Origin of the sequence: Marinobacter sp. BSs20148, from assembly GCF_000283275.1 — a bacterium.
Lineage (GTDB): Bacteria > Pseudomonadota > Gammaproteobacteria > Pseudomonadales > Oleiphilaceae > Marinobacter > Marinobacter psychrophilus.
Window position 1 is genome coordinate 1,319,655 of the sequence record NC_018268.1, and the last position, 115,343, is coordinate 1,434,997.

The 115,343-nt window shown below is 53.2% G+C and carries 102 protein-coding genes and 6 pseudogenes (2 of these 108 cut by a window edge); 74 read left to right on the forward strand and 34 right to left on the reverse strand.

Annotation, left to right across the window (positions count from 1 at the left end; all coding sequences use genetic code 11):
* Positions 1 to 965, reverse strand: the 5' portion of a protein-coding gene (locus MRBBS_RS05910) for a cytochrome-c peroxidase (protein WP_041635109.1). Its footprint begins 160 nt before the window's first position; only the first 965 of its 1,125 coding nucleotides appear in the window; its start codon is at positions 963 to 965; the stop codon falls past the left edge of the window.
* A gap of 345 nt (positions 966 to 1,310) precedes the next feature.
* Between MRBBS_RS05910 and MRBBS_RS05915 the strand changes: the two genes are divergently transcribed.
* From MRBBS_RS05915 to MRBBS_RS05945, 7 genes and pseudogenes are all read left to right on the forward strand, one after another.
* Entirely contained in the window at positions 1,311 to 3,704 is a 2,394-nt protein-coding gene (locus tag MRBBS_RS05915; protein WP_014870541.1) for a HEAT repeat domain-containing protein, read from the forward strand.
* Between the two features lie 72 nt (positions 3,705 to 3,776).
* Entirely contained in the window at positions 3,777 to 6,002 is a 2,226-nt protein-coding gene (locus MRBBS_RS05920; protein WP_014870542.1) for a two-component system sensor histidine kinase NtrB, read from the forward strand.
* A gap of 4 nt (positions 6,003 to 6,006) precedes the next feature.
* Positions 6,007 to 7,359: a sigma-54-dependent transcriptional regulator gene (locus tag MRBBS_RS05925; protein WP_014870543.1), complete on the forward strand. Its 1,353-nt coding sequence runs from the start codon at positions 6,007 to 6,009 to the stop codon at positions 7,357 to 7,359.
* A 204-nt stretch (positions 7,360 to 7,563) separates the two neighbouring features.
* Positions 7,564 to 8,436: pseudogene (locus tag MRBBS_RS05930) on the forward strand (XdhC family protein); the annotation flags it as partial.
* 64 nt (positions 8,437 to 8,500) lie between these two features.
* Positions 8,501 to 9,130: a nucleotidyltransferase family protein gene (locus MRBBS_RS05935; protein ID WP_144012689.1), complete on the forward strand. Its 630-nt coding sequence runs from the start codon at positions 8,501 to 8,503 to the stop codon at positions 9,128 to 9,130.
* Positions 9,131 to 9,394: 264 nt separating this feature from the next.
* Positions 9,395 to 9,715: a nucleotide pyrophosphohydrolase gene (locus MRBBS_RS05940; RefSeq protein WP_014870546.1), complete on the forward strand. Its 321-nt coding sequence runs from the start codon at positions 9,395 to 9,397 to the stop codon at positions 9,713 to 9,715.
* Positions 9,712 to 11,910 (forward strand): DNA/RNA helicase domain-containing protein, encoded by a 2,199-nt coding sequence (locus MRBBS_RS05945; protein WP_014870547.1) that lies wholly within the window; start codon positions 9,712 to 9,714, stop codon positions 11,908 to 11,910. Before MRBBS_RS05940 ends, MRBBS_RS05945 begins: the two co-directional genes overlap by 4 nt.
* 33 nt (positions 11,911 to 11,943) lie before the next feature.
* Here the strand turns inward: MRBBS_RS05945 and amt are convergent, their stop codons facing one another.
* Both amt and MRBBS_RS05955 read right to left on the reverse strand, forming a co-directional pair.
* Positions 11,944 to 15,345 carry an ammonium transporter gene (gene amt / locus MRBBS_RS05950; protein ID WP_014870548.1) on the reverse strand — a complete coding sequence of 1,134 codons (3,402 nt, stop codon included), beginning with the start codon at positions 15,343 to 15,345 and terminating at the stop codon, positions 11,944 to 11,946.
* A 293-nt stretch (positions 15,346 to 15,638) separates the two neighbouring features.
* Positions 15,639 to 16,214 (reverse strand): demethoxyubiquinone hydroxylase family protein, encoded by a 576-nt coding sequence (locus MRBBS_RS05955; RefSeq protein ID WP_014870549.1) that lies wholly within the window; start codon positions 16,212 to 16,214, stop codon positions 15,639 to 15,641.
* 372 nt (positions 16,215 to 16,586) lie between these two features.
* Between MRBBS_RS05955 and MRBBS_RS05960 the strand changes: the two are divergent.
* Positions 16,587 to 16,910, forward strand: a pseudogene (locus MRBBS_RS05960) (transposase); the annotation flags it as partial.
* Here the strand turns inward: MRBBS_RS05960 and MRBBS_RS18855 are convergent.
* Positions 16,863 to 17,760 (reverse strand): annotated as a pseudogene (locus MRBBS_RS18855) (IS30 family transposase). The pseudogenes MRBBS_RS05960 and MRBBS_RS18855 sit on opposite strands and share 48 nt — an antisense overlap.
* 274 nt (positions 17,761 to 18,034) lie before the next feature.
* On the opposite strand from MRBBS_RS18855, the pseudogene MRBBS_RS20400 reads away from it, so the two are divergent.
* Positions 18,035 to 18,181: pseudogene (locus MRBBS_RS20400) on the forward strand (IS3 family transposase); the annotation flags it as partial.
* 69 nt (positions 18,182 to 18,250) lie between these two features.
* Here MRBBS_RS20400 and MRBBS_RS05970 read toward each other — a convergent pair.
* Both MRBBS_RS05970 and MRBBS_RS05975 read right to left on the reverse strand, forming a co-directional pair.
* Positions 18,251 to 19,132: a TauD/TfdA dioxygenase family protein gene (locus MRBBS_RS05970; protein ID WP_014870553.1), complete on the reverse strand. Its 882-nt coding sequence runs from the start codon at positions 19,130 to 19,132 to the stop codon at positions 18,251 to 18,253.
* Between the two features lie 58 nt (positions 19,133 to 19,190).
* Positions 19,191 to 20,207: a Bug family tripartite tricarboxylate transporter substrate binding protein gene (locus MRBBS_RS05975; protein WP_041635111.1), complete on the reverse strand. Its 1,017-nt coding sequence runs from the start codon at positions 20,205 to 20,207 to the stop codon at positions 19,191 to 19,193.
* 430 nt (positions 20,208 to 20,637) lie between these two features.
* Here MRBBS_RS05975 and MRBBS_RS05980 point away from each other — a divergent pair, with 430 nt between their 5' ends.
* From MRBBS_RS05980 to pcaQ, 3 genes are all read left to right on the forward strand, one after another.
* Positions 20,638 to 21,276, forward strand: a complete 639-nt coding sequence (locus tag MRBBS_RS05980) for a cysteine hydrolase (protein WP_014870554.1) — start codon at positions 20,638 to 20,640, stop codon at positions 21,274 to 21,276.
* A gap of 16 nt (positions 21,277 to 21,292) precedes the next feature.
* Complete coding sequence (locus MRBBS_RS05985) at positions 21,293 to 22,501, forward strand: CynX/NimT family MFS transporter (RefSeq protein ID WP_041635112.1); 1,209 nt, start codon at positions 21,293 to 21,295, stop codon at positions 22,499 to 22,501.
* 86 nt (positions 22,502 to 22,587) lie between these two features.
* Positions 22,588 to 23,520, forward strand: coding sequence for a pca operon transcription factor PcaQ (pcaQ, locus tag MRBBS_RS05990; RefSeq protein WP_041635113.1), 933 nt, complete (start codon positions 22,588 to 22,590; stop codon positions 23,518 to 23,520).
* 24 nt (positions 23,521 to 23,544) lie between these two features.
* On the opposite strand, the gene MRBBS_RS05995 is transcribed toward pcaQ, so the two are convergent.
* A complete protein-coding gene (locus tag MRBBS_RS05995; RefSeq protein WP_014870558.1) occupies positions 23,545 to 24,495 on the reverse strand; it encodes an ABC transporter substrate-binding protein in 951 nt (316 codons plus the stop codon).
* Positions 24,496 to 24,668: 173 nt separating this feature from the next.
* The gene (locus tag MRBBS_RS06000) at positions 24,669 to 25,043 is read right to left on the reverse strand and encodes a hypothetical protein (RefSeq protein WP_227497584.1); all 375 of its coding nucleotides are present in this window, start codon (positions 25,041 to 25,043) and stop codon (positions 24,669 to 24,671) included.
* 83 nt (positions 25,044 to 25,126) lie between these two features.
* On the opposite strand from MRBBS_RS06000, the gene MRBBS_RS06005 reads away from it, so the two are divergent.
* The 21 genes from MRBBS_RS06005 (at position 25,127) to MRBBS_RS06105 (ending at position 47,767) form a co-directional block, all read left to right on the forward strand.
* On the forward strand, positions 25,127 to 26,236 hold the full coding sequence (locus MRBBS_RS06005) for a zinc-dependent alcohol dehydrogenase (protein ID WP_014870560.1): 1,110 nt from the start codon (positions 25,127 to 25,129) through the stop codon (positions 26,234 to 26,236).
* Positions 26,237 to 26,256: 20 nt separating this feature from the next.
* A complete protein-coding gene (locus tag MRBBS_RS06010) occupies positions 26,257 to 27,270 on the forward strand; it encodes a CobW family GTP-binding protein (protein WP_041635114.1) in 1,014 nt (337 codons plus the stop codon).
* Positions 27,271 to 27,330: 60 nt separating this feature from the next.
* A complete protein-coding gene (locus MRBBS_RS06015) occupies positions 27,331 to 28,017 on the forward strand; it encodes a 4-carboxy-4-hydroxy-2-oxoadipate aldolase/oxaloacetate decarboxylase (protein WP_014870562.1) in 687 nt (228 codons plus the stop codon).
* 36 nt (positions 28,018 to 28,053) lie between these two features.
* Entirely contained in the window at positions 28,054 to 29,076 is a 1,023-nt protein-coding gene (locus MRBBS_RS06020) for an amidohydrolase family protein (protein WP_014870563.1), read from the forward strand.
* A gap of 29 nt (positions 29,077 to 29,105) precedes the next feature.
* Positions 29,106 to 29,933 carry a 3-methyl-2-oxobutanoate hydroxymethyltransferase gene (locus MRBBS_RS06025; RefSeq protein ID WP_014870564.1) on the forward strand — a complete coding sequence of 276 codons (828 nt, stop codon included), beginning with the start codon at positions 29,106 to 29,108 and terminating at the stop codon, positions 29,931 to 29,933.
* Between the two features lie 9 nt (positions 29,934 to 29,942).
* Complete coding sequence (locus MRBBS_RS06030) at positions 29,943 to 30,797, forward strand: alpha/beta fold hydrolase (protein WP_014870565.1); 855 nt, start codon at positions 29,943 to 29,945, stop codon at positions 30,795 to 30,797.
* A gap of 491 nt (positions 30,798 to 31,288) precedes the next feature.
* A complete protein-coding gene (locus MRBBS_RS06035; protein ID WP_014870566.1) occupies positions 31,289 to 31,843 on the forward strand; it encodes a cupin domain-containing protein in 555 nt (184 codons plus the stop codon).
* A 38-nt stretch (positions 31,844 to 31,881) separates the two neighbouring features.
* A complete protein-coding gene (locus tag MRBBS_RS06040; RefSeq protein WP_014870567.1) occupies positions 31,882 to 32,472 on the forward strand; it encodes a cupin in 591 nt (196 codons plus the stop codon).
* Between the two features lie 266 nt (positions 32,473 to 32,738).
* Entirely contained in the window at positions 32,739 to 33,989 is a 1,251-nt protein-coding gene (locus MRBBS_RS06045) for a hypothetical protein (RefSeq protein WP_014870568.1), read from the forward strand.
* 191 nt (positions 33,990 to 34,180) lie between these two features.
* Positions 34,181 to 36,208, forward strand: a complete 2,028-nt coding sequence (locus MRBBS_RS06050) for a tripartite tricarboxylate transporter permease (RefSeq protein WP_041635115.1) — start codon at positions 34,181 to 34,183, stop codon at positions 36,206 to 36,208.
* A gap of 99 nt (positions 36,209 to 36,307) precedes the next feature.
* Complete coding sequence (locus MRBBS_RS06055; RefSeq protein WP_014870569.1) at positions 36,308 to 36,847, forward strand: cupin domain-containing protein; 540 nt, start codon at positions 36,308 to 36,310, stop codon at positions 36,845 to 36,847.
* A 25-nt stretch (positions 36,848 to 36,872) separates the two neighbouring features.
* Positions 36,873 to 37,469 (forward strand): cupin domain-containing protein, encoded by a 597-nt coding sequence (locus MRBBS_RS06060; RefSeq protein WP_014870570.1) that lies wholly within the window; start codon positions 36,873 to 36,875, stop codon positions 37,467 to 37,469.
* Positions 37,470 to 37,546: 77 nt separating this feature from the next.
* The gene (locus tag MRBBS_RS06065; RefSeq protein ID WP_041635116.1) at positions 37,547 to 38,536 is read left to right on the forward strand and encodes a Bug family tripartite tricarboxylate transporter substrate binding protein; all 990 of its coding nucleotides are present in this window, start codon (positions 37,547 to 37,549) and stop codon (positions 38,534 to 38,536) included.
* A gap of 147 nt (positions 38,537 to 38,683) precedes the next feature.
* The gene (locus MRBBS_RS06070; RefSeq protein WP_041635117.1) at positions 38,684 to 40,186 is read left to right on the forward strand and encodes a tripartite tricarboxylate transporter permease; all 1,503 of its coding nucleotides are present in this window, start codon (positions 38,684 to 38,686) and stop codon (positions 40,184 to 40,186) included.
* On the forward strand, positions 40,173 to 40,649 hold the full coding sequence (locus MRBBS_RS06075; RefSeq protein ID WP_041635118.1) for a tripartite tricarboxylate transporter TctB family protein: 477 nt from the start codon (positions 40,173 to 40,175) through the stop codon (positions 40,647 to 40,649). Before MRBBS_RS06070 ends, MRBBS_RS06075 begins: the two co-directional genes overlap by 14 nt.
* 65 nt (positions 40,650 to 40,714) lie before the next feature.
* A complete protein-coding gene (locus MRBBS_RS06080; RefSeq protein ID WP_014870572.1) occupies positions 40,715 to 42,487 on the forward strand; it encodes a thiamine pyrophosphate-binding protein in 1,773 nt (590 codons plus the stop codon).
* Positions 42,488 to 42,505: 18 nt separating this feature from the next.
* Complete coding sequence (locus MRBBS_RS06085; protein ID WP_014870573.1) at positions 42,506 to 43,999, forward strand: aldehyde dehydrogenase family protein; 1,494 nt, start codon at positions 42,506 to 42,508, stop codon at positions 43,997 to 43,999.
* Between the two features lie 89 nt (positions 44,000 to 44,088).
* The gene (locus MRBBS_RS06090) at positions 44,089 to 45,114 is read left to right on the forward strand and encodes an EamA family transporter (RefSeq protein ID WP_014870574.1); all 1,026 of its coding nucleotides are present in this window, start codon (positions 44,089 to 44,091) and stop codon (positions 45,112 to 45,114) included.
* Between the two features lie 48 nt (positions 45,115 to 45,162).
* Positions 45,163 to 46,083 (forward strand): DMT family transporter, encoded by a 921-nt coding sequence (locus MRBBS_RS06095; protein WP_014870575.1) that lies wholly within the window; start codon positions 45,163 to 45,165, stop codon positions 46,081 to 46,083.
* Between the two features lie 288 nt (positions 46,084 to 46,371).
* Positions 46,372 to 47,364, forward strand: coding sequence for a 4,5-dihydroxyphthalate decarboxylase (locus MRBBS_RS06100; RefSeq protein ID WP_041635119.1), 993 nt, complete (start codon positions 46,372 to 46,374; stop codon positions 47,362 to 47,364).
* Positions 47,365 to 47,410: 46 nt separating this feature from the next.
* Positions 47,411 to 47,767 (forward strand): RidA family protein, encoded by a 357-nt coding sequence (locus tag MRBBS_RS06105; protein WP_014870577.1) that lies wholly within the window; start codon positions 47,411 to 47,413, stop codon positions 47,765 to 47,767.
* A 122-nt stretch (positions 47,768 to 47,889) separates the two neighbouring features.
* Here the strand turns inward: MRBBS_RS06105 and MRBBS_RS06110 are convergent, their stop codons facing one another.
* Positions 47,890 to 49,515 (reverse strand): ethanolamine ammonia-lyase reactivating factor EutA, encoded by a 1,626-nt coding sequence (locus MRBBS_RS06110; protein ID WP_014870578.1) that lies wholly within the window; start codon positions 49,513 to 49,515, stop codon positions 47,890 to 47,892.
* A 358-nt stretch (positions 49,516 to 49,873) separates the two neighbouring features.
* Here MRBBS_RS06110 and MRBBS_RS06115 point away from each other — a divergent pair, with 358 nt between their 5' ends.
* The 13 genes from MRBBS_RS06115 to MRBBS_RS19915 all read left to right on the forward strand — a co-directional run bounded on the left by MRBBS_RS06115 (position 49,874) and on the right by MRBBS_RS19915 (position 64,299).
* Positions 49,874 to 50,989 (forward strand): cupin domain-containing protein, encoded by a 1,116-nt coding sequence (locus MRBBS_RS06115; RefSeq protein WP_014870579.1) that lies wholly within the window; start codon positions 49,874 to 49,876, stop codon positions 50,987 to 50,989.
* Positions 50,990 to 51,469: 480 nt separating this feature from the next.
* Positions 51,470 to 52,519 (forward strand): Bug family tripartite tricarboxylate transporter substrate binding protein, encoded by a 1,050-nt coding sequence (locus MRBBS_RS06120; RefSeq protein ID WP_041635120.1) that lies wholly within the window; start codon positions 51,470 to 51,472, stop codon positions 52,517 to 52,519.
* Positions 52,520 to 52,905: 386 nt separating this feature from the next.
* Positions 52,906 to 53,952 (forward strand): Bug family tripartite tricarboxylate transporter substrate binding protein, encoded by a 1,047-nt coding sequence (locus tag MRBBS_RS06125; RefSeq protein WP_041635121.1) that lies wholly within the window; start codon positions 52,906 to 52,908, stop codon positions 53,950 to 53,952.
* A gap of 13 nt (positions 53,953 to 53,965) precedes the next feature.
* A complete protein-coding gene (locus tag MRBBS_RS06130; protein WP_227497585.1) occupies positions 53,966 to 54,550 on the forward strand; it encodes a cupin domain-containing protein in 585 nt (194 codons plus the stop codon).
* 161 nt (positions 54,551 to 54,711) lie between these two features.
* Positions 54,712 to 56,223, forward strand: a complete 1,512-nt coding sequence (locus tag MRBBS_RS06135; RefSeq protein WP_050996595.1) for a tripartite tricarboxylate transporter permease — start codon at positions 54,712 to 54,714, stop codon at positions 56,221 to 56,223.
* Complete coding sequence (locus tag MRBBS_RS06140; RefSeq protein ID WP_014870581.1) at positions 56,220 to 56,732, forward strand: tripartite tricarboxylate transporter TctB family protein; 513 nt, start codon at positions 56,220 to 56,222, stop codon at positions 56,730 to 56,732. The genes MRBBS_RS06135 and MRBBS_RS06140 overlap by 4 nt, the downstream gene beginning before the upstream one ends.
* Before the next feature lie 128 nt (positions 56,733 to 56,860).
* On the forward strand, positions 56,861 to 57,901 hold the full coding sequence (locus tag MRBBS_RS06145) for a Bug family tripartite tricarboxylate transporter substrate binding protein (RefSeq protein ID WP_144012690.1): 1,041 nt from the start codon (positions 56,861 to 56,863) through the stop codon (positions 57,899 to 57,901).
* Positions 57,902 to 57,993: 92 nt separating this feature from the next.
* Entirely contained in the window at positions 57,994 to 59,211 is a 1,218-nt protein-coding gene (locus MRBBS_RS06150; RefSeq protein ID WP_014870583.1) for a cupin domain-containing protein, read from the forward strand.
* A gap of 65 nt (positions 59,212 to 59,276) precedes the next feature.
* Positions 59,277 to 60,335, forward strand: a complete 1,059-nt coding sequence (locus MRBBS_RS06155; RefSeq protein WP_041635122.1) for a TauD/TfdA family dioxygenase — start codon at positions 59,277 to 59,279, stop codon at positions 60,333 to 60,335.
* Between the two features lie 122 nt (positions 60,336 to 60,457).
* The gene (locus tag MRBBS_RS06160; RefSeq protein ID WP_041635123.1) at positions 60,458 to 61,489 is read left to right on the forward strand and encodes a Bug family tripartite tricarboxylate transporter substrate binding protein; all 1,032 of its coding nucleotides are present in this window, start codon (positions 60,458 to 60,460) and stop codon (positions 61,487 to 61,489) included.
* A gap of 119 nt (positions 61,490 to 61,608) precedes the next feature.
* Positions 61,609 to 62,148, forward strand: a complete 540-nt coding sequence (locus tag MRBBS_RS06165) for a cupin domain-containing protein (RefSeq protein ID WP_041635499.1) — start codon at positions 61,609 to 61,611, stop codon at positions 62,146 to 62,148.
* 86 nt (positions 62,149 to 62,234) lie between these two features.
* On the forward strand, positions 62,235 to 63,461 hold the full coding sequence (locus tag MRBBS_RS06170) for an alpha-hydroxy acid oxidase (protein ID WP_014870587.1): 1,227 nt from the start codon (positions 62,235 to 62,237) through the stop codon (positions 63,459 to 63,461).
* Between the two features lie 319 nt (positions 63,462 to 63,780).
* On the forward strand, positions 63,781 to 64,299 hold the full coding sequence (locus tag MRBBS_RS19915; protein ID WP_227497586.1) for a hypothetical protein: 519 nt from the start codon (positions 63,781 to 63,783) through the stop codon (positions 64,297 to 64,299).
* Positions 64,300 to 64,347: 48 nt separating this feature from the next.
* On the opposite strand, the gene MRBBS_RS06185 is transcribed toward MRBBS_RS19915, so the two are convergent.
* From MRBBS_RS06185 to MRBBS_RS06260, 16 genes are all read right to left on the reverse strand, one after another.
* On the reverse strand, positions 64,348 to 65,850 hold the full coding sequence (locus tag MRBBS_RS06185; RefSeq protein ID WP_014870590.1) for an ethanolamine ammonia-lyase reactivating factor EutA: 1,503 nt from the start codon (positions 65,848 to 65,850) through the stop codon (positions 64,348 to 64,350).
* Between the two features lie 23 nt (positions 65,851 to 65,873).
* Positions 65,874 to 67,004: a cupin domain-containing protein gene (locus tag MRBBS_RS06190; RefSeq protein ID WP_264641554.1), complete on the reverse strand. Its 1,131-nt coding sequence runs from the start codon at positions 67,002 to 67,004 to the stop codon at positions 65,874 to 65,876.
* 314 nt (positions 67,005 to 67,318) lie between these two features.
* A complete protein-coding gene (locus MRBBS_RS06195) occupies positions 67,319 to 67,573 on the reverse strand; it encodes a hypothetical protein (protein ID WP_041635126.1) in 255 nt (84 codons plus the stop codon).
* 252 nt (positions 67,574 to 67,825) lie between these two features.
* The gene (locus tag MRBBS_RS06200; RefSeq protein WP_014870593.1) at positions 67,826 to 69,100 is read right to left on the reverse strand and encodes an MFS transporter; all 1,275 of its coding nucleotides are present in this window, start codon (positions 69,098 to 69,100) and stop codon (positions 67,826 to 67,828) included.
* 43 nt (positions 69,101 to 69,143) lie between these two features.
* A complete protein-coding gene (locus tag MRBBS_RS06205) occupies positions 69,144 to 70,655 on the reverse strand; it encodes an ethanolamine ammonia-lyase reactivating factor EutA (protein WP_041635127.1) in 1,512 nt (503 codons plus the stop codon).
* A gap of 69 nt (positions 70,656 to 70,724) precedes the next feature.
* On the reverse strand, positions 70,725 to 72,107 hold the full coding sequence (locus tag MRBBS_RS06210) for a cupin domain-containing protein (protein WP_227497587.1): 1,383 nt from the start codon (positions 72,105 to 72,107) through the stop codon (positions 70,725 to 70,727).
* Between the two features lie 296 nt (positions 72,108 to 72,403).
* Positions 72,404 to 72,934 (reverse strand): chromate transporter, encoded by a 531-nt coding sequence (locus MRBBS_RS06215; RefSeq protein ID WP_014870596.1) that lies wholly within the window; start codon positions 72,932 to 72,934, stop codon positions 72,404 to 72,406.
* Positions 72,931 to 73,545 (reverse strand): chromate transporter, encoded by a 615-nt coding sequence (locus tag MRBBS_RS06220; protein ID WP_041635128.1) that lies wholly within the window; start codon positions 73,543 to 73,545, stop codon positions 72,931 to 72,933. The genes MRBBS_RS06215 and MRBBS_RS06220 overlap by 4 nt, the downstream gene beginning before the upstream one ends.
* On the reverse strand, positions 73,535 to 74,398 hold the full coding sequence (locus MRBBS_RS06225) for an energy-coupling factor ABC transporter ATP-binding protein (RefSeq protein ID WP_014870598.1): 864 nt from the start codon (positions 74,396 to 74,398) through the stop codon (positions 73,535 to 73,537). Before MRBBS_RS06225 ends, MRBBS_RS06220 begins: the two co-directional genes overlap by 11 nt.
* Positions 74,395 to 75,156, reverse strand: coding sequence for a cobalt ECF transporter T component CbiQ (gene cbiQ, locus MRBBS_RS06230; RefSeq protein ID WP_014870599.1), 762 nt, complete (start codon positions 75,154 to 75,156; stop codon positions 74,395 to 74,397). The genes MRBBS_RS06225 and cbiQ overlap by 4 nt, the downstream gene beginning before the upstream one ends.
* The gene (locus MRBBS_RS06235; protein WP_041635129.1) at positions 75,153 to 75,731 is read right to left on the reverse strand and encodes a hypothetical protein; all 579 of its coding nucleotides are present in this window, start codon (positions 75,729 to 75,731) and stop codon (positions 75,153 to 75,155) included. The genes cbiQ and MRBBS_RS06235 overlap by 4 nt, the downstream gene beginning before the upstream one ends.
* Positions 75,718 to 76,344 carry a cobalt transporter CbiM gene (gene cbiM / locus MRBBS_RS06240; protein WP_014870601.1) on the reverse strand — a complete coding sequence of 209 codons (627 nt, stop codon included), beginning with the start codon at positions 76,342 to 76,344 and terminating at the stop codon, positions 75,718 to 75,720. Before cbiM ends, MRBBS_RS06235 begins: the two co-directional genes overlap by 14 nt.
* A gap of 10 nt (positions 76,345 to 76,354) precedes the next feature.
* Positions 76,355 to 77,134, reverse strand: coding sequence for a DUF4198 domain-containing protein (locus MRBBS_RS06245; protein ID WP_041635130.1), 780 nt, complete (start codon positions 77,132 to 77,134; stop codon positions 76,355 to 76,357).
* Positions 77,135 to 77,305: 171 nt separating this feature from the next.
* Positions 77,306 to 78,319, reverse strand: coding sequence for a 2Fe-2S iron-sulfur cluster-binding protein (locus MRBBS_RS06250; protein WP_014870603.1), 1,014 nt, complete (start codon positions 78,317 to 78,319; stop codon positions 77,306 to 77,308).
* A gap of 38 nt (positions 78,320 to 78,357) precedes the next feature.
* Positions 78,358 to 79,206, reverse strand: a complete 849-nt coding sequence (locus tag MRBBS_RS06255) for an IclR family transcriptional regulator (protein ID WP_014870604.1) — start codon at positions 79,204 to 79,206, stop codon at positions 78,358 to 78,360.
* Positions 79,207 to 79,330: 124 nt separating this feature from the next.
* On the reverse strand, positions 79,331 to 79,648 hold the full coding sequence (locus MRBBS_RS06260) for a non-heme iron oxygenase ferredoxin subunit (protein ID WP_014870605.1): 318 nt from the start codon (positions 79,646 to 79,648) through the stop codon (positions 79,331 to 79,333).
* Positions 79,649 to 79,845: 197 nt separating this feature from the next.
* Between MRBBS_RS06260 and MRBBS_RS06265 the strand changes: the two genes are divergently transcribed.
* From MRBBS_RS06265 to MRBBS_RS06370, 22 genes and pseudogenes are all read left to right on the forward strand, one after another.
* Positions 79,846 to 81,132 carry an aromatic ring-hydroxylating dioxygenase subunit alpha gene (locus tag MRBBS_RS06265; RefSeq protein ID WP_014870606.1) on the forward strand — a complete coding sequence of 429 codons (1,287 nt, stop codon included), beginning with the start codon at positions 79,846 to 79,848 and terminating at the stop codon, positions 81,130 to 81,132.
* Between the two features lie 47 nt (positions 81,133 to 81,179).
* Complete coding sequence (locus MRBBS_RS06270) at positions 81,180 to 81,698, forward strand: hypothetical protein (RefSeq protein WP_014870607.1); 519 nt, start codon at positions 81,180 to 81,182, stop codon at positions 81,696 to 81,698.
* A 36-nt stretch (positions 81,699 to 81,734) separates the two neighbouring features.
* Positions 81,735 to 82,427, forward strand: coding sequence for a class II aldolase/adducin family protein (locus MRBBS_RS06275; protein ID WP_014870608.1), 693 nt, complete (start codon positions 81,735 to 81,737; stop codon positions 82,425 to 82,427).
* A gap of 37 nt (positions 82,428 to 82,464) precedes the next feature.
* The gene (locus MRBBS_RS06280) at positions 82,465 to 82,869 is read left to right on the forward strand and encodes a hypothetical protein (protein ID WP_014870609.1); all 405 of its coding nucleotides are present in this window, start codon (positions 82,465 to 82,467) and stop codon (positions 82,867 to 82,869) included.
* A 20-nt stretch (positions 82,870 to 82,889) separates the two neighbouring features.
* On the forward strand, positions 82,890 to 83,516 hold the full coding sequence (locus MRBBS_RS06285) for a permease (protein WP_014870610.1): 627 nt from the start codon (positions 82,890 to 82,892) through the stop codon (positions 83,514 to 83,516).
* Between the two features lie 11 nt (positions 83,517 to 83,527).
* Positions 83,528 to 84,028: a hypothetical protein gene (locus MRBBS_RS06290; RefSeq protein WP_227497588.1), complete on the forward strand. Its 501-nt coding sequence runs from the start codon at positions 83,528 to 83,530 to the stop codon at positions 84,026 to 84,028.
* A complete protein-coding gene (locus MRBBS_RS06295; protein WP_227497589.1) occupies positions 84,015 to 84,965 on the forward strand; it encodes an NAD(P)-dependent oxidoreductase in 951 nt (316 codons plus the stop codon). The genes MRBBS_RS06290 and MRBBS_RS06295 overlap by 14 nt, the downstream gene beginning before the upstream one ends.
* 20 nt (positions 84,966 to 84,985) lie before the next feature.
* Complete coding sequence (locus tag MRBBS_RS06300) at positions 84,986 to 86,749, forward strand: thiamine pyrophosphate-binding protein (RefSeq protein WP_014870613.1); 1,764 nt, start codon at positions 84,986 to 84,988, stop codon at positions 86,747 to 86,749.
* A 95-nt stretch (positions 86,750 to 86,844) separates the two neighbouring features.
* Entirely contained in the window at positions 86,845 to 87,555 is a 711-nt protein-coding gene (locus tag MRBBS_RS06305; protein WP_014870614.1) for a dienelactone hydrolase family protein, read from the forward strand.
* 121 nt (positions 87,556 to 87,676) lie between these two features.
* The gene (gene pcaD, locus MRBBS_RS06310; RefSeq protein ID WP_014870615.1) at positions 87,677 to 88,852 is read left to right on the forward strand and encodes a 3-oxoadipate enol-lactonase; all 1,176 of its coding nucleotides are present in this window, start codon (positions 87,677 to 87,679) and stop codon (positions 88,850 to 88,852) included.
* 19 nt (positions 88,853 to 88,871) lie between these two features.
* Positions 88,872 to 89,573: a protocatechuate 3,4-dioxygenase subunit beta gene (gene pcaH / locus MRBBS_RS06315; protein WP_041635131.1), complete on the forward strand. Its 702-nt coding sequence runs from the start codon at positions 88,872 to 88,874 to the stop codon at positions 89,571 to 89,573.
* On the forward strand, positions 89,574 to 90,173 hold the full coding sequence (gene pcaG / locus MRBBS_RS06320) for a protocatechuate 3,4-dioxygenase subunit alpha (protein WP_014870617.1): 600 nt from the start codon (positions 89,574 to 89,576) through the stop codon (positions 90,171 to 90,173).
* 77 nt (positions 90,174 to 90,250) lie between these two features.
* On the forward strand, positions 90,251 to 91,603 hold the full coding sequence (locus MRBBS_RS06325; protein WP_041635132.1) for a lyase family protein: 1,353 nt from the start codon (positions 90,251 to 90,253) through the stop codon (positions 91,601 to 91,603).
* A 169-nt stretch (positions 91,604 to 91,772) separates the two neighbouring features.
* The gene (locus MRBBS_RS06330) at positions 91,773 to 92,813 is read left to right on the forward strand and encodes a Bug family tripartite tricarboxylate transporter substrate binding protein (protein WP_041635133.1); all 1,041 of its coding nucleotides are present in this window, start codon (positions 91,773 to 91,775) and stop codon (positions 92,811 to 92,813) included.
* Between the two features lie 69 nt (positions 92,814 to 92,882).
* Entirely contained in the window at positions 92,883 to 93,587 is a 705-nt protein-coding gene (locus tag MRBBS_RS06335) for an isochorismatase family protein (RefSeq protein WP_041635134.1), read from the forward strand.
* Positions 93,588 to 93,698: 111 nt separating this feature from the next.
* A complete protein-coding gene (locus MRBBS_RS06340; RefSeq protein WP_014870619.1) occupies positions 93,699 to 94,721 on the forward strand; it encodes a Bug family tripartite tricarboxylate transporter substrate binding protein in 1,023 nt (340 codons plus the stop codon).
* Between the two features lie 594 nt (positions 94,722 to 95,315).
* Positions 95,316 to 95,555: pseudogene (gene tnpB / locus MRBBS_RS18875) on the forward strand (IS66 family insertion sequence element accessory protein TnpB); the annotation flags it as partial.
* A gap of 83 nt (positions 95,556 to 95,638) precedes the next feature.
* A pseudogene (gene tnpC / locus MRBBS_RS06350) lies at positions 95,639 to 97,210 on the forward strand (IS66 family transposase).
* A 279-nt stretch (positions 97,211 to 97,489) separates the two neighbouring features.
* On the forward strand, positions 97,490 to 98,524 hold the full coding sequence (locus MRBBS_RS06355; protein WP_041635135.1) for a Bug family tripartite tricarboxylate transporter substrate binding protein: 1,035 nt from the start codon (positions 97,490 to 97,492) through the stop codon (positions 98,522 to 98,524).
* Between the two features lie 47 nt (positions 98,525 to 98,571).
* A complete protein-coding gene (locus MRBBS_RS06360) occupies positions 98,572 to 99,186 on the forward strand; it encodes a cysteine hydrolase (RefSeq protein ID WP_014870623.1) in 615 nt (204 codons plus the stop codon).
* 242 nt (positions 99,187 to 99,428) lie between these two features.
* Positions 99,429 to 99,650 (forward strand): transposase, encoded by a 222-nt coding sequence (locus MRBBS_RS18880; RefSeq protein ID WP_413540185.1) that lies wholly within the window; start codon positions 99,429 to 99,431, stop codon positions 99,648 to 99,650.
* A gap of 19 nt (positions 99,651 to 99,669) precedes the next feature.
* A complete protein-coding gene (locus MRBBS_RS06370; RefSeq protein ID WP_144012692.1) occupies positions 99,670 to 100,128 on the forward strand; it encodes an IS3 family transposase in 459 nt (152 codons plus the stop codon).
* Here MRBBS_RS06370 and MRBBS_RS19350 read toward each other — a convergent pair.
* Complete coding sequence (locus MRBBS_RS19350) at positions 100,112 to 100,381, reverse strand: putative sulfate exporter family transporter (RefSeq protein WP_144012693.1); 270 nt, start codon at positions 100,379 to 100,381, stop codon at positions 100,112 to 100,114. The two genes, MRBBS_RS06370 and MRBBS_RS19350, sit on opposite strands and share 17 nt — an antisense overlap.
* 347 nt (positions 100,382 to 100,728) lie before the next feature.
* Between MRBBS_RS19350 and MRBBS_RS20230 the strand changes: the two genes are divergently transcribed.
* Positions 100,729 to 100,851 carry a hypothetical protein gene (locus MRBBS_RS20230; protein WP_014870627.1) on the forward strand — a complete coding sequence of 41 codons (123 nt, stop codon included), beginning with the start codon at positions 100,729 to 100,731 and terminating at the stop codon, positions 100,849 to 100,851.
* 199 nt (positions 100,852 to 101,050) lie between these two features.
* Here MRBBS_RS20230 and MRBBS_RS06375 read toward each other — a convergent pair whose 3' ends face one another.
* From MRBBS_RS06375 to MRBBS_RS06385, 3 genes are all read right to left on the reverse strand, one after another.
* On the reverse strand, positions 101,051 to 102,079 hold the full coding sequence (locus MRBBS_RS06375) for a Bug family tripartite tricarboxylate transporter substrate binding protein (RefSeq protein WP_041635136.1): 1,029 nt from the start codon (positions 102,077 to 102,079) through the stop codon (positions 101,051 to 101,053).
* A gap of 159 nt (positions 102,080 to 102,238) precedes the next feature.
* Complete coding sequence (locus MRBBS_RS06380; protein ID WP_014870628.1) at positions 102,239 to 103,216, reverse strand: aldo/keto reductase; 978 nt, start codon at positions 103,214 to 103,216, stop codon at positions 102,239 to 102,241.
* A gap of 95 nt (positions 103,217 to 103,311) precedes the next feature.
* Positions 103,312 to 104,298: an ABC transporter substrate-binding protein gene (locus MRBBS_RS06385; RefSeq protein WP_014870629.1), complete on the reverse strand. Its 987-nt coding sequence runs from the start codon at positions 104,296 to 104,298 to the stop codon at positions 103,312 to 103,314.
* A 625-nt stretch (positions 104,299 to 104,923) separates the two neighbouring features.
* On the opposite strand from MRBBS_RS06385, the gene MRBBS_RS06390 reads away from it, so the two are divergent.
* A complete protein-coding gene (locus MRBBS_RS06390; RefSeq protein ID WP_050996597.1) occupies positions 104,924 to 105,607 on the forward strand; it encodes an isochorismatase family protein in 684 nt (227 codons plus the stop codon).
* Between the two features lie 53 nt (positions 105,608 to 105,660).
* On the opposite strand, the gene MRBBS_RS06395 is transcribed toward MRBBS_RS06390, so the two are convergent.
* Genes MRBBS_RS06395 through MRBBS_RS06405 form a run of 3 tightly spaced genes read right to left on the reverse strand, consistent with a single transcriptional unit; the run spans position 105,661 to position 109,040 of the window.
* On the reverse strand, positions 105,661 to 106,758 hold the full coding sequence (locus MRBBS_RS06395; protein ID WP_227497591.1) for an ornithine cyclodeaminase family protein: 1,098 nt from the start codon (positions 106,756 to 106,758) through the stop codon (positions 105,661 to 105,663).
* 17 nt (positions 106,759 to 106,775) lie between these two features.
* A complete protein-coding gene (locus tag MRBBS_RS06400; RefSeq protein ID WP_014870631.1) occupies positions 106,776 to 107,882 on the reverse strand; it encodes an ornithine cyclodeaminase family protein in 1,107 nt (368 codons plus the stop codon).
* 21 nt (positions 107,883 to 107,903) lie between these two features.
* Positions 107,904 to 109,040 (reverse strand): ornithine cyclodeaminase family protein, encoded by a 1,137-nt coding sequence (locus tag MRBBS_RS06405; protein ID WP_014870632.1) that lies wholly within the window; start codon positions 109,038 to 109,040, stop codon positions 107,904 to 107,906.
* Positions 109,041 to 109,353: 313 nt separating this feature from the next.
* Here MRBBS_RS06405 and MRBBS_RS06410 point away from each other — a divergent pair, with 313 nt between their 5' ends.
* From MRBBS_RS06410 to MRBBS_RS06420, 3 genes are all read left to right on the forward strand, one after another.
* Positions 109,354 to 110,250, forward strand: coding sequence for a LysR substrate-binding domain-containing protein (locus MRBBS_RS06410; RefSeq protein ID WP_014870633.1), 897 nt, complete (start codon positions 109,354 to 109,356; stop codon positions 110,248 to 110,250).
* A gap of 213 nt (positions 110,251 to 110,463) precedes the next feature.
* Positions 110,464 to 111,291, forward strand: a complete 828-nt coding sequence (locus MRBBS_RS06415; RefSeq protein WP_014870634.1) for a TauD/TfdA dioxygenase family protein — start codon at positions 110,464 to 110,466, stop codon at positions 111,289 to 111,291.
* Between the two features lie 51 nt (positions 111,292 to 111,342).
* Complete coding sequence (locus MRBBS_RS06420) at positions 111,343 to 112,110, forward strand: SDR family NAD(P)-dependent oxidoreductase (RefSeq protein WP_014870635.1); 768 nt, start codon at positions 111,343 to 111,345, stop codon at positions 112,108 to 112,110.
* Between the two features lie 865 nt (positions 112,111 to 112,975).
* Here the strand turns inward: MRBBS_RS06420 and MRBBS_RS06430 are convergent.
* Both MRBBS_RS06430 and MRBBS_RS06435 read right to left on the reverse strand, forming a co-directional pair.
* Complete coding sequence (locus MRBBS_RS06430; RefSeq protein WP_227497592.1) at positions 112,976 to 113,929, reverse strand: EamA family transporter; 954 nt, start codon at positions 113,927 to 113,929, stop codon at positions 112,976 to 112,978.
* Positions 113,930 to 114,173: 244 nt separating this feature from the next.
* Positions 114,174 to 114,530, reverse strand: a complete 357-nt coding sequence (locus tag MRBBS_RS06435; protein ID WP_014870638.1) for a rhodanese-like domain-containing protein — start codon at positions 114,528 to 114,530, stop codon at positions 114,174 to 114,176.
* A 655-nt stretch (positions 114,531 to 115,185) separates the two neighbouring features.
* Between MRBBS_RS06435 and MRBBS_RS06440 the strand changes: the two genes are divergently transcribed.
* On the forward strand, positions 115,186 to 115,343 hold the 5' portion of the coding sequence (locus tag MRBBS_RS06440; RefSeq protein ID WP_041635138.1) for a tripartite tricarboxylate transporter permease. Its footprint extends 1,354 nt past the window's final position; only the first 158 of its 1,512 coding nucleotides appear in the window; it begins with the start codon at positions 115,186 to 115,188; its stop codon lies off the right edge, out of view.

Sequence of the window (115,343 nt, forward strand, 5' to 3'; positions counted from 1 at the left end):
TCACTCTTCCGCGTATCCGCTTCGCCCCCAATGTTATAAAACGCAATAACCTCCGGTAGGGTTTTGATCATCCCGTTATGCATGTAGGGCGCTGTGTAGGTAAGTTCCCGGAGGGTCGGGGTCATGAACTTTCCTTTGTCACTACCGTCCACTTTGTGGGATTGAACATGCGCGCCCAGATCCCGTTTGATGTTCATCAGGTTTTCATTCCCCATGAACTTGTTATAAGCGAGAAAGGCTTGGTAGCTGCCTGGATCCAGAAAGACATCGAGATTCTCTGGTACACCTGTATTGTGGGCTTTGCCGTCGGAGAACAGCGGACCGGTATGACATTGCGCACAACCGGCTTTGCCCTTGAAAAGCTCAAAACCACTTTTTGCCGAAGACGAGAGCGCCCCGTTATCGAAACTGCTGTTTCGGGATATCAGTGTCTTCAAAAATTCCGGTATGGCTTTGCGAACCAGTCCATTGGATGGCTCGGCCCCGTAGGCCTCCTTAAACATGCTTACATACACGGGATCCTGTTTGAGGCGCTCCTGCATCAACCTCATATCCATATTCATCAGATAGCTTTCGGTGATCATTTCTCGGGTGACGTCGTTCAGGTTGGTTCCCAGGCGGCCATCGTGCATCCAGGTTGTCTTCAGCGCAGTGTTGATCAACGTGGGTGAATTGCGGAAATGCCCATTCCCGCGATAACCCGGAGATAATGAGTCCGGATGAGAAAAGCCGTGCTCAGGTTGGTGACAGGTAGCACAAGAAGTAGATGCGTCACCTGAGAGTCTTGCGTCATAAAACAACCGCTTACCCAAATCGGCTATTACCGAATTCACCTCCGGAGTTTGTAGCGGCGTCCCAGGGGACATTGGTTCGGCGGAAAGTGAAGCGGTGCCCACCGAGAGCACCAGGCTCACTACCCCAGATAATAGCCGCATTAGTATTTTCGAGACTGGTATCAAATCCATGAATTTCTCCTTTGTTAGGTTCGCCCTCGATCCAGTAAATGCGAATTCCATACCACTTAAATAAAAATTTGAATAATCCATTGTGAACAATGCATTGAGCATCATCTCGGGATTTTCAGAGGCAGAGTCCTCGCCTCTGGTCGCACGTTTTGTTTAATCCGGATCAAACGAGTTGAATGATTCGTTCAACTTACGCCCACTTGCCGCGTACGCCTCCCACAGGCAAAACGCTATCAATGCACCAATACCCTGAGTTTCCGAAAATTTCGTACAGCTGGTACGAATAATGCTGCTTATCTCCGATATTGTTTCACTTCACTCGTAAAGGTCTCGGGAATGCGCGCTATGAACGTATCCAGTCTTCCTCGCAAAGCGTTAATACCAGAACTGTTAAATCTTTTGAAAGAAGGCCTCCCCGAGGAACGCGTCGATTGCGCCAGATTGCTGGGGCGTTGGAAGCACCATGACGCAAAAGAAGCCCTGCAAGAGTATCTGGGCGACCCGGAAGAAGAGGTGTGTGTTGCCGCCGCCGAGGCCATGGGATCCTTCGCAGATCCGTCAGTGATTGAACTGTTGGGGCAAATGGCCCGTGAACATCCAGACGGCGAAGCCAGAATTGCCGCCGTTCGGGCAGTGGCCCGCATAGACGCTCCTGAAGCGCATGCAGAATTGCTGACGCTGATTAACCTGGCAGAAGCAAACGAGGGAATGGAGGAGGGCTGGAATGATGCTTGGGATGTTCAGCGGGAGGCCATTTCTCTTGTTGACGGATCGCTGGCACAGAAAGCAGTCCCGACCTTGATGGATTTGTTAATAGAGCAAGAAGCGGATGACCTGGAGCCAGAGATACTTGAAGCGCTCGCACGATCTGGTTCCGCGGCAGAGAATGCCTTTTGGCAGTTGCTTTTGCATCCGTTGCCGCGATTACGACGTCGCACTGCCCGAGCGATAAAAAAGTGGCAGAGCAAGTCTGCCCCCGTGATTCTTTTTCGACTTCTACAAGACCAGCACCCCCAAGTCCGGATCGAGGCGTTGTCAAGTCTGGCGTTTAGGACCGAGACCGCCTATTTCCGTGACATTCTTCTTTGCCTGGAAGATCGGGATACAGGGGTTCGAAGCGCAGCGATTAGTGCTATACAGACCATCACTGACAAGCTCGGCAAACATGCGCTTGATGAGATTGGCTCAGACAGATTGAAGAAATTATTCACAGACGATGACCCTCGAATTCGTTGCCTCGGTTGGCACTTGCTCGCCAGACAGGACGAAGCCATTGAGGAAGATATGGTGCTGTGGCTTGAGCAGCATGTGGAAGATCTTCATTCCGACGAAATAGTGACCGCGTTGGATGCGATTCCACAGCTCGCTGTAAGCAGTCAATGGCACCGGCGGGTTTTCGAAATGTTATGGCTCAGATGGGGTCGAGAAAGTGCTGAGCTGGCGACAGCCATGGCAAGGCAGTGGCAATGCTTACCCCTGGAAGAAACGGACGGCGATAAGTTCCTGGAGCTACTGACAGCGGAACAGGCCTGCGTGCGCCTCGCCGCCATTAACAGCTTGGTACAGTGCACAACCGGTCAGCAAAAAGCTTTGGCTGTTCATTGGCTTGGAGACATCTTGCATGGAGAGCCGGACTTTCTTTCCCAGCCTTCAAATTCGAAAACGGAGCAGGCGGATAATGACCGTTTGATTCCGCTCCGGGACGAGGATGCTACCAGCGCAGACGACGAGTCTTCGTTGATTCAGCACATTATGGATCGGGAGTATCCAGAGCACGATGACGGGTATTCCGAACCGCTCATGCACGCAAGTGAGGCTCCAAGATCAACTCTTGACGCAGTCGCCAGAGCCAATATAGACGAAAACCTTGCAACAGCAATTCAGGAAAACGATCAGGACCGCGAGCTGGAAAACATGCTGACCGACTTGCCGGGAGAAATGTCCGCGTTTTCACAGGTGGTTCGCGAGCACGTCGAAGCTGGAGACAGATTGTGCCTCACAGGCCGTAAAAAAGCGGATTTTCCAGATGCGTCCAACGCCGTCTTGGTCGTCCGAGCTTTGGGTGGATCTGACTCTGATTTTGCTGTGAGATGGCTGCGGGAGCACTTGCTGACGTCCGATATCGGTGTGCAAGCTGAAGCAGTCAGTAGCTTAGGGCGAATCGCACGGCGGCGCCCCGACCTTGGTGAATTAAGTAGCTGCCTGGGGCCCCTTGCGACACTCCTCACGGCTGCGCCCCCTGCGGTTCGGGCAGCCTCTGCCCATACCCTTGGTGCTCTTGGCCATCCGACTGCCTTGCCGTTGCTGTTCGCGGCTCTTGAGGACGCACATGCTCCAGTCAGAGTGGCGGCTATATCCGCTGTCGCTTCGTCCTTGTTCACGCAGCAAGCCGAGTTCGAACAACGGCATGATGTTGTTCTGGAGAGTCTGGAATCTCAACAGGTGTTCGATAGATTGCACCAGGCCCTTAAGGACCCCGAACCGGAAGTTCGTGCAGCCGCCCTGCGAATCCTGGCCGAAAAACGTGGAGAATCGATCCGCCAGCTTCTGATCGACACTGCGTTAAATGACCCTGATCTAACCGAGTCGGCCAGTCGATTGTTGGCGCGCATGGAGCCGGAAACAACGGTTGAGAAACTGGCTCCCATCGTCAAGGAGCCAAATCGGGTAAGGCGCTCTGTTGCTTTACGTTTGTTGCTTGAAATAACGCAACGTGAATCCCATCCGGAGGCAATATAATGACTTGATTTGCGTCAAGTGCGCTTGCTGACTAAACTGGAGTTAGGTTCGCTAAACCATCGGACATCGGTGATGTTTCACAAATCCAAAAGCGGCAACATTTGTCAACCGAAGCCGCTTTGCTTAGAAACGCTAAAATTCTTCATACCGAGTCTCTTGTTGCTCACTATAGCGCTGGGCATACACTATGCCGTTATAGTCCACGAACAGAATCTGCTGATCGCCCAAGAAGAGTCTCTAAAAGTTGAGCAGACCAGAAAGAAATTGGAACAGAAGATTCTGCGTATGCAAGCCGACACTCTTCGTTTCGCTGAGCTTGTCGGCCATCAAACGGAGAAAATGGTCACAAATAGAGATGCCATAGCGCGTCAATTCAGCCATATAATGGCGTTTAAGCCACAATATATGCAAGTGCGCTTTCTATCATCCGACGGTGCTGAAAAAGTCCGCCTTGAGCGGACAATAAATGGCGTCAGCCGCCAATTGAATCATCTTTTGCAAGATAAATCTCATCGTCGCTATTTTCAAGAAGGCATTGTTTTACAGCCAGGTACGGTGTATCTCTCTCCACTTGACCTCAACGTTGAGTGGCACAGCCCTCAACCTGAAAAGTTAACGATGCGAATGGCCACCCCTGTGTCGGCAGACAACGGGGAAACGGTTGGTTTGCTTGTGATCAACTATGACGGCGTTGCGCTTCTTAAAGAGCTGCTGAGCGTTTTCGAGGATACCCAAAAACCCAGCACGCCGTTCGGTACTTTCCGCCTCGTAATCAACAGCGTTACCGTTGAGTTCACCAGGTTAGACGACCAAAAAATTCAGTTCACGCTATTGGAGTCGGAAGAAGATTCTTCGGAGACAAAACTTTCTTCAAAAAGGCTGAACGGCCCTGATGGAGGGCAGTTGTGGCAACCGGAAGAACGCCTCACCACATACTCAAGTTTATCGCCGTTGGACGGCATTGCAAATTCTTCATGGTGGGTTAGCCACACAATCGTGACAGGGAGAATTCAAAAAACGAGCACCGTGTTTTTTGGCAACCTTCCTCTTTACATCGCTTTACTCATCATTCTAGGCGTTGTGTCATGCTTGCAGGCCGGCCACCGACTTGCCGTACGCCAGGTGCAGGACGAACACCTGCACCAACTAACCCACATAGTTGAGCTGAGCCCAAGCGCCATCATGCTCACAGATTCTGACGCTCGAATCTTCTATACAAACGCTGCGTTCACCCAGCTAACAGGCTACCAAAGTAGTGAAGTCAAGGGTTACACACCAGGTTTCTTGCAATCCAGTACAGCAAACCTGGAACAATACGGGAAACTCTGGGACACGCTGAAACAAGGAAAACCCTGGCACGGCGAGTTCCACAATCGAAGAAAGGATGGAAGCTTGTTTTGGGAAGCTGCCCTGATCTTTCCCATTCGTCACCCTTGGAGCCGTGAAACGTGTTATGTCGCCATCAAGCAGGATATCTCTAATGAAAAGGCGTTGCAGGAAAAGCTAAAACAGGAAACCCTGGTCCGTTTCCACCAGGAACAACTTGTCAAAATAGGCCGAATGGCCAACATGATTGCCCATGACCTGCGAAACCCGCTGACATCCATCAAAATAAGCCTGCAAATGGCTCAGCGTAGGGCTCAGAATTCTGTGGATCAACCTTCCAGACACGATACGCTTTGGGGGTTAGCACTAAATCAGGTTGAATATATGGAGCGCATTCTGGATGACATCCTGAATTATTCCAGTCAGGGCCAGTTGCACGTGCAAAATCTTGATACGAACATGCTGCTCAGCCGCATTATAGATGAAATGCAAGAGACACTTCGCAAAGCAGGGGTAACGGTAAACTGGAGCCTGGCGCCTCAGTTACCTACCATGGTCGCGGATCCGGCAAGATTACGCCAAGTCTTCCAAAACCTGCTAAATAACGCGTTGCAAGCGACCGAAAGTACGCGAGGCGAACGATTTATTGGCATTGAAACCCGGTTTGGTCTGAAAAACGAAAGTCCTTACCTCATGGTGACGATCACTAACAACGGCAAACAAATGGATTGCCACACCAAAAATCATGCCTTCGAGCCTTTCTTTACAACCCGTGCAAAAGGCACCGGGTTGGGGCTGGCTATTGTTAAAAAACAGGTAGATCGACACGGTGGGCAGGTCACTATAGACAGCCTTAATGGCATCGTACAAGTGTGTGTGGTTCTGCCGTTATGCCCCACTTCTGAAATTCTTACAGAAAGCAGCGATAGGAGCGGGAACGCCCTTATGTATGCGGTAAACGAGGAGCTGTGAGATCATGGCGCGCATTCTAATTATCGATGACGACGCATCAATACGACAAACTTTACGAGCGTTTCTGTTAGAAGAAAGCCACGAGGCCCAGGCCTGCGCCTCAGTCGAGGAGGCCCTGGGCTTCGGCAACTCCGAGGACCCGGAATTAATACTTCTTGATGTCCGTCTGGAGGGAATGAGCGGGCTGGACGGCTTGTTGGTTCTTAAGGCCCAGTACCCGGACTGCCGTATCTTAATAATGACCGCTCACCACGATATGGAATCTACCATTCAAGCCATGCAGCGGGGAGCGGACGACTATCTTCACAAACCCCTTGATCTGGATGAGCTTGAGACCGCAATAAACCATTCTCTGGCAATGCTCGAATCGAACTCAATGAACGGGGGTCTTGATGTGCCGCTACAATATACTCCCGGGATGATTGGCAGTAGTCCCAAGATGCGAGAGATTTACAAGACCATCGGGCTAATTTCTTCGACACTGGCCACGGTACTAATAACCGGAGAAAGTGGCACGGGTAAAGAGCTGATTGCCAGAGCGATACATGACGCCGGCGAGAGATCTTCAGGCCCTTTCGTGGCCGTTAACTGTGCTGCTTTGTCGGAAAATCTGATTGAATCGGAAATGTTTGGCCACACCAAGGGCGCTTTTACCGGTGCCGTTGAAAACCACCCTGGCAAGTTTACGTTGGCACAGGGAGGTACCTTGTTTTTGGATGAGATCGGGGAGTTGCCGCTTTCGCTACAAGCGAAACTATTACGTGTTTTGCAGGAAAAAGAATATTCTCCGCTAGGCTCAAAAAATGTGCTGAAAGCGGATTGTCGTATTATAGCCGCTACCAATATCGATCTCCCCAGTGCCATCAAAGCAAAGCAATTCCGGGAAGATCTTTTTTACAGGCTTCAAATAATTTCAATTTGGGTTCCATCGTTGCGGGAGCGGCCTGAAGAAATTCCAGAGCTTGTAAAATGCTTGGCCGCAAAGGCCAACTATTACCTGAAGAGTAAGGTCAGGCGGATAACGCCTGAGGCGCTTCAGTGTCTGCAAAACTATGCCTGGCCCGGTAACGTTCGTGAACTGGAACACCAGATTTTTAGAAGTATCACTCTTTCGCAAAGCCCGAATCTGGATGTATATAGTCTGTCGGATGAACTCCAACAGATGTCCGATGTCTTTACAGAATCGGTCGAAGACCTAAGCCTGGAACAACTCTCATTGGCAGACGTTGAAAGAGCTCACGTTTGCCAGGTACTTGACACTACCCAAGGTCATCGCGGAAAAGCATGCGACATTCTTGGTGTTTCAAGGCCTCGACTGCAACGAATGATAGAGCGTTTCAATCTCGGAAGTACCTGAAAACTTCTATTGTTGCGTCAGTCAATGACCACCACCATCGTTATTGGTGCCCACTGGTATAAAGTTCGAGCCGCTGCGAAATGCGGGCAGAATGCATTATTGTTTGGCGTGACGTTGTGGTGCGTTCAGGAGAATTGGGGAGGGCGAGTGAGTTCCAGTTCGACCCTTTGCCATGACAGGTGAAAGTAGAGGAAAGCAGTTATAATGCAGTCCGTCGATCTTGATGTTATTGATCATGCTTTTAACTGGAGTAAGTCCGGGAACACTATTTGGCTGTGCACCGTATTGGCGACCTATGGCTCATCACCTCGTGCTCCCGGAGCTTTGCTGGTGGCCCGCCAAGATGGCCGGCATGTCGGGTCGCTTTCTGGCGGCTGTGTCGAGGAAGACTTTCTAGATCAGCTGCAATTTGGGAAGTTTTCCTCTGCCAACGAGGTCATTCGTTACGGTGATAATGACGCAGAAAAAGAGCGTTTAAAGCTTCCTTTCGGTGGCGTACTTGAGGTTCTGGTTAAGCGTTTTCCGGCTTTCGAAGAGCACCAGAAACAGTTGCATCAATTGCAGCAATCGTTGCTTGGGCAGCAGCGTTGTATACGAATAGTCAACCTGGAAACGGCAGAAGTCAGCCTTCTGCCAGACACGGGCGAAGGCCCCCGAATAGAAAGATTGGGGGCTATTGTGCGAGTCAGAATCGGCCCGGTGCGCCGACTGGTGATTGCGGGTATTTCGACGGTGTCAGTAGCGTGTGCGGATTTTACCAAGACATTGGGTTTTGACGTTGTTGTTTGTGGCCCCAGGGAAGACGTGTTGTCTACTTTTGATGTTCCGGGTGTGAACGTCCAACCGGTATTAGCGTCTTTATACCTTGCACGGCAAGGTTGTCATGCTGAAACAGCAATCGTGGCTTTATTCCACGATCCGCGTATTGACGATTTAGCGATGATTGACGCGGTAAAAACGCCCGCTTTTTATATTGGGGCGATGGGGTTTGAGAAAACCTTTGCAACCCGGGCCGAGCGATTGCGCCGCTCGGGAGGGCTTAGCGAGCAGGAGGTATCCCGCATTCATATGCCGATATGACTGAATATTGGCAGTAAAACACCCGCCGAGATCGCGCTGGCCGACATTGTCCGAATTTATTATGACCGAGATAGATAACATGGAAATGCCTAAAGAGGCAGCCAATGGAGATGTGATTGCCATTGTGCTGGCCGCAGGCCGTTCACAACGTTTTGGTTCTGATAAACGCCTGACACCTTTCGCGGACGGCGAGACTTTGTTGAGCCAAACCCTGTCTGCCGTGCTTCCTGATTTTCCGCATACTTATCTAGTAATAAAAGCAGAAGATGACCCGCACGTATTGTTATCGCAGGCGTACTTAAACCAGGTGCACATCCTAAGAGCTCCTCAAGCCAATTGTGGCTTGGGTAATAGCCTTGCGGATGCCTTTCAAATGCTTCAAAACGCTCATGGCCTTGCGGCAGCCATTTTTCTCGGCGATATGCCTTGGTTATCACCCGCAACATGTCAGAGATTAATCGCTTTGGCGACAGCAGAAAACATTGTCCGTCCACGGTATAAAAGCCAGGTAGGGCACCCGGTTATCTTTGGTCGCAATTTTTGGTCAGAGTTGCGAAAGGTCAAAGGAGAGGACGGGGCGCGAGAGTTTTTTAAACATCATATCCAACACTGCATCTGGGTGGACGTGGATGATGCTGGAGTGACCCTGGACATTGATTATCCCGGTGACCTTCAAAAAAGAGGCTTGTAGTGAGTGCCTTGGGAATGCTGAATCAAGCGACGCTCAAAAAAGTGCGTCCAGTTACTGTTGCGACCCGACAAGATTTTGGAGCACTCTGAATGACTAGGCAGCCCAGTTTGATGTGCCGCCTAGTGTTGTATTTGGCAAGGGCGAACGCACAATGGCTGGGAAGTTCCTGTTCTTGTAAACTGATGGCTAATACAAGAGCGGTTGGCAGTAGCTGTGGCGCAGTCTGGAAAAGTTAACCCCAAGCACCCATTTCTGGATTAGATTATGGATGAAGTAATTAACCGTTTGCGGCAGTTTCGTGATGAAAGAGATTGGAAGCAATTTCATAATCCAAAAGACCTCGCTCTGGCTCTGAGCATCGAATCCAGCGAACTTTTGGAGGCGTTTTTGTGGAAGTCTGCAGATGAGGCAGATATCGAAAAGGTGAAAGAAGAACTGGCCGATGTTTTTGCGTTTGCATTTTTAATGGCGGACGCGTGCGATCTTGACGTAAAACAGATTGTTATGGCAAAGATCGAAAAAAATGAGGAAAAGTACCCGGTCGAAAAGGCTCGAGGCACAGCCAAAAAGTACACGGAGTTATGACGGAGTCGACCCTTGTAGAGGTTCATCGTTATCCTTTTTCAAAAGCTGCATTGGCGGATATTCAACATAACGTCTGTGCAGGGAGCAACTGGCCTCTTGTTTATATATTAAGCGATGGCAAAAACAAGCAGGCTTATGTCGGCGAGACAACCGACACGCTGACCCGTTTGAACACACACCTTAAGCATTATGAAAAGCGGTTTTTGACTAGCGTACACCTCATCAGTAGTGATCGATTCAACAAATCAGCGACGCTCGATATTGAATCCGGTCTTATCAAGTACATGGCGGCGGACGGGGTGTACTGTCTTCTAAATGGTAATCTTGGTCTGGTAGACCACAACTACTACCAGAGAGATGAGCTTTACAACCGGGTATTCCGTTCTGCATGGGACAAGCTCAGGGCAGAAGGCGTTGTATCGCATTCACTTGAGTCCATTGACAACTCCGATGTTTTCAAATACTCGCCTTACAAATCTCTTTCCCGAGAGCAGCGGCAAAGCCTGCTTGGACTCCTTTATGCGTTGCTAGATGAAAAGACCAAAAACCTTCTGGTTGAGGGTGGTGCAGGAACAGGCAAGTCAGTTCTGGCTATATTTCTTTTTAAATTGCTGAATTCGAAGGATGCCGAGCTGAATCTCCGTTCGTTCTCCGACGAAGAAGAGGAGTTGGAAGGGCTGGTTAAGAAACTTCGGGAGAGGTATCCAAAGCCCAAGATGGCGCTGGTCGTCCCAATGACTTCTTTTCGCAATACTCTGAAGAAAGCCTTTCGGAGCGTGGCGGGTTTAAAAGCCAGTATGGTGGTTAGTCCCTCGGAGTTGGTCAAACACAAGTACGATATTGTGCTGGTCGATGAATCTCATCGCCTGAGAAAGCGCACCAATCTGGGCGCGTACTTTGGGGTTTTTGATGAAGCTTGCGAGGCTTTAGGACTCGATAAGCACAACTGCAGCGAATTGGATTGGGTCTGCCAACAGTCCGATAAGGCCATCTTCTTTTACGATGAAAATCAGTCGATTAAGCCATCTGATGCGAACGCTGCAGACTTCGTACGCCTGAGAGCGGCAAGCTCTACTCAAGCGCAGACCTTGTCTTCCCAGTTTCGGGTCCGCGCGGGTCAGCCCTTCGTTAAATTCGTAGACGATCTTTTGAATGTCCGCCTGCCAAAAGGCAAACAGTTCCGCAGTGGCAATTACGAATTCAAGCTCTATGATTCGATTGAAGAAATGGTTCGGGCTGTTGGTGAAAAGAACGACCAATTTGGGTTATGCAGGCTTATCGCTGGTTATGCCTGGCCTTGGGTTTCCAAAAAAAATCCATCCGAATACGACATCGAAATCGATGGTGTTCACTTGCGCTGGAATCGAACAAATTCTGACTGGATCAATACATCCGGTGCCGATTCGGAAGTCGGCTGTATTCACACGACTCAGGGTTACGACCTTAACTACACGGGCATTATTTTTGGTAATGAAATCCGTTATGACAAAGTCAGCGACACGATCATTATCGACAAAGCCAACTACTGTGACAAAAACGGCAAGCATGGCGTTCAAGATTCTCAGGCGTTGAAACAATATGTCCTGAACATTTATAAGACCATCATGCTGCGAGGTATCCGGGGAACCTTTGTGTATGCCTGTGACGAGTCGCTGAGGAACTACTTGAAACAGCACATTCCTGTCCACTCTCCGTCGGTTCAAACCGCCGAAGCTCCGGCGCCGGTAGCCGAGCTTTTACCTTATATTAATGCTGTGCCACTTTACGACCTTGAGGTTGCAGCAGGTGACTTCGGGGCGCTTCATAATCGGCTTGATGATGAAAAAGAATGGGTTGCCGTACCTGATCACGTCAGAGTGAACAAAAATCTTTTCGCCTGTCGTGTGATTGGTGACTCGATGAACCGCATTATTCCGAACGGCGCGACCTGCCTTTTCACCAAAGCGCCGGGTGGTACCCGTGATGGCAAAATTGTGCTTGTAGAGTGCACAGACGAGGCGGATGCCGAAACTGGATCACGATACACGGTAAAAGACTACGAGAGTTCCAAAATCCAAAATGAGGATGGCTGGCAACACAAGGTGATCCGTTTGAACCCGCGCTCCTACAACGACATGTTTAAACCTCTTGAACTCACTGAGGCGCAGGCGTTGAGTTACCAGGTGATCGGCGAGTTCATGCAGACACTGGATTAGGCCTGTCGGTGAGATAGTTTTAGGTCGCCACGCTTAACGGAGCATTACATGCGCATTCCCCAGGCTTTCTAGCGGTTGTGGCCGGCCCAGATGGTAGCCTTGGGCATAATCTACGCCCAGCTGGCGCAATATCTCAAGGGTGGCGCCATCCTCTACAAACTCGGCAACGGTCTTCAAACCCATGATGTGCCCGATGGTATTGATGGAGTCTACCATCGCCCGGTCGATCGGGCTCTGCGCCAGCTCACGGATAAAAATGCCGTCAATTTTGAGGTAATCTACCGACAGATGCTTCAAATACCCGAAGGATGACAGGCCACTGCCAAAATCATCCAGGGCAAACTTGCAACCTAGAGCTCTAAGCTCGCCGATAAAATCCTGGGCCTTTTTTAGGTCCGCCATGGCGGTTGTTTCGGTGATCTCGAAACAGACCCGATGGGCCGGCACCTGGCGTTTAGTCAACTGCTCACGAATGGTTTTCAGGCACTCGGGGTGGCCGATGGATGCCCCGGACAGGTTGATCGAGCAATGCAGGTCAAGATGATTGCCACGCAACTGGCCGCCCATCCAGGCTAAGGTGTTACGGATGACCCAAAGGTCTATCTGCGGCATCAGGTTAAACCGCTCCGCGGAAGGCAGAAACGCGCCGGGCGGCACCATGTGCCCCCGCGCATCCTTAAGCCGCAATAGAATTTCATAGTGGGCCGGGCTAATATCCGCCTGGTCCAACGCCATGATAGGCTGGCAAAACAGACGGAAATGGTCTTCATTGAGGGCTTGTCGAATGCGGTTAACCCATTGCACTTGATCGGTCTGTAGTTTGACTTCGCTGCTGTCGGGCAGGTGCAGGTGCACCCGGTTACGCCCCAGGTTTTTCGCCAGATAACAGGCGGTATCCGCTTTGCTCAGCATGATACCCAGATCACCGCAGGGTTGGGTTAGGTGCACTATGCCGATACTGACACCCACGGCGAACACTTGACCACCCCAAGAAAAATGAAATCCACAAACCGCTTCGCGCAGTTGTTCTGCAATTTCTTGGCCCTGGTTTAAAGGGCAGTGACTGAGCAATACACCGAACTCGTCGCCGCCCAAGCGTGCCAGGATGTCACTCTGGCGTAGCAGGGGTTTGAGGGTGTTGGCCAGTTGTTTCAATAATTCATCACCGGCCTGGTGTCCGCAGGTGTCGTTGACGATCTTGAACTGGTCTAAGTCCAGATAACACAGTAGATGCTCACTGGCATGGTGCTCGACATCCTGAATCAGGCTCTGCAGAGAACGTTCAAACTCGCGCCGGTTGATCAGCCCAGTGAGGGGGTCATGTATCGCCTGAAAACTCAGTTGCTGCTGCAACAGTTTACTGTGGGTGACATCCTGCATCACCACAACCCACCCCACCGGTTCGCCTGCATGGTTGTGCAAGGGGGCCGGAGTCAGTTCAATATCAGAAAGCTTGCCCCCTTTTTTAATCAACTGCAGGCATTGCTTTTTCTGTTGTTGAAACAGGGGCAATACCGCCATGTTGTCCCCTTGGATACTCTTTAAACACAATATTTGCTCGGCCGGTTTACCAAACGCCTGCTGGGAGGGCCAGCCAGTTAGCGCGGCGGCAATGGGATTCAAATAAACCGTGTGCATTTGTGCATCAAAGGTAATGACGCCCTCAGTAATCGCTTCAAGGGTTACCTGAGCCAGCTCCGAGTGGCGGTGCAACTGCTCCTCAATGCGCTTGCGCTCACTGATATCCCGGATAACTGCGCTGTATTGTACGCCCGTTTCGGTGGGGCTGGCGGCCGTGGTGACTTCGATGTAAAAGGGCTGATCATCGGCCCCCCGTGCGATGAGTTCATGGGGACCGACATTTTCGCTGGCAGCCAGGCGCGGCAAAACCTGTTCCGGGCTGGCATGGGTGTAAAGGGCGCTGTTGTTTCTGTGCAACAATAATGCCGTGGATTGGCCTATCAGTTGCGCCCGAGAGCGCGCAAACAGGTGCTCCGCGCCAGGATTAACACTGGAAATAATCCCTTTGCTGTTGAAGGTGATCACCCCATCGCGGATATCGCGCACAATCAGGCGGGTGCGGGTGATCATCTGGTTCAGCCTGGCCATCACCCGATTGTATTGGGCTGCGATCAGCCCGACTTCGGTGAAAGGCTCAGCGTGAACCTTATGTTGCAGGTCGCCGCTTTTCTCCTGCCCAGCCATAGCCTGTAGCAGGTCTACCAACTCGGTTCGGGCCCCATGTTCAGATACGTTAAGCCCGTCTCGTTCTCCTTCTGCACTGACCCTGAGAGGCATCAGTTGTTTGAGCAGCCACAGAAACACAAGGGCCAGAGAAAAGCTGAACAAGCCAATGGCCACAATGCCAAAGAGCTGTGCCTGGAGCTGTCCGCTGAAGGATAAGCCGGTTTGCAGCTGTTCCGCTCGGCCAAAAAACGCCACTGCCAACGTTCCCCAGATACCTGCCACCAGATGTACCGGGACGGCGCCAACAGGGTCATCCAGTTCAAATTTGAGTAACAATTGTTCCGCTGCCAGCATGCAAAGACAGCCCAGGGCGCCAATGACCATGGCCGCCAAGGTTGAAACGCTGTGCACACCAGCAGTGATGGCCACCAGCCCGGCCAGGGTGCCGTTGATCGTCATGGTCGTCACCCGGTGGCGGCCAGACAAGCAATAGCTGATCAACAAAGCGACCATGCCGCCTGCCGCCGCGGCCATCAGGGTATTGACCATGATACCGGGTACCCGGGCATCAAACGCCAGCACACTCCCACCGTTAAAGCCTAGCCAGCCGATAATAAAGAACATCAGGCCCAGCATAGCCATGGGCAGGTTACTGCCGGAAATCTCTCGGACCTGGCCGTCTTTGAAACGTCCTTGGCGCGGGCCGATGACGATCACCGCCGCCAAGGCCACCCAGCCACCGACACCATGCACGACACTGCTGCCGGCAAAATCCACAAAGCCTTTTTTCTGGAGCCAGCCATTACTGCCATTGAATATGCCGCTCCAGCTCCAGTGTCCCACTACCGGGTAGATGACGCCGGCAATCAGAATGGTGATCAGAACATAGGTAATAAAGCGGCTGCGTTCAGCAATGGCGCCGGACACGATGGTAGCGGCGGTTGCGCAGAAGGTCATCTGGAAAAAGAAAAAGCCCGCATCCCAGAAACCCAGCTGACTGAAATCGGTTGCGACCCAGCGCCAGTCCAGAGCCCAGGCACTGTGCTCCCCGAACATCAGGTTAAAGCCGACGAACCAGTAAACCGCCATCACCACCAGCAGATCAAAGGCGTTTTTCAGCGCTACGTTAATGGCATTTTTGCTGCGGGTCAGGCCCGACTCCAAGCACAGAAAGCCTGCTTGCATGGTAAGTACGAGAATGCCGGCTAAAATTAGCCAGAGCAAATCGATGGCTTCTTTTTCGCTCATAGCACGTGACTCATACTGCGCTCCTTGAGTTTGCTTCAAGGTAATAAGCAATATTTGAGCCTGAACGACAGAAGTCTATTGAACACAGGTTTTGGTTCACTGAAACAGACAAGGGTTCAAGAAACTTGCCTTCTTTTGAGGCGGTGATGGCGAGGGAGCCCTGTTATGGCGCAAGCGGCCGAGCACTGATCTTTTTCGCTATGAGGCGGGAGGGGAGTGCCGGAACTGTAGTGGTCAACTCATCCCGGGCGCTCGGTGAAGTGTTCATTTAGCCACAACCGGTGACCTCTTACCTAAAGGAATCGCGCCAAACTGACGGCGCTACGGGAGCCCCCGCCCACCATGGTCGTCCAAAGGCTCATGCTGGCTGTCGGTTTCCCGGTACGCCTTTGGGCTGCGTCATCTCTGTGTGCCACCTCATCCAGGCGGCAGGTTTCAAACAGATCCAGTATCGCCCGCTCGGCCTCGCGATGAACGCAAGGGCTGAGCGACTGGATCTGGGCCTGGTAGTGCAGGTCAACAAAGGTTTCGACGGCTTCGATGGTGGCAAAGACGGCGTTTTTGCCTATTAAAGAAGGCAGAAACCCAGTCAGAAATCCTGCCAATCGCCATAGCGGCAGCATCAGGCTGCGGCGGTAACAAACACTGAGGTCATCGAACATACCCAAGTGCTGCTGCTCGGTTTGCAGATGTTCCCTCGCGAACTCCAGCAGCGCTCCGTTCGGCCGTGCGGCCAGGATGCCACGATATATCCACACCGCACCGGTTTCGCCTGCGTGACTGCACCTCAGCTCTTGCTGGAACTGCCGGCTTACGCCCGTTCTCGCAAGATTATCCTTATGCTTCTGATCAATCAGTAATGGGGTCATATGTCCGCAGTCTTGTTGAGGCCTAAGATATTACGAACCAAGCTTGCCGGGCGATGACTCGAGTTTGATTAATGCGCTTATATTTGGACGATGGACGATGGACGATGGACGATGTGCGGTGATCAGCGGCGCTGCTGCCCCGGGTCCAGAGTAAACATTCAAAACCACTAACCGGGTACGATGATGTGCCCCGTAAGCGGTGGATGCTTGAGGATTTCAGTGAATGCCAATGCGTTTGAACTCTTTAAAAAGTGCTTTAAAATGGGGAGTTTTGGTTCTTGATGGGTCATAGTGGACTATCAAATTGTAGTGGTTCAATGATTCCGGACACCAAAGTAGGTGGTAATATCGCCGCCATAAGCGAGGTGTCTGATGACCAGGAAACGACGATCTTTTACGCCGGAGTTCAAGCAGGAAGCCGCCTGTCTGGTGCTTGACCAAGGGTGCTCTATTGCCGAAGCCAGCCGCTCTTTGGATGTCGGTGAAAACGCCTTGAGGCAATGGGTAATGCAGCTCTCTGAGGAGCGTGGCGGCATTACCCCCAAATCCAAAGCTCTGACCCTGGAGCAGCAGCGAATTCAGGAATTGGAAGCCTGTTGTGAGCGGCTGGAAAGGGAGAAGTCGATACTAAAAAAGGCTACGGTGAGTTCAACCGGTCAACGCAAATATGTTTTGAAGCTTTTCAGCAGGTATAAGGTAGTTGAGTGTCTTCCTCGGCCGCTCATTCAGCTTCCTCGAAAATGCATCTAACTCCTCCTGAGAATAACCCGATATATCAGTCTTTTTTGGGAAGTACTGGCGCAATAGTCGATTGGTATTTTCGTTGCTACCGCGTTGCCAGGGGCTTTGCGGGTCACAGAAATAAACCTGCATGTCCGTCGCAAGTGTAAATGCCTTGTGGTTACCCAGCTCTCCCCCTCGATCCCAAGTCAGGCTTTTTTTCAGTTCCTCCCGGAGACGACCAACCTCTCGACAAAGTGCCGAAACAACGCTCGTCGTATCTTTGCCTGCAACGTGAAGCAGCATGGTAAACCTAGACTGTCGCTCTACAAGCGTTGCAATATGAGAGTTCTTAGATCCGGAGATCAGATCTCCATCCCAATGGCCTGGAATGGCCCTGTCTTCAATCCCTTTTGGCCGGGCACGGATAGATACTGCATCTGAGATACTGGTGCGAGTCCCTTCTTCTTCAGAGCTGCTGTGCCGTGACCTGCGCATACTGCATCCAAGCACGCTGGTCCGCTAAGTTCGCTCGGTACTCACTTCTCCCGCCGTTATGATGTATTTCTCGGCTGACAGTTGATGTAGATCGTCGGATCTGGTCTGCAACCTGGCTCAAACTCAGGCCAGCTGATAGGCCCCGTGAGATTTCCTCTCGCTCGCCAGTATTGAACACCCTGGCGGATCTCGAACGCCCAGGTGGAGCAATGCCACCATGGATCGCAAGCATTCCAGTGATCGACCCTGCATGCTTTCCCAGGGCCCTCCCAATTTCACTGAGTGACTGACCTTTTTTCGGTGAGTTCAACCGGTCAAGAAAACGCATTGGAAGTATGCGTTCATTACCCAGCATAAGAAGGCCTGGCCAGTCGACATGATGAGTCGGCTCTTGGGTGCCAGTCGCAATGCCTATTACCGGTATTGCCAGCGTCAACGCCGCCGGCCGTCGGATGCGGAGCACGAGGCGATGATTGAGGCTGTGAAGGAGCTCGCTCAAAGTAGCGACAAGAGTAATGGACCCAGGCGGATGAATCACGCCCTGAACGCTCTGGGCTATTCCGTAGGCCGGCAAAAGGCGCGACCGCTGAGAGCTTTTTTTTGCGAGCTTGAAAAAGGAACGTGTGCAGTGGCGAAGCTACCAGACCCGCACGGAATCACAGCGGGACATTCTGGATTACGTTGTGATGTTTTATATCAGCCCGATGGGTTACGAAGCAGCGGTTGTTGAACTGAGGAAAGCAGCTTAACTGGGCTGTAAAAAAAGTGCTCGACCACTCCACTGCTGTCTTGGAGAGTGTTGCATCCGCTTTAGGCAATCAAGTTCCAAAAGGGGTGTAGAACGCTCTTTGACCGATGACTGTAGTGCGGTGAAGTCTGCGTATATCCCCACTGGCGTACCCTCCTGTAGCCTGATGCACAATGCAGCGGTTGTCCCATAGAACCAGGTCGCCCTTGCGGTAGTGGTGCCGGTAATGGTGTCTGCGTTTCCCATCGGTAATGTAGCTGAAAAGCTCGTTCAGCAGCGGTTGCGCCTCAGCGTCGTCCATGTCTTCGATGCCAAGGGTGAAGCGCGGTGATATGTATAGAGCCTGGCGACCAGTCTCATCATGGGTACGCACCAGAGGCTGGCGAACCATAGGCCGCTCCCTGGCCTGCATGGCATAGAACTCCTTAGCCCCCGGCCGGTTTTCCGAGATCTTCACGCGCGGGTTGAGTGCTTTGGACGCATGATGGATGCCGTAGCGCCCGTTAATCTTTTGGCGGATCGCGCGGGGCAATGCTTCGTAGATACCGTACATGTCACAGAAGTCTGTAGCGCCGCCTTCGGAAGGGGTGCGGATGGACATTAGTACTGTCGCTTTAACGGGCTCCTCATGGTGGGAGGAGTCTGAATGCCAAAAGTCTCCTGCGTCAACAACGCCAACGGCAGTGCCGTCGGAACGGATTTCGTTGGAGAGAACAAGTACCTTGTCGTGATCTGGATGGGCATGCTTGGAGTTCTCTTGCCACTCCAATTCGCCATAGCGCTCAGTGAAATCGACCTGCTCCAGGGGAGTGAGATCCTGGTCTCGAATAACCAGCATTTGGTGGTCAAGAAAGGCCTGGTAGATACGTTCGGTGATTTCAAGGGAAGGGTCTTTGAGGTCGGCGCTAATAATCTCGGCGCCGAAATTATTCGCGAAGGAATTGATCTTCATATCTGTGATACCTCTAAAGATCAGCCTGTGCTATGCGGGCACAGGCTGTAGCAGCTTATTAATTTGAGATTGCTTTCTTTATGATGTCGATTACGTCTTCAGGGTAATTGTAAGCTTCTGTAACGATTTCCTGAATCTCCTCGCCACTGACGAAGTCGATGTCGAGCCCCTGCTTTTGGGCATCAGCCAGGAAGTCGGAATCTTTTGTGGTGTCCAGTATTGCCTTGCGCAGAATGGCAACCCTCTCGTTCGGAACGCCGGCTGGAGCTACAAATGGGCGGCCCATGGCCTGGCGAGCAAACATGAGTCGCAACACTTCGCGCTCTTTCTGGGTTTCCGCAAAGTCGGTTACCAGTGGCAGGTTGGGCAGGTCCGGGTGCTTGCGCAGGGACATCTGGAAGAGGTTTCTCAGTGTTCCCTGCTCGATTGCTGTCTGGCGCTGCTCTTTTGAGCTGCTATAAGACCAGCTACAAATACCCTGCACTTCGTCGCGTTCTAGGGCTAGTTGAATGTCATTGCTGCCCGGGTAGCCCGCTATCACCTCGAATTGGAAACCGAGTACCTCGTTGAGAACCCGTGGGAATACATTGGAGTCTCCGCCGGAGCCAGTTGCACCGACCACCAGCTTGGTATCGCGCAAATCTTGCCACTTCTGCACTTTGGCATTGGTTGAGGCAACGCATAGGCTGGTTTCATTATTCAGGCTGCCGAGCCAGCTCGTTTTGGTGGGGTCGAAGCGCGCCTTGTCATTGCCGAACAGCGGTTCGAATGCCAGACCTCGGGAAACGGTGCCGAAAACAGTCCCGTCTTTAGGAAGGGTATTGGCCAGCTGATTCATCAATACTAGACTGCCGGCGCCGGGAACGTTCTTGGTGATTACATCGGGGTTGCCGGGAATATGCTTTCCGACATGTCGAGCCAGAGTTCTGGCGTAAGAGTCGTATCCGCCACCCGCGGAATAGCCTATGAGCAATTGGACTGTTTTGCCTTCGTAGAAATTGTCTTCGGCGTGCGCAAGGGGCATCGCCCCCAGTGTGATCCATGCTGCAAGAGTTATTAGTTTTGTGGCGAGCATTTTCGTTCTATCCCCTAAGTTAAGTCGGAACAATGGTTTTTTTTATTCACTTACGCACTAATTAGTTATTCCTATCGAGCACCCTAGCACAAATGAAATTTTGAATATTTATGATAACGAAACTGTTCTATATCGAAACGGACAACGGACGCAGTGCCTGTTAGCTATTTAATATATCGACAATTGAATATGTTATGGCATTTATCTCATTTGACACGACGGTTTCATAAGTAAATAGTTATATTAAAGAATTAAAACCAATGAGTATCCGGAGGTCCTTCGGCTAGTCAAAAACTGCCCCACCCATCTCGGTGCTGTGACATTCAAGGCAATACCGGTGACGTGCAAAACAATCAGCTGGATGTCAGGATCGGGCCTGTTTCCTGTTCTGATTAGCTCATCCCTTAACTTGTTCAAGGAATTTTCTATCATGGCTTACGAAACATTAGCGCCTCAAAGAACTGCCGTACTGTTTTTCGATATGCTCAATGGGCACGTCAAGAAAGACGATCCCAACACCCAAGCACGCTATCAACCGGTGATCGCAGCGGCTTCCGAGTTGTTGCATGGCGCGCGCGCGCACAACGTCATGGTGGCTTATGCCCATGCCAACCACCGGGCCGACAATGCCACCAGCGCGCACCTGATTCGAGATACTGACAATCGCATGAATCCCATTCCCCGAGGCCAGCCCCCGATTTTTAAACCGGTGGTATCTGGAGGCACTTGGGAATCGGCTGTCATTGACGAGTTGGCGGAGCGTGAAGAAGATTATCTGATTCCCAAATACCGCTGGAGTGCCTTCTTTCAAACGTATCTCGATCTGGCCTTGAGATCTCGTAAGATCGACACTCTGATCATCGCAGGCGGTTCAACGGACGTCGGCGTGGCCAGCACCGCTTTCGCCGGGCGGGATCTGGATTACAACCTTGTTTTTGCGAGGGATGCCTGCAGTTCACCAGAGAAAGACAACCATGATCAGCTTATGGATCGCATCTTCCCGCGCATGGGCCGGGTGCGCACGGCTACGGAGATTGTTGCTATGCTGACAGCGGGCGGCAGTACCTAAAGACGTTTGGTGACAGATGGGACGCGGTGACCGGGGCCTTATAACACTTGTGCTGGTAGCGGGCTGGCTTGCCTCGGCCCAAGTTGGCAAGGTGGCCCCCGCTTTACCGGCGCTGATAAACGAATTTGGCCTGACAATGGTGCAGGCAGGTTGGATTGCATCGGCGATTACCTCGGTAGCGGCCATTTGTGGCGTTCTCAGCGGTCTGGCGGTTTCTGTCGTGGGCGCCGCAGTCGGCATGCTGGTGGGCCTTGGTATGCTCAGCCTGGGATCCCTGATGGGAATGAACGCAGATACGGCAGATCTGTTGTTGGCCAGCCGTCTGTTGGAGGGCCTAGGGTTTGTGATTGTGGTGGTTACGGGGCCGTCGCTTTTGACCACGATATTAGCTGACAATCCCATTCGAAGGCAGCGCTTCCTAGTAATTTGGGGAGCTTATATGCCGGTGGGCGTTGCTCTGATGATAGGGGCAGCGCCTTTGGTGCTAAGCCTCGGTGGTTGGCGAGCGCTCTGGTTCTTGAATGCGTTCTTGGCCTGCGTGGTTTTTTTGGTAGCGTTTTGCTGGCGAAAAAAATTGGTCAGTGCGAACGCCAGGGGTGCCATCAGTGTCACGGCGCTTGCTGGGAATCTTCGGTTGCCGGGTCCGTGGCTAATGGGATTATGTTTTGGGTGTTATACCGCTGCTTGGTTCATGCTCGTGACATGGTTGCCGAGTTTTGCAGTGAGTGAGATGGGGTTCTCCCTATACGCCGCTGCATGGTTGACGGCCATAGCGGTGGTGTTCAACATTGCCGGTAATCTGAGTGCGCAATTTTTTTCGCGCATTGGCGTTCCTCGTTGGATGGTGCTGGCCGGGGTTCAACTAGTTATCGGTGGTTTCGGCTGGCTGGTATTTTCTTCCGGATTCTCGGCCTGGGTGCGATCCACCGCGGCCATGCTTGCGTGTGGGATGGCTGGCGCCCTGCCTGCAACCGTGTTTGCCGGCATTCCTTTTCATGCTCGTAAGCCGGATCAGGTTGCCGTGAGTAACGGTATCATTATGCAGTGCGCAAGCCTGGGTTCATTTGCCGGGCCGCCTGCTATTGCAATAGTGGTGACAAATCTGGGTGGCTGGGACGCCGGGCGATGGCTTATACCGCTTTTTGCAGCTATCGGCTTTTGCGCAGCCCTAATCTTGCGAGGCGTGGAGCAACGAATCGCCTGGAGAGATGATTTGCAGCTATGATGGTCCACTAAGATTGCAAGCGCTGGTTAGTTGGCATAAGCCAGCCGACTATTTGCGAATATCAAAATAACAATTGGACGACGGCGATGATTTACAACCGAATCAAATTCAGACACTTGCAGTGTTTTCTTGAAGTGGCGCGTCAACGTAGTGTGGGGAGGGCGGCAGATTCCCTGTCATTGTCCCAGCCCGCGGTTTCCAAAAAGCTGAAGGAGCTGGAGGAAATGCTGGGCGTGCGTCTGATGGAGAGGAACAAGAATGGTGTCACGATGACTGGATTTGGAGAAGTGTTCCTCAAATACGCTGGAGCTAGTGTCAACGCCTTGCGAGAGGGAGCTGACAGTATTTCCCAGGCTCGGATGAAAAGTAAGACGAGCCTGACTATTGGAATACTGCCGACTGTGGCAGCCAGTATTTTGCCTATGGCCGTGGAACGCTTCCGTAAGCTTGGAATGGATGTCACTCTAAAGCTTATCTCAGCGCCCAATAATTTTCTTCTTGGTCAGTTACGGGTAGGCGATCTGGACCTCGTGGTTGGCCGACTTGCTGAACCGGCTCACATGTCAGGGCTTTCGTTTCAGCACCTGTACTCCGAAAGTCTCGTTTTTGCGGTTCGCAAAGGCCACCCGTTGCTGAAAAAAGAGCGACTGAGTTTCATGGACATACGGGACTACACTGTCCTGTTCCCGGTAGAGGGGTCAATTATCGCCAAGGTGGCTAAATCGGTATTAGTGGCAGAAGGAGTAGGCGAGTTGCCGGATGTTATCGAGGTAATATCCGGGGCATTCGGAAAAGAGTATGTTCGCCAGACCGATGCCATATGGATCATTTCCCATGGCGTTGCTGCACCCCAGATTGGCCTTGGCGTTCTTGAGGCGCTGCCGCTGGATACCGAAGATACGCTCGGCCCTGTGGGCCTGACCACCCGTGCCGACACTATCCCTTCGCCAACGATGCAGTTGTTCATGCATGCGGTCAGGGATGAAGCTGAGGCACAGAAACCGGGCTTCGGGCGCTGAAGCCGGGTGCTGATAGTCAGAGGGTCAGGCGATTAGATTTCGAGTCGTCTCGGCGAAGAGATTGTCCAGCTTCACCGGTTTGCGCAGGATCTTCTGGCGGGTTGCGTGGCCGATCAGTTCTTCGAGCACCTTGCGGTTGGGTTCGATGCCGTAAGGTAAAGGGTCTCCGATAATCTCCATGACTTGCACGTGCAGGCGATCAATGGCCGTGGGGTTTTCGATCTGTCCTGCTTTGAGTTGCTCGAGGTACAGCCGCTTAGACTCTGCGAAAGCGTTGAACACCGCTACCGCGACATCTGGGTTCTCCTCGAGCACGTCGTTCCGGACAACCACCAAGTGGTTAATGGGATAGTGTCCGGATTCACGCAGGGCTTCCAGTCCGGTTTCAGTGGCATTGGGAATCAATGGTGCTACATTCGGGTGATCCGAGCTCGCTCCGATCGCTGCAGGTATCTCGCCGCTGGCGAGCATATCTTCCATCTTTCGGTCCGCTTCCAAGGGCACTACGTTGCCCGGTGCTTGCCAGCTTTGCACATGCTCGTCACCGGAAAGTACCCAGGTAATCTTGTCGAGATTAACGCCGTATTGATCTTGCAGGATTGCCCTTGCCCAGACACCGGTGGTCACGGTATAGCCTCGGTTCACGCCCACCCGTTTGCCCTCTAGATCTTTTGGTGTCTTTATGCCGGCCTTGAGGTTATGAAGAATTGCTCCGTGGTGAAAATCGCGCACCAGGAAAATGGGTAGCGCGGTAAATTCAACGCCATGCTCGCGTGCAGTCAAATACGTGGTCACCGCCATCTCGCTGACGTCGAACTCCAGACCGCGAACCATCCGCCGAAATGCCTGGGGCAAAACAGGGACTTCTTCAAAATCGAACGTGAACCCATTCGGTTTCACGCGGCCATCCTTGAGTGCCGTGTTATTGCCTTGAGTGCGCGTGACGGTTTTCAAAGTACGCGGGTTCGTGCTCATCGCTGTTCTCCCCAATTATTGTTTCGTTAAATAAAGGCTGCAGGTTATTGCTCGCTAGTTTACACTGCCTATCGGTATAAATGGAACGCCGTTCCGGTTGAAATTGATGGGATTGATATTGCCTGCTGGTGTTGTTTGGACCGCTGGTTTAACTGCTGAACGGGTTAGCAGACTTAACAGCAATCACAGAACAAGTCGTTTTCGTCGACCAGGGTTGGTAGCAGCCAGCTAATGGGCAGATCATCCTCTGTGACGTCCACTACAGGCTTGAATAGTTTGATGCGGTAGCGAATTTCGGCATCGCTCCAGAACGCAATGATAGTCTCTAGTGGCGGGCAGCCGGGGACCTGACAGTTGATTTCAGCGACCATCACAGTGGCTTTTGTCGGGAGCTTGAACCTTGCTTTTGTCCAGTCGATCACGCGCTCTATTGCCTGCAGCTCGTTCGTTGATTTACGGAATGACTGGAACATGATGACGACTTCTCCGCTTTGACCCTGTAATTCTGAAGGGCAGGACTGACTTAAAACTAAAAACAGTTTTACCACAATGTTCCTTCATGCGGAACATTGTTTTGCAAAAAGAATTAACGCTTGTTATGCTACTGAAATCTTTCGCCTGGAGAACCACAATGACAAATACAGTAAGAGCTGCAGTCCGTACGGCCGCGAACAAGACTGAGATTCGTGAATATCCGATGCCAGACGTGCCTGACGACGCTGCATTAATGAAGGTCGAGGTGGCTGGCATCTGTGGCACGGATGTCAAGCTCTATAACACGCCACCATCGGGTGACGCAGTGATCATGGGCCATGAGAATATTGGCTATATTACCAATGCGGGCAGCCAATTTATGGAGCGAAAGGGCGTCAAGAATGGCGACTTGGTGTTCGTCGAGCACTATGTGCCCTGTTTCCAGTGTGAGTGGTGCCATGCGGGCGAGTATCGCCTCTGCCCAGCGACTGATTGGCGCAGTAATCCTGATGCCATCCGATACGGTTATACGTCGGCTGAGCGTGCACCGTATTTATGGGGCGGGTTCGCCGAGTATATGTACCTGCCCTGGAATGCCGTCATTCACAAGGTGCCGGAGGGTGTTTCTGCCGAACTGGCTGGTATCGTCACGCCGATGGCCAACGGCATTCAGTGGGCCCTGTTCGACTGTGAAGTCGGTTATAACTCCCGCGTTCTTATCCAGGGTCCGGGTCAACAGGGACTTTCTCAAGTCGTTGCCTGTAAGCAAGCTGGTGCTTCCTTGATTATCATCACGGGGACATCCCGTGACAAGGCTCGCCTGGAAACTGCGCTAAAGCTCGGTGCTGACTATATCATTGTGGTTGATGAGGAAGATCCTTTGGCTCGTATCAAGGAAATCACCAATGACCAAGGCGTGGACGTAGCTCTGGATTGCACTGCTGGTGCCGGCACTATCCCTGTAATGTTGGGTATCGAGGCTCTCAAACGCAAGGGTGGCACGCTACTGATCCAAGGCGAGATGGCGGATTTCCCCAACTTCCCCTTAGGTAAGGTGGCAACTAAGTACATCACGATCAAAGCTGCGCGCGGCCACAGCTACCGCTCCTGCGAGCTTGCATTGGAGCAGTTGGCATCTAATCGTTTCCCACTGCATTTGCTGACTACTCACCGCTTTGGGTTGGAAGATACCGATCGGGCCATCAATGCGGTAGCTGGCAAAGGGGAAGAAGGCGTCGTTCATGTCTCGCTGATGCCCTGGAAGTGAACAAAGGAGCTGGAGTGGCGATGACTGGCGAGCGTATCCCTGTGACTCTGCTCACCGGGTATCTGGGGGCGGGCAAGACGACGTTGTTGAATCGAATTCTCACCGGAGACCACGGACGGCGTTACGCGGTTATCGTCAATGAATTTGGTGAAGTCGGTATTGATATCGACCTGCTACTTCCCGCGGAAGAAGAATTGTTTGAGATGAACAACGGGTGTGTCTGCTGCACGGTAAGGGGGGATCTGATCCGTACCCTGCATTCCTTACTGGATCGACCGACACAATTCGATGCGATCATCATTGAGACCACCGGCCTGGCCGACCCCGGACCGGTGGCGCAGACATTTTTCGTTGATTCTATCCTTCAGGAACGGTTGGTGCTGGATAGCATTACTACGGTGGTCGATGCCAAGCACATTCGCTTAGCCCTGGCAGACAGCACCGAGGCTGAGGAACAGATCGCTTTTGCGGACCAGATCATCCTTAACAAAATCAGTCTGGTGACGGAGTCTGAGTTGTTTGCCATTGAGAAGAAGTTGCACGCCATCAATCCGTTCACACCGATTTACCGGGCCGACAGGGCTGCAGTGTCATTGGAGAATATTCTGGGCAAGGGCAGCTTTGATCTTGAGCGCATCACTCGGCTCGAATCCGGGTTCCTGTCACCTGCTCACGGGGAACCCGGACATGTGAACGACGAGCATTGTGAGCAACACGATCACAGCCATGACAGTTCAGTGACCAGCCTGGTGATTGAGAGTGATCAACCGATGGATGCTCAGCGCCTGTCCGACTGGCTCAATGAGTATCTTGCAGAGCATGGAGGGGACATCTTGCGGGCCAAGGGGATTATCAATGCGGCTGGCGAGCACCGGCGTCTGGTGTTCCAGGGTGTGCACATGATGGTAGAAGGTGATTTTCAACAGCCCTGGGGTCCAGAGGAGAGAAGGCAAAGTCAAATGGTGTTTATTGGGCGGAACCTCAATCGCGCTGAGCTGAATGCGGGTATGGCCGCCTGCGCCGCCCGCCCATAGGTTAGGCCCACGAGCCTGAAATTATTCGATTCAGTTTGCGAAGTCACGGGAGATAACACTATGGAAAATGTTGTAATTCAGAACATTGATCGGGCGGGAGAAGCGCCTGCGTTCGAAGAGTACGGTGTGGCCACCGTTCATGAGGCACAGGGTCGTAAGGGGCTGCTCGCCCCGAATCTGAAACCTATTTATTCTGGAGCGCGTATTGCCGGTCCCGCGGTGACGGTCTCTGTTGCTCCATGCGACAACTGGATGATTCACGTTGCGGCAGAGCAATGCCAACCTGGCGACATTATGGTCGTCGCGCCCACCTCCTATTCTGACGCCGGTTACTTTGGCGATCTGTTGGCGACATTGCTGCAAGCGCGTGGGGTCAAAGGTCTGATTCTGGATGCGGGCTGTCGCGACATTGCAGATCTTAAGAAAATGGGCTTTCCGGTCTGGTCCAAGTGCGTTTCAGCGCAGGGCACCGTGAAGGAAACTCTAGGTAGTGTGAATGTTCCTGTGGTCTGTGGAGGTCAGTTGATCAATCCGGGCGATGTCATCGTCGCCGACGATGACGGTGTTGTCGTGGTTGCTCGTGCTGAAGCCGCGGAGGTGCTTGCCAGCTCCGCAGCCCGGGAGGAGAGGGAGGCCGAAATACGTCGGCGCTACGCTGCAGGCGAATTGGGGTTGGACATGAACAACATGCGCCCGAGGCTCAAGGAAAAAGGTCTGGTATATCTGGACTGTGCCCCCAAAGACTGATTTTGAATCCTCAGATTGCGATAAAGGACAAGCCGAATGATTATCGATTGCCATGGGCATTACACCACCGCGCCCCAGCAGCTTCAGGATTACCGTGACGTTCAGATAGCACATTTCAAGGACCCTGCAAGCCCGCCTCCTAACCTGGCTCATATCTCGGATGACGAGGTGCGAGAGTCCATCGAAAACAATCAGCTTAGAGCCCTGCGCGAACGTGGCGCCGATATGACGATTTTTTCGCCTAAGGCCTCGGCAATGGCTCATCATGTCGGTGATGAGAAAATCTCCAAAGTCTGGACCCGGATGAACAATGACCTTATTCACAGGGTCATAAATCTTTTCCCTGACAATTTTATCGGTGTTTGTCAATTGCCGCAGTCCGTTAACGTTCCGATCAAGAACTCGATCGAGGAGCTGGAGCGTTGCATCCTAGAACTGGGTTTTGTCGGTTGTAACCTTAATCCTGACCCTTCGGGAGGTAACTGGAGTGGGCCGCCACTCACCGATAAGAGCTGGTACCCGTTCTTTGAGAAGTTGGTGGAGCTGGATGTGCCGGCCATGATCCACGTGTCCGGATCCTGTAACCCAAACTTTCACGCCACCGGCGCTCACTACCTGAATGCAGACACCACTGCGTTTATGCAATTCCTTGAGGGTGATCTGTTTCGAGATTTTCCTGACTTGCGCCTTATCATTCCCCACGGCGGGGGTGCTGTGCCCTATCACTGGGGCCGCTATCGTGGGCTCGCGGACATGCTCAAGCGACCACCATTGACCGAGCACCTCATGCGTAACGTCTATTTCGATACCTGCGTCTATCATTTGCCGGGGATCGAGTTGCTGTTCAAAGTCATCGATGTGGATAACATTCTTTTCGCTTCAGAAATGTTCGGTGCGGTGAAGGGCAAGGACCCCGAGACGGGGCAATACTTTGACGATACCAAGCGCTACATCGACGCGTTGGACTTGTCCGATGCGGACCGCAAAAAAGTTTTCGAAGGCAACGTTCGGCGGATATATCCACGCCTCGATACGGCACTCAAAGCCAAAGGTATGTAGTAGCCAAACACGACTCCAAAGGAATTCAAATGAGCAATAAAGTGACGATTCCCCGACTCCAGCAAATGAAAAAGTCCGGGGATAAAATTGTAGGTATTGTGGCCTGGGACTACCAGATGGCCAACATCGTCGACCGGGTCGGCGTTGATATCATTTCAGTGGGCGACACTGTCGGCATTAATCTCTGGGGGCAGCCCAACCCACTGGAAGTAACCATGGATCAGATGGTGACCGTGGCTCAAGCTGTGCGCCGAGGCACCAAGCGGGCACTGGTTAGTGTGGACTTTCCGTTTGGCCCTCTCCAGGAGGGCGTCGATGCGGCTGTGCGTGCGGCTATTCGCCTGGTTAAGGAGGCCGGTGTCGATATGATCAAGCTGGACGGCGCGGCGGATTTTCCGGAAGCCGTTACTGCCTTGACCCGCGCCGGTATTCCGGTTTGGGCTCAGTTCGGGATTACTCCGCAGACAGCGCTGCAATATGGAATAGAGTACTCCACGATGTCCCAGGCGGGCGCGCAGGTTCCGGATGGCATGCTGGAACGACTGGTGGCAGAGGCGAAGATGCTGGAGAAAGCGGGTGCCGTCTTACTTGACTTCACCAACTCCGGACCGGTGGTTGGCCCCGCTGCTACTGCCGCTGTGGATATCCCCGTGATTGGCGGATTTGGCGGGGGTCCCTGGCTCGACGGTCGGGTACGCATGGGCCATGCGGCCATCGGATACTCAGCCAAGCACCTTGATGAAGAAATCGAGACTTATGCCAACGTGGCCAAGATAACCTATGACGCCATCACAGCCTTCAGTAACGATGTCCGTTCCGCACGCCAGATCAAGGGCGCGCCGCCAGTCGAGAAATGAGAGGTTTATATGCCTTCAGTTGTTATTGATGGAATTAAGACAGAGTACGACGTTATTGGTAGCGGGTTGCCACTGTTAATGTTCGCTCCCGGTGGTTTCGATGCCTCCATGGACAAATGGTCGAATTTGGGGGTCTATGCCAAGATCAAACTTCTTGATCATTTGCCCGAGAAATACAGCTGCATCATCTTCGATCGTCGAGAAACCGGCCGGTCCGGAGGGCGAGTCGAGCGGATTACATGGGCCGACTACGTGGCGCAGGGCAAAGGGCTGCTCGATCACCTCGGCCACAAGACCGCGCACTTGATGGGCGGTTGCATGGGATGTTGCCCGGTGGTGGCTTTCGCGACAAAGCACCCGGAGATGGTGCTGAGCATGGTGCATTACTGGCCAGTGGGTGGGGCCAGTTTCCGTATGAATGCGAGCCGTCGGTTTTCGATTCACCTAGCCTATGTAGAGGAGCATGGACTGAGCGGAGTGGTCAAGCTCGCCAAAAGTACTACCGAAGGATTTGGTAAAGATCCCCGTTTGGGACCTTGGGGACCCGTTATTCGTAGTGACGATCAGTTTACCGAGCGCTATGTGCAAATGGACCTGACGAGCTACAAGCTTGTGGTTGCAGGCCTGGCGCGAACCCTGATTGACCGGGACACAGCGCCTGGAGCCGAGCCCGAAGATCTCATGAGGCTTAATATCCCAACCCTGATTATCCCCGGTCGGGATGCAGCCCACTCAATGTCGGCTGCGCGTTATTTGGAGGAGTGTTGTTCCGGTGCCGAGTACTGGGATGTTCTTCCCGCCGAGCAGACTGAAGAGACGGCTCCGGCCCGCATTCTTCAGTTTCTCGACAAAGTCTCAGGATAGCTGCATTCGCCCAGGGCCCGCCGCCTGCCTTAACCGGGACGATTGACAGAACGGACAGGGGTGGTTTGGATTACGTTGCTTCCGCCAATGCCTGCCATGAAGCTGCGTTGGCGCTACCGCTGACGTCTGCCTTGCCTCAATGCCGTCTTCCGGCCAGATATTTGCATTTCCGCACGCGACATTGCCCGTCTGAACCATGCATTCCTTTTTCAGTATAGGAAAACCACAAATCGTCAATTTACATAACGCACGGTGTATTCGATATTGAATTATAGAAATTATGGACCTGGGTGAGCAAGACGCCATCGGCGTAGACGCAACCGGGAATTTGCAGTGCTCTGATTGAGAATTAACAGATGTATTGCGCTGATAAATTAGCTGACCAAAAAAATCTTGTTCTTACATATGGAACGATGTACCGTACATTTAAACGTGCTTAGTGAGCTGTATCCATGGCACGTACAAAAAGCATAGAGACCAAGGAGCAAGTAATGAGCGAAACAGACACTGAACAAAAACAAGAAGTCTCCTGGGAGAGATGGACAAAGAAAAGAACCTTTGTTCGCGCACTCGAAGGTACCTACGGCGAATTGATGTCGGAGCTTTTCAACCAGCCAAGAATCTATCCCACTCAGGATCTCAAATGGAAAGGTGGGCCGCAGAATTTCGGCAAAAAGGTAATCAACCCTCAGGCGACCAGGATTGCCCAGTCTATCGAAACCCACATAGACGCGTTTGCGCCCGGTGGATACGGACAGCGGCACGGTCACATGAACAGCGCCGTGTTTTTTGTCCTCAAGGGTAAAGGCCATGATGTACACGACGGCCGTCGCATCGACTGGGAAGCAGGTGATGCATTGATCGTAGAAAACGGCTGCGTACACCAGCACTTCTCCGATGACACAGAAAACGAGTCAATCTGCCTGATCATGAAAGCAAAACCGCTCTTCTTGTTTATGCATCTGATTTTCCAGGAAGTGGTTGAGTTTCCGCCGAAAGAGCCCGCGCCCGGCCAGGAAAATTACACGCCACCGGCTTCGCTTTAGGCCAGGATTAATTCGTCGAATTTATGAGGATAAGTGTAATGAGTACAGATACCCCTTTTGTTTCCGACATCGAACGGCAGCGAGCCCGCTCAGGTATCAGCGCCGACTTCTACGCTAAGGCCTTGGAGGCTTCCAAGGAGTTTCGTCGTGAGTACCCAGAGCGCAAAAACGTTGTCAAACACAGTGAAATGCCGATGGAGCGTTCCGCGGACGGCCTGATCAAGCACATTATTAACGAAGGCATGAATACCAAAGAATGTGCGATTGATATCTACATGCAGTTCATTGCTGCCAACAAGGCGACCGGCACCAGCCGCCACCTGACAGAAGAAGTGGCTTTCGTGATCGAAGGCAAGGGTTACGACCTGCACTACGACGTCAAATTCCGTTGCGAAGAGGCCTTCGTATGGGAGTGGGATACCGAACCGAAGAAATTTGAATGGGGCCCGGGCGATTTTATCTACATTCCCCCTTACTGCGCCCATAAGCGCTTCAACACAGATCCTGAAAACGAAGCCAGGGTCGTTGTGATCAACAGTCGAATGATGAGGGCGATCGGCTTTGACTGGTTCGACCAGCTTGAGCCAGCAGAAGGTTTCGAGGATTTGTGGGTGCCGCCGGCAGACTGATGCACGCGGAGTGAAGCTGGATGGTTTATAGGTTTAAAACACCTTAAATCGGCTTGACGTTGTATGTTCTGGTCTCGCTGATTCTGGATTTTCTGGTAGAGGTAACGTAATCACGGACGATGATAGGCCGAGCCAGGGTAAGGTTTTGCTCGGGCGCATTGCAGGTGTCGTAGGTTGGTTGTTCGCGGCTGGCTGCATGATTTGATAAGTCGACTGGATGGGTTTGAGTCCAAATCAAAAACAAAACTGTGAAGAGATCGCATCTTATGAAAATAATAAAACTATCTGCAATTGCGGCCGCGGTTGCCCTTGCATCGGTTTCTGTCGGGGTTAATGCCAAGACAACGCTGATCAAGAAAGACGACCTTGAAGTCTACACAAGCATGGCAGTCGAAGTTGAAAAAATGGTCTTCCGCGATCGTCCGAGGGACGGTGGATCAACGATCGACCAGTGGGATAACGAAGTTGAGTTCGGGCTGGGCGCAAAGATTGGCGAGAACTGGGAGGCCTACTTCGAAATGGAAATGGACAACCTGCAGGACAACGCCGAGAGCAACACAGGCAGCGGCGGCGATATCGAGTTTACCTCCGCGTACGTCAGTTACAAGGCGAGTCCGTTTGGTGCCAAAGCTGGTGTTTTCCGTGATGATATGGCCGGTGGAACTCGCATCTGGTTTCGTGAACACATGTCTGGCGCAAAGCTGCAATATGATATTTCGGACAACGTTGGCGTGGAATTCGTCAGTGGTATTCTGAGTGAAGAAGGCAACGCCTTTGCTGATGACCGTCAGGTAAGCTGGTTCACAACCACCGTTGGCGGTGCTTACGGCACTTTAGGTTTGGCTCAGGACGGTAATGAGGGCGGTGAAACAATAACCAATGATCCAGATCAGGATGACATCGACGAGGCCTTTGGTGATCTGTACAACGTAGCCCTGGGCTGGGGCGGCAAACTCGGCGGTATCAGTGCTGAATTTGAAGTAAACCAGAACTTCGGCGAAGCAGAGACCGGAGAAGACTTCAAAGGCTACGCTGCCTACGGACAGATCTCTACCAAGATCGGCGATCACAAACCTCGCCTGTTGGTTGCCTACGGCTCTGGCGATGACGACGCCACTGACAACGAAGTGGGAGAGTTCCGTGCCGCTCGCGCTGATACCGCCTTTACCAAGTTGATGATTGATGAAGGCTTCGTTCGTCGCGCAGTACCGTCTGGATCGGGTGATATTGCCCAGGATGACATTGGCAACATTACGCTGCTGCAGGTCGGCAACACCTTCCAGGTTAATAATATCTGGCGCACTGACGTTTCCGCAACCTACCTAGCACTGTCTGAAGACAACGATGCCGGCGACAACTATCTCGGTACTGAGATCAACTTTCTGAACCGCTGGAGCCTGCCCATTGAAGGGGCCGATGTACGACTCTATTTGGATCTGGGCTATGTGTTCTCAGGTGATGCGTTTGGCCCTGACAACGTATGGCTGATTGAGCCGGGAGTACGGGTCTGGTTCTAACTGAAGTCTTGCTGATAGATCTGGTTGCTTGGCTGACGAAAATCAGCTTCTGAGCGGCCTTCGAAACCGCCCCGTCATTCGGGGCGGTTTCAAAATCGGAGTTTCTTAATGATTGACAACGCCTTGGGAGATACGGGCGGTTATCAACGGGTAACGGAAAGCCCCCTCAATAACATAAAAAGGTCAGGGCAATGTTTGAAGCAGCGTTTGGCGCGCTAGAAATGGTCTTGGATCCGACCCGATTGATGATTCTCGGGGTCGCGGTCCTTCTCGGTTTGGGCATCGGGGTTATTCCCGGACTTGGCGGCATTGTCGGGCTGGCAATTCTAATTCCATTCACTTACACCATGGATCCCCTGGCGGCATTTGCCTTCTTGATAGGGATGGGCGCGGTTACCACCACCTCGGATACCATTCCGGCGGTCCTGTTCGGCGTGCCGGGCACCAGCGGCTCGGCGGCGACCGTGGTAGATGGGTTCCCCATGGCCAAAAACGGCGAAGCTGGTCGGGCGTTTGGCGCGGCGTACATGGCGTCTCTTATAGGTGGTGTTTTCGGGGCTGTGCTGTTGGCCCTGAGTATCCCGGTCATTCGGCCGCTGATGCTGCACTTCGGTTCGCCGGAGCTGTTCATGCTGACCATTCTTGGTCTGACGATGGTCGCGGCCCTGAGTGGACAAGCACCGATGCGTGGTATTGCTGCGGGTGCCATTGGTCTTGTTATTGCCATGATAGGGCTGGGCAGCCAAGGCGGCTCCTTGCGATGGACCTTTGATCAACTTTATCTCTGGGATGGGCTGCCATTGGTGCCCCTGACCCTTGGGTTGTTTGCGCTGCCTGAAATGATTGACATGGCCATTGCGCGTACCAAAATCGCCCGGAATGAAGAGACTACAAAGTCTAGCCACAGTGGCCAGATGCAAGGTATTCGCGATGTGTTCGAGAACTGGTGGCTGACGCTCCGTTGCAGCGCGCTTGGGGCAGGCCTGGGTGCAGTCCCTGGTCTTGGCTCTGCGGTAGTGGACTGGCTGGCCTATGGCCACGCCAAACGAAGTGAAAAGAATACCGAGCGTTTTGGTTTTGGCGATGTGCGCGGAGTCATCGGGCCGGAGTCCGCCAATAACGCAAAAACCGGAGGCGCCCTGGTGCCCACACTGGCGTTTGGTGTGCCGGGTAGTGCCTCCATGGCTTTGCTGCTTGGCGCGTTCCTGATGCATGGGCTGGTCCCTGGCCCGGAAATGCTCACGACCCATCTGGATATCACCTACGGCATCATCTGGAGTTTGGCATTGGCGAACATACTGGGTGCCGGCCTTTGCCTGATCTTTGCTGACCAGTTCGCCAAGGTGGCCCTGGTGCGCTTCGGTATTCTTGTCCCTGTTATCAGCGTTATCGTGTTTTTGGGAGCCTATCAGGGCTCCGCCAGCTGGGGCGATATCGTCGTGCTGCTGGGCGTTGGTGCGGTCGGCTGGGTGATGAAACAACTGGACTGGCCTCGTCCTCCCCTGTTGCTCGGCTTCGTGCTCGGTGAAATTTTTGAGCGTTATCTGTGGATTTCGGTCACTTCATCCATGGCCACGTCTGAAACAGGGTCGGGCCTTGCCTGGATTACCCGTCCGCTGGTTATCATTCTGATTGCACTGACGGTGTGGGGGCTTTATCGGGGCGCACGTCCCTGGTTAATGAAAACCTTCAAGCAACGTGGAAACAGTGAAGGCAGTATCACTTGGTGCGCGCCGCGCGTGACACCGAATTCAATGTTCTGTGCTCTGCTTCTCGCTTTTCTTGGGGTGCTTTGGGCGAAAGCTGGCGATTTCTCGTTCAACGACAGAGTGGTGCCTTTGTCCGCCCTAGGTGTGGCGATCGGGTGCACAGCGCTTTCTTTTTTGGCGTCCACGTTCACTACACAGATCGGTGGCACGGCAACTATTGCGGACTCGCTGGGGGAGCAGTGGGCGAGTCGCCTTGCCATGGTTGTCGGTTGGCTGTTGGGTTTTACCCTGTTGATTTGGCTGATCGGCTTCCTGCCGGCAATCTTCTTATTCATCTTCGCTTTCACGGCCTTTGAAGGTAAGGAAAGTATACGCATGGCGACGCTCACGGCGTTGGGAACCCTTCTGTTCTCTTATCTGGTTTTCCATCTTGGTATTAACGTGAACTGGCCGTCGTCCCTGCTTGGCGACCTGTTCCCCGCGCTGCGGGAGTTAACCAGGTTCCTGTAGCCTGACCTGCCAACGGAATGGCAGAAAGCCGCTCCGTTGTTGATGCGAAAACCGTGGTGACAGCATAAACAGTTATTGAAAAAGTATGAGAACAGGATTGTGAACATTGAAGACCATTATCACAGTAAGAAAGATCGTATTTTCGTCCGGGCAATCGAGGGTCACTATAGTCTGAGTGATGAGCTGGCGAAGTTGCGGGCCCAGCCGAGGGTCAGGAAGGGGCGTGAGATTTCGTTTGTTGATGGGCCCCAATGTTTCAGCAAGCACTATGTGGAGCCCAAGGACGGGATTACTCAGACCTTCCATTTACACCTGGAAGAGTATGGTCCGGGTGCGGTGTCGCAGAAGCACGGTCATGTGAATGAGGCGGCCTTCTACATTCTTGACGGCACGGGCTACGAGATTCACGACGGTGTGCGTTACGACTGGGAGGCGGGTGATGTGGCGATTGTCCATAACAACTGTGTGCATCAGCATTTCAATGCGAACAAGGATCTGCCAGCACGTGCGCTGGTGATCAAGACCAAGCCGATGTACATGTTCATGAACATGCTGTTCCAGAAGCAGGTTATGCCCCGCCAGACTGAACCGACACCCGAGGGTGAGGGTTTCCAGGCGCGCGAAGAAGGCGATAAGTAACCGTTAACTGTCAGGAGAGGATGTCATGGCGTGGGATGAAGCAAAAAAATGGGCTCAGGGTGAGCTGTCGCAGCCGTTGTATCAGCACCTGCTGGATGATGCGATTGAGAAGCCGGATCGGGACAGCCACCGCAAGAAGATTGTCAAACCGTCGGATATGCCGTGGGAGATGTCGAAGCAGGGTTTGCTGAAGCACCTGATCAACGAAGAAATGAACACGCGCATGGAGACGGTGGATGTCTATATGCAGATTATTCCTCCGGGCAGCTGTTCGGGTAAGCACCGCCACTTGGCGGAAGAGTGCCTGTATGTGTTGGAGGGAGAAGGCTACGACCTGCATACCGACTGTGATGTAGAGATAACGGACACCTATCACTGGCGTGCTCAGGACGAACAGAAGCGCTTCGAATGGGAAGCGGGGGATGTGATCTACATTCCGCCTAACACCATCCATCAGCACTTCAATGCCAATCCGGATAAGCCGGTGAGGCTGATTTCGGCGATTAACCGGATCTACAAGTACTGTGGTCTGAACGATCTTGAGCAGATTGAAGATGCGCCGGAATACGCCCCCGAGGTGGAGTTGAACGCACAGACCGTGAAGAAGTACATGGGAGAATAGCACTAGCTGTTTCATAGCGACTCAGGCCTGAAGGAACTTCAGCCAAAGCCAACAACAACAAGAAGAAGGCAAAAATCATGCAAACAGTACGTGCTACAAATCCACTGCGGGTTCTGGCCTGTACGGCGGCACTTGCAGCCTTGACCGTCAGCGGAGTAGCGCTGGCACAGGATAGCTCCGGTTTCCCGCAGCGAGACATCGAGCTGGTTGTCGGATACAACGCTGGCGGCGGCTATAGCAGCTGGGCACAGGCGCTGGAAGACAAGCTGGGCAACAACGTCAATGTGCTGGTGCGGCATATGCCTGGTGCCGGCGGCGTGGTCGCCACTAACTACGTATACCGTGCCAAACCAGACGGTTACACCATTGGTATTTTTAATTTGGGTGGCTTGGCGGCAACCCAAACCGCCAGTGACGTCGCGTATGACCTTACGCAAATGGCCTGGTTGGGGCGATTGTCACTCGATCCGACGATCATGGTCGTCGGCACCGACTCTGAGTTTAGTAAGCCCGCTGACTTCCGGGGCCGGGACAAGACGGTCGTCTCCACCAAGGGATTGACCGCCAACGCTACGATTACTGGTGCAGTGACGTTTGACCGGATGGATGTGGGCTGGAAGGCTCTGAATCACTCAGGTACCAGCGAAGCGATTCTTTCGATCATTCGTGGTGATTCCGATGTGTCCTGGGGCTCCTACGACAGCCTTAAACAGTATATTGAGAATGGCGATCTGAGAATGTTGATGTATTACGATGCCAGCCGGAACCCTGAATACCCTGACGTACCAACGCCTTCCGAGATTGGCCTGCCAGCTGAGATCAATGAAGCTTTTAACACCAACCGTGTTCTTGGAGCACCTCCGGGATCGCCTGAGAATGTCATCAAAACGTTGGAAAAAGCCATCGAGCAAGCGGTTAAAGATCCTGAATTCCTCGATCGAATCGCGAAAATGGAAGTGTCCGTGCAGTACCTGGACGGCAATGCGACCGCAAAAGTAGTGAATAGCGCAGTCAAGGGCTTTTCCGATTACAAGGATACGATCTCTGATTTGCTGAGCAACAAATAACAGACAAACCGGGGGAGGGCGCTCCGACTGGCGAGCCCTCCCCCGGGATCCCAGGATTACCTTCTTACGTCCAACCTGTTGTCGTAGGTATGGGGCGTACGTCGCTAGCAGATTAATGGCTAGATACCCATTATCAGGAGTGTTTCTTTGGGACTTCTAAGTGAGTTTGTCACGCTACTGTCGCAACCGTATCTGATGCTGCTGATGCTCGGCGCGGTCGTACTCGGCCTTCTGATCGGCATACTGCCCGGGCTGGGTGGCAGCGTCGCCCTGGCCCTTCTGATTCCGCTGACATTCAGCATGGGGCCGGACGCGGCCATTGTCCTGCTGATATCCGCATACGGCACGGTAACCTACGGTGGTGCGATAACGTCGATTCTTCTCAATACGCCAGGTGAAGCGACTGCGGCGGCAACCACTTTTGACGGTTATCCCCTGGCCCAGCAGGGCAAAGCGGGCAAGGCCATTACCGTTGCTGTTCTGGCCTCTGCCATCGGTGGTATTTTCGGCTTCCTGGTGCTTTATTTCATGCTGCCCGTGGCGCGCAGCCTGGTACTTGCATTCACCTATCCAGACTTTTTCATGTTGGCGATATTTGGCCTGACGGTTATCGCGGTGGTCACCCAAGGTAACGCGTTCCGTGGGATTATTTCGGCCCTGCTGGGATTCATGCTGGCATTCATCGGTACGGATCCGTTGATGGGTTCATCGCGATTCACTTTCGGTTCTTACCATCTTTGGGATGGACTGGGGCTGGTACCCGTCATTATCGGTCTGTTCGCTATCACCGAAGCGTTTCAGCTCTACTTTCAGAAAACGTCGATTGCCGGCGATTTTAACCACGAGATAAAAACTGACTTTCGTGAGGGGCTAAAGGACTTCGTCCATCATCGATGGTTGTTCGTCAGGTCCTCTCTGACCGGTATTTTCCTCGGCATGATCCCGGGTGTTGGTGGCGCCGTCGCCAGCTTTATGGCCTATGGATCGGCGGTACAAACATCAAAGACGCCCGAGCGTTTCGGTAAGGGTGCCATTGAAGGGGTGCTGGCTCCAGAAGCTGCGAATGACGCCAAGGAGGGTGGTGCCATGCTGCCAACCCTAGCATTTGGCATTCCGGGCAGCGCGGCCATGGCGGTACTGATTGGCGGTCTGATTATGCATGGTCTGACGCCTGGGCCGGAGATGCTCACGACTAACCTCAACATGACCTATTTTATTATCGCTGTGGCCATCGTGAGCAAAGTTATTGCCTTGCCAATTTCGCTGCTGGTAGGCCCGCGGATGGCTGTCGTCACCAAGATCCCTGGCACGCTTATGGCGCCTGGCATCGTGGCTATATCCTTCGTCGGTGCCTACGCGGTCGAGGGTTCCTTCTGGGATGTCATTATTGCGTTCCTGTTCGGGCTGATCGGTATTTTCATGAAGCGCTTTGGTTATTCACGCATTGCACTGATTATCGCATTAGTGCTGGGAGGATTGGTGGAAGCCTCTTACCACCAGACCATGGCTGCTTTTGGGTGGGAAGCTTTCTTCACCCGATCTATCTCGCTCACTCTTTTGGGTTTGACTGTCCTGTCACTGCTGTGGCCATGGCTGCGGAAAACCAGGATGTTTAAGCGTGTGTTGGGAGGTGGTCATGGTGCGGATTAATGAAAGGACCGTTTTTTCGTTCCTGATCTGTGCATTTTCTGTTGTGCTGCTGATTCAAACTCTCGAAATGAGAGCTGATGCCGCCTTGGTACCCCGAGTGATTGGGGTGCCACTCTTTATCTTTTCGGGTTTTCAGTTTCTTTGTGACCTGTTTCCGACTGTCGCCAGACGTTTTTCGTTTGCTGGCCTGGAGAAGACGGGAATGGACAACTCCAAAAGTGAGGAAGAGTTCGGGCTAAAGGGTAATTATCTTTTTATTGGCTGGATGGTGCTGTTTTTTCTGCTTATATATTTCGTGGGTGTTATCGCCAGCATTGTTATCGCATTTTTCCTCTATCTCAGATTTCTCGCCAAGCAAAGCTGGACGCTATCGATACTGTACCCGTTGCTCTTTGCGCTCAGCGTTTACCTGATATTCGTTCAGGGCATGGGTGTTTATTACTTCACCAGTCCCGTGAGTTGAAGGCTAGGCTGCTTGCCCGACAGAGTCGGTAAATTTAATTACTGCAACATACACAGGTATCGCAGATGACTAACGGTAACACCGAGCGCTATGGCTCAGATCTCATGGCAGAGCTCATCGCCAATCTTGATGTGCCTTTCATTGCCCTTAACCCCGGCGCATCGTTTCGGGGTCTTCATGATTCCCTGATCAATCACCCTCATCGGGAGATGCCGGAATTGATTACGTGTACCCATGAGGAAATTTCTGTTGATATCGCACATGGTTATGCCAAAGCGACAGGTAAGGTGATGGCGGCTGCCATTCACAACGTGGTAGGTCTGCAGCATGCGACTATGGCGATCTACGATGCCTGGTGTGACCGCGTACCGGTGCTTTTGTTTGGTGGTACCGGCCCTATGCCGGTTGAAAAACGTCGTCCGGGCTCGGACTGGCTGCACACTGCATTGGTGCAGGGCAATCTTGTCCGGGATTTCGTAAAATGGGACGACCAGCCGGCATCGGTACAAAGTTTAAGTGACTCTATCTATCGTGCCCATCGTCTTGCGGTTACTGAGCCGGCAGGGCCGGTCTATGTCTGCTTCGACGCCATGCTGCAGGAAGCCCCGATCGAACAGGAAGAACTTGATAGTTGTCCGGCTTTGGTGAATCCGCCGTCGCCCGATGCGTATTCGCCGGGAACCCCGCCGGGACCGTCCCCTGCGGTAACCGCGCGACTGGTGGAAGCCCTCGAAAGTGCGCAGTGGCCGGTCATTATTGCAGATTACACCGCTCGTTCCGATATCGCGTTTCATGCGCTGGCACAACTGGCAGAGCAATGGGCTATACCAGTGATCGACCAGGGCAGTCGATTCAACATGGCGACGGATCATCCAATGAACCTCAGTGGCGCCAATTTCGACGTCCTTGAGAAAGCTGATGTCGTGCTTGCTCTGGATATGAAGGATCTTTATGGCTCGCTTTCACGAATTGAGAGAACAATCAGAACGACAGAGCCCGTGCTTAAACCGACTGCGCGAGTTTTCTCTGTCAGTCTGATGGATTACACCACTCGCGCCTGGTCTGCTGATTTCCAACGCCTTTATCCGACGGAAATGAATGTTCTTGCGGACACCCAGATTCTGCTTCCAGTTCTGCTTGATGCGTTATCAAAGCGGCAGCGTCCGGCCTCGGTTGAGGCCCGCCGGGAGGAAGTGACTGGGTGGCATAACCGCCTGAGGGTGGAATGGAAAGAAACGGCCATCAAAAAGCGCAGCGAGACGCCAATTGCGACGGCGGTCATGGCGGATGAGCTGTGGATGCTGTTGCAGGACGAAGAGTTTGTTCTGGCCAATGGCAACCTGCGGGGCTGGGTTCAGAAAATCTTTACCATGAGTTCGCCGCGTCAGTACCTCGGTTCATCGGGAGGTGGCGGACTGGGTTATGGCATTGGCGCGACCATTGGCGCCTGTCTTGCCCATCGTGAGACGGATCGGATCGTCGTTGATATCCAGTCTGATGGCGATCTGCTGTTTACGCCTGGAGGGCTCTGGACTCTGGCACATCATAAGTTGCCAGCCCTGATCGTGATGTTCAACAACCGCTCCTATTACAACTCCGAGGAACACCAGATCAATATCGCCCGACACCGCGGACGGGATGTTGGGCGCGCGGCTATTGGAACAACGATCGTCGACCCGGCGGTGGATTTCGCGGCCATGGCGGAATCTATGGGCGTGGCCGGCATCGGCCCGATAGAGAGGGTTGAAGATATTGCGCCCGCGCTTAAAAAGGCCCTGGCGATTGTTAAGAGCGAACGTCGTTCAGTTTTGGTTGACGTGGTGACACAGGTTAAATGATTCGGGGAGAGTGAGATTATGAATGATAAGTTGAAGGAATTTGCAAAGACCGTAATGAAAGATGCGGAACGGGAAACCGAGGGTTGGCAGATGACCATTAATGGGCAATTTGCTACGAGCCTTTCGGGTAAGCGCTATACAACGGTCAATCCGTCGACCGACAAGCCTTTGGCGGAGGTCCCGTTTGCTGGGGCGGAAGACGTGGCGCTGGCAGTTGACACCGCCAAGGCGGCGTTTCCGGCCTGGAGGAAGCTGCACGTTGACGAGCGGGGGAAAATGCTCAAAGCATTGTCTCGGGCTGTTCGGGAAAGGGCGGAAGTGTTTGGTATGTTAGATGCGCTCGACTGCGGTAACCCTTATCAGGCAATGGTGGATGATGCCAACAAAGGCGCTGGCTTGCTTGAACACTTCGCCAACCTGGGCATGGAGCTTAAGGGTCAGACGATTTCAACACCAGGAGGCGGGCTCAATTACACCCGCCTCGAGCCATTTGGTGTTGTCGCCCGGATTCTTCCCTTCAATCACCCGGTATCATTCGCTGTCGGCAAGATTGCTTCGGCATTGATTGCCGGCAATACGGTGGTGCTCAAAATTGCTGACCAGACACCGCTCAGCGCGTTGTTGTTCGGGAAGTTGATTCAGCAGCATTTGCCGCCGGGTGTGGTCAATGTTATCACCGGAGATGGAGCCACCACTGGCGCTTCATTGGTGACGCATCCTGAGGTTCGCCGAATTGCCTTTACCGGCTCAGTAGCCACTGGCGAAAGAATTACCCAACAGGCGGGAATTGCTGTCTTGAGCCTGGAGCTGGGTGGTAAGAACCCTCTCATCATCTACCCCGATGTTGATGTCAGCAAGGTCGCCGACGCCGCCGTGGCGGGAATGAACTTTACACGCTGCCAGGGCCAGTCCTGTGGTTCCAATTCCCGGGTCTTTGTCCATCGCGACCTCCACGACGAGTTTGTGCGGGAAGTTGTCGAGCGGGTGAGAAAGATCCGGATAGGCCATGCCGATGCCGATGGTACCGAAATGGGACCAGTTGTAACCCGGGAGCACTACAACCGGGTAATGAAGTACATCGAATCTGGTAAGTCCGAGGGCGCTAAGTTGGTAACGGGTGGCGGCCACGCTGAGGGCGCGGAACTTGCGGCAGGCTACTTTATCGAGCCGACTGTCTTTGATCAGGTGACCCATCGCATGACCATTGCCCAGGAAGAGATTTTCGGTCCGGTCATGAGCATTCTTGAGTGGGAAGACGAACAAGCGATGATGGCGGAAGTCAACGGTGTTGAGTACGGCCTCTGCGCAAACGTCTGGACCAATGACATCTCGACGGCCCTGCGTATTGCCGACGAAATCGAGGCTGGCTATGTCTGGATCAATGGCCACGGGGGTAAGCGATTCAAGGGTGCTCCCTTCGGCGGATACAAGAGCAGCGGCATTGGTCGGGAGCATTCCACCGACGAGATACTGAGCTTTACCCAGGTAAAGAATATAAACGTTCGCTATTAAACGTGTCTGAGCTGGAATAGCGTTGAGTAGCTGCAGTCACAGCGGGCCATCCTGGCCCGTTAGTAATTATTGATCAGTTGGAGAAACTCATGCTCGGTGGTGTATTCGCGTTGCTGGCTGCGGCCAGCTTTGGATTCAACAATGCGGCAATACGTCGTGGAGTGTTGAGTGGCTCCGTGTTCCAGGCACTGGCGATCACCGTACCCATGGGGGTGCCTCTTTTTCTGCTGGCAGGTATCGCCTCCGGGCATATTGACAAGCTCTGGGAGTTTCCCGCCGAAGCTTATTTCTGGTTGGCCGCAGCGGGTGTTATGCACTTCGTCTGGGGACGCTATTGCAACTACCGCTCTACCAAGGCCATTGGCGGCAACTTGTCAGGTCCATGGAAGCAGTCTCAGCTGATTGTGGCGCTGATCCTGGCCATAGTTCTTCTCGGTGAGACTCTGAGTCCGCTCAAAATCCTGGGGATTGTTTTAATCGTGTGCGGTGTGTTAGCCACAAGCCGCGCCAAACACAAGAAAAAGCCCAAGATAAATGCCAGCGCCGACGACAGTTCAGAGGTTTCGGAAAAACCGAAGCGGGAAAAACTGCCGGACTTCGAACCAAATTATGCCGAGGGCTACACCTTCGCACTGCTATCCGCGACCGGTTATGGCATCAGTCCGGTGCTGGTCCGCATGGGTCTGGAAAATCAAGGGCCGGGCTTTAGTATCGCAGGCGGACTGATTTCTTACACGGCTGCCGCGATAGTTGTGGGGGTCATCATATTGGTAGGCCGGCAATGGGGGCATATCCGTTCACTGAAACCGGTAGCGGCAAAATGGTTCTCACTCGCCGGGGCATTGGTCGGTCTCTCTCAGGGACTGCGCTACACTGCACTGGCCATCGCGCCTGTGACTGTGGTGGCGCCCATCCAATCGACGTCGGCAGTATTCCGGGTTCTGTTCGGCTGGTTGATCAACCGGGAACATGAGGTTTTTGGGCTCTGGGTATATTTGGGGGTTTTGTTGTCCATGGCGGGCGTAGTGGCGCTGACCTTAAGCACGGAAATCATTGTCGCCTATATTGAGTTACCCCAGGTGCTGCTGGATATAGCCGGGTGGCAGTGGCCATGATCTGCAACCGGTGGGGCTGGTATTGGGTTTACTCACCTAGGAGTATTAATGTCTGATGCGCTGACGGGCCAGTTACTGGCCCTGCTTTCGGCATTTTCTTTTGCCTGTAGCAATGTGTTTATTTCCAAGGGAGCGACTGGCGGTGGTGATCGGGGCGTCATGTTTTCGGTGCTCGTTACCATGGTGTTTTCGGGGTTGCTGTGGCTGACCCTTGAGGGTGGAAACTTCGGAGCTGAAGAGTCAGAGGTGTGGTGGGCCGGGGTTGGCTGGTTTGCGCTGGCGGGTATTCTGGCCATGGTGTTCGGCCGCACTTTTCTGTTTGCGTCCATCCGCAAACTGGGGGTTACCAGGGCCAGTGCCGTTAAACGGCTCAACCCTTTCTTCTCTGTACTGTTGGCATTTACGTTGCTGGGGGAGCCCGCTACCGGGCTGGACGTCCTTGGGATCATTGGCATTGCGCTGGCGTTTGGCGTCCTCATACGCTGCTCCTTCAAGCGTAATCTTAGCGCTACCGAAGCACACTCAACGCCTCCATCATTGGGAAGTTACGGCTGGGGTGTTGGCTCCGCACTGTCTTATGCCTTAGCTTACATCACTCGCAAGTATGGCCTTCTGCTGGTCGGTGCGCCAGCATTCGGAACCATGGTCAGCGCTGTCTCCGGATTTGCCTTCTTCGCCATTGCGGCCATTTTTGTCGCTCGGTATCGCAACAACTTCCGCAATATGTTTCGCAATCTCAACGTCTGGCTGGTGCTGGCAGCCATCACTGTGTCCTTGGGACAGATCCTTTTATTTTCCGCACTATTTTACGAAAAAGTGTCCACGGTCGTGATGATTGCCTCGCTGGAGATTTTTATTTCGTCGTTTTTATCCGTCGTGGTGTTCCGGACAGAGGTTCGTCCGGATATGGAAACCTATATCGCAGCAATCATTGCAACCGCTGGGGTCATTGCGATTGCCTGGAATTGAGGCCGCTGGATCGGTCTTTGCCCATGCAAGATACATATATTGTTTTCGGTATAAGGCTTAAGGCTTAAGGCTTAAGGCTTAAGGGTAAAGGAATAGGAATAGGAATAGGAATAGGAATAGGCGTTGCGGGAGTTCCTGTGTGATACTAGCATCAGTTTATGTGGAACGATGTTCCGATTAACGGAGGCGACGCCAGCCACGCTTGGCTTCCGACACCAATAAACAAACATTCAAAAATAGGCTTGGCGGGTATGGTCCCGGGGCTGGAATCGTGTGGAGAGGGGATGTATGTCCAAGCTTAGGTTGTCGCTCGGGTGCTGGGATTACGACCGGACACGTGCATTGATGGATGGAACGGTTCAGCCTGATGGCATCGACCTGAACTACCTGAACATGCCTGTTGAAGAGACGTTTTTCAGAATGCTGCGCCACCGTGAATTTGATGTGGCTGAAATGTCTTTGTCTTCTTATGTGGTCTCACTGTTTTCGGAAGATCGTCCGTTCATCGCGATCCCGGTCTTCCCGTCACGCTTTTTCCGTCACTCGTCTATATACATCAACGTCGACTCCGGGATCCGGGAGCCGGGTGATCTGGTCGGCAAACGGATTGGCACGCCGGAGTACCAAATGACCGCGCCCGTCTGGATTCGGGGTATTCTGTCAGATGAGTATAAGGTGCCGGTCGATAGCGTGCTGTACATGACGGGCGGCGAAGAAGAGCCAAACCGCCCGGAGAAGCTCAAGCTCGATCTGCCTGCCAATATCAGGGTTGAGCGGATTGGGCCCGACAAGACGCTGGCCCAGATGCTGTTGGATGGGGAAATAGATGCACTGCACACCGCCCGGGCGCCGTCCTCTTTCTATGACGGTAGCGGCCGGGTTGTGCGGCTGTTTGAAAACTACCCCGCCGTCGAACTGGAGTATTACCGTCGTACGGGCATATTTCCAATCATGCATTGCGTTGTGATCCGGCGCGAGGTCTATGAGCAGAACCGCTGGGTGGCGCAGTCTTTGTTCAAGGCCTTCAAAGAGGCCCAGCAGAAAACTTACCAAGACATGCACGAGACCGCGGCTCACAAGACCATGCTGCCCTGGCTGTCGGCCCACGTGGAAGAAGCCCGGCGGGAAATGGGCAATGATTTTTGGTCCTACGGCTTCACACAGAACCGGGAAACGATTGCAAATTTCTTGCGCTATCACCACGAGCAGGGGCTCTCCAAACGCTTGTTGACGCCTGAAGATCTATTTGCGCCAGAAGCGCTGGAAGCCTTTGTGATCTAACTGTGTGATACCGAAAACAACTGCAAATCTGAACACGGAGCAGGGTATGACAATCAAACGGATACACAGTGGCAAGCGGATCAGCCGCGTTGTTGTTCATAATGGCATTGCCTATTTGGCGGGGTTACAAGCGCTGAAGAACCGGGGCGGTACTGTTGCAGAGCAAACCCAGGACGTGCTCGCAATGATCGACCGGCTGCTCGCGGAGGCGGGCACAGATAAACGGCACTTGCTGACAGCCACGATCTGGCTTGCGGATATCCGAACTGCTGAAGATATGAATCTGGTTTGGGATGAATGGGTGCCCGAAGGCTGTTCGCCTGCTCGCGCCACTGTTGAAGGCAAGCCGGCGTCAGCTGAGCACAATGTGAAAATTGCGGTGACTGCCGCTTTAAGCGATTAGAGCACTGGCTGGAGATTTTCCTGCGCGCTTTTACCTTGTTGGATCCATGATCAGCATCCCACTTTATATGTCTGCCGTTCTGAAGTTTTCAGGGCAACGAAGTCTGGTGACTAGGTGTCATTCTATTGCCTTGGTTTATGGTGGATGCGTTCAGGCGCTTTGGCGCCGTCGAGGGTGTCGTTGAAAATCAGGGATTTGATGGTGACGGGCATGGTATTGGAAGGTCTCCTTATCCTGCCGATATCGATGTAATCAAAGTCCGAAAGGGCAACCCCGTCGATTACCAGTATGTCATTCGTGATGTTTAGATCTTCCCGCAGAATGGTGCCCAGGTTGAGTGCAATATCCGCGTCAAGCACAATATATAATGGCTTGCCGCCGGCAATATGCGCTTCGGCACCGTAAAGAATCCCTTCCGCGAGAGCTCTCATCCGTTTGTACTCAGGGGTGCCATCCCAGTGGAAGGCGAGTACCAGGTCATTGCTCGTTGCATCTATCTCGAAAGCTTCGATGTGCTGGCGCAGCTTTGCTCCCAATTCCTGGGCGCTGAACGAATCTGAGAACTCGAACTCGGGTCTCAGGACGGGGATGTTCCGCTTGGGAAGTAACGCGTCGTAGTCAGTGGCGTAGCAAGTATTGCCGCTGAGCTGTGTGGAGTATTCGGATGCCCCCAGGGCCGTCGAGCGGATACCCTGGCTGTCTGGTAGCAAGTTCCAGGGCAGGTAGCCGGAGTCGACCCGTTGACGCAACGCATCGCCCAAGCGCCCACCTAGATCGCCGAAGTCTCGTTCTTCGCGATGATAAATGAATTCCGCAACACCACCGGAAAAAACTACACTCTTCGACCGGCGCAGGAGATCGTCAGGAATGGGGTCCGTCAGGTAAAGTTCGGCGGCCTCATCCGGTATCGGGGACTTGGTAAGAACGTCCACGAGAGTATTTGCCATGGTCTGGGCGACCTTGTCGAGTTGTTCGGGTTTCACCTGATCTCCGACATTCCAGGTGTAGCCTGCCCGTGCGGCATGGGTTCGACCTGCCGGATCAATGCGTGCCAGCGTCAGGTCGGGGTCGGTAGCCAATAGACGGCCACCAATGTGGACTGCGGCCGTCGCCAGGACTTTACCATTCTCAAGGACGCTGAGTTTGGTCGTGCCGCCGCCGATGTCGATGTTCAGGACACATTCATTGCGGTCAAAGGATGCTCTGGCGGCGCCGGAACCGAATGCGGCAAGGCGAGCTTCCATGTGGTGGCCCGCGGTCGCGCAGACCAGGTCACCGCATTTTTCCGAAAGAATCCGGGCGATACGGGGCGCGTTTTCCCGTCGCAGGGCCTCGCCAGTTAAGATGACAACACCGGTATCGATATCTTCCGGACGGACCTTCGCTGAGTTGTAGGCGTTGTCGACGATTTCACCCAGTGCCCGGTCGTCGATCAGGGTTTCACTCTTGTAAGGTGTAAGACTAACCGGCGATTCATAAAAGGTTTCCCGGTTAATGATGATGTAGCGGCTGGAAAGGTCTACAGCCTGACGCTGTAACTGGATCCGGGAAAACAGGATCTGGGTACCCGCAGAGCCGATATCGATACCTACGCTCCAGAGCGTCACATTATCCCTTTGCCATAAGGGATTTTCTTCAATGGGGCCTCCATCTTCTGGACAGTGATGGTCATGGTCATGGCTGTGAGCATCACTGTGGTCCGAGTGAGAATGGGTGCCGTGAGCATTTTTCTCATGATCATTATGCATTAACTGAGCTCTCCTCTACCGTCAAATACCTGTTGCGTACCGTTATAATCAGTCTAGCATCGGAACGATTATTATGGAACGATGTTCCTTCATATGGAAAATAATAATTTTCATCTTCTCTCTCCAAGCCTAGTCAAATCAGGGCCTGCGGGTTTTTTGGATCAGAATGATGAGCTAAACAGAGCGTCAAATGACTTGACGTTAAATGATTCTCTATGGGATATTCCGTATGGAGGATCGGCGTTCCGAATAAAATGACGTTCGTTGCGCCTTACGATGCACATTGTCATTTCTACGTTGCGCGGTGCGCTCTGATGACAAGCAGCAATCACTACCAGGCTTAGATGAGGTCAACATAATGGCGAGGAAAGACGCAATCGTTTCGGACGAAATTGCCAAGAAGTTTGCAACGGAGAAAGAGACTCCTTATACACGCTGGATTGCAAATGAGGGGCTGGAGATCATTGAAGGTATTTACGTCCCTGATCTGAACACAGTTGAACTGAAGCCGTGGGCGAGTCGCGGTGGCAAAGGTGTCTTTATCAATCACGATGCCTCCAGGACAACAAACGACTGCTACGTTTGCGAAATTCCTGCGGGCAGCGAACTGTCGCCCCAGCGTCAGCTGTTTGAAGAGATGATCATGATTCTGGATGGCCGGGGCTCTACCACCGTTTGGAACGATGCGGGTCAGAAGGTAACATTTGAGTGGGAGACGGGCTCACTGTTTGCCGTTCCGTTGAATACCTGGTTCCAGCATTTCAACGGCTCAGGTCAGAAACCAGCGCGCTTCGTGTCGGTTACCAACATGCCGCCGATTATGAACCTCTACGAAGAGAGCCAATTCATCTTTAATACTGAGTATGACTTTAAGAGCCGCTTTTCGGGTGAGTCTGACTATTTCGCGCCGAAGGACGAGCTCAACGGCTTTCGTCTTGAGACGAACTTTGTTGCTGACGCGGTCAATTTGCCGCTAGTAGAAGCTAAGGAGCGTGGTGCCGGTGGTGGTCACATTCGCTTCAATCTGGCTAAGAGTTCGATGAATGCGCACATTTCCCAGTTCCCCGTGGGCACCTATAAAAAAGCCCATGCTCATGGCCCGGGTGCGCACGTGATCGTTCTGGCAGGTGAGGGTTACTCACTGATGTGGTCGGAGGGCGAAGAGCCCAAGCGCTATGACTGGAAGCCCGGCACCCTTATTACGCCGCCGAACATGTGGTTTCACCAGCACTTTAATACCGGCGAGACGCCTGCTCGCTACCTGGCGTTCAAATACGAAGGCGTTGCTTTCCGTAATGCGCAGGGCGTGCCGAAGGCGTGGATCAGCCGTCGCATAGGGGGGCATCAAATCGATTACGCAGACGAAAGCAACACGGTGCGGACTCTGTTCGCAGACGCTCTCGCCGAGAAAGGACTGACGTCGCAGATGGATGCGGCTTACGAGGCAGAGAAGGAAAGCCTGCCTCCACTATGAGAAGTTATATGATCCCGTTCCGGCCTCGTCTGGAGCGGGTCATCTGGCCTTCCTGCCCAACTGATCTAGCGTGCAGAAACGCTTTTGAAAACTGCTTACGTTAAAGCCTTTCATCGAACGGACCGCTTCGGCTATGCGTTGATTGGCCCCGGGCCGTTAGCCTAGGGTTCAACAGCGGATCCCTTAGGGCTTAGCGCTGAACTTGGTGCGGGGTACCCGATAGCTAATGTACATCGCGGTACCCTCTTCTTTGAAGTTGAGCGTCAAGGCATGCCCGCCAATTACCACCTTTTCCAGCCCCGTTCCTGCATATCCGATTCGTTATTCGTTCCCTTTTTTTCCGGAAAATATATCAAATCTGCTATATAAAAAACCTGAAACGCTATTGGTTCTCAAACCAATTTAGTGATGAATTGGATGTGTTGATAGTACATAAATCATATATGCACAATAACAATCAGATATATATGGAGAACTGTAATGCTCAAATTCATTGCCAGTACAATGACTGCTCTTAGTTTCGTGACACTTACCTGCGCCACTACTGTCCAAGCCGAGGATGATGAATATTCATTCTACCAAGGAAAAACCATTTCTTTTCTCGTTGGCTACACGGCTGGTGGCGGTTACGACACCTACACCCGGACACTCGCCCGCCACATCGGAAAACATATTCCCGGCAGTCCCCAGGTCGTGGTCAAGAATGTGCCCGGTGCTGGTAGTCTGGTGCTAGCCAACCAGGTTGCCAACACCTTGCCTGCCGATGGCACGGCCATTGCCAGCATTGGCAGGGGCATGGCCTTTGAGCCTTTGCTCGGCAATGAACAAGCCCTTTATAAACCAGGGGAGATGAACTGGCTGGGCAGCCTCAACAATGAAACCAGTCTTTGTGTCGCTTGGCACGAATCCGGCGTCAGGAATTGGCAGGATCTAAAGGCGAAGTCGCTGACCGTGGGTGCGACTGGGGCCGGCTCAGATCCCAATCTGTTTCCGCGAGTTTTGAGCGATATGTTCGGCTTGAAGTTCGACATCATCGCTGGTTACCCCGGCGGAAACGATATCATGCTGGCTATGGAACGCGGTGAGGTCATGGGTCGCTGTGGCTGGTCCTGGAGTAGCGCGAAGTCTACTCGGGCGGACTGGATCGCGCAATTGAACGAGGGCATGGAGCAAGGCAAAATCAATATCCTGTTCCAGATGTCACTGAAGAAGCACACCGACCTGCCTGATGTTCCGCTGGTGACCGAGCTCGCTGAAACCGAGAAGCAGCGTCAGGTTTTAAGTCTTCTGTTTGCAAGACAGGTTATGGGCCGCCCGCTGGTCGCGCCTCCGGGGGTGCCAGAGGCGCGGGTTGCCATGCTGCGAAAGGCCATTGCTGCAACGGTCGAAGATCCTGAGTTTTTGCAGGATGCCAGAAATCAGAATCTGGGCCTCAATTTTGTCTCGGGCGAAGAGATCCAGGGCATCGTACGGGAAGCCTACGAGTACCCAGCTGATGTGATCGCAGTAATCAAAAATGCAGCCATGTGATCGGCGGAAGTCAGCGCTGTCCAAAGGTCAGCGCCGGCGATGCTACGGACGTTTGCGATATGTTAACCAGCATCAGATTGCCGCAGGCCAGAATCATGCTGCAAGCTCGCGCGACCTTTTATGGGCCTGAGGGCCTATGCCTTTACAGGATCCCGTTCCTGAATCTCCGAGTCGTCATTCGTTTACTTATCGATGGTTATTCAAATTTAACCTTCCGGTTGGATGTGCCAAATTTCTTTATTTTCCGGGGAGCATATTAAATTCGCTATATAAGAAACCTGAAAAGCCATTGGATCCCAAGCTAATTTAGTGGTGAATTGAATGTCCAAACATCACCAAAATCTATATATGCACAATAACAAATCACATATATACGGAGAATCATCATGTTGAAGTGCGTTGCTAGCGCAGTGACCGCTGTGAGTTTGATGACGCTTACCTGCGTCACGACTGCCCAAACCCAGGATAATCAAGACTCCTTTTACGAAGGCAAAACCATCTCTTTTCTCAGTGGTCACTCGGCCGGAGGTGGTTATGATACCTACGTCAGGACACTCGCTCGCCACATCGGCGAACACATTCCGGGCAATCCCCAAGTAGTGGTTAAGAACGTGCCCGGTGCCGGTAGCCTAGTGCTTACCAATCAGATTGCCAACACGCTGGATGCCGATGGCACTGTCATTGCCAGCGTTGCCCGGGGCATGGCCTTTGAGCCCTTATTCGGCAATGAACAGGCCCGTTATAAACCAGGGGAGATGAACTGGCTGGGCAGCCTCAATAACGAAACCAGTCTCTGTGTCGCCTGGCATGAGTCCGGCGTCAAGAATTGGCAGGATTTGAAAACCAAGTCGTTGTCGGTGGGGTCGACCGGGGCGGGTGCGGACACAAACCTTTTTCCGCGGGTTTTTAGCGAGATGTTCGGCCTCAAGTTCGACATTATCGCCGGTTACCCCGGTGGTAACGATGTCATGCTGGCCATGGAACGCGGTGAGGTCATGGGGCGCTGTGGCTGGTCCTGGAGCAGTGCAAAGTCTACCCGTGAGGACTGGATCGCTGAATTGAACGAGGGTATGGATCAGGGCAAAGTCAATATCCTGTTCCAGATGTCACTGAAAAAGCACACCGACCTGCCTGATGTTCCGCTGGTGACTGAGCTTGCTGAAACCGAGAAGCAGCGTCAGGTTTTGAACCTTTTGTTTGCAAGGCAGGTTATGGGCCGTCCGCTGGTAGTGCCTCCCGGTGTTCCCGAGGCGCGGGTTGCCATGCTGCGAAAGGCGGTTGCTGAAACGGTCGAGGATCCTGACTTTTTGCAGGACGCCAGGAATCAGAGCCTTGGCATCAATTTTGTTTCAGGTGAAGAGATCCAGAGCATTGTACAGGAAGCCTACGAGTATCCGGCTGATGTGATCGCCGTGATCAAGAATGCCATGTGACCGGAGATCAGCCTTGGCTGAAGGTCCGGCTGACGACGCTACAGAGGCTTGCGATATGTTAAACAGCATCAGATCGCCGCAGACCAGAGGCCACGAAAAGTCAGATCTTGACTCGGGAACCGGTGGTCTGGAACGTGCACTGAAGACGCATCTTCGGGAGCACGATCTGCAAAAACCCCAGCTTTTCCGGTTGAGGGCACAATTGCCTGAAAAAGGCCGTGGGTCAGCTCTGTTAGCGGCTACGGAACGCATGTGGGTAAACCTGAAGACTTACGCCGAGGGTGGGGAAAATACTCTCCACGCCCATACCAATGAAGACCATACCTTTATCGTGCTTCAAGGCCGCGCAATCTTTCATGGGCCGGAGGGCGAAAGTGCCACTTTTGGCCGAAACGAAGGCATTCTTTTGCCCCGGGGCTGCACCTATTACTTTCACGCTGAGTCGGGAGAAGCTCTTGTTCTCCTGAGAGTGGGCTGTGTCGTCGATGCCGGCCACAGTCCCTGGGGGCGTATTGGAGGGGATGGCGAGCCATTGCCCGGATCTAGCAAAGAGAATAAGTCAGTTCCGACCGTATTCAGTGACAATTACTATCACTAAAAATAAAAACTGCATGAGCGTCCAACGGGGCGCCTGTGTGGCGGCTCGATTCCAGTTACACAGCTGATAAAAACAAAGGTGCACGGTATGCAAGCAAGATGTTTTGTTCGAGTGCTCCGCCCATACAAGGTGGACCATAGCTTTTCCCGGGAGGGCTTCCTATGTCTATGTTAGATGCAGCTTGGGCTGGACTTGTGGGCATCTTACATTGGAAGGCTTTCCTGCTGATGATTGTGGGCATCGTCATCAGTTCCACCCTGGTGGCTATGCCGGGCGTAGGCAGCAAGACTGCCATCGCGCTTCTGCTTCCGTTTGCATTCGTTCTGGAAAAGTTTGAAGCAGTCGCTCTGATCGTCAGCATCTGGGCGGTCAGCAACACCGCCAACTCTATTACTGCCATCATGTTTTCGGTCCCCGGAGGTGGCGGGTCGCAGGCGACGATTATGGACGGCTACCCCATGGCGCAGCGGGGTGAGGCTGCCCGTGCGTTGGCTGCGGCGTTTACGGCATCGGCGCTGGGCGGAGTCTTCGGCGCTCTTGTGCTTCTTGCGGCCATTCCCGTGATGCGGCCCCTGGTACTTCTGCTGGGCGCCCCCGAATTTTTCATTTTGGTCATGATGGGCGTAGCGATGGTGGGGTCTCTGAGCGGCAATGCGCCGCTCAAGGGTATCGCGGTAGGCGCGTTGGGCCTGGCGATTTCGATGATGGGCATTCACTCGTTGACTGGTGTACCCCGCTATACCTTTGACTCCATCTATCTGTACGACGGAATCGGTCTTGTGCCTCTGACCATAGGCTTGTTCGCTATCCCGGAGTTAATCTTTTTGGCGACTCGTGCCCAGAGCATTTCCAATGTGTCGTTGGGTAACCTCAGTGAGGGACGCAGGCAGGGGATCAAGGATGCGTTCGAAAACTGGTGGCTGATCATACGCAGCAGCGTAGTGGGGGTGTGGGTTGGCATTATCCCGGGGCTGGGATCTTCTGTCGCTGACTGGTTCGCATACGGGCATGCCATGCAGACCTGCAAAGGTGCCCGGGAGACCTTCGGCAAGGGAGACGTGCGTGGCGTCATTGCAGTCGATGCAGCCACCAATGCCAAAGAGGGTGGTGCATTGATTCCGACGCTTGCATTTGGTATCCCCGGCAGCAGTACCCTGGCATTGATCTTTGGCGGCCTGCTTATTGTGGGGATTAAGCCGGGTCGGGAGATTCTGACCACCCAGCTCGATGTTACATTTTCAATTATCTGGCTGCTGATCATTGCTTCAGTGATCACCACCGTGTTTTGCCTGTTGTTCACCCGCCAATTGGCCATGGCCACCATGTTACGGCCGAGCATTCTTGTGCCTGTCATTCTCGCGATGGCTGTGCTGGGCAGCTTTGCCAACTCGAACCGCATCGATGACGTTGTCGTCATGATGGGTTTCGGTATTGTGGGTTATGTTCTGCGAGCCGGGGGCTGGCCGCGGCCTCCCCTGCTGTTGGGTGTGGTGCTCGGGCCTCTGGCCGAGAATTTCCTGTGGACCTCCTTACAGGTCTACGGTATCGGTTTCCTGGTGAGACCCGGCGTGCTGATTCTCATAACGATATTGGTCATTATCGTGGCATACCCCTACCTGATGCGCCGGCGGACTGCCTCCAAGCCCCGTCATGCTCCGAAGGAGGACGTATGATCAGCCGCGCTTTCAAACCTTCGCTTGTAACTTTGGGCCTGTTGTTTGTGTTTGGTTACGTTGTCCTCGAAGCGGTTGGTCAACCCATTCAGGCAAAATTGTTTCCGATGACGGTAGGCATTATTGGGTTTGTGCTGGTGGCTATCCAGTTCGGACGTGAACTCTGGACAGCCTGGAGGGCATGCGAAGGCAGCCTGGCCGAAAATACCGACCCACAAGAAGGCGCCACCGATTTTGCGATAACGGATATTGAGAAAACCAGTATCGGTCGACTGCGGGCGGCTGAGCAGTTTGGCTGGCTAGCTGGATTGCTGGGCGGACTATTTCTGCTCGGATTCTATATTTCAGTGCCGTTAATGGTTTGCCTCTATCTGTTGCGGCACCGGGAAAGACCCAGGTTGATTATTATCATGACAGTTGGTGTCGCATTGGTGGTGTGGGGAGTCTTCAATCAGTTGCTGAATTTGCCTTTTCCCCAGGGGCTAATCCTGGAATGGCTAGACCTGTAACTTTAGCGGAACAAGATTTGTGGTACGCCGCTGTGACAATTTTCTGATAGCAATTAAGAGAAGGAGCTCCAATGAACAGCTTTACTAACAACAAAAGCAAAATAACGACAGAGAAAGGGGACAGAACCATGAAGAAACTCGTGAGCACATTACTTGGAAGTTTTTTTGCAACGGCCACCCTGGTTACGGGGCTGGTGTTATCACCAGCTGCGCTTTCCCAAGACGACAGTGCGGTCGCCGATTTTTATAAAGGCAAAACCGTATCGGTCGTGATCCGGTCGACCGCTGGAGGCGGCTACGACTATTACGGCCGGCTGGTTGCGCGCCACATTGGGCAATACATTCCGGGTAACCCGAATGTGATTGCAGTCAATCGCCCGGGCGCCGGCGGTCTGGTGGCTACCAACTACATGTTTAACAGGGCCCCCAAAGATGGCACCGAATTCCTGATTCCGGCGCGTGAGTTAGCCGTTTCCGAAAGACTCGGATCCGAGGGGATACGCTATAAGACCCTGGAAATGCCGCCGATTGGCAGTGTTTCAAAATCCACTAGGGTGTGGCTAGCGGGTCCTGATGTGCCAGTGAACAACCTTGAAGATCTGAAGAATTTTCGTAAAGACCATGGGCGAGATTTCAGCTTTGCAGTCAGTGGCAAAGGCGCAGGCTCCTACCAGATGGCTCTTATGCTGCAGGAATCCGGTTATCCGGTAAAAATAATAACCGGATACGAAGGTACCTCGGATCAGGCCCTTGCGATCCTCCGCGGCGAAGCGGACGGGACGATCAATACTTATGGCAGTGCCATCGACACCATTAACGACGAGGGCTTCAAGGTTATTGCCAAGCTGGGTGACCACCCCGACATTGCTGATGTGGCGAACGTTAAAGAAGGGCTTGATGGCAAATGGAAGCAGGTTGCGGACGTCTTGGAGGGCCAAATGTTAGTTGGTCGGCCTTTCTTCACCGCGCCTGGTGTGCCGGCAGATCGCGTTGCGGCATTGCAGGAGGCCTTCCGCAAGGTTGTTGAGGATCCTCAAGCCGCTGAGGAGGCAAAGCGCGCCGAACGTCCTTGGGGTGACTATGCCAGCCCTGCGGAGATGACAGCTGCGTACCAGAAACTGTTTGCTGCTCCGGACGAGGTGATTGAGCTGCTTGGCACCGACGACTGAGCTGATGGTTGGGTCACGCCGTTAACCGGCGTGACCCAACCGGGGGGTTCAGGGCCGGTTGCCGGCAAAGCGTGTAAAAAAGAGGAAGCACAATGTCTCAAGATTTAACGAGCGATTCGCCTGCACCGGCGAAATGGCAAGAGCCGGGTAAGGGGAAACGGGCCGGCTTCGGCTCTTTTGATCAGCCCAAAACAGATTATGACAAGTTTATGGATGCAGAGGGTGTGCCTGTTTTTCGAGGCATTGGCATTCGGTCGGTCAAGGAGCTGCCGCTGGCGGATTGGCCACGACTTGGTGGCCGTGGCAGCTATATCCAGCTGAGCGGTTCAGAAGGAAAATGGGGCTTTTATATTGCTGAGGTACCTGCGGCCGGTGCCCTGAATGTTGAGAAACATCTCTACGAAAAAGTCGTATTTGTCGTCGAAGGGCGAGGTACGACGGAAGTGTGGCTGGAGGAGGGCGGCAAGACGCACACCTTCGAATGGCAGAAGGGCTCGTTGTTTTCTATCCCCGTGAATGCCTGGCACCGAATAGTCAATGCGACCTCCAAACCGGCGCTGATATGCGCAGGAACCACAGCGCCAAACCTCATCAACCTGGTTGGTGATACGGATTTCGTTTTCAACTGTTCCTACAAGTTCACAGACCGTTTCTCCGAATCAGACGACTTTTACGTGCCGAACGAAGAGGTGGAGCCGGACCCCATTCGGGGACTGGCAATGCAGCGCACCAACTACATTCCGGACATTATCAACGCCGACCTGCCTTACGATAACCGCCGCTCACCGGGTTACCGCCGGGTGGAGCCCCAGATGACGGGGAACAAGTTCTACATCAAGATCGGCGAGCATGAAACCGGGCGTTACGCCAAGGCCCATGCCCACACCTCTGCAACGGTGCTGATGTGCATAGGCGGCCACGGGTACACCTACACCTGGCCCGAGCGGCTTGGAGTGAATCCATGGGCGGACGGAAACGGCCACCTGGTTGAGCGGGTTGATTATGAGGCATTCGGGATTGTCAGTGCGGCGCCCGGCGGCGCCCGTTGGTATCACCAGCATTTCAATGCGTCAAAAGAGCCGTTCCGTCTGATCATGTGGAATGGGCCCAACCACCCAAGTCTGGTGACAGGCCTGCCTCCTGGAGCGAAACAAATCGATCATACCGGCATGGACATAACCGAGGGTGGTACGTCCATACCCTATTGGATGGAAGACCCGTTCCTGCGGGACGAGTTCGAGCGCCGACTGGCAGAAGATGGCGGGAAAAGCCGTATGGAGCCCAGTCTTTACGAGAAGCCCAAGGATTAATGATGGTGAAGTTGTCGATGTTATTCGTGCCGCCAGAGCTCTGACCGAAAAAAGGAAATCAGATTATGTCGACCGTGAAAAACCATTGGAAGCCAGGTCCCCGACTTCGGAAACCAGCGAAACTGATGGAGCCCATAACTGATCCAGCAGGCTGGTACCCGGAGGAGCTTAACTCGGACGAATGGATCTACCGCCTGTCCGAGGAAGAGATTGCTGAGATTTTAGATGCGGTCAGGGTCGTGGAAGCCCAGGGCGTCGAGCTGAAAGATATCACCGCTGAGCATTTTCCGCTGCCAAGCCTTGGCGAGCGGCTTGTGGATATTCGCAATGAGGTGATGGAGGGACGGGGCTTTGCCCTGATACGAGGTCTGCCTGTTCAGGATCGCAGTCGTTTTCAGAATGCAGTCGCTTTCCTGGGCATAGGGGCTCATGTCGGCACGGCGATGTGTCAGAACAAAGACGGGCACTTGCTGGGCCACGTGAAGAACCTCGGGGGGGACTATGCCAAGGTTCGCGGCTATATGACTCAATCGGCCATGGATTTTCACTGTGACAGCGCAGATATCCTCTCACTCTGTTGCCTGAACCCCGCCAAATCCGGTGGGGAACATCGCATCTGCAGTTCCGTGACCCTGTACAACAAGATGCTGAAGAAGCGTCCGGATCTGGTCAAAGAGCTGACGGCCCGTTTCTATCAGGTTCGCAAGGGCGACATTCCTCCGGGCGAAACTGAACCCTGGGAGCGTATTCCCATCTTTAGCGTTACCGATGGCTATTTTGCCGCCCGTGGTATCAGTGCACACATGGCCAAGGCGCAGAAGGTTCCCGGCGTTCCAAAGTATACTGAAGTTCAGGAGAGTGCGATCCGGATGTACAAGGAGACCGCGCCGAAAATCGCGATCGACATCGATTTTGAGCAGGGCGACATTTCCTACGTGTCGAACCATGTGATGCTGCACTCGCGGACCGACTTCGACGATTTTGATGAGCCCGAGCGTAAGCGTCACCTTTTGCGTCTCTGGCTGTCGACCGGTATGCGGCCGGTTCATCCGGATATCGCACGCATGCTCCGGGGCGTGCCGGTTGAGGGCGAGGAGGATCCGACACCACTGGATGTCTTCTGAATTGAGCTTATGTTCTTTGCTTTCGCGCGGCAACCGAGTCGCGTTAACAGCCGAATCAGGCTGCAAGCCCGCGAGCTTTAGCTGGTCGGAACTAAAATAAAAACCCTTTTGGGAGATTAAAAATGCGACTACATGCTTTATCCGGTCTTGTCCTATCCGCCGCTGTGAGCCTGAGCTCTTTCGCCGCTGTTGCTCAGGAGCAGTCACCAGCCGAGTTTTATGATGGAAGAACGCTAGAGCTCATGGTGGGCTACTCTGCCGGGGGTGGGTATGACACCTATGCACGCACCGTGGCGCGGCATATAGGCAAGCATATCCCGGGAAACCCAAACGTGATCGTCAAGAACGTCCCGGGAGCCGGTTCTCTGGTGCTGATGAACCAACTGGCAAATACCCTGCCCAGGGATGGATCGGTCATTGGTTCCATTAACTCAGGTATGCCGTTCGAGCCTCTGTTTGGCAATGAACAGGCGAAGTTCAACATTGAGGACATGAACTGGCTGGGGAATGTCCTGGTTGCTACTACCATTGGCGTGGTGCGCAAGGATACCGGTATTAATAGCTGGAAGGACATGAGGACCCAGAGTGTGACCATGGGGGCGACCGGCTCAGGCTCTAACACCAACATGGTTCCGAGGATCATGGCCAAGATCTTTGACCTGAAGATCAATGTGATTGCTGGCTATCCCGGCGCCAATGATATCGTTCTGGCGATGGAGCGGGGCGAAGTCGATGGTCTGGGCAGCCGATTCATGAGCTCGCTCAAATCCAGCACTCCCGAGTGGCTGGAAGAGGATAGCGACGTCAGGATCCTTTACCAGATTGCACGGAAGAAGCACCATGATTTACCTAATGTGCCGCTGGTAAGCGAGATGGCAGAGACAGATGCCCAGCGTCAGGCAGCAAACCTGCTGGGAGCCCGCCTTGTCATGGGTCGTCCATACGTTGCTCCTCCGGGTGTGCCGGCGGACCGTCTGGCAGCCCTGCGCAAGGCTCTGGAAGATACCACCAATGATCCGGAATTTCTGGCGGATGCGCAAAAACAGAGTCTGGCAATCGAATTCGCTAACGCTGATGAGATGATCGAGTTTTACCGGGAGGTCTACCAGGCTCCGGCCGAGGTGGTGAAGTTCGTCGAGGATGCCATTCAATAACTGCGACGCGCAATAACCACGAAAGGCGGCACGAGGGCAGAGCCTTCGCGCCGCTCCGGCTGGCCTCGATGGTTTCCGGATGCTTTACCGGAAACGATGATGGCGATGAGGGCAAGTTGATGAAAAAAAATACAAAAACGTCCGAAACCAAGGGCCAGGAGCAGGCCGACCCGAAGTCTGGGAGCGTTCTTGAACGTGCTCTCGAAGAACACCTTAAAGAGCATGATCTGGGGCGCCCACAGATGTTCAAGTTACGCGCAAGGTTGCCTAGCCAGGGACGTGGTTCTGCATTGCTGGCAGCAACGGATCGCATGTGGGTGAATCTGAAAACTTACGCGGAAGGGGGCGAGAACACGCTTCACGGTCACCCGAACGAGGATCATGTTTTTATCGTGCTGCAGGGAAAGGCGGTCTTCTATGGCCCCGAAGGGGAGAGTGTCACCTTTTACAGAAACGAGGGCATCATGTTGCCTAGGGGCTGCACCTACTATTTTCATGCTGACGAAAGTGAGCCGCTGGTGTTGCTGCGGGTAGGCTGTGTTTTCGATGCGGAAAAGACGCCCTGGGGTAGGGTTAACCGGCACGGCGAACCGCTTCTGGCAGTCAGTAAGGAAAACAAGGCGGTTGAGACGGTTTTCAGTGACAAGTATTACGAGTGACGCCACAGGGAGTTCATGGGGAATGCGCCGAAGAAGTACCTCCACATTGCTCACTGCATTCCTCGACGTTCTGAAAAGGCCAGTCTATGTCACATCTAGAGCAATGTTATAATATAGCCGACCTTCGTGAAGTGGCCCAGCGGCGACTTCCGAAGGGTGTTTTCGAATACCTGGACCGTGGCTCCGAGGATGAGGTGGCCCTGGCCCATAACCGCAGGGCCTATGACCGGCTGAAGCTCAGGACGCGGGTTCTGGTGGATCTGGGGAACCTGAACACCGAGGTCGACCTTTTGGGCGGGCCCTCCGCCTTGCCTTTGGCTATCGCGCCGACAGGCATCGCCGGGCTTTGCTCTTACGAGGGTGAGCTTGCACTGGCCAAGGCTGCAGCGCAGGCCGGTGTTCCGTTCACTCTGGCCACCGGTTCCATCACCTCTATGGAAAAGATCGCCGCCGAAGCCGGTGGGCGACTCTGGTTCCAGCTCTATATGTGGAAGGAGGAGGAACTGTCCTATCAGCTCGTACAGCGTGCGATAGACGCCGGTTTCGAGGCGCTGGTGGTGACCGTGGATTTCGCCCTAGGTAACAACCGTGAATACAACCAGCGCAACGGGTTCAGCATTCCCTTCAGGATTTCCCCGCGGTCGGTCATGGATATGTGCAGGCACCCGAGATGGCTTGTAACCGTGCTAGGCCGCTATCTGACCACGACGGGCATGCCCCGCAACGAGAACTATCCGGCCAAGTACCAGCACCGCATAACCTCCGGTACCGACCAGGCCACGCCCATGCGTCACAGCTCTATGACCTGGAAGGACATCGCCCGGCTACGCGATTTCTGGCCCGGAAAATTGATCGTGAAGGGCATTCTCAGAGCGGAGGACGCTTTATTGGCAGTAGAAAGCGGCGCGGACGCTGTTGTGGTGTCGAATCATGGAGGACGCAACCTGGATAGCAGTATCGCCTCGATCGATGCATTGCCTGAGATTGTATCAGCGGTAGGCCATCGGGCCACGGTCATTCTCGACAGTGGCATCCGCCGGGGCAGTGATATCGCCAAGGCGCTCGCCCTGGGCGCAGACAGCGTACTAATTGGCAGGGCGACACTTTATGGAGTGTCGGCGGGCGGGCAGGCCGGCGCAGAGCGTGCACTGGCAATTTTGCGATCCGAGCTGCGGAAAACCATGGGCTATGTCGGCTGCAAGACTGTCAGTGATCTTTGCCCCGAACTCTTTGAGGGTTCGATCGCTACGCCAGTCAATGGCGGGGTTTTTATGGCCACAGACAGAGATGAGAGAGCAGAGAACGGAAAGTGAGAAGTGGCGAAGATGTTGAACCAACAAAACAACAATTCGAATAGGAAAAGCGTCATGAAAAACCTTACTAAACATCTGATTTCAGCAGCGTTGGGTTCTGCCCTTTTGATGGGGCTCTTGTTTTTACATCTGCTGCGTCGGCAGAAGAGCAGAGTAAAAATTTCTACGAGGGAAAAACCGTTACTGTAGTCATTCGTTCGGCCGCCGGCGGTGGCTAGGATTTTACGGTCGCCTGATCGCACGTCATATAGGTAAGTACCTGCCTGGCGAGCCTAATGTTATTGCTGTCAATCGACCCGGCGCCGACTTTCGGTTCGATGTGAGTGGAAAAGGCGCCGGATCCTATCAACTGGTAATGATGCTGAAAGAGGCCGGTTACCCGGTAAAGGTCATTACTGGCTATGAAGGTACCTCGGAGCAGAACTTGGCCATACTCCGCGGAGAAGCCGAGGGCAACATCGACGTATACACCGATGCGACGGACGCCATCGAGGATGAAGGGTTCAAGGTGATCACAAAGCTGGGCGACCACCCAGATTTCGCAAATGTCAAAAGCTTTCGTCAAGCTGTCGATGGAAAAAGTCAGCAAGTCGCAGAGGTTCTCGATGGCCTTCTGAGACTCGGCAGACCGTTTTTTACAGCTCCGGGGGTTCCTCCAGAGCAATTGGCGTCACTACGTGAAGCGTTCCGCAACGTCGTTGAAGACCCGGCGGCGCAGGATGAGGCCCAGCGTGCGGGGTGCCCCTGGGGTGGATACACAGGACCTGAAGAGATGACTGCGATTTACTGGAACGTTTTCGAAGTGCCTATTGAAGTCATTGAAATGCCGAGTAAATAAGTGGGGAAGAGCAGGACCTGTGTTATTCAACAGGTCCTGAATCTGACATCAAATTGGAGCCTGGCTCTCAGTCGGGAAAAGCAAAGATTTGACCGTGACCGGGATAACCTCGGTGAACCCCATAGGCTCACCTATGTCGATATAGTCCAGGTCACCGACCTCGATCCCGTCTATGGCGATGAGCCGGTTGGCAATCTTCAGCTCTTCCTTAAGAATGCCCCCGAGAGATTTGGCAACGTCCTGGTCCAGCAGGATATAGAGTGGGCTATCCGGCACGGGTGCCGTAAGCCCGGCTATGGCATCTGCCAGCTTGCGCAGGTTCCTGTAATCGAGCTGACCCTCAATAGACAAGGAAAGTGCAATGCCCTCCCCGAAACTACTCAAGTCAAACTTGGTGAGCCCTGCCTCCAGCGCCTCCGAAATGGGCTCTTTTAGGTCGATCGGTATGCGGACGACTTTGAGCGCATACGCTGGCAGCAACTCTGGATCATTGATGTAGCTTGTGTTGCCGCTAGCCTGGAGGGTGTACTCGCCAGCCCCAATAACCGTGGCCCGAATACACTCAGCAGGCTGGTGTAGCATGCCCTCTGGCAGTGTCTTCAGATAGCTCCCCAGTTCCGCGCCCAGAATTAGCCCAAGATCTCCGTAGGACACGGTGTCGCGGCCGTAGATGTGTTCTGAAACCCCGCCCGAAAATACGATATGATCGATGCCGTCGAGGCCCTCTCGTGGAGCTAGGGCAGGGGTGATCATCAGGCTCTGGGCCAACTCAGAGCAAGCGCCTCCCTGAATGACCTCTATCAGCAACTTAACCATCAGGCGGCCAAGCTGAAGCTTCTGCTCCTCGGTGATCAGGGCTCCGACACTAATACTGTGACCGCAGTGGGCCAGCAGTCGAGCACCGGCTTCTTCGACCCGGGTCACGGTATCTCCATCATCGAAAGCGACAAGGCGGGCACCGATACTTATGGAAGCTGTCTCTGCCACAACACCATGACGAATCAGAGACAACTTGGTGGTGCCGCCGCCCATGTCCACATTGAGAACCGTCGCCTGGGCCTGACTGGACAGATCAACGGCGCCGCAGCCGTAGGCTGCCAGCAAAGCTTCATGGTGGGGGCCGGCCGAGGCGCAGATAAACTTGCCCGAATCTCTAGCGAAGTACTCGACTATGGGCTGGGCATTTTCCTTCTTGAGCGCCTCGCCTGTGATCACCACGGCGCCTGTGTCGATATCGTCACTTTCCAGTCCGGCTTCTTTGTAGGCTTCGTGCACAAACGCCTTGATCTGTTCGATGTCGATGCGAGTCTCAGACAGATAGGGGGTCAGTAAGATCCCTGACCGATACAGTACCTCTCTCTCGGTGACTTTGAAGCGCCCGGAGTATGAGGAGCCTTCCCGCCGCAAAGTCAGACGGGAAAAAATCAGATGAGAGGTGGACGATCCGATGTCGATGCCTACGCTGGTAAGCGTGAACATTTCCACACCCTCGATGTCCTCCCCGAACTCGAAATCTGATGGATGTTCGTGATCAAAGTCAGCATCGTGCATGACAGCACCTTTAAGTTAAGCGCTCACGCGCTTGCTTTGGCGAATTTCGCCCAATCGAAATCCCGGTCTGTGTACGCTTCCGGAGGCATCACGGTGGAGGTGTTGTTTTTAGCGAGCTCTTCTTCGAACTTCTCTCTGATCCAGGGGTCCTCGTCCATGTATTCGATCTGGTCTTTCGCCCGGTCTTTCAGTTTATCGGCATGACCATGAAACTGCACGGGAGGGTGCAGGGCAAGATAGCGAGCAGGCTCGGTACCGGTATTGAAGTGTTGGTGAAACCACCGGTCCGGTGGAACGAACATGCTGCACTCGTGCCATGGCACGACGATCTTTTCTTTGCCTTCTTCCCACAGGATGGAATAGCCCTCGCCTTTGGGGATGACGATAGCCCGGCCCGGACCATGACGGTGTGCCTTCTTGTACATGCCAGCGCCGAACTGGGACATGTGTGCAGACAGTTCGGTGTGGGGAAACTGCATGAACACACTCTTCCCGCCAGCTCCGCGTCGAATATTCGCTTCGAGCTTGTCCCATACGCGCATGTCAGGAAAGAAGTTGCCATACCAGTAGGCACGTTTGCTATCGACGGTGCCATCGGCATTCTCTTTGGGCTTTACAATCTTGGCCTCGGAGTAGAAGTCGGTCTGGATGGCAGGAGCGGCTATAGTCATTGGGTTATCAAAGAAGAACTCGGCATCGGGGACGGCAGACATGGCCATCGGCAGGTAGTTGTATAACAGAACCCTTACCGGCTTGTCGCCATGGGCATTACTCAATTGATAGTCATGATGCCTCGGAAGCAGGAACATACTATGGGGCTGCCATTCGAAGGTCTTTTTGCTTGTTCCTTCTTGCCACAAGGTCGTCATGCCCCTGCCATCAAGCGGGTAACAGATTTCATCGAAGCCAAACCGGATTGGGCTCAGGCTTTCACCGGGCGGGATTTCCACGACGCGAGTCGAGCTGACGCCCTCCTGGCCGGTCAGCTGAACAAAGGCGGCATTGCACTTGCGCTTTTGCCACCAGCCCAGCTCAATAGTGCGTAGGTCCTCAATGTAGTAGCCTTTGTGAACAGGGATGCCCTGATCGTCCATCCACAAGTCGTAAGAAAATACCTTGCTCCACATCTGCTGTTCGCGACGCTTCTTTTCCATCACTCTTCTCACTCCGCTGGTTGTTATTAAAAGGGGAGGCTTTTTATAGGCAATTCGATTAACACCATGACATAGGTAGCCATTCAAAATGTTGCGCGGCTCCTAATATTGGCTGTGGGCCCTAGTCTGTAGCAAATGACTTTTTGGCTAAATGATATAAGGCTTTACGGATGTATTTTTGAACGCGATGGGAGTCGGAAGGGTAGGCAATAGACTAAATGATAGAGGTTGAAACTGGCAGGTGAATGCGCAAAAGAATGTGTCCCTTGTCGGAACCTGAGCATTCACCGTCCAGTCATGCATCAATTGATTAATTAAGCATCAGCAGTATTAGCCTTCTTGCTGTTGCCTTCATATCTGTTGAACAGAAAGCCAATGCCTGCTGTAATTTTGCTGAACAAGCCACACAAGTCAGCAAAAACAGGATTGGACGGGACAATTTCAAGAGACCGACCGTTGCTGATTGCCCGAATCATACCGCTGTCTTCGCTGGCATTGATCTTAGCCGCCATAGTAGTTGCTTGCTCGGAGGTTTCGTAGTTAATGGTTACAATTTTAGCGATTGCCATTTGTTTCTCACACTGCCGTAAAGTGGGTTATTTGGTTGATCTTCAGTCTTTAAGTGTTACGCATGGTAGCACGGTGTTCCAAAAAATGTAAGTTGGGTGGATCAAGTGGGCCATTGGTAATAACCGAAATAGCTAAAAATTATTGTAGTATTTGATTAAAATCAATAATTTAGAAAATACTAATGCGGAGTGTTGTACGAAGGAGGAGACCAATCGGTTTACAAAGACAAAAAGTGTTACCAATATTCTCGCTTAGCGGCGAAGGTTACGTGGCTCCGGGACAGTGAAAATCAGAATCGCCAATGCGATTCCCTGCAAGAGCATACACACGATGAAAAGTGAGTAGTAATCGGAGAACACCAAGATGGCGCCACCAAGGACTGGACCAATCGCGCCTATAAGACTAACCGCGGTGCCTATGGCGGCGAGTCTCAAAGGTACGTTTTCGGTGGAACCGAATTCCAGAATGAGGTTTTGTCCAGACTGGACGAAGCCGCCCCGGCTGAAACCCATGAGGGCGAAGAACATCATCATTCCGTTTAGGTTGGTAACAAAAAGTAATTGCAGGTGAGACAGTATCCAGAGGAGTAGCGTGGATACCATGACAATACGGTGTCCTTTTCGATCAGCGAGGACGCCCCAAAAAATATTGACAAAACTGGGTGTGATCATCCAGATCAGGGTCAGAAGCCCGAGGTTGCTGCCACTGAGTTCCATCTGCGTTCCAGCGAACAGGATATAGAAAGGCATAGCCATGCGGCCAAATGCTGCAAGCGCACGAGCGCAAAAAAATTTAGCAAACGCAGGGTCATCCCGAAGTAGGCTCGGGACTAAACGCAATACATCCTGGGTAGAGGCCCGATCGCGAACCCGTATGGCATGGGGCTCGTAGGTAAACGCTATGACGGCCATGCCGGTGATGCCAATTACAAAGGCCAATAGGAAAATGGAGGCGTAGCCGTTTCCTAGGAACTCGATTTCGATTAAATAGGCACCTGCGAAGTAAGACACCATAGCGGATGTTAGTCCGGCAAGAAGGCTTCTGGCGCCGGCTATGACTCCGCGTCTGTTGACGGGAATTACCTTGGCCCTGAGTGAGTTGAGGGAAACTTGGGCCATGCCCTGGAAAAAGCCCATGAGGGCTAACATCGCAATAACAGCGTAAAGGGCGTGAATACTGCTCAATAGAAAGCCGGCCATGGCCATGCCCAGAATCTGCAGGCGCATGAGTACGCCAAGAATTAAGGTCGTGCCGAGAATGCGTGGGCGATGGCCTATCAGAGAGGCGCCAATAAGCGGGGATAAGATGTTGCCGGTAGCTTCCAGTGAGCGTGCGAGGCCGACAACAAATTCTGAACCAGAGAGTTCAAACAGGTAAGCGGGCACGAAGGTGGGCGCCTGCAACAGCCGGACACCCGTCTGTCCAAACATTCCGTTGAGGATCTGAACAACTGCATTGCGTTTAAGATGCCGTTTTACTTCGCACTGGTAGCTTTTTTCACGACTTTCATGCTGATTCTGCGGCATTGCATTCCATTGTCAGATGAGATGTTCGGCAAGGCCGGAGGCCCTATTTTTGCTCCTCCCCGGTTTTCCCCAGTGCCGCCGATGGCGGGAAGATCAGTGATTTGATCACGACCGGCACGGCTCCGGATGATTCCATTAAAGCACCGATGTCGATAAAGTCGAATTCCTTCAGTTTAATACCGTCTATTGATACGATCGGTTTGTCCAGTAGTAGGGTTTCCGAACAATGCAATCCAATGAGACCCCCGATGTCGCCGTCGCTGACCAGTATCAATGGCAGGTCTTTATCAAGAATCTGTGCAAGGCCCTTGATCACGCCGCGGCAGAAGGCATCAAGGCGACCGAACGTGGCTGAGTTCTGCCAACGGAAGCATATCGCAACCGGCTGATCGCCTTTTTGCAGGTCAAGACGACGAAGAGAGAGTCGGATAGCCTCGGCAATCGAGTCGATATCGAGATCGTCGCTTTCGAGGAGCAGATCTGGTGTTATAACAGGCACGTTGCGAACGGGAAGAGTGTTGTGGGGTTCTACAAAAATCGTGCTGCCGCTTACCTGAATTGTATACTGAGAGGCGCCAACAACCGTCGCTCTCAGGCCTTCGGTGGGCTGCACCAGCTTCGGTCCCCAGTTCTTTACCCTCCGGGCCACTGCTTCAGCGAGCATTGGGCCCAGGTCGCCATATCCTGTGTTCTCTTTAGCATAGATATACTCAGAGACGCCGCCGGAGAAAGACAGGGCGTCCGGTACCAGCGGATTCTTCAAGGGGTCCAGTCGCAGCAACCCGACGGTATTTTTATCCATAGGCTGACCTCCCATGGCCTGAAACAAACGCTTAGCCATCAGATCAACGATCCGCGAAATCTGCTCATCGGAAAGTCGGTCTCCAGGTTTTAGCAACAAGCCTGCCTCGTCGGCGAATCGCCGGCCCGCCTCCTCCATATAGGTAATTCGCTGTTCAGCATCGAAGCAGATAATTCGGGCCCCCACATCAATGGCTGTCAGGTCGGTGACTTCACCATCACTGCAAATGGCGATCTTGGAGGTTCCTCCTCCAATGTCCACATTCATGGTGCAGAGGTTTTCGCGCTTGGACAGTGCTGCCGCACCAGACCCAAAAGCGACCAACGTGGTTTCCAGACTATCACCAGCGCTTACCGCAACAAACTTCCCTGCCTGGCTGGCAAAAAGCTCACCAATGGCTCGGGCGTTGCTGCGGCGCACTGCAACCCCGGTGAGGATAAGCGCGCCGGTATCGATGTCTGTGGGGGCAAGTCCTGCAAGTTCATATTGTCGGTCAATGAAGGTGCCGAGCTGGTCTGCATTGATGTCCATATTATCGGTGTAGGGAGTGAGGAGCACTTCCGACTCATGGAAGACGGACCGCTCGGTAACAATGTACCGATTTCCAACCTGTTCCATCACAATACGGGAGAACACGAGATGAGACGTTGACGAACCGATATCAACCCCGACACTGGTCAGCCGGATCTCATCTTCCTGTTCAAGGCTTCGACCTACACTGGAGAATATTCTGCGCGCTGGTGCGTCGGACATGCTTTACCTCTTCGTGTTAACTAATGATGCAATAGAAAAAAAGCATCGCGGGAGGCGCGATGCTTGACTTTACGCCCCTGTATCGGTTGGCGGTTCGTAAAGCTCATCCCACATTTGATTTTCAACGCCTTCTTTCTTCAACGTTTCTGCATATTCTTTACGCAAGAAAGGGTCCTCCATCCAATAGGGTATAGCTGTGCCACCCTCATGAAGGTCTATTGCCGTATAGTCGGTGTGTTTCTCGCCTGGAGGCCCCGGGTCCCGGCCAGGGTTATGAGGCCCGAACCAAGCAGTCAGTCGGAAGGGTTCCTTGGAAACACTGAAGTGCTGGTGATACCAGCGTGCGCCGCCTGGCGCCGCAGTAACCATGCCACCCGGCTCATAATCGAGCCTGCGTACCTGATCACCGTAGCCGTCTTTCCAGGGAGTAGGGCCGAGGTGTTCTGGCCAAGTGTAGGTGTAACCCTTACCTTTCAGACAGATCAATATGGCCGCTGAAGTATGGGCGTGGGCCTTGGAATAGCGGCCGTTCTCATGCTGGCCGATCCAATAGTAGAACGTATTCTGGGTCATGAATGGTTCTATGCGCCGATAGCCTGGAGAGCGTCGGTTATCGAGTGGCAGTTCGCAGTTGATCGCGTCGGGAAGAAAGTTGGTGCGGCGCATGGCAAGTCCGCGCACCGGGTCCGCTTCTATCTCGTCGTTCTCTTTATAGAAATCGTCAGCACTGCTGAACCTGTCATGGAAAACATAGGGGTTGTCAAAGACTGCATCTATGTTCTGTAAAGCATTGATGACGACAGGTGCTGTGGTGCCAGCTTGCAGTAGCGCGCTGTCGTTAGTGGCGTTGACTATCCGGTGCCAGGCATTCATCGGAATAGAGAAAACTGACCCTTTCTGCCATTCGAACACATGCTTTTTGTTTTCACCTTCCAGCCATACCTCGGTGGAGCCTCGACCTTCGACGACCAGGTAAATCTTCTCAAACATGTGTTTTTCGGGGTTCAGTGCACCTGCAGGAGGTACTTCGACGACATAGCACCCCCACTTACCTTCTGTTCCATAGAGTTGGATGTAGCTGCCCTTCCCACCAGTCCGCTTCCATGGTGCAAGTGGTAAATCCCGGACGTCACGGATACCGAGGTCGCGAAACACCGGAATGCCTTCTTCTTCCATGAACTTATCGTAGGCGGTTGCAAGTTTCGTGAATTTGCCGAAACCTGCTTTCTTTCCCCCTGACGGTTCGTTCCATTGTTGATTACTCGACATAATAGCTCCTAAGTGTAAGGTCATTATCTGGCGCAGACCGGCAACTAAAGGAATTGCCAATTCGTATGGCCGGTCTCGAAAATACGCCGGGAACGGAGAGTTCCACTCAAAAGATCCGGGCGCAATAAATGTCTCCCCAAGAACGCTCAGGGTGACGTAATACTTGTGTGGATAAACTGCCATCGACGACTCAAATAGAGCTTCTGTCTAGTGCCTCTGGTGCGGCGTTTCGGGTCTGCCCAGCATGTTCACCTGGCAGCTGTGCTCAGTGGGTCAATGTACCGACGTGTTTGCACAACTAACTGGTTTATAATCAGATTCGGCGCATAAATGTTTTATTTGTATATGGGTATTTATCCATTTCGCCACTGCAATAGCAAATGACCTTTTGGGTGCTTTTTATGCCAAAAAACATATGTGAAATATCGGGATAAAGCACGATTCTTTGTGGTCAATGATATTATTTGGCAAACCTGGTTCTAGGCGATACCCCACCAGGCAAAACCAGCGACGGCTGCACCGATTACCACGATAGCCGGTTCTGGGCTGCGCCAAGCAACCAGAATGGCGACTGCTGCCGTAATGATCATTTCAATGGGCGCTAGATCCATGGGCTCGGCCAGACTCCATGCGGCAGCGGATATCATGCCTGCAATCACAAATCCGGCAGGAAGGCTGATCTGTTTGATGATTGGCTGAAGCTTCTTAAACCAGTAAGACACGGCCCCCGCACCAATCAAAGTAGGGAGGATTATGCCGATAATCGCGGCGAGTGCGCCGGGCAGGCCATACATGTAATAGCCGACACCGGACAGAAAGCCCGCTTTCGGTCCGGGGCTGAGATAGCCCAGCGCCAGGGCCCAGGCAAACAACGAGGGTTCCAGCAAGCCCGAATTGACCCAGCGGTCCTGTATGACGGCGAGTGGCCCGTTGCCACCGCCCACAGAAAACAGACAGCTTAAAAAAATGACGATCACGATTTCCCAAAAGCCAACCGGACTTTCGGTCATTTGCTTACTTCCTTCCCGCGGCGAATAAGACAGATTCCAATAAGCAGTCCCGCCAGTGCTGCGAAGATAAGCGGCACGCCTGCAATGGCCGCACTGGCCACTGAAACCCCCAGCACAATGCCGATGATGCGTTCCCTGGAGGGGACCCTGGAATTTCGGATCTGGTGAAGGGCGTTACCAAAGAGCAGGCCGATGACACCAATCCCGACAGCGCGATTTAGCGTCGGCATGGGGCCACCCAACTGTTCAGGATTGAGGAAAATAGCTCCAGTCAGAACGAAAAGCGCTGGGGGCGCAAATATTGAGAGAAGCGCTACGATGCTGCCGGGCCACTTGCGTAATCGGAAACCGACCATGCCGCCAAAGGCCAGGAATTTTGGTGCGGGAATGAGGGTTGCGGCGACCATTAGAGCCTTCTGCTCCTCGACAGTCAGCCAGCCTTTGTTGTGGACCAGTTCTTTTTCCAGCTTTTGGGTTCCGGCCCACATGCCGCCAAATGACGTTGCCCCAATCCGAAAAAGCACCACGGCAAGTTCTATCAGGGATACCTGTCCGTAGTTCGCGGGTTCAAGCTTCTCGGTGATCGTACTTTTGGTCGGCTCACAGGTCATTGGTTACGATATTTTTTCTGGACGTCCGGGTCAGAGTCGGCTCAATTAAATTCATCTTGGGCCTGGGTTTGTCCGGCCCGAGTAACGCGAGATTGTCTTCGTGCTGCGTCAAATGCTCATCATGCTCGTGGTTCGGCTTGTCGTCGGCTGGGTGGACATGTAAATGGGTATGTGCATGAACGTGGGGATGACTGTGCAGCACAGAGTCAACCAGTTTGCCGTTTTTCAAGATCACGGCGCGCGTTGCCAGGCGCTCGACGAAGGCAGCATCGTGAGAGATGAAAACCATGGCCTGGGGAAGGCGAAGCAAGTGGTCCATCAGCAGTTGTTCTGTCTCCTCGTCCAACCCTGTTGTCGGCTCGTCGAGTAACAGCACGTCGGGCTCCATGGCCAATACGGTTGCCAGTGCTACAAGGCGTTTTTCGCCCCCGGACAGCTTGTGGGTGATTCGCTCGGCGAAATCGCTTATGCCCAACTCATTGAGTGTACGTCGGGCAACGGCCAGAGCCTCTTGCGCGGATCGGCCGAGGTTTAGCGGGCCAAAGGCAACATCTTCGATGACCGTGGGACAAAACAATTGGTTGTCAGAATCCTGAAACAGGAGTCCGACCCGGGCACGAACTTCACGAAAATCGCGCTCGCAACCACGGGACTTTCCGAAAGCCACAATTCGCCCCGACGCTGGCCTATTCAGACCAACCATAAGCTCGAGTAATGTCGTTTTACCCGCCCCGTTTGCCCCGAGGATGGCAACCCTCTCACCGGGATGTAGATCAAAATTGACGTTGGTCAGCACTGCTCGGTCCGAGTAAGTGAAACTGAGTTGTTCAAGCGACAGCAGTGGTTGAGTCATAACAGGAAATCCAGAGTTAAGAGGGCTCCGAGGGCGGCCAGGGCAAACACTAGCAGCAGACTGTCTCGCCATTGCCAGTGCTGCTCGCTGAGCAAATGAAAACGGCCGTCAAAGCCGCGGCACTTCATGGCGGCCATGACCCTCTGGGACCGTTCAAGACTGCGCACCAGCAGCATGCCAAGAAGGTTGCCGAAGCTGCGCCAGGTATGGAAATTACTTCGAGGAGAAAAAGCCCGAGCTTGCATGGCGCGACGAAGGCTTTGATACTCACCATGCAGGACGCTGATGTAGCGTACGGTGAGAAGGAAAAGATGAACCAGTTTTGTCGGAATCCTCATGCGCGCCAGCGCGTGACCAAGCACCACAGGTTCGAGGGTCCCCACTAACGCCAGAAGCATCAGAACCACGGAGTTGGCTTTGAGAATAATGGTAACTGCCAACGTGAGCCCTTCCTGACTGGCTGATAATGCCCCCAATTCAAACAGCGTGGTGCCAGGGGTAGTGAAGGGTAATAGCACAAGCACAACCAGCATAAAGGTTTCCATTGCTGCCATACGCTTGAGCAGAATCAACGGGCGAAGCCCCACTGCCATGGCAGTGCTTGCGGCGATTGCCAGAGCGACTGTCAGGAGTGGTAGCCGAGCCAGGCTGACGACTGCAATGGAAAACAGTACTGCAGTGATCACCCGGGTTCTCGAGTCCCGCTGGGTCAGCCAGCTTTGGCTGCTGTTGCACAGCTGCAGATTAAGACTGCTCATGAGCCACTCCTGTGGCGCTGCTGCAACCAAATGGCCAGCCCGCACAGACCGATGATGTAACCGATTCCGCCAACAATATCGCGCAGACGGACCCGGTCTTCGTAGGCAATGAGTTGTTCACGTAGAGGTCGAATCTGCCGTGCAACGGACTGCTCCACCAGGATGGCCAGCGCGTCATTGGAGGGCTCTGCTGAGGTGCTCTCAGCGAAAGAAGACGGCGCGTTAAAAGTATCTGTGTCGGCTTGCTGGGTGTTCTTGCCTGTCAGTTCAAAGGCTGGCACTGTCCACCTCGCGACATGGCCATCTCCGGTGTTGGCGACGACGACGTGATCTTCCGGGCTCTTGGCCTCATAGCTGAACTCCCCGGCGCTGTTTGGTACGAGCGTCGCCAGTAGCAGGCCGTTCGCGCCCATCACCTCGACACTTGCACCTGACGCCGGGCTGCCGCCGACAAAATAGGTGGTGCCGTCAATTCGGTTGCCCTCAGTAAAGGCGAACACTTTAAGCAGGTGCGCCTGACTGCTCGGGCTGACCAGACTCAGCACGATCGTCAACAGGATGCTAAATCGAGCCATGGGCCGGCCCCCGTGCAAAAAGCAGTTCTGGCGAAACCCGCTTCAAGAATGAGACGGTCGCTCCTGTGACCATCGCTTCGACGAGGGCAAGCGGCACAAAAGTCGCAAAAAGAACCTTGGCTGCGGGAACGAATGCATTACTGCTGAAAGCCAACGCAGTGCATACCAGTAACCCGGTCATGACAACCGCCAGTGCTCCGCTGAGAGCGCCTATAACAAATGCTCCGCGTTGACTTGCACGCTGCAAAGGGCCGCGGAAAAACAGGGCGCATAGTATGGCCGGCAGCGCGATGTTCATGACGTTCACACCAAGTACAAGCACTCCGCCATAACCAAAAAAGATGGTTTGCAACAACAGCGCCACCAGAATGGCAGGAACTGCCGCCCAGCCCAGTACCAGCCCCATAAGCCCATTCAGTATAAGGTGTACGCTGCTGACACCGACGGGCACACTGATCAAGGACGCGACAAAAAAAGTCGAGGCCATGACGGCAGCCTGGGGAATCTGGTCAGGCTGGAGGCGCCGTAACGCAATAGCGACAGCTGTCACTGTGACAACTGCACCGCAAATCAATATCGGCGTGGCGAGAACACCGTCAGGTATGTGTGCCATTTGAGGCTCCCTAGTTCATATCTCTGGTGCGAACCCAGATCAGCGCTCCAGTTTCCACCGGCACCATCTGGCCCTCAGGGTTTTCCATGGTTGAATCCCCCTCCAGCAAGGCTGCAAAACCCCACCAACCACCCCGTGGCATGGCGTAACTGAACACGCCGTTGGCGCCTGCTTTGATGACCTGGGTAGCAAACGGATCTGCGGGCACGGCTACGGACCCATCGTTCCGCCACTCCACTTCCACTTCAGCAAAGGGCACCGGCTGGTCGTCTTTTTTGACAATGCCGGTGAACAGATTGCCTGTCCAAAGACCATAGGGTCTTGCGAGCGGCGTGATCTCTACCGGAAAGCCCACCTCGGCCTGCCAGTTTTCTGTGCCGCCAAACGCACTAACAACGGTCTTGGTATAATGAATGATCATCACGCCCTCGGCGGGCTCCCAGTAAGGCGCCGGCTCAAGATAGAAAACCAGGTCGCCTGGGCGTTTGGTCGTGTAGTTGGCTTGAAAAGTCCGTTGTTCATTACTGGTATTGGGCATGAGTTGTGCCATCAGGTCTTCTTTACCCTGCAAGGTAAGCACGCCGAACTGCCTGGGGGGACCCATTTTCATTATCGGACCGCCACTCATTGGGTGGGTCAACCTCAGCTCAAGGCCGAGCTCACGTCCTGTGTCTTGAGTGACAATCTCTGTACTGGGAATCAACTCCTGGAAGTGAGCCTGGGCAAATCCGGGAGTACCGAGGACTGCAATAATTCCAAATGTGAGTCTGAGGGCTTTGGTTAATTTCAAGAGCTTCTCTCCAAGTCAGTAACGACTGTTTGCACCCGTGAACACCAGGCGATTGGATCGGATACCGGAACTGTCCGAGGCTGCGGGCAGTTCCTGAGGTCAGTGCCGTTAAGCCCCTTGGCTCCTGATGCTGGTTGGCGAAGAGCAGGGGGCGGGCAATCAGAGTGACTATTAGTAGAACTCGTCGAAATGAATCTGTTCAGGCGGAACCTGTAGGTTGAAAAGTAGCTTTTGCACGGCCTGAGCCATGGGGGGCGGTCCGGCGAAGTAGATTTCCCTGTCGCGAATACTGTCGCCGAAAATTTCGCGAGCGACGTCGTGAACGAAGCCTACATATCCCTGCCAGTCGGCATCGTCCGGGCCCGGGTTGGAGATGGCCTCGTGAAAATGGATGCGCTCTCCGAAGCCGGGTAACTCTGCCAGTATCTCTTGCCCACAGATATCCCGGCTTGCTCTGCCGCCAAACACGAAGTCAATCTGGCGACCTTGCAGTTTTTCGCTGACTGCTGCTGCTCGAGTAATAGAAACCATGGGGGAAAGCCCCGATCCTCCTGCCAGGCAGAGAATGTCTCGGGGCGAGTCTTCGCGCAGATAGGCAACGCCGAAGGGGCCGTCGACCTCAAGCGTATCGCCAATATCAACGCGATCGAATAAACAGGTGGTGGCGATGCCTTGAGGCACACGCTTTATCTGAAAGTGCCACTCTGAGCCATCCTCAGTGATGTTACTCATGGAGTAGGCCCGGCCTCCCTGAATGTCAGGAAGGCCGATGAGCGCATATTGACCGGGCAGAAAACGATTGGGATGTTCCAGTTCAAAGACGAATTCTGTGATGTCGTGGGTGATGGCATTCTTTTCTTTAAGCGTGGTCTGAGTTTTCGCCGGAGTAATCTTCGGCGTAAAAGACTCGTCAAACCTGAGCTTGATGCGGCAGTCGTTTTTGGGCTGTGCCTGGCAGCCCAAATAGCGGTTACGCTTCAGATCGGATTCGGTCCATGCGGGAGCATCCTGGCGAGCGTGCTCGACTTCACCATCAAGTAACTGGAAACGGCAATTTCCACAGGAGCCAACGTTGCAGGCATAGGGAAACCCTATGCCTGCACGTAACGCTGCTCTCAATATGGTATCTTCAGAACCACATTCGAACGACTGCCTATCTTTACCTTCGACTGTTATCTGTACCATTGTGTAACATTCCTATTATTGTCTTTGTTGTCATATAATTATGTATAAAGAGCCGTCTGCTCGGCGGTGTAACCCAGACGCATTGAGACTGCTTGTGCCGTCTCAACTATCTTGCGGGCGAGCATTTCCATTCTTTCATTGTCGCCTCGCTGATATGGTACGGTTATACCGATCGCAGCATTTACGCTGCCGTTGGCGCTGTACACCGGTGCAGCGACACAGACTGCACCCATTTTCGCGTTCTCTTCCTCAGTGGCGAAGCCATTGGCGCGAATCTGTTCTATTTCTTTGTAGAGCTCTTTTCTCCAAGCCGCTGACGGACGGAGTTTGGAGCCGTCGTTAAGTAACTCCCTGATCTTTTCTTCGCTCTGAAAGGCTGTCATTGCCATACCCAGGACACTGTCGATGGCCAGCGTGGACATACCGAGCCTGGGTCGCAGGCGCACAGCCTCTGGGCTCTCAAAATCATAGATGTACGTGATCGTGTTTCCTTTCAGAACGGCCAATTCGACATTTTCCCGCACCTCGTCACGCAGATCTGTCAGCAGTTCTTTGGCGACACTGGTCACTGACAGGCGCTGGCGCACTAAAGCTCCCATCGAGAACAGCCCCAATCCTAGACTATAACGCTCTGTTACCGGATCCTGCTCCAACAGCCCCTCAGAGACCAGGGTAGAGGCTAGGCGATGAACAGTGCTCTTCGAAACTTTCAGGCTACGCGAGAGCGTGCTTATGCCGAGTTCCGCATTCTCCTCGCTGAACGCCTTCAGTAAACGAATGGCGGCTGCAACCGAGGACAGGCGCGATCCATCTTTCTTTTCGCTTCCCGCACCGATGGCTGTTGTTGGTTTTTTCTCTTCGATTTTTGCTTTCTGGGGGGTTTTCATAGTTTTTTCCTGTTTGCCGATTTTTCTTCAAGGGTGCGTGCGTCGGTCTCCCTAGCCTGCACCGCTATTGTAACGACATATGAACAGAAGATCGTTCAAGGTTTCCCCCCTCAATCAACAAGAATCAGAGCACTGCCATGACGTCATCGTTTTCGACGACGACCTCATAGGTTTTTAGGGGCACCATGCAAGGTGGTGCTACCACTTCGCCCGTACGAATATCGAAGGCACCGTTATGAAAGTCGCACTCGATGACGCAGCCATCAAGATAACCTTCGGATAGCGAGCCTGGCCCGTGGGTACAGCGGTCGTCCGTCACGTAAAACTCCCCTTCGACGTTGTACACAGCCAGTTCCAAATCATCGATCTCTACCAGCAGAACACTTCCGGGGCCCACATCGCCAATGCTGCACAGTCGAGTTGGCGTTGGATTATCACTCATATGATCACTCCAATTAGTTGACGGCTCTATTTTTGCCATGTAGATTTAGAAAAAGCAAGAACAGTGTTCCATATAAAGGGATAAACTGGAAAATTAACTTGGCTGCTGCTGCGATTGGTGCTTGGTATGACCGGTTTTAGGTCAGTTAACTTTGATTTATTGGACGATCAAAAACTGAAACGTCGGAGAATAAAAAAATGTTGCGCAAAGAAGTCAATGATCTGCTCACCCAGACGGGCCCCGAGACTGCAATGGGAGATATGTTTCGCCGCTACTGGGTTCCGGCTTTGCTTGCTTCAGAGCTTCCTGAAGATGACAGCGCTCCGGTTCGCGTGAAGCTGTTTTCCGAGCGGCTGATTGCCTTCCGCGATTCGGGTGGAAGATACGGTCTGATGGACGAGTTTTGTGCGCACCGGGGCGTGTCGCTCTGGTTTGGTCGTAACGAAGAAGGCGGCTTGCGTTGCCCTTATCACGGCTGGAAATACGACACTACGGGACAGTGCATCGAGGTTCCATCGGAGCCTGCGGACAGTGGTTTTTGTGAAAAGATCAAACTGCAGGCCTATCCACTTGTCAAGATCGGCGACATTCTCTGGACTTACATGGGGCCGAAGGACGAGCAGCCACCGTACCCGGAATTCGAGTTCGCCACTGTTCCTGCGAATCAGACGTTTACCTCGAAGCGTTTCCAGGAGTGTAACTGGATGCAGGCGATGGAAGGTGGTATCGATTCCAGTCATGTTTCTTTCCTTCACAGCGGCAACCTGAACACGGATCCCTTGTTCAAAGGCGCTCGTGGCAACCAGTACAACATTGCGGACAAGATGCCGTTCTTCGAAGTGGTCAAGCATGAGGGTGGCCTTTACGTAGGTGCCCGCCGCAATGCTGAAGAAGGTAAATATTACTGGCGCATTACGCCCTGGGTCATGCCTTGTTTTACCATGGTGCCGCCTCGTGGCGACCACCCGACTCATGGTCACTTCTGGATTCCCATCGATGATGAAAACTGCTGGGCCTGGAGTTTTGACTACCATCCCACGCGGGCGCTGTCAGAGGTTGAGCTTGAAGCGCTGGAGGCGGGCAAGGGCGTTCATTGTGAATACGTACCTGGCACGTTTATTCCCAAGGCTAACAAGACCAACGACTATGAGATGGATCGACAGGCTCAGAGAGAAGGTCGTACCTACAGTGGTGTCGAAGGGATCGCCATTCAGGATTCCTCGCTGCAGGAAAGCATGGGGCCAATTGTCGATCGTACCAAAGAAAATCTGGTATCGACCGACAACGGTGTGATTATGGCTCGCCAGATGCTGCGAAAAGCCGTAATGGCACTGCGGGACAAGGGCACTATTCCTCCCGGTGTCGATCCTTCTCATCATCGCATCCGTTCGGTGTCGGTGGTATTGCCGCCGGAGCAGGCATTTGAAGACGTCTGCCGTGAAGATCTCAGGTCTGCTAAAGGTAAGCCACACTCTTCGGTCTAGCCTCGGTCGATGCCCGAGGGCGAAGACCGAAAAGGATGACAGTTTTTATGATTAGCCAATCTTCCAGAGCAACGACGGCTGCCGAAAGCCGATTCCGCATCAATAACCCCAACTCCAAAGGGCGTTCGTCTCTGGTGTTGGGGTTAGGGAAATCCAGCATGCCTACGCTGTCAGCGCTGTCCTGCATGGAATGGAATGGTGCGCGCTTTAGCTGTGTGGTGAAGGGAGATGAGGTCTATGGATCTGCGGCAGAGTTGGCAATAGGGCCTGAAGACCTGATGTTGCAGTCGCCAAATGGGGACATCAGCCGATTGTCGGATGAGTTGGCAAATACTGACGTGGTCATCATGTTCGCGCGCAGTGGAGAGTCCGCGCAAGCGGCCGCCACCGTGGGTGGGGCTGCCTTCAGTCGGAATCTGATGACAGCCGGCTTCGTGCTGGATGAACATAATGACCGACAAGGCGTTGAGGAAACCCTGTCAGCATTGCGGCCGTTCGTCATCTCACTTGTGGTCGGGCCGGACGAGGAGTCTTTCATCGAGACTCTGAGTGCGATTCGGGCCTGATCACCTGGCCTTTAGCCAGATAGGGAGTGCATAGTTTTGAGCGATTCTTCAGCGACTGTATCCGAGTTCAGCAAGCAGCTTATCCAGGGCATTGGGATCCTGGAGCGTCTTGGGGTTATTGATTTTAACGGCCACTTCAGTGTGCGTCTGCCTGACGGGCGCATTCTGATCAACAGTGGTGATTCCGTCCGCAGTGCGCTGACGCTAGACGATTTTGTCACGGTGGGTGCGGACGGCGAGATGGATCCCGAGCAGCCGCGGCCACCTGCTGAACTTCCCTTGCACCTTTCGATCTACCAGGTGCGTCCGGATGTGAAGGCCGTGGTTCATGGGCACCCAAAATGGTCAACCTTGCTGACAAGCGCCGGTGAGAAGTATCAGGTGGCATTGGCCCAGGGTGCGCTTCTGGGCAACGTACCGATCTATCCTTCCCCCCAATCAGTCAACAATAAAGAAATTGGTGACAAAGTTGCGGAAACCCTCGGCGGGGGCAAGGCTGCGTTGCTCAAGGCGCACGGCTCGATTCTGGTAGCCCAGGATGTTCTGGAGGCGACCGTGATGGCCATTTACCTTGAGTTGAATGCGGAGCGGCAGGTGCTCGCGGCGCCTCTGGGCGGCAGTTACATCTTCTCCCCGGAGGAAGTAGAGGGTAGCCGTAAAGGGCTGTCTAAGCGGGGCCTGTTTGAGAAATGCTGGAATTATTACATCGCAAAATTTGAGCTGGGCTGAGTTCCGGCCCGACCACCACAACAATGAGGTAACAGTCATGTGCGGCGAATTTGAGGAAGAAGATTATATTGACGATCACCTGTTTGAGCGTCTTGTGCAGATGTCGGGCAAACACGGCGTCGTGCCCACTGAAGTTAGCGAGAGCGGTCGATCCGATTTGTCGACTCAGGTAGCGCGGAGCCAGTATATGACAGATCTCTTTCAGGCTGGCCTGACTCGGGCGCTCAATGATGCCAATAATCTTTCTCCAGGGCAGCGAATGGATGGCGTTGCCGGACAGGCGATTGCATTTGCGCGCCTTGCGGGGTTCCTGGCGGGTCAGCTTCCACCGGGCGCCGATGTCCTGCGTCCTGTGATTGATGCGTTGATGGAAGGTCATCGGGAACCCTCAGATTGGGCCGATTCTCACGAACATCACCATCATCATGCCCACGAACATTGAATTTCCAGAAGGCATTTGCCGTGACCTCCGAAACTAAACGCCAGTGGCTAATGGCGCTAGTGAGAGACGGGTTTGGCAAAAGCTTTTGGTGGTTTTTTGCTTTTGCGTTAGGGATGGGGGTGGTTTGCTATCAACTCCTCGGACCACAAGCTTTTCACGAGGCTGTACGTGCAGACCTTGGGCTACTTGCGGACATGCTGCCACGAGTGATTGCAGCATTAACTGTTGCTGGCATGGTCTGGGTGCTCTTGCCTCGGGACCGCATGTCCAGGCTGATAGGAAAGGAAAGCGGTTTCTGGGGTTTGGTCATTGCCACTGCCGCCGGGATCATCACGCCCGGTGGCCCTGCTTCAGCTTATCCTTTGCTTGCGGTTATTGGCGGTGCGGGCGCTGATCGCGGTGCCTTGGTGGCCTACATCACCAGTTGGGCGATTCTCGGTATACAGCGAATTCTGATATGGGATGTGCCTCTGATGGGGGTCGAGTTTTCTCTGACGCGCTTTTTGATAAGTCTGCCCTTGCCGATCCTGGCTGGATTGATTGCGCGGCGGCTACCGCTGTCTCTGTCGCTGATGGAGGAGGTCCGGCCCGACCCAGTGGGTAGCATTTCTAGGCCGCCTGCTAATACGGAGACTCATCAGAAATGATATCGGTGGGCATGTTAATTATCTTTGGAGCGCCGGTGGTATTGGGCGGTTACGCCTTGTCGCGGCAGGATGGGAGCTTTCGGCAGGGCCTGGTCAGGGCCGTCGAGCAGTTCGTGAAGCTGGTTCCGCGCATGTTCTGTGCGCTGGTTGCGGCGGGCTTTGTTGCAAAGCTGATTCCCTCCGAGTTCATTAGCCGTTTTCTGGGGGATGAAGCGGGTGTTACCGCGATTGTTATCGGCAGCGTAGCCGGCCTTCTGATTCCTTCCGGTCCTGTGGTCGCTTTCTCAATTGCCGCAACGTTTGCCAAAGCCGGCGCCGCAAATGCAGCGCTCGTTGCCTTTATCACCGCCTGGACACTGTTCGCGGTGCACCGCGTGGTGATCTTTGAAATTCCGCTCCTTGGATTTTCATTCCTTCGGCTGCGGTTGCTGTCAGTGATTTTGCTGCCATTTTTAGCGGGATTGATGACTATTGGCGTCAAACAGGCCTTGGCATGGGTTGCCGTTTCCTGATTCGGTCCGCTTCATAAGGGCCTTCAATGAGAGAGTTCGGGGTTCCGGACCTCTTGAACATACCGAGGAGAAGGAAATGAGAGTAAGCATCATAGGTATTGGCGACATGGGCCGGGATATTGCCCGCCACGTCAAGAATAAAGGCCATGACGTCACTGGTTACGACATCAGCGAACAAAGACGCTCTGATGCGGCCGCTAATGGACTTAAGGTGGTGGACAGTTTGGCCGAAGCGGTGGGGAACGCGGAAGTCCACCTGGTTATTGTTGCTACCGACGCGCAGTCCGAGACCGTTACCCGCGAAATTCTGCAATCCGGACCCGCAGGCAGCACGGTAGTGATTCTTGCCACTAACGGCCCTAAGACGATGCAGGCACTGGCCGTCGAATGTGAGGCCAAAGGCCTGGGCTTTGTTGACGCCCCGGTCGTGTTCGGGCGTCAGGGCGCGGAGGAGGGCCAACTGGGCAGTCTCTGCGGCGGCACGAAGGCGCAGGTTGAGAAGATAACGCCAGTGCTCGAAGCCTATAGCAAAGCTGTTCACCATGTCGGATCTGTTGGTTCCGGACAGGTGGCGAAGGCCTGCAACAATATGCTGCATTGGGCAGCCTGCGTTGCCAACTTTGAAGTACTGTTGCTAGCTAAACGTTATGGCATCGACGCTCAGCAAATGCGCGAAACCCTCATCGAATGCCCTGGCACCAACGGCACCCTGGTGCGATGGGATGATACCCGGTTCACCTGGCACGAGAAAGACTTGGACCTGGCTTTGACCCTGGCCCAAGAAGGTGGGTTGCCGCTACCCTTGTTTGGTCAGGTAGATCAGCTTGTCAAGCACCTCGACGCCGAGAAAGTGAAAAATCTTCTTTATGGTCCGGAGGCTGAGTATTTGGGGCAGCATGTAAAACCGCTTACGAAAGAGGAAGGCGGGCTCAATTAAAACTAAAATCAGGAGTCATTATGAGTGCTGAAAACGGATCCAAATACAAAAAATATCAGTCTGACGTGATTGTAGACCTGCTACACGAGTACGAATTTCCTTACATCGCGATGAACCCCGGCGCCAGCTTCCGCGGACTGCACGACTCAATCATCAATTACGGTGGCAATAAGCCGGAAATGCTGCTCTGCCAGCATGAGGAAATTGCCGTGCAGATCGCCCATGGTTATGCCCGGGCCACCGGCAAACCGATGGGTGTTATTCTGCATAATTTGGTGGGCCTGCTGCATGCTCAAATGGCCATCTACTATGCCAATCTTGACCGCGCGCCTATCTTTATCATGGGTGCAACAGGACCGATGGACGAAGGCAAACGTCGTCCTCATATCGACTGGAGCCATACCGCCCTGGTCCAGGGCGAGGCGGTGCGCAATTACACCAAGTGGGATTACCAACCGACGGCTATCGAGGGTGTGCCGGAAAGCTTCATGCGCGCCTACTCAACCATGGTGACCGAGCCAAAGGGCCCGATTTACATGTGTTACGACGCGTGGCTTCAGGAAAAACCGCTGGACGAGAATTTGAAACTTGGTATGCCGCCGGCAGGTATGTCGAAGTCGCCCGCCCGCATGGGAGCCGATCCGGTCATCCTCGAGCAGATGGTGGACAAGCTGCTCGCCGCCCAGAACCCCATCATCATGGCGGAATATACCGGACGCCACGAGGACGGTTTCGACAATCTCGTGGCCTTGGCGGAAACCTTGGGCGTGCCGGTCTGGGACATCAATGATTCACTGTGCTTCCCCAACCGACATCCTCTCTGCGCCTCCATGGACCAGGAAGTCATGCGCAAAGCAGACCTGATACTTGGCATTGACGTTCGCGATTGGGAAAAACCGACCGCGCACCTCGACAGCACAAATCGAATTGTGACTTCGTTGGTGTCAGAAAAGTGCGAGTGGATGGAGGTCGGGTTTGGCGAGATTGGCATGTCGTCTTGGGCGATGGATTACGGCCGCTATCAGCCGAAAGTCCTGAGCGCCTTGGGAGACCCCGCACTGGTGATGCCGGAAATGACACGCATCGGTCAACAGCGCCTTGATGCCGATGGCAACCTCGCAAAACGAATTCAGGACCGTAAGGAAGCTTTGGGCCAGCGCCATGATGAAGTCTGGGCGCAATGGCAGGAAGATGCTCGCGCAGATTGGGATAGCGAGCCACTGGCACTAGCCCGTTTTGCGAGTGAGGTTTGGGAGGTCATCCAGCATGAAGACTGGGTTTGTGCGACCGGTACATTGCATAACTGGACCCGCAAGATTTGGGACTACGATAAGCCTTATCGACACGCGGGGAGGTCGTTGGGCACTGCGACCCAGATCGGCATGTCTATTGGCGTGGGTCTGGCCTACAAAAATACCGACAAGGTTGTGGTTGCGCTGCAGCCTGACGGTGATCTAATGTTTGACGCAGGGGCGCTCTGGACCGCTGCTAAGCATGAGATTCCGCTGCTGATTCTTATGTTCAACAATCGGGCCTACTTCAACGACTGGGAGCACCAGATTCGCATGGCGAAACTGCGTGGTACCGATGAGGCCAAGGCTCACATAGGTATGGACCTGTTTGGACCGGATCCGGACTTTGCCACTATCGCTCAGGGCATGGGTTGCTATGGAGAAGGGCCCATTACAAAGCCTGCTGACGTAGGGCCAGCGATCCGCCGTGCCCTTGCGGAAGTCAAGAAGGGCCGTCCGGCGCTGGTGGATATAATAACCCTTCATCGGTAGCCACTATGCATACAGCAAGCCACCCGGTTTGCCGTCTGGACTGTTCAATCATGCCGGCTCGCCGGCGAAAATGTATCTTGCTGAGGAACACAGTTGTGGTTGTATCCAATAGCCAGCTTACTACAGGCCGACCCTGTTTTTTGACACCGGTCGGCAAACTCTTCGGTTATCTCGCCCATCCAAGCGACTCAGAGAGGCATCCGGCGGTACTCGTTATTCATGAAAATACCGGTCTCAACGCCCACATCGAGGATCTGGTCCGACGCTTTTCCGAAGCAGGCTTTGTCGCCTTCGCTCTGGACGCTCTTGCGCTCCAGGGCGGTACGCCAGCCGATGAGGACCAGGCTCGTTCAATGATTAATAGCCTTGATGAGGGTGACAACCGCGACAACTATCTGGCAAGCCTTGATTACCTTCGCACTTTACCAGGGACCAACGGCAAGGTGGCCAGTGTTGGCTTTTGCTGGGGTGGAAAAGTCTCCGGCGAACTCGCGGTCGCCGATCCAGACCTTGATGCGGCGGTGATCTATTACGGCAAATCACCTGATTCGACCCGGGTCCCGGACATTACCGCACCACTGCTGCTGCATTACGGAGAGCAGGACGAAAGAATTAATTCGACAGTGCCTGAATTTCAGAAAGCGCTAGAGCAGCACGGTAAGCGTTTCTCTCTTCACATGTACAAGGGCGCTAGCCACGCGTTCAATAACGATAGCCGAAAGGATCGTTACGACTCTATTGCCGCGACTGAATCGTGGAAACGCACGATCTCTTTTCTGGAGGAGGAGCTAATTTTCGGAAGCTGAGTAGCGTGGTCTGTAGGCGATCCATAACTTTTACAGTATGTGAAAAGAACAAACTGTAAATTTACAATATGCTTCTGGTGATCAAGACTGATTCTAAATTCGACTAGAAGCATGACGCCTAATGGAAATTAATTCGCTAGCAGTCAGAAGAGGTTATCTCAATTATCGCCTTGATGGTCCTGATCACCTGCCGCTTATCGTATTTTCGAATTCGCTGGGCACGGATGCACGTATCTGGTCGGCCGTCACGTCTTTGCTCAGTAATCAGTACCGGTTTTTGCTTTATGACAAGCGTGGTCACGGGCTCTCCACCTGTCAGGGCGGAGACCGGCTGGAAGAGCATGTCGACGATCTGATTCAGTTGCTGGATGGACTTGGTCTGCAGCAGGTGTATCTCTGTGGCCTCTCGGTGGGGGGTATGATTGCGCAAGGTGTTGCTAGTAAGCGATCCGACCTGGTTAAGGCGCTAATTCTGTGTGCTACAGGGCATCGCATTGGTACTCCAACAATATGGAACGAGCGGGTTGAGGCGATTCGTAGTGGCGGAATGGAGGCGGTGTCTGAATCGGTGCTCGAACGTTGGTTCACGCCCGAGTTCCGTCAGCAACATCAGCCCCAATGCGCTCTGTGGAAAAGTATGCTCATCCGTACGCCGCTGCAGGGCTATATCAGTACTTGCGCCGCGATTCGTGATGCTGACTACACCAAGATTTGTCGTACTCTGACTGTTCCGACACTTTGTGTGGTCGGCGACAGCGACGAAGCAACGCCACCAGAATTAGTGAAGGCGTTAGCGGATCTGATCCCGGACACGCGTTTTGAAATTATTGCCGGCGCAGGGCATATGCCAGGTATTGAGCAGCCGGCGGCTTTAGCTCTTCTGATCGACAAGTTTATCTCCAATCATGGCAAGGATAAATGTCGTTTTGAGCGCGGAATGCATGTTCGACGGTCGGTGCTAGGCGCCGTTCATGTTGACCGTGCCGAGGCGAACAAAACACCTTTCGATGAACCTTTTCAGACGTTCATTACCGAATCAGCCTGGGGCTCCGTCTGGAGTAGGCCTGGACTGAGCAAGCGAGATCGTAGCTTGTTGACCATTGCCATGATGGCTGTGCTGGGACACGACGATGAACTGGCCATGCACATACGCGCCACCGAAAATACAGGCGCGAGCATGGTTGAGGTGAGAGAGACTCTACTGCAAGTCGCCATCTATGGAGGCGCACCGGCTTCGAACAATGCCATGCGCATTGCTAAAAAGGCTTATGCAGAAATGGCTCAGTTCAGTCAATAGTTAACAGAGAAGACACGGCATGAGCAAAATGAGCAGACGCTCTTGGGCGTCAAATCCGTCTTACATAGACGAAAGGTACAAATCGACGATCTTACGTGGACCTTTGAAATCCCTGGTGGCAATCGACCCGGAACTGGCCGAGTTGACAGGCCCCGCCTTCGGGGCTGAAGTCATTGGTCCCTTGGACCATGATCTGACTCGCAATGGTCAGGTCAATGGTGAGCCCATTGGCGAGCGCATCGTCGTTACTGGTCGCGTTCTGGATGTTCATGGCAATGCAATACCCCGCACCCTTGTTGAGGTCTGGCAGGCGAATGCGGCGGGACGCTATGTCCATAAAAAAGACCAACACAACGCCCCGCTGGATCCCAATTTTCTGGGCGCGGGCCGCTGTCTCACTGATGCTGAAGGCCGCTACCGGTTCTACACGATCAGGCCGGGGGCCTACCCTTGGGGGAATCACTATAATGCTTGGCGCCCCAATCACATTCATTTTTCGTTGTTTGGCCCGACAATTGCGACCAGGCTGGTTACTCAGATGTACTTCCCTGGAGATCCTTTACTGGCTTTCGATCCGATTTTCGAAAGTGTCCCCGAGGCGGCCAGAAGCCGTTTGGTTAGTGATTTCTCTCTGGATGTGACCGAGGAGGGATTTGCTCTTGGTTATGTGTTTGATATCGTGTTGCGGGGCTTCGCGTCCACGCCGATGGAGGTAGACTGAATGAGGATTAAACAGACCCCATCCCAGACTATCGGGCCGTTTTTTCATTATGGCCTGAATCCTTTAGAAGCCAACTACCCCCACACACAGATCACAGGAAGCTGTCTGGTATCTCCCAAAATCGAGGGAGAGCGTATTCGCCTCACAGGCAGGGTGTTTGACGGCAAAGGTGTGGCGGTGGAAGACGCGCTTGTCGAAATCTGGCAGGCGAACGCCGCCGGGCGTTACCGGCACCCTGGCGATACGCGGGTTGACCGCGCGCTAGATTATGACTTTAGTGGCTTTGGCCGCTGCGGCACGGGGATGCATGAAGGCTGTCACTTTAGTCTTTACACTATAAAGCCCGGTTCTGGCCAAGTGGGGCATGCTCCATTCATTTCCGTCACGTTATTCATGAGGGGCCTGTTAAATCACGTCTATACTCGTGTGTACTTTGATGACGAAGTCGCAGCGAACGCGGCCGACCCGGTCTTTAGCAGCGTTGATGAAAAGCGTCAGTCGACGATCCTGGCCAAGCGTCGTGATTCGCGCGAAGGGGTGGAGTATGTTTTTGATATCCACATGCAGGGTGATCAGGAAACCGTGTTCTTTGATCTTTGAGCAAATGCCTGGGTGGAGTTTTTTCTCAGGAATTCAGAATCGAAAAACATGATTAGCCTGCCCGTAAGAGAGTGACTATGAGCCAATTCGGCCTCGGCGATTCGGGCCTTTACAGCAGACTGTTATCGGACCAAGAGTGTGGGCATCACCTATCGGACCAGGCTCAGATCAAAGCGATGCTGAAGGTCGAGGGGCAGCTTGCGCTGGCGCAAGCCGAGGCTGGGCTAATTCCGCGCGAAGCCGCAATTGCCATAAATCAGGCGGCTCTTGGTCTCGAGCCTGAGCCGCTTAGTCTTGCGACGGGCACTGCATCAGCGGGGGTTCCCGTACCTGCACTGGTCAAGACTCTTAAGGACGGACTGGCGCCGGACATTGCGCGCTGGGTTCACTTTGGTGCAACCAGTCAGGACATCGTTGATACCGCTCTTGTTCTCAACTGCCGGGCGCTCATTGGGGTGTACGAATCACGTCTGCTCAGTGTTATAGGGATGCTCGCGCAGCTGGCCGAGCAACAACGCGGCTCGCTGATTGCGGGTAGGACCCGAACCCAGCAGGCCGTGCCCATGAGTTTCGGTTTGAAAATCGTAACCTGGATTGATCCTCTGCTTCGGCAGCATCAGCGTCTTGCGGAGCTTAGGCCACGCCTGCTCAAAATTCAGCTAGGTGGGGCAGTAGGCAGTTTGGTGGCGATGGGGTCAAACGCAAACGCAGTGGCGCGTGACCTAGCAGATCGCCTGGATTTGAGATATGCGCCAAGCTGGCATACTCAGAGGGACAGTCTGATGGAATTTTCCGGGTGGCTGGCAATGACGACCGGCAGTCTCGGAAAAATTGCTGAAGACTGGCTTCGCATGGCCCAGACGGAAGTTGGCGAGCTACGGTTCAGCAATGGCGGCGGCTCATCCACCATGCCCCAGAAGTGTAATCCAGTTAATGCTGAGATCATGATGGCTATGGCCCGGCAAAATGCCGGTCTGGCTGGCCAGATGCAGCAATGCATGCTGCACGAGCACGAGCGCAGCGGCGCTGCCTGGACCTTGGAGTGGCTGGTGCTGCCGCAAATGCTCATGAACACTGGGGTCGGGTTGCGTCATTGCCTGGAGGGGCTGCAGCATCTGGAAATTTCGCCTGACCGAATCGATGCCAATCTTAACAGCAGCAATGGCTTGATTTATGCCGAAGCAGCGACGTTTGCGCTGGCCGCTTTCATGTCCCGGGACGACGCATCCAGGCATGTGGGGTCGGCGTGCCAGAGCGTGGCTGGGTCTGAACGCCACCTCTTTGATGTCCTCAAGGAGCTGACCGGGCGGGAACTGGATCTTCCACAGATCAGGCAGGATTTACTTTGTGGTGGTGCCTCTGAGCACTGGATTGACGAGTCCCTCAAGAATGCTCGAACGTTGACTGGTAGCGACTCGTCTACTAACTAATGCAATGATCGGGCAAGTGTTTGTCCTCTTTATCCAGCGCCACGCTGCTAATACATGCCGTTTCGTTATCCAAAAATTTCATTAAGTCATTATTTATCCGCCTCTGACTCCTGTACAAATACGGTTCATTCTCTTCCAAACACAATAACGAAAAAAGGAGGTTAATTAGATGCGACCGTTTGGTTTACTGTTTCTGTTGGCGTTATCTGTCGGCGCCTATACCGCGCTTTCTTCTGCCCCCGTCACGGCTAGTGAGCAGGACGAAGCTGACTTCTATGACGGTCGCACCGTTCAGCTCATGATCGGCTATTCTGCGGGCGGTGGGTACGACGCCTACGGTCGCACTCTAGCGCGGCACCTTGGAAAGCATATCCCGGGTAATCCCGATGTTGTCGTAAAGAATGTGCCAGGGGCAGGCTCGCTGGTGCTTATGAATCAAATCGCTAACACATTGCCTAACGATGGAACAGTCATCGGTGCCGTTAACTCCGGGATGCCATTCGAACCACTTTTTGGCAATGAGCAGGCCCAGTTTGACGTCAACGAGGTGAGCTGGCTTGGCAACCTCAGCCTGGTTACATCGGTAGGCCTATTTCGCAAAGAGTCCGGCATCAATAAGTGGCAAGACCTGAAGGCTCAGGCAGCGACGGTAGGGGCGACCGGTGCCGGATCCAACACCAACACCATCCCCCGGGTACTGGCGAAACTGTTTGATCTGAAACTGACGGTGATTGCTGGCTATCCCGGCAGCAATGATGTCGGTCTTGCCATGGAACGTGGCGAAGTGGACGGAATGGGAAGTGCGTTTCTGAGTACGATCAAAGCCAAGAATCCGGAATGGCTTGAGCCGGACAGCGATGTGAACATCGTCTTCCAGCTTGGACGCGAGCGGCACCCGGATCTGTTGGATGTTCCGTTGGTTAGCGAGATGGCGAAGACGGATAGGGAGCAACAGGCCGTTGACCTGCTTGGCGCGCGGCTGATCATGGGTCGTCCTTATGTAGCGCCTCCTGGCATGGCTCCCGAGCGTTTGGCTACCTTGCGAAAAGCGATTGAGCAGACGACAAAAGATCCCGCGTTTCTTTCTGACGCCGGCAATCAGGGCTTGAGTATCGACTTCGTGGATGGCGAGGAAATGCAGACGTTCTTTAAAGAAGTTTATGGCTACCCGAAGGAGATCGTAGAGCTTTTAAACGGGGCGATGCAGTAACTGGTCTCGAGCTGGCTGAGAAATTCTTAATATAGGGTCAGATTCTTCGTTTTTTCAGGAGATACGGTTGTGGATAAGCAGGACTGGTCAGCGAAGAAAGTGTGGATGGAGGTCGTGCCAGAAGAGGAGCAGGACCTCTATCGCCAGTCTGGATTTGGTGAGCGTCAGCCCTTTGGGATCTGTCCTGCATTGATCGTCATCGATGTCACTCTGGCCTTTACCGGTTCTAAAAGCCAGTCTGTAGCAGACGCAATCCGAGAGTACCCCACCGCCTGCGGTGAGGTAGCTTGGGATTCACTTCCGCGGATTGCGCGTTTGCTGAAACTGTTTCGTGACCGAAGCTGGCCCATTGTGTTTACCCGCAATGACAGCATTGATCAGGCCTTTGCGGGGAGCGCGACCAAGCGTGTGAGGTCCAAACCATCACCGCCCAGTGGTCAGGAATTCCCGGCGGAAATCGCCCCGTTAGAGAATGAATGGGTGCTAGAGAAGGCTAAAGCCAGTTGTTTTTTTGCCACCCCATTGAGCTCTTACCTTCAGGTACAGAAAGTCGACACACTGGTCGTCTGCGGCGTCTCGACGTCCGGGTGCGTGCGGGCTTCCGTGGTGGATGCATGCTCCCACGGATACACAACGTATCTGGTCGACGATTGCTGCTTTGACCGCTCTCACTTTGCCCATTGCGCTAACTTATTCGACATCAGCGCCAAGTACGCGTCTGTTGTTTCCTTGGCAGAACTCGAAGCGCTCTGCTTGTCTCATAGCCCCGGATAACGGCTATAGCATATAAAGTAATCAAAAGTGATTTGTGCTCGATGTGTTTTACCTGCGCAGTGTCACTGGCTGATAACAAAAACACAGATGCTACGAAAAAGGATAATAATCATGCGAGCAGCGATAAATTTCCTAGTGCTTGTCCTGACCATGCCCCTTTGGTCGGCCAGCGCTTTCGGACAAACCAAAAACACTGACAATTTCTATGCTGGAAAAACTATTGACCTGCTGATCGGACACTCTCCGGGCGGGGGCTATGATACATATGCCCGAACACTTGCCCGTCATATTGGCAAACATATTCCCGGTCAACCGGAAGTGGTGCCCAAAAATGTCACCGGAGCCGGCAGCCTTGTCCTGATGAATCAGGTCGCCAACACTCTTCCCAACGATGGTACCGTCTTCGCTACTGTCAATCAGGGAATGGCGTTTGAGCCGCTGTTTGGCAACGATCAGGCAAAGTACCAAGCAGCTGATATCGTCTGGCTCGGCAGTCTGGCCAAGGGCACCAGTCTCTGTGTTTCGCATAAAGACGCAGAAGTTCAGACCTGGCAGGATCTCAAATCCAAGACGCTGACTGTGGGTGCATCCGGCGCCGGGGCTAGCACCAACGTCTATCCGCGGGTTATGGCGGAACTTTTTGACTTCAAATTCAATATTGTTACGGGATATCCAGGTGGCAATGACATCCTGCTGGCTATGGAGCGCGGTGAGGTTGAAGGGCGCTGTAGCTGGCTGCTTAGTAGCGCAAGAACACAGAAGCCTGGCTGGATTGAGGATGGTGAAGTTAATGTGCTATTTCAGATGGCGCTGGAAAAACACCCAGACCTGCCGGATGTCCCATTCGTCATGGATTTTGCAGAAACCGATAAACAGAAAAAAGTTTTGAGACTGTTCCTCGCCCGGCAGTTGATTGCCCGGCCCTACGTCATGCCTCCCGGAGTTCCGCAAGAACGGGTGGCAATCATGCGCAAAGCGATGGCCGAAACGGCGATAGATCCAGAATTTCTTGAGGATGCAGCGAATCAGAGCCTGAGCATTGACTTCGTGACCGGCGAAGAAACCCAGGCAATTATTTCGGAAACCTATGCGTACCCGGATGAGGTGATTGCTGTGGTGAAAAACGCCATGTAAACCAAAATCCTTGGCAGATATAGACCCAGTGGCCTATATCATCAGGTTGTTCGGGTAGAGCCAGCGTAAGCGCCAATAAATCAGCACCTACATTTCCGCTCGCCGATTGCACACTGACTTCCTCACCCATTCCATGAGGAATCAGCATGACTCCAACCGAACGAGCGCGTACCTGGCAATAGTATATTACTGACTGGTAAGTCTCCGGCGTGTCCGGCAGCGCTTACTGTAAGCAACAGACGCTGGACTACCATTAATTTGTTTACTGAGGCCAGAAGCTGGCCCCGACTGAAGACTCTCCAAAAAAGGCGCGCGCGGCCACTGGTTTCACTTAGGTCGTTTCTGCTCCTGGCGCTGGCATCGGCGGAGCCGATGGCCTGAACGTGTCAGTGCCCGGGGGTGTCTCGATCACCGGTTTGCACGCCTGCAACATCGAGTTGCTGGGCGCTGTTTTGAGGCAGCTGTGATGCCCCACCGATCTTTACGCCCGTCCTTGTCGTTGCCAGAGATTTATCTGTATTGGGCGCCCGTTGATTTCCGCAAGCAGGCCTAGGGCCTGGCGGTCTTGGTTGAACAGGAGCTGGGCATAATCCGTTTACCGGAGCGCTCTTCGCTTTCACCAACAAGCACCGGAACAAGATCAAATACCTGATGTGGGAAGACAACGGTTTTGTACTCTATTACAAGGCGTTAGCTGAGGAGAATTCCAAGTGGCCTAAGGCCTCAGATGAGCTAATGCCACTCACGGGCGAGCAGATCAACTGGTTGGTGGACGGTTACGATATTGCCTTGTTAAAAGGGCACAAAACCCTGCATTATGAGGCCGTTAATTAGTTCTTTTTTGGTGCTTCAAAGTGTTGTTTTTCTGTAATTTGTTCATGAAATTACAGCCTTAAGCCCTTTCAAAACCACCGAATATAAGCGGTCTATTGGCCGCTGAATTGCTGTCGGTGGTCGAGTTTCTTCAGCAGGAACTGGTCGCTAAAAACGCTGCAGTTCAACAACGCGATCAGTACATCCAAATCCTCGAAGAACTGTTGCGCTTAAAACGGATTCAACAATTCAGCGCCAGCAGTGAGAAGTCCGCACACCAGGTTCATCTGTTTGACGAAGCGGAGTTGGAAACCGAAATTAATGTCTTGCGCGATCAGTTGCCAGACAACGTCAAAGAGACAGAGGCACCACCGGCCTACCATAAACTTCGCCAGCGTGGCTTCTCGGATACACTGCTGCGCGAGCGCATCGAACTGACCTTCTGCGACGAAGAAAAAGTTGGCGCCAGTAAGACCTTCTTCACCAAAGTCAAAGAAGAGCTGCAGTTCATCCCGGCTCAGCTTAAAGTTTTGGAGTACTGGCAGGAAAAAGCCGTGTTTGAACACACCGGTGAAGAGCGCTTAGTTGCTGCGGCTTGCCCCGTTCACCCGCTAGGCAAATGCACGGCCACCACGTTATTACTGGCTTACGTCATCACCTCGAAATACGCCGATGGCCTGCCGCTGTATCGCCTGGAACACATGCTCAAGCGTCTGGGCCACGAGATCAGCCGTACCAGCATGGCGCACAGGGTGATCCGTCTGGGTGACGTGTTCAAACCGCTGATCCATCTGATGCGCGAAGTGTAAAACAGCGGCGATTACCTGCAGGCCGATGAAACCTGGATACAAATCCTGAAAGAAGACGGCAAAACAGCGCAATCTGATAAGTGGATGTGGGTCACCCGCGGTGGCCCACCAGATCAATCGTCGGTGTTGTTCGACTACGATCCGTCTCGTGCCGGCAGCGTCCCTGTTCGTCTGCTCGACGACTTTAAGGGCGTCCTGCAAACCTATGGTTATTCGGGTTACGGCAAGGTGTGTCGAGATAACGACATCACCCGAATTGGTTGTTGGGATCACGCTCGGCGTAAGTTCGTGGAGGCCACCAAGGGGGCCAAGCCTCAGGGTAAAGGCAAACCCACGAAAGTCACCAAAGCCGATGTGGCCCTTAGCCACATCAACAAACTCTACGCCATCGAACGCAAGATCAAAGAATTGAGTGTAAGCGAGCGTTACCGCATCCGTCAGGAACTGAGCGTGCCCGGACTGAAGGCACTGAAGACTTGGCTGGAAGCCAATGCCGGCAAGGTCGCAAAGGGTACCCTGACGCGCAAAGCCATGGACTGCACACTCAACCAGTGGCCCACTCTAATCGGCTACTGCGAGCGCGGTGATCTGCAGATCAGTAACGTGCTGGCTGAAAACGCCATCCGTTCGTTCGCTCTGGGTCGCAAAGCCTGGCTGTTCGCCGATACCTCACGGGGCGCCCGTGCCAGCGCAACCTGCTATTCCTTGGTCGAAACGGCTAAGGCCAACGGCCTGGAACCCTCCGCTTATATCCAGTATTTACTGGAGCGCAATGCTGAAGCAGACACGTTGGAAAAGCTGGAAGCCTTGCCATCGTGGAATGTCGACTTGGAGCGGGCTTCAAAAAAAGTGCCGCAAATCGACTGAAAGCAAGTGGGTCGATGTAGCGGCGCTTACCGATATGCCTCATTGACTAGACTGGGGAGGTTGACAATTTGTCTCCAGACGAGCTGTACTTTTTCGTCGCACACTGATAAATTGGAACATCGTTATTCATGAAGGAACGCCGAGAGTGGCTTCACGAAAAATTAAACCAGAAACTGCACGTCAGATTTGACGATTGCAGGGCTTGGGATGGTGATAGCCTTTAGATCTGAATAGCACTGGCTTTAACAACTAGAAAAATCCAGACAGGATAACCATAACATGCGTAAAATTCTGGCGCCTTTGGCAGCAAGTATCGTCCTATTTTCGACCTCCTCAATTGCTGTTGGCGAGGAATCGGCTGTGGCCAGCTTTTACAAGGACAAAACAGTCCAGATTCTGGTGGGCTACTCAGCCGGAGGGGGATACGATACTTATGCCCGCACTTTAGCGCGATATATCGGCGAAAAAATCCCGGGAAATCCGAATGTCATTGTCAAGAATGTTCCCGGGGCAGGCAGCCTGGTTCTGATGAATCAGATCGCCAATACCCTGCCCAGAGACGGCACTGTCTTTGGCACCGTAGCCCGCGGTGCCGCATTCGAACCGCTGTTCGGTAATGAACAAGCATTGTTTAAACCTCAGGAGCTGAACTGGCTTGGAAGCCTGAACGACGAAATGGGCATGTGCGCTGCCTGGCATACAGCCGATGTTAAGACGTTAGAAGACCTACGCGAGCACGAACTACTTGTGGGCGGCACGGGAGCTGGCGCTGACACCGATACATTTCCGCGTGTGCTCGCTGAAGTTCTAGATTTCAAATTCAACCTAGCCAGCGGATACCCAGGCAGTAGTGAAATAAACCTCGCTATGGAGCGTGGAGAGATAGAAGGGCATTGTAGTGGTGGCTGGACTGGGGTGAAAACCAGCTGGGCTCCGTGGATAGAGGAGGGTAAGCTCAATCCTTTGTTCATACTATCCCGGAGCAAACACCCCGAACTACCGGAAGTCCCACTAATAATGGATCTGGCCGAAAACGATTATCAAAAACAGGTTCTTCAACTCATGTTAGCTCGCCAAGTGATGGGCCGCCCTTACGTTGCGCCTCCCGGCATCCCTGCTGACCGTCTCGTTGCTCTGCAGAAGGCATTCGAAGCTACCGCCAGCGATCCGGAGTTTTTGGCTGAAGCTGAGCGAAAGCAGTTGGAAATCTCTTTCGTCAGCGCGGCGGACATAACTGAAGTGGTAAGGGAAAGCTATCGGGCTTCGCCAGAGGTCGTGCAAGTTATCAAAGACGCGAAACATGTCAATCGATAAGCACTTAGCGATCAAAGCCCGATAACTGTTTCCAAGAGAATAAGCCAATGAACAGAGCCATAGATCCCAATAGAACTGCGTTGCTATTTTTCGATATGCTTAACGGACACATCAAACAGGATAATCCCGAGACTTGGGGGAGAGTGGCTCCGGTAGTTCATAATGCGATACGGTTGTTGCAAGCCGCCCGCAACGAAAACGTCATGATCGCGTATGCGTATGCCAATCACCGTGATGATAACGGTACAACCGCGCAGACGATAAGGGATACGGACAACTGGATGCGACCGCTATCATTTGATCACAGGGAAACAAGGATCTTCGGAGCCGGAAGTTGGGAAGCCAAGGTGATTGATGAACTTGAACCGCAGCCACAGGATTACATGATTCCGAAATTTCGCTGGAATGCCTTTCACCAGACTTATCTCGATTTGGCCCTTCGTGTAAAGAAAATCGACACGATCATTATAAGTGGTGGTTCTACAGATGTTGGCGTTGCAAGCACAGCGTATTGCGCAAGAGACCTCGACTATAATCTGATTTTCGCCAGTGACGCGTCGACATCTCACCAGATGGAAAGTCACCACTATTTTATGCGCAACGTGTTCCCGCGTATGGGGCGAGTTCGCACCGTTGGCGAAATAGAGGATATGCTGAAATAGAATGTATGTGGTGTACGGAGCAATTTTGCAGGGAGGTGAGATATTCCCTATGCTTTTTCTCCGCCATGCGCGAAGTGAGGTGGTTGAATGGATGTGACCAGCCCAGTTAAGGAATAATACCCTGAAACTGGAGAACCTACATGACCACAAGAAAGCTGTACTCAAAGGAGTTTAAGCTGGAGGCAATCAGCCTTGTGCTGGAGTAGGAATATTCAAAAGCCAATGCGACGCACAGCCTGGAGATCAACCCAAACATGCTGGGGCGTTGGATAAAAGAGCATGAATCGGTCGATGGGCAGGCTTTCAGAGTGAACGGCAAACTGACCGCTGAACAGTTGGAAATTCGCCTGTTGCGAGAAGAAAATCGCCGCCTGAAAATGGAGATAAACATCTTAAAAAAAGCGACGGTGAGTTCAACCGGTCAAGAAAACGTACTGGAAGTATGCGTTCATTACCCAGCATAAGAAGGCCTGGCCAGTCGACATGATGAGTCGGCTCTTGGGTGCCAGTCGCAATGCCTATTACCGGTATTGCCAGCGTCAACGCCGCCGGCCGTCGGATGCGGAGCACGAGGCGATGATTGAGGCTGTGAAGGAGCTCGCTCAAAGTAGCGACAAGAGTATTGGACCCAGGCGGATGAATCACGCCCTGAACGCTCTGGGTTATCCCGTAGGCCGGCAAAAGGCGTGGTCGCTGATACGCGAAGCAGACGTTAAAGCTCGGTACCGGAAGAAGTTTAAGATAGCCACAGACAGCGACCACAAACAGCCGGTGTTCGACAACGTACTGGCACGAGAATTTACCGCCGCTGAGCCAGATCAGGCGCACGTCACTGACATCACTTACATCTGGACCCGGGAGGCTTGGCTTAATCTGGCGGTGTTCATCGACTTATTCAGGACGGGTAGTAGGCTGAAGCATGGGGTCACGGATGAACGCTAAGCTGGTGACAGACGCCCTGAACATGGCCGTCGCCGCAGGCCTCGTCTGGCTCGTGGGCGCCGCACCACTGATGGCGATTCCCGCACTGGGGGGGTAATGCTGTTTCGGGGGCAAATTTGAGCCAGCGGGTACCAAGTGGATAGCCAACGATCATGACTGTGGTCATCGCCATCAGATCAAGCAGGACTATTTTGGGACCCAGCACAAACACTTGTTGTAAGGTCAAGGAGAGCCAAAAAAGCACAATTCCGATGCGTAATAGTCACCGGGTCGAACACTTCAGACCCACTTCGACAGATTGAGCATTTCGCGCAATTAGAAGGTTACCGACGATGACTTCCAGCACCAGCGCGGGGTCTAAACCCAGTCCGTTCCTCATCACGTCATTGCTTTTAAATCAAAATTGAGTAACGTTATTCTAAATTACAACTGTTATGTGTAAATCAAATAAAACAAGAATACTTAATCGAGTTTACAGGTTAGCCTTTTCAACTCCTTCCAACTCCTTCCAGCTCCTCCCAACTCCTCCCAACTCCTCCCAACTGCCCCGACGTTCTTATCCGAAAAGCCGATCTATGGAAGTTTGAAAAAGGCGGCCTGATGGTCGATGTGCAGCCAGCCAAACTATTCAACGTCAGTATCGGAAGTGCCAATGAACTTGCCATCGAATCAGCAAATGCAGGTACCGGCGTTATCGGCTTGTTCGCACAAAACCTGGACTGAATTATTTTAAATACTCTGCGGAATCGCTTCTACGTGCGAGAAACTAAATCTGTCCATACAATGAAGTTAGAGAGAAACGTTTAGGCCAATACCTTGGACAAAGCGGCGGCCGATCGATAAACAGGTCTGGTCAGATAAAACCAGAATCACCGAAATGCTCCCGGTACACGTAGTTGCCGGGAGCATTAGGTCAGGCTGATTAATTCTTCGACGATTTGACTATTTCAACAATGTGTTCGGGCGTTTGTTCTATTTTGGCGAAGAAAGCGAGCATTTCTTCCCCGGAACCAAAATTAACCGGCAAACTCTGGCGTTTAGCATCAGCCAGAAATTCCGGATCCTGTGCAGTCTGTTTCATGGCTGTGCGAAGGGTATTGAGCCTTTCAGTGTCCATGCCCGGAGGCGCAACGAATGGGCGTGCGAACATCAGACTGGCAGCCAGGAGATCAACAGCTTGACGCTGGTCTTCTGTTTCAGCCATGTCTCGAACGAGGTCAACATCGGGCAACAACTCATGCTTTTTCATCGCTAATTGATAAATGTGATTCACCTTGCGGTCCTCGGCTAACCATTCCGGGGTGCGCGTCATTATTGTGCTCATGAACTGGCCGCCTATCCCGTCCACTTCACCTCTTTCCATGGCAAGTACAATGTCTGTAGATCCCGGGTAGCCAGCGATGACCTTAAGATTGAGATCGAACAGGCCGGTCAGGACCCTGGGCATAAAGTTGGTACTGGAACCGGCGCCAGAGCCGCCCATGGTCATACTTTTCTCGCGTAGATCCAGCAGGTGTTCAATGCCACTATCCGTATTTGCAACTCCCAACACAGTGTCGTCGGCAAGACTGCCTATCCAGTTGACATCCTGCACCTTAAACTTGGCCTGCTTATTACCGAATAATGGTTCGAAAGGAATCCCGGAATTGACCAGGGCGAATACTGAGCCGTCCGCAGGGAGAGAGTTGGCAATTTGGTTCATCAGTACCAGCGAACCGGCGCCAGGAACATTTTTTACAACCACATTGGGGTTCCCCGGTATATGCTTGGGCAAGTGCCGGGCCAGAGTACGGGCGTAGGTGTCATAACCACCTCCAGCGGAGAAGCCCACCATTAGTTCAACCGTTTGCCCCTCATAAAACGACCTCTCACGGGCTTCGTCCGCGATAGCTCCTTGAGAGAGCAAGCAGCTGATTGCTACACCGACGAGTATTGGTATTTTGATTTTCATTACGTTGGCCTTCTTGTTGTTTTTTTAAAATGGAACAGCGTTCTATAATATAGAGACTTTGAACTAAAAGGCAACGTATAAAACAACGCCTAACGTGGTTAAAAGGCCTTACGGAACCGCTTTTACGTACGAGAAACTAAATGTTTTCCTTAGTTTTCCTTAGGCGAATTGTTCGGTATCGACATCCGATTGCGCCGCTTGACTGTAGCGTGGGCCGTGAACTTTTTCGTCGTTAATGGCTTGATGTAAAAGCTGCCACTCCGAATCTGAAAGACTCACCGACTGGGCGTTTAAGTTAGCTTTTAAATGGGTCTCGGACGACGTGCCAGGAATGGCAATAATATGCTTAGCTCGCTGTAACACCCAAGCTAAAGCGACTTCCGCCATTGAAACATTGTGGTTATTAGCAATCTGTTTTAATGGCTCAAGCAGTAATAGATTTTTGGCATAATTTTCTTCAGAGAATCGCGGCATTCTGCGGCGAATGTCTTCTGGACCAAGGCTGGTAACATCAGTCAACGCACCGGTTAAATAACCTCGACCGAGCGGACTAAAGGCAACAACAGCAGCACCTAATTCTGCACAAGCATCAATAACAGCTATGTCCGCATTGCGTGTCCACAATGAGTATTCTGTCTGTACCGCACTCACAGGATGCACGGCGTGAGCCCTACGCAAAGTTGATGCCGACACTTCCGACAACCCGATCGCGCCTATTTTGCCAGCAGCGACCAGATCGGCCATCGCGCCGACGCTGTCTTCCAACGGAACTTTTTTATCATAACGGTGCAAGTAATATAGGTCGATAAAGTCTGTTTTTAACCGTTTAAGAGCTTCTTCGCAGGTTTGACGAATGCGTTCTGGACGACCATCAAGCGAACGTTTGCCATTTTCGTCTGGCACCAACACACATTTGCTGGCCAAAAAATATTCGTTTCGGCGATGGGCAACAGCATTGCCAATCAATTGTTCATTGACACCCAGGCCATAAAACGCGGCGGTATCAAAATGGTTGTAGCCGAGATCGAGGGCCAGATTCAAAATTTTGCTTGCCTGCTCAGGTGAAGATGGCTCTCCATAGGCATGCGACAGGTTCATGCAACCTAAGCCAATTGGTCGTGTTTGGTTTAACTTCATATATCCTCCTTGTTTCGCTAAAGTTTATCGGATCCATTCCCTCTCTCCGCCATATCTTTTTGGAGCGCCTTGTGCCGCAAGGCGCTCCAAAGAAATCAGGTGTTCAGAGTGTCCTCCACAAAAAGTTCTTCCAGCGGGTAGATAGAATCGATCATTCCCTGATCCCTGGAGTACTGGAGAAATCGCTCAAGATTTGCTCGATTCCGTTGAAATCCGTTCTCCCAGGGATCTCGGCCAAACAGGGCTTTTTCCTGTTCGTAGTAATGACGCCCCCAGGCCAGTCGGGACCAGCCTGGATCCTCGTAATACCCCTCGGCCAGTGATTTGGCCTGATTGAACAAATCGTAAAGCGCACGGCCCAGCCAGGGTTCCCGCGTCACCAACTCCTGCCGGATGGCAACTACGTGCATAATTGGAAAGTCGCCGACGCGGCGGAAATAGTCGAGCTCTGCGGCGCGGCAGTCGTCAATCAACCGCCGAGCGGGTAGTTTACCGGAAACAACCGAGTGTGGCGGGTGGGGTAGGAAGAAGGCGTCGATTTCATGATTCGCCAGTTTTTGTGCCACGTCTTCCCGACTGCCGCCGATATAGTCCACTTGGACTCCGGGTTTAAGGTCAAACTTGACTTTTTCCGGCGTGGTGAGCAGCCAATGAATCTGTTCCCAGGGCGTGTCGTACTGGAATTTCAGATCCCCTTTTGCGAGCAGCGACAGAGTCGTCTGGAAGGACGAAATAGCGACTTTTTTGCCAATCAGGTCCTTAGGATGGTGCAAGCCGGAATTTGGATGCACCCATATCTGGCTCAGACTGAACAGACGGCGCGGAAACACAGGAATGCCGATGATGGGCATGCCCCGAGCTCGGGCCATCAGAAAGGTGGATAAAGAAAACTCGGCCACGTCAAAATCACTGTCATGCAGCATACGTTCATGCCGACCCTTGCCATCACGTAGCGTGACAGACTGTCCGGTCTGATAGACCGTAAGGTTCAGTCCTTCCGGCAATTTCAGTGTAGAGTCGAAAAACGGAACGTGGCGATCATAACGTTCCAGAGCCAGGGTCAGATTGAGTGGTGCAGCCATGTTTATGTCCTTTCTGCAATCCTATATTGGTCAAACCAAAATGCCCGGAACTGGGGCAAGGAAATTTGCATTCTGGTCCCGTTTTTAAATGCGCCCCTGAAAAATAGAACAGCGTTCTATATAAGTCCAATGGCAATTTCAATGCTGAAAAACGAGTGGATGATGACGCGGATACCCATCTGAAAAACCACGAATAATCAATCTGTTCATGCGCGTTTCCAATTCGTGTTACGCCCTCTGCCAATTAAAATCAGGTTTAGGTGAGTTGTCGAATCTTATGTCTCAGGGTAAGCGCAGTTGATTAACCACCCACTTCCGCTGGCTGGGACTCCTCTAGCGGCACCTGTCCATACAATGCCTCGATCTCATCTGTATGATGGCTGACAAACCTGGCCAAGGATGTGAAACGTTGCACCGTATCGCAGGACAGGGCCCTGGAGAAGTTATTGGTCTTGCAGCACCACGGCCTCTCTCGGATCGAGGCTTGTTCGTTTCGCAAGGGCCAATTGGAAATACAAGGGCATTCGCTTCTGTTATAAAGAACGGTCTGCCTTGCTTTTACGGTCAGGTAATCGACGGTACCGGCTAAGGTTCTCGTGGCTTTAACAAACAGGGGAGGCATCAAATGGCCGGCCAGAATGAGTTTGAAAATCACTGCTGGCAGGACCTATACCCGCCAGAAATATATGAATTATACTCGCCCTACCGTCGGGAGACAGGTATCAAAGGTCGATGCGGACTGCTACTGGTTGACCTCTATAATCTCTGCTACGAGGGTGGAGATCTTCCTATTCGTGAGCTGCATAAGGAATATCCCAGTTCTTGCGGGGAATACGCCTGGCGAGCACTGGAACCGACGCGCCGGATCCTTGAAGCGATGCGTTCGAGAGGCCTGCCAGTTTTATTTTCGACAAAAGATGTCCGTAATTCCTTCCATCAAGCTAAAGCCAGTGCCACCTTCCGTCGACAGAGGCAAACTTCGGAAAGTGCTTACGATATTCACCCAGACCTGGCGCCGAAAGAAGGTGAACTAGTCATTGCTAAAGAGCGTGCAAGTTGCTTCTATGGCACGCCGCTTGTCACCTACTTGCAGCGACTTCGCCTGGAAACATTGATCATTGTCGGAGAGAGCACTAGTGGCTGCGTTCGGGCCACTACGACAGACAGCTATTCATTCGGTTTTCACACAATATTGGTTGAAGAAGCTGTCTTTGACCGAAACCCTATTTCGCATCAGGCAAGCCTGTTTGACCTGCATCATAAATACGCGGACGTTATGGCACTTGATGATTTACTGGGCCAACTTTAATTATAGGCATGGAGTGCTACTACCCCGGGGGAAGTGCAGACGCCCAACTCATTTCAAGATACCACGGTCTGGGTAAACCACTCGAGTGGTAGTTCCCTTCCGAGCTCCGCGCGTCGGGCTTTATCGAGGATTAACGCCCCGGCTGCGGCAAACTGTAGCCCCAGTCCGACATTGTTCATGAAACACGTGATCTCCCGGTCGCTAGTTCGACCGGGTTCTTTTCCGGACGTCAGTTGGCCAATCTCGGGTTGATCCAGCCAATCGATGCCATTGGCGGCTTTCCGCTGTGCCCATAGCGAGTCATCAGGAAGATTTTCTTCCCCCATCATCTGCATGTCGGGCTCCCAGAGTCGGGTGTGCACGGCAACCCGATCCGCACGTCGGTAGCATTCCACTGGTATCTCGAAGCGTTTGAGGCTCGACAGGTGCATGCCTGGTTCCAGCCAGTCGGCATTGATGACAGGCTGCATGGAATTGGTGGCACACATGACAATATCGGCACCCGCCACAGCTTCTTCCGCGCTCGCTGCGGGTGTCACAGGTATCCCGAGTCTTTTCGACCACTCCAGGGCAAAGGCCCTGCGCTTCGCCTCGGTTGGGCTATAGACGCTGATTTTCTCGATTGGTCGCACTGCACAGGCGGCCATGGCCTGGGTTCCTGCCTGGAAACCTGAACCGATAAGCCCGACACGGCGGGAGTCCTGACGGGACATCATCTTGATTCCCAGACCGTTGGTTGCACCTACCCGAAAGCGTTGGATGATTCCGTCAGGTAACACGGCCAGCAACTCACCGTTCTCTACGCTGAAAAGTAACACCAGACCTAGCCAACGATTTCCGGGAAGAGCCGGGAGCTTTTCTTTGCGATGCTGGCGGGCGCCCTGGCTGGGCCACTGGATAATATCGGAGCTGATCCTCAGCGCGTAAACTCCTCGTCGTGGGTAACCTCCCTCCATCGACTTGAAGACATAGTTGGCATCAATGTCTGGTCTCGGGATGCCGGTATCCGATCGGTTCCGGTTGATTGCCTGATTATTGGCGAGGTCACTGTAGGCTTGCTCCAGCTCGTTGATCATTTCCGGCATACTCAACAGGCTTTCGACTTCATCGTTCGTCAGTAGCAGTGTCATAAGGTTTAATTCTCTATACATGTCCGGATGCGCACGCGTCAGTTCCGGATGTCCTGAAGAAACAGGCTGGTGGGAATTTCATATCCCATGCCCGCCGCTTTCGCCAATTCGTAGACTTTGCCGGCGACGGCATAGAACTGAGCCCCTTGCAGGTTGCCCCGTTCGGACCAAGTGATCTGCTCGTCCGAGGTCCGCCCCTGGGTTTTACCACTGAGAATGTCCGCGAGGGTGATTCTCTTGTCCGGTAACCAGACACCGCGGCCGCGGGTTCCCCATCGACCATTACCGAACTTCGGAAGGTCGGGGCGAGCTTCCCAGGCGATGTATTCCGCATCGGTCTCGAACTCGGGATGGCCGGTGGGCGCTGGCGCATCGCCGAAACGCAGGTAGACATCGACCCTCTCCATGGTGGCGGTATCAGGCCGGCCTTCGCTACCCACCACAATGACGTGGGCACCTTTGTCGATCAGGTTGCCGTCGAGCACGGATACAGCAGAGTCGGTCAGGGATGCGATGATGTGCGCGCCCTTGTAGATTTGGTCCGGGCTGTCACATACCTGTACTTCGATACCATGCTTTGCGGCCATCTCCTGGCCGAACGCCTCGCGGTTTTCCCGAGTGGGACTGTAGACCTGCAGTTTCCTGATCCGCCGCACTGCCATGAAAGCGTCCATATGGGATCGCGCCATGCCGCCCGAACCGAGCATTCCGACTACATCAGCATCTTCCCGGGCCATGTACTTGACGCCGATGCCGCCGTCACCGGCTACCCTCATATGCTGCAGGACACCATCGTTGATAAACGCTAAGGGTTCTCCATTCTCTATGGAAGTCAGAAAAATAAGCCCACAGAACAGCCCCGGCCGTACACAGTATTTTTCGGAAGTGGTTGCACCGTTATAGGTTGTTTCGTAAAGGATGTCGGACTTCATCCGGGTGGCAAAGTAGCCCTTGGTGGAGCCGCCTTCCATGGATCCGAACTGGTAGTTTTTGTGCGGGTCGCTCGTGGGAATCCGAATGTCTATTCGAGGCCTGCAGGTCGCTTCCCCAAGCACCAGGTTTTTGTAGGATTCTTCCAGAGCTTCGATGGTTGTGTCGACGGTAAGAAGCTTGGCGACGTCGTCGTTATTAATAATGAGTGTCATGTTTTTTCTCCAGTCGGGACTCTAGTCCCGGATGTCTTGTAGAAACCAGTCAGTAGGAATTTCTCTACCCAGTCCTTGAGCGATTGCCTGGGAATAGACCCAGCCGCCGACCGACGAGAATTGCAGGCCCTGGTTGCCGACGTTTCGGTAAAAAGTCACCTGGTCGGGACTGGTTCTGCCGCTGGCCTTGCCTGAGATAAGATCGGCGAAATCGGGCTTGTCACCACCCTTGCCCCGGTCCTTGAACTCGGGGCTATCGCCCCCGAAACCGGGCTCGGGATTCTTCGCCGGGATGAGTTTCATCTGCTCTGTTGTGCCGCCGATGAACGCCGCTGGGCTGAAGCCTCGTTCCGCCTGGAAGCGTTCACTCTGTCGCATCTGCAGACCAGCCGTGCCTTGCCGAACGACGACATCGAATTTTTCCATGGCCTTGTCACTGATTTCGCGTCGGCTGAGGTTGGTGACGTGCATGCCGGGCTCGATCCAGTCCGCCTCGTATACCGGCTTCATGCTGGTGGTGCAGCTGGAGAGAATATCGACGCCACGGACCGCTTCCCGTGCCGAATCCACCGCCACTACGTCGATACCCAGTTTGCGGGACATCTCTGCGGCGTAGGCTTGCCGATTGTTCGGATTGGGGCTGTAGACCTTGCACTGCTGAATATTCCGGACTGCGACAAAGGCTTCGAGGAAGGTGCGGGCCATGCCACCGGACCCAAGCATGCCGACAACGTGGGAGTCTTCCCGAGCGAGATACTTGGCGCCAATTCCTGCACCGCCACCGACTCGCATGTGCTGCAGCGCACCATCATTGATAAATGCCAAAGGCTCTGCATTACGAGTGCTCATAAGCAATATGAGGCCGCAATAAGTGCCAGGTTCCCGACAGTATTTTTCCTCCGTCCAGTTGCCATCTGGCGTTGTCGGCCAGGTAATTACATCCGATTTCATACGGATGGCGAAGTAGCCGTCGTTCGCCCCTTCCATCGAGCCCCAGCGGAAATAGCTGTCTTCCTGGTCAGTTGGCATATACATGTCGATGCGCGGTCGATGGATAGCACCACCGTCGGGGATCTTCCTGAATGCTGCCTCCTGTACACGGATACAGTCTTCCATGGTCAGTAATTTGAATACATCGTCATTATTGATGATGAGCATGGGTCACCTGTTGACGTAAAGTGAGACGGGTGTTGATTGGATGCTTCTTGGCCATGCCATATAGAATACCGTTCTGGCAACTGCTTTCCGCGTGCAGCGACAGAGCGGCAGCCGCAGGTACCGGTGTTCGCCTGAGGCCATTACTGCAACGGCTGGCATGCTTTTTGTTGTCAATAACTTAAATCGCTTGATGTTATAATGCGAATACATAATTTTGATATACCTATAAAGAAACCGGATACTGTGTCTGGCAATTGGGCGAGGTTGGATACAGAGAACAGGAATTGTTTGCCATAACAAAAATGAGGGCGTTATGAACCTGCACCTACTGCGCACTTTCGCCAGCGTCGCCGAGTATAGAAGCTTTTCCCGCGCCGGCGAGGCTATCCATATCAGCCAGCCCGCAGTGTCCAGGGCAGTCCGGGAACTTGAGGAACAGCTCGAGATTTCACTGCTCGAGCGTCGGGGCGGCCAGGTCAATCTGACGCAGGCTGGCGCCGAACTCTATGAACATGCCCGCTCGATTTTCGCGTTGGAAAAGTCAGCTATGGCGGATCTTAGGGGGCGTCAGGGGCTCGCGCGCGGCAGTCTGACGGTTGGAGCGAGTAGAACCATCGGCACTTATTTCCTGCCGCCAGTCATTGCCGAATTCCTGCGCCGGTATCCCGCTATCGACGTCCGCATAATCAGTGAGAATACAGAACTGATCCAGCGTCGGTTGCTGGCTTACGAGCTTGACGTGGCGTTTATCGAAGGCTCGTTGGATGACCACCGGGTCGAGCAGACGTTCTGGCATGAAGATGAATTGGTTATCCTGGCTCATGCCCATCACTCCCTTCTCAGGGTCAACGCGCTCAAGCCGTCCGATATGGATTCAGAGCGTTGGGTTGTGCGTGAAGAAGGCTCGGGTACCCGGACTGTGACCCTCGCACTGTTGAAAAAGGCCGGTGTTAATGTGGGGCGTATGATCGAGGTGGGTGGCAATGGTGCGCTGGTGCAAAGCGTTGCTGCCGGGTTGGGGCTTGCCATGGTCTCCTCTGCCGCCGCTCGTGAGCACCTGAGCGTTGGCAAGGTGAATGTGCTTGAATTCCCGGTCTGCTTCAAACGGCCCATGCACAGGGTTCGCCTCCGGAATAAACCAGCAAGTCCTGCGGCACAGGCGTTGATGGATGTGGCAGACGACGTTGCTAAAACGTTTCTGTCGAGCTAGAGCCAACGATTTTCACAAGGCAAAATTTCCTCTTCCTCTCGCTAGAGTCTTGTTCTGTCATATGGAACGGTGTACCTTTATTGTTGATTTTCCCAGCTGCACTCATTTTGTCGCCTGGAAAGTCACGGGGTGTTCTGTATTCAATGACAGTGGATGGCGCTGCAGGTTTTATGACCGGTAGTGCTGCAGAGATTATCAGATTGGAGGTTAAGAATGTCTTATCAGACTGTGCCACTCTCGCCGGCGCTCGGGGCGGAGGTCAAAGGCATTGATCCTACCCAGATTGATGATGTCGGCGCGGAAGCGCTTTACCAGCTATGGCTCGAATATCACGTACTGGTTATCCGGAACTGCTCCCTCACGGAGAATGATCTTGTCCGGTTTGCCGGGCACTTCGGCCCGATTGAGAAGGCGCGGAAGATGAGCGCCCTGGCAACGCGCCCGGAAATAATGGTCATTTCCAACATTCGTGACGGCGAAGCGGCGCTCGGCGCCCTGCCAGACGGCGAGTTGTTCTGGCATTTTGATCGGATTCACCAGAAAGTCCCCAACAAGGCGGGGGTGCTCCACTCCATTGAATTACCCTCCAAGGGCGGCGAAACCCGGTTTTCGAACATGTGCGAGGCATACGAAGCGTTGCCTGAGGAAACCAAAGGCAAACTTGAGGGTTTGACTGCGCTCCATACCTACCAGTACGGGCAAACCACCTCCACTAACAAGCAACTGTCCGAGGACACTCCTTCAGCCGTTCATCCAGTGTTTCGCACGATACCAGAGACCGGCAAGAAAGCGCTCTACGTTTGCAGGTTAATGACAGACCGGATAATGGAACTGTCTGAGGCAGAGAGTAAAAGCTTGCTTGACGAACTGTATGACCACTGTGAACGATCGGAATTCATCTACGAACACCAGTGGAAAGTGGGCGATACGCTGATCTGGGATAACCGCTGTGTTCTTCACGCCAGAAATGATTTTAACGAAAATGAGCGCCGACTCCTTAAACGGGTGACTGTCGGTGATACCGCTGCCCCCTTTGAATAAGGATCACCAGCGGATTGTGATTTCCCCTAGACACCCTGAAGGAGCAACAATATGAGTTCGACATTGAAAGGTCGTGTGGCCATTGTGACCGGCGCTGGTCATGGAATTGGTAAGGCTTATGCCAGGCGCCTGGCTGAAGAGGGTGCCAGTGTCGTTATCGCCGAGATAGATGCTGAGGCAGCCGAGCTGGTTGCCAAAGAACTCAATGCCGAGGGCTTTCGCGCGTTGGCTGTGCACACCGATGTAACCATTCCGCAAAGCACCATGGAAATGGCAAGGCTTGCTGTGGAAACGTTTGGCCGAATCGACATACTTGTGAACAATGCCGCAATTTTCATCTCGGTTCCCATGTCCCGGGCGCCTTTTGATGAAATTGATCCTGGAGAATGGGATCGGATGATGGCAGTGAACGTCAAGGGAGCTTGGCTCTCGTCCTGTGCCGTAGCACCCTATATGCGTAAACAGGCTTACGGGAAGATCATCAATATAAGTTCGGGCACGGCTCTGAAAGGCTCGGATAACCGTATTCACTATGTTGCCTCAAAGGCGGCTATATTGGGGTTCACCAAAACGTTAGCCAACGAGCTTGGAAAAGCGGGTGTCTGTGTTAACTGCATCGCACCGGGCAGTACTTTGAGTGAGGAAAACCCGGACGAGGCTATTATTAAAAGACGCACCGCTGCGAGTTCAGCGCGCGCCATTCCCCGGCTGCAGACCCCTGAAGATATGCTGGGTGCCGTCGTCTTCTTTGCCTCAGCTGACAGCGACTTCATTACTGGCCAGACCCTTGTGGTCGATGGTGGTTCCTGCATGCACTGAGATTTCGTGTCATTTCACCGCTATTTGCGCCCTTCCCCGATGATTACTGGACGTTCCCACGGCTGATGTCATCGGGGAGGGGCGTTCAGTCACCTAGCCGTGTGGCGATCAGCTCGATTTCCAGATGTTTTTCGGGGCTTGCAAGACCATCGACATCGAACAGGCTAAGTACAGTTGCTTCGGGGTCGTACCGGGTTGCCAACATGGAAAGTACTGGCTCCCAGTCGATACTTCGCCCGCGCTCCCGGAACAGTTTAAGCGCGCAGACGTCGGACCACTGCAGATTCTCTGCCTGAAGCGCCGAGTCCAGCCACCCCAGGTTCTTCCTGCACTGCTCTTCGACGCTTGCACCCGGTTCGGCCATGCCGGAGGTAAACAGGCAGTTTTCGCGTGCAAGGTAATGCAGGTATCGGCGTGGCCAATTTCACCACCACCCGTAATCAAGGCCACGTGACCGGCCAGTTTCTGTGACATAGGGGCCACCTTTCTTTCAACACCCTCTAAATTAGATAGAGTGTTCAAGTTTAGAGAACGTTCCTCTTAAAGGAACGGTATTCCATAAAATAATATTAGATAGATTCCGTTGAATGTCAAGGCGCAGATTTCCGTTCGACGCAGGGACTAGTCATTCGCGTCGCATCTATATTTCGGTGTTAGCGCGAGTAAACTGAATTGCTTCAGTATGGGGAAATCTCTTGTTGGAAATGTGAGTTATTGCAGGGTGAGATTCACCGGGGTGACAGGGCGTCCTGAAATGGAGGGTTAAGTAGTAGAGATTCTTTCAGGGTATTGATGATGCATCGAATCAGGGCTTGAGCAGTAATAACCTTCCAGCTGCGATCCAGGAACAGCTGTCTTGTTATTATTACCCGTTCCAGTCTGCAGCAAGAATGATAGTACCCATCAGCGAAAGTAGCACTGCGAAGATAATCGTTGGGCTAAAGACCTCATGTTTGCGGTTGATGACGTAACCTGCGCATACGCGCGCCACCATTGAAAACTGGTGAATGGGCGCAACGACGGTTACTGGTGCCAGGCTCAGCGCAGTGAAGTAAAGAGTCTGTGCAACATAGACCAGAACGCCCGCCAGTGTGTACCAGGGCAGCGACCTTCTGTCGGTTTGGCGGATGTGCCGGATTTGCCCCGGCACAATACAAGCGATCAGGGCAAAGGTGATCGTTGCGGAAGAGTAAGCAATGAGACCACCCAGAATACCCAGACCCGTTTCCTCTAGCCCGGACCGAATTAGCACTGGGCTGATTCCATAGCCGAGGGCGGCGAGCAGGGCAGATCCATAGCCCAGCAGAATTTCAGGTTTGAAATGTATTTCTCCCTGACCTGCTGCTGATTCTGTGTTTGTGGCTGCCGATTCAGCTTTGAGCCTGTTTTGTCGTTTTATGCTGTACGCGATGATTAACGGTGATATGAACACCAAAGTCATGCCAAGGAGCTTCAGTTTGGTCAGACTTTCTCCAAGTACGAGGACCGCAAACAGCACTGCAATCCACATCTGTGACTGTTGGATCGGGCCAGCGCCTACTGAGCCGAGGGCTGCGGTTGCTCGATAGTTCCAATAGCGCCCCCAGACATACTGGAGAATGCCGGCACTGGCCAGGAGAAAAGTTCCTTGAAGAGAGAGCTCTCCGAACTGGAACAGTTGGCCGGATAGCCAGGCTGCCAGTAACGCCAGGGGCACGCCTATGGGCACAGTAATAGCCATGGCCTGGGAAGCAGTGCCTGTCAGCACGCCACGCCTTAGGCAGGCACTATTCGCGCCCTGTAAGCAGGCGCTCAGAAATGCGAGAAATGCTCCAGTCACCGGGATGTCACTCTGTTAGTTGAGAGTAGCCTTGGGAGGACCTGCAAAGATCAAGCTGGATTTAATGTCCCTGGTAGGGGGAAACACGGAGTATAGCAATAAACAGAACGCCGTTCCTTATTCGGCTACGCGCTCCTGACTCGATGATTTGATCGGCGGTTTTACACCAGACAAAAGGCTTGGGGTCGCCTGATTTAAGTGGTGTTTTGGGTCTTTTACTACTTCATGATCACACTTTTGATAATCAGGTCTCCTCATCCGCTTCGTAGGCTTTGAGGCCACCCTGAATACTGACTATCCGGGTGTAACCAAGTTGCTGCAAGTTATCTGCTGCCAGTGCCCCGAGGTTGCCGCCGCCACAGTAGCAGACAATGGGCGCCTGTTTGTCGGGTGCCACTTCGCCGATTCGCATTTCCAGGGAGTAACTACTGATATTTATTGCTCCGTTGATGTGACCCAACTCGAATTTATCTTTCTCACGCACATCTAACAACAGCGCCCCCTCGACAATCTGCTCACGAGCCTCGGCGGGTGAAACTTCGGTGATGCGCTGTTTGGCTTCCTTGGCTCGCTGAAAAAAGTCCTCAGTATGCTTGGTCATTGGAAATTACCTCAAAGTGTGAGCAGCTAGTGCCGCCTTGAATTAGTCGCATTGGAATGGTGTGCCGCAACCCGCTATGGATTTTCGATTCTGGAATTGTAGCTGTCAAAACCATGGATCATCGACGAGTTAACTCACCATGGCAATCGATTAAGCTCGGGAACCCTCTACCCCATGCTTTAACCCCATATTCACTCAGCAGTCCCCGGGTCTGATTGGCTTTGGCGGTACGTTGTCCCACTAGCGCTTCGCGAAAACGGTGCGCGGCCCGGGTGTCGGGCGCAATATGACGCTGTTGAGATCATAGCGCTCGGCGTATGCACGGATCAGTTGCTCCGTACTCAGCTAGTTGAAACTCAATCAGCTCATATTCCCATTCGGTTATGTTTTCCAGTCAAAACACCATTTGATTTCCGGAAATATAGAGTCTAGTGTTCCATATGGCGGATCGGCGATCCATATTGGGGAAGGGCTTAACGCAAGCCAGGTGCCATCATAAAAAATTGACGAGCAGGTGCAAATCTTAAGCCACGGTGCAATTTTGCATTCTGATGGGCTTGTATGGAGCGCAAGGTCGGTTCCAGCTTTATCCAGCAGTGGCCGAGTATTTTCATCGGTCAAAGATGCCATCAATTAAAATAACAAAGGTTGAAAAATGTTAGAGGCTGCGCTCGAAGGGTTACTTGGGATTCTGCACTGGAAAGCATTCCTGATGATGATGATTGGTATCGTCGTCAGCAGTACCCTGGTTGCGATGCCTGGTATCGGCAGCAAAACAGCAATCGCCATGATGTTGCCCTTCGCTTTTGTTCT

Excerpts from the sequence above, each read along its gene's own strand:
- MRBBS_RS06300 (WP_014870613.1), top strand. The coding sequence starts at position 84,986 with ATGAGTGCTGAAAACGGATCCAAATACAAAAAATATCAGTCTGACGTG.
- MRBBS_RS06380 (WP_014870628.1), bottom strand. The coding sequence starts at position 103,216 with ATGAAGTTAAACCAAACACGACCAATTGGCTTAGGTTGCATGAACCTG.
- MRBBS_RS06155 (WP_041635122.1), top strand. The coding sequence starts at position 59,277 with ATGTCGACCGTGAAAAACCATTGGAAGCCAGGTCCCCGACTTCGGAAA.
- MRBBS_RS06270 (WP_014870607.1), top strand. The coding sequence starts at position 81,180 with ATGATTAGCCAATCTTCCAGAGCAACGACGGCTGCCGAAAGCCGATTC.
- MRBBS_RS06260 (WP_014870605.1), bottom strand. The coding sequence starts at position 79,648 with ATGAGTGATAATCCAACGCCAACTCGACTGTGCAGCATTGGCGATGTG.
- MRBBS_RS06210 (WP_227497587.1), bottom strand. The coding sequence starts at position 72,107 with ATGGCAGTTTATCCACACAAGTATTACGTCACCCTGAGCGTTCTTGGG.
- MRBBS_RS06150 (WP_014870583.1), top strand. The coding sequence starts at position 57,994 with ATGTCTCAAGATTTAACGAGCGATTCGCCTGCACCGGCGAAATGGCAA.
- MRBBS_RS06415 (WP_014870634.1), top strand. The coding sequence starts at position 110,464 with ATGTCTTATCAGACTGTGCCACTCTCGCCGGCGCTCGGGGCGGAGGTC.
- MRBBS_RS06330 (WP_041635133.1), top strand. The coding sequence starts at position 91,773 with ATGCGACCGTTTGGTTTACTGTTTCTGTTGGCGTTATCTGTCGGCGCC.
- MRBBS_RS06145 (WP_144012690.1), top strand. The coding sequence starts at position 56,861 with ATGAAGAAACTCGTGAGCACATTACTTGGAAGTTTTTTTGCAACGGCC.
- MRBBS_RS06010 (WP_041635114.1), top strand. The coding sequence starts at position 26,257 with ATGACTGGCGAGCGTATCCCTGTGACTCTGCTCACCGGGTATCTGGGG.
- MRBBS_RS06030 (WP_014870565.1), top strand. The coding sequence starts at position 29,943 with ATGCCTTCAGTTGTTATTGATGGAATTAAGACAGAGTACGACGTTATT.
- MRBBS_RS06435 (WP_014870638.1), bottom strand. The coding sequence starts at position 114,530 with ATGACCAAGCATACTGAGGACTTTTTTCAGCGAGCCAAGGAAGCCAAA.
- MRBBS_RS06375 (WP_041635136.1), bottom strand. The coding sequence starts at position 102,079 with ATGAAAATCAAAATACCAATACTCGTCGGTGTAGCAATCAGCTGCTTG.
- pcaG (WP_014870617.1), top strand. The coding sequence starts at position 89,574 with ATGAGGATTAAACAGACCCCATCCCAGACTATCGGGCCGTTTTTTCAT.
- MRBBS_RS06215 (WP_014870596.1), bottom strand. The coding sequence starts at position 72,934 with ATGACCGAAAGTCCGGTTGGCTTTTGGGAAATCGTGATCGTCATTTTT.
- MRBBS_RS06050 (WP_041635115.1), top strand. The coding sequence starts at position 34,181 with ATGTTTGAAGCAGCGTTTGGCGCGCTAGAAATGGTCTTGGATCCGACC.
- MRBBS_RS06065 (WP_041635116.1), top strand. The coding sequence starts at position 37,547 with ATGCAAACAGTACGTGCTACAAATCCACTGCGGGTTCTGGCCTGTACG.
- MRBBS_RS06075 (WP_041635118.1), top strand. The coding sequence starts at position 40,173 with ATGGTGCGGATTAATGAAAGGACCGTTTTTTCGTTCCTGATCTGTGCA.
- MRBBS_RS06160 (WP_041635123.1), top strand. The coding sequence starts at position 60,458 with ATGCGACTACATGCTTTATCCGGTCTTGTCCTATCCGCCGCTGTGAGC.
- MRBBS_RS06355 (WP_041635135.1), top strand. The coding sequence starts at position 97,490 with ATGCGTAAAATTCTGGCGCCTTTGGCAGCAAGTATCGTCCTATTTTCG.
- MRBBS_RS06025 (WP_014870564.1), top strand. The coding sequence starts at position 29,106 with ATGAGCAATAAAGTGACGATTCCCCGACTCCAGCAAATGAAAAAGTCC.
- MRBBS_RS06060 (WP_014870570.1), top strand. The coding sequence starts at position 36,873 with ATGGCGTGGGATGAAGCAAAAAAATGGGCTCAGGGTGAGCTGTCGCAG.
- MRBBS_RS05995 (WP_014870558.1), bottom strand. The coding sequence starts at position 24,495 with ATGAGCACGAACCCGCGTACTTTGAAAACCGTCACGCGCACTCAAGGC.
- MRBBS_RS05955 (WP_014870549.1), bottom strand. The coding sequence starts at position 16,214 with ATGACCCCATTACTGATTGATCAGAAGCATAAGGATAATCTTGCGAGA.
- MRBBS_RS06370 (WP_144012692.1), top strand. The coding sequence starts at position 99,670 with ATGATGAGTCGGCTCTTGGGTGCCAGTCGCAATGCCTATTACCGGTAT.
- MRBBS_RS06045 (WP_014870568.1), top strand. The coding sequence starts at position 32,739 with ATGAAAATAATAAAACTATCTGCAATTGCGGCCGCGGTTGCCCTTGCA.
- MRBBS_RS05945 (WP_014870547.1), top strand. The coding sequence starts at position 9,712 with ATGACGGAGTCGACCCTTGTAGAGGTTCATCGTTATCCTTTTTCAAAA.
- MRBBS_RS06125 (WP_041635121.1), top strand. The coding sequence starts at position 52,906 with ATGTTGAAGTGCGTTGCTAGCGCAGTGACCGCTGTGAGTTTGATGACG.
- MRBBS_RS06395 (WP_227497591.1), bottom strand. The coding sequence starts at position 106,758 with ATGTATAGAGAATTAAACCTTATGACACTGCTACTGACGAACGATGAA.
- MRBBS_RS06035 (WP_014870566.1), top strand. The coding sequence starts at position 31,289 with ATGAGCGAAACAGACACTGAACAAAAACAAGAAGTCTCCTGGGAGAGA.
- MRBBS_RS05975 (WP_041635111.1), bottom strand. The coding sequence starts at position 20,207 with ATGCTCGCCACAAAACTAATAACTCTTGCAGCATGGATCACACTGGGG.
- cbiQ (WP_014870599.1), bottom strand. The coding sequence starts at position 75,156 with ATGAGCAGTCTTAATCTGCAGCTGTGCAACAGCAGCCAAAGCTGGCTG.
- MRBBS_RS06085 (WP_014870573.1), top strand. The coding sequence starts at position 42,506 with ATGAATGATAAGTTGAAGGAATTTGCAAAGACCGTAATGAAAGATGCG.
- MRBBS_RS06255 (WP_014870604.1), bottom strand. The coding sequence starts at position 79,206 with ATGAAAACCCCCCAGAAAGCAAAAATCGAAGAGAAAAAACCAACAACA.
- MRBBS_RS06385 (WP_014870629.1), bottom strand. The coding sequence starts at position 104,298 with ATGGCTGCACCACTCAATCTGACCCTGGCTCTGGAACGTTATGATCGC.
- pcaD (WP_014870615.1), top strand. The coding sequence starts at position 87,677 with ATGGAAATTAATTCGCTAGCAGTCAGAAGAGGTTATCTCAATTATCGC.
- MRBBS_RS05970 (WP_014870553.1), bottom strand. The coding sequence starts at position 19,132 with ATGAAGATCAATTCCTTCGCGAATAATTTCGGCGCCGAGATTATTAGC.
- MRBBS_RS05940 (WP_014870546.1), top strand. The coding sequence starts at position 9,395 with ATGGATGAAGTAATTAACCGTTTGCGGCAGTTTCGTGATGAAAGAGAT.
- MRBBS_RS06080 (WP_014870572.1), top strand. The coding sequence starts at position 40,715 with ATGACTAACGGTAACACCGAGCGCTATGGCTCAGATCTCATGGCAGAG.
- MRBBS_RS06280 (WP_014870609.1), top strand. The coding sequence starts at position 82,465 with ATGTGCGGCGAATTTGAGGAAGAAGATTATATTGACGATCACCTGTTT.
- MRBBS_RS06250 (WP_014870603.1), bottom strand. The coding sequence starts at position 78,319 with ATGGTACAGATAACAGTCGAAGGTAAAGATAGGCAGTCGTTCGAATGT.
- MRBBS_RS06225 (WP_014870598.1), bottom strand. The coding sequence starts at position 74,398 with ATGACTCAACCACTGCTGTCGCTTGAACAACTCAGTTTCACTTACTCG.
- MRBBS_RS06135 (WP_050996595.1), top strand. The coding sequence starts at position 54,712 with ATGTCTATGTTAGATGCAGCTTGGGCTGGACTTGTGGGCATCTTACAT.
- MRBBS_RS06170 (WP_014870587.1), top strand. The coding sequence starts at position 62,235 with ATGTCACATCTAGAGCAATGTTATAATATAGCCGACCTTCGTGAAGTG.
- MRBBS_RS06390 (WP_050996597.1), top strand. The coding sequence starts at position 104,924 with ATGGCCGGCCAGAATGAGTTTGAAAATCACTGCTGGCAGGACCTATAC.
- MRBBS_RS06360 (WP_014870623.1), top strand. The coding sequence starts at position 98,572 with ATGAACAGAGCCATAGATCCCAATAGAACTGCGTTGCTATTTTTCGAT.
- MRBBS_RS06100 (WP_041635119.1), top strand. The coding sequence starts at position 46,372 with ATGTCCAAGCTTAGGTTGTCGCTCGGGTGCTGGGATTACGACCGGACA.
- MRBBS_RS06290 (WP_227497588.1), top strand. The coding sequence starts at position 83,528 with ATGTTAATTATCTTTGGAGCGCCGGTGGTATTGGGCGGTTACGCCTTG.
- MRBBS_RS05920 (WP_014870542.1), top strand. The coding sequence starts at position 3,777 with ATGTTTCACAAATCCAAAAGCGGCAACATTTGTCAACCGAAGCCGCTT.
- MRBBS_RS06235 (WP_041635129.1), bottom strand. The coding sequence starts at position 75,731 with ATGGCTCGATTTAGCATCCTGTTGACGATCGTGCTGAGTCTGGTCAGC.
- MRBBS_RS06410 (WP_014870633.1), top strand. The coding sequence starts at position 109,354 with ATGAACCTGCACCTACTGCGCACTTTCGCCAGCGTCGCCGAGTATAGA.
- MRBBS_RS06405 (WP_014870632.1), bottom strand. The coding sequence starts at position 109,040 with ATGCTCATCATCAATAATGACGATGTATTCAAATTACTGACCATGGAA.
- MRBBS_RS06400 (WP_014870631.1), bottom strand. The coding sequence starts at position 107,882 with ATGACACTCATTATTAATAACGACGACGTCGCCAAGCTTCTTACCGTC.
- MRBBS_RS06090 (WP_014870574.1), top strand. The coding sequence starts at position 44,089 with ATGCTCGGTGGTGTATTCGCGTTGCTGGCTGCGGCCAGCTTTGGATTC.
- MRBBS_RS06140 (WP_014870581.1), top strand. The coding sequence starts at position 56,220 with ATGATCAGCCGCGCTTTCAAACCTTCGCTTGTAACTTTGGGCCTGTTG.
- MRBBS_RS05985 (WP_041635112.1), top strand. The coding sequence starts at position 21,293 with ATGGGACGCGGTGACCGGGGCCTTATAACACTTGTGCTGGTAGCGGGC.
- MRBBS_RS06205 (WP_041635127.1), bottom strand. The coding sequence starts at position 70,655 with ATGTCCGACGCACCAGCGCGCAGAATATTCTCCAGTGTAGGTCGAAGC.
- MRBBS_RS05925 (WP_014870543.1), top strand. The coding sequence starts at position 6,007 with ATGGCGCGCATTCTAATTATCGATGACGACGCATCAATACGACAAACT.
- MRBBS_RS06340 (WP_014870619.1), top strand. The coding sequence starts at position 93,699 with ATGCGAGCAGCGATAAATTTCCTAGTGCTTGTCCTGACCATGCCCCTT.
- MRBBS_RS06420 (WP_014870635.1), top strand. The coding sequence starts at position 111,343 with ATGAGTTCGACATTGAAAGGTCGTGTGGCCATTGTGACCGGCGCTGGT.
- MRBBS_RS06220 (WP_041635128.1), bottom strand. The coding sequence starts at position 73,545 with ATGACCTGTGAGCCGACCAAAAGTACGATCACCGAGAAGCTTGAACCC.
- pcaH (WP_041635131.1), top strand. The coding sequence starts at position 88,872 with ATGAGCAAAATGAGCAGACGCTCTTGGGCGTCAAATCCGTCTTACATA.
- MRBBS_RS06265 (WP_014870606.1), top strand. The coding sequence starts at position 79,846 with ATGTTGCGCAAAGAAGTCAATGATCTGCTCACCCAGACGGGCCCCGAG.
- MRBBS_RS06040 (WP_014870567.1), top strand. The coding sequence starts at position 31,882 with ATGAGTACAGATACCCCTTTTGTTTCCGACATCGAACGGCAGCGAGCC.
- MRBBS_RS06105 (WP_014870577.1), top strand. The coding sequence starts at position 47,411 with ATGACAATCAAACGGATACACAGTGGCAAGCGGATCAGCCGCGTTGTT.
- MRBBS_RS06325 (WP_041635132.1), top strand. The coding sequence starts at position 90,251 with ATGAGCCAATTCGGCCTCGGCGATTCGGGCCTTTACAGCAGACTGTTA.
- amt (WP_014870548.1), bottom strand. The coding sequence starts at position 15,345 with ATGAGCGAAAAAGAAGCCATCGATTTGCTCTGGCTAATTTTAGCCGGC.
- MRBBS_RS06005 (WP_014870560.1), top strand. The coding sequence starts at position 25,127 with ATGACAAATACAGTAAGAGCTGCAGTCCGTACGGCCGCGAACAAGACT.
- MRBBS_RS06185 (WP_014870590.1), bottom strand. The coding sequence starts at position 65,850 with ATGCACGATGCTGACTTTGATCACGAACATCCATCAGATTTCGAGTTC.
- MRBBS_RS05935 (WP_144012689.1), top strand. The coding sequence starts at position 8,501 with ATGACCGAGATAGATAACATGGAAATGCCTAAAGAGGCAGCCAATGGA.
- MRBBS_RS06200 (WP_014870593.1), bottom strand. The coding sequence starts at position 69,100 with ATGCCGCAGAATCAGCATGAAAGTCGTGAAAAAAGCTACCAGTGCGAA.
- MRBBS_RS06190 (WP_264641554.1), bottom strand. The coding sequence starts at position 67,004 with ATGGAAAAGAAGCGTCGCGAACAGCAGATGTGGAGCAAGGTATTTTCT.
- MRBBS_RS05915 (WP_014870541.1), top strand. The coding sequence starts at position 1,311 with ATGAACGTATCCAGTCTTCCTCGCAAAGCGTTAATACCAGAACTGTTA.
- MRBBS_RS06095 (WP_014870575.1), top strand. The coding sequence starts at position 45,163 with ATGTCTGATGCGCTGACGGGCCAGTTACTGGCCCTGCTTTCGGCATTT.
- MRBBS_RS06115 (WP_014870579.1), top strand. The coding sequence starts at position 49,874 with ATGGCGAGGAAAGACGCAATCGTTTCGGACGAAATTGCCAAGAAGTTT.
- cbiM (WP_014870601.1), bottom strand. The coding sequence starts at position 76,344 with ATGGCACACATACCTGACGGTGTTCTCGCCACGCCGATATTGATTTGC.
- MRBBS_RS06165 (WP_041635499.1), top strand. The coding sequence starts at position 61,609 with ATGAAAAAAAATACAAAAACGTCCGAAACCAAGGGCCAGGAGCAGGCC.
- MRBBS_RS05980 (WP_014870554.1), top strand. The coding sequence starts at position 20,638 with ATGGCTTACGAAACATTAGCGCCTCAAAGAACTGCCGTACTGTTTTTC.
- MRBBS_RS06015 (WP_014870562.1), top strand. The coding sequence starts at position 27,331 with ATGGAAAATGTTGTAATTCAGAACATTGATCGGGCGGGAGAAGCGCCT.
- MRBBS_RS06120 (WP_041635120.1), top strand. The coding sequence starts at position 51,470 with ATGCTCAAATTCATTGCCAGTACAATGACTGCTCTTAGTTTCGTGACA.
- MRBBS_RS06195 (WP_041635126.1), bottom strand. The coding sequence starts at position 67,573 with ATGGCAATCGCTAAAATTGTAACCATTAACTACGAAACCTCCGAGCAA.
- MRBBS_RS20230 (WP_014870627.1), top strand. The coding sequence starts at position 100,729 with ATGGTCGATGTGCAGCCAGCCAAACTATTCAACGTCAGTATCGGAAGT.
- MRBBS_RS06020 (WP_014870563.1), top strand. The coding sequence starts at position 28,054 with ATGATTATCGATTGCCATGGGCATTACACCACCGCGCCCCAGCAGCTT.
- pcaQ (WP_041635113.1), top strand. The coding sequence starts at position 22,588 with ATGATTTACAACCGAATCAAATTCAGACACTTGCAGTGTTTTCTTGAA.
- MRBBS_RS06110 (WP_014870578.1), bottom strand. The coding sequence starts at position 49,515 with ATGCATAATGATCATGAGAAAAATGCTCACGGCACCCATTCTCACTCG.